Origin of the sequence: Fluviispira multicolorata (assembly GCF_009208585.1) — a bacterium.
Lineage (GTDB): Bacteria > Bdellovibrionota_B > Oligoflexia > Silvanigrellales > Silvanigrellaceae > Silvanigrella > Silvanigrella multicolorata.
Window position 1 is genome coordinate 403700 of record NZ_WFLN01000006.1, and the last position, 115343, is coordinate 519042.

The following is a 115343-nucleotide window of genomic DNA, read 5'->3' on the forward strand; positions in this document are numbered from 1 at the left end:
AGAATTGAAGATGTTGATACAACACGTATTCAAAAGGACGCAATTTATTCCATTTTAACAGTTTTAGAACAATATGGATTCCAATGGGATGATGAAATTATATATCAATCAAAAAGAAGTCACATTTATCAAGACTATTTAAAATTATTAAAGTCTAAGGAGTTTGTTTATAATTGCATTTGTAATCGAAAAGGAATTTCTCAACATGATATACAACCCCAGACGGGTGAAGCAATATATAGAGGGAGATGTAGAAATTTAAATATTTTAGATTTAAAAAAGCATTCTAAACGAATTAAAGTAAATAATATTGAAATATCTTTTATAGATTTAATATATGGAATGTTAAAACAAAATATAATGAATGAAGTTGGTGATTTTACAATATGGAGAGTTGAAAACTTTGCGTCTTATCAGCTTGCAGTGGTAATTGATGATCATTTACAGGGAATCACAGAAGTTGTGAGAGGGAGTGATCTTTTATTACAAACGCCACGACAAATTTATTTGCAGAAATATTTAGATTTTAAAACTCCTTCCTATGCTCATATTCCAATCGTGGTAAATGAACTTGGTCAAAAACTTTCGAAACAAACTAAAGCTTATCCACTATTAATGGAAAATTCGAGAGAGAATATTTTTTCTGCTTTAAAGTATCTTGGAATTAACTCTTTTTTTATTTCCATAATAAATGATGAGTCAAAAAATAATGCTGAAATATTAATTAATTCAGCTAAATATTTTAAATTCAATTTAGTTAAAATATTTTAAAATAAATATTCAATAATAAATAGTTCAAACTAAATTAGATTTATTCTTTAATCCAAATAATTTTTAAATTAACGTAATTTTACTTATTTACGTAGTATAAAATGTAGTAAAATTAAACTTTCCTATATTTATTTATAAATTTTTGTCAATAAATTGGCACTTGTTTTTTATAGCTTTTTTTATACGATCAAAAACTCTCTCTCTCTCAAACAAATCAATAGAAAGGTATTCGAATGCGTAAAAAAATTGTTCTCTTAACCTCCTTATTTTTTACAAATTTTTCTACAAATATATATGCAGATAATGCTCAAAATGAGTCTGTATTAGAGGCACAGGCTAAAATTTTATATCCTATGAACACGATGGCAATTTCAAACAGCAATAGAGTTGAAAAGTGGAATTCATTTAGCTCATCGTGGAGTGACTTGGGGTATATGGGCGGTTGGCCTGTAAAAATGATGACATATGCTGAATCAAATATTCTTTTAGCTGTTCATTTAGATGGAAGAATGGGGCAATGGACGGGAACAAATTGGGAAGATCTTGGATTTCCGGGTGGTTGGAACCTAAAAATGGTTGCTTTTGATTATAAAGAGGCAAAATATTGGAGTGTGGGTGTTGATGGCAATGTTGGTAAATGGAATGGAAAATCATGGTATAACTTTGGAAATCTAGATGGTTGGAATGTAAAAATGGTTGCATTTGATTTGGCAGGAACTTTTTGGTGCGTGAGCGAAGCCGGTAATATGGGTCGATGGAATGGTAAGCATATAGAAAATCTTGGAAATCTTGGTGGCTGGAAAATGAAGATGATTGCTTTTGATAAATTAGGAAATCTATGGGGAATTAGTAATCAAGGAATAATAGGTAAATGGAATGGAAATTTTTGGGACACCAATGGTCCCATAAATAACTTAGCACTGAATTGGGTTTTTTGGTCTGTGAAATAATATTTATTAATAAAAATGCCGACTTGCAATAAACAAGTCGGCATTTAAAATGGCGGAGAGAGAGGGATTCGAACCCCCGGTAGGCTCACACCTACAACGGTTTTCAAGACCGCCGCCTTAAGCCACTCGGCCATCTCTCCAAATATAGCTAGATAACTTATTACTTCTTAGCAGAAGTTTTTTTAACCACAGCTTGCGCTGCAACGATTTTAGCTTTGATACGAGCTTTTTTAGCTGCTTGAGATTTTTTTCTCTTCATTTTAAACGTACGGCGGTTGTCGCTCTTACCCATTTTTTTGTCTCCTCACAAAGAAAGTTGGGAAGTCGAAACTGCTGCCGAACTTCTCCAATACAGGCGTTGAGATTTAGCATGCGCATATGGGGTGTGCAAGCTTTTTTTAAAAAAAGTGAAACTAAGAAAGGGAATCGATTCTATCTCTCATTTCTTGTCTTTGATCAGCGACTTGTTGCTTTTCAATACTATCAAAAAGAGCTTTAAAATTGCCTTCCCCAAAACTATCGTCGCCTTCACGTTGAATGATTTCATAGAAAAAAGGACCATAATTTTTATTATCAAATTGAATGCTTTGTTCTTTCATAAAGATCTGTAATAAGTATTTTCCATTCGCTCCATCAAGAAGAATATTATTTTTTTGAATAACGTCCATAGGTTCATTGATTTTTTTGAGATTCATAGTGTTCATTCGATCTGGCAATTGCTGATAATATTTATCAGAAGCTTCTAGGAAGACAGCTTTTCTTTCTTTTATTTGACTGACTGCATGAATAATATTTTTAGTTCCAATTGCAATATGTTGAATGCCAGATCCATGGTTATCTTCTATATAAATTTCAATTTGTGAATTATTAAAATAAGGAGAGAGTGGTTGATTTGTTGCAAATTTTATACCGCTTTCTTTGTCCCACATAACAATACTTTCAAGGCCGGAACCAGTGCTGTGCTCAGTGGTATGGTGGGTTGTGTGAAACTCAATCCCCCAATACTGTTCGAAGCCAAGGCAATGCCTGTAAAACTCTGTAATCGAGTGCATTGAGCGAGCATTACAGGTAACGTGATCTATACCGAGATCAAGTCCAAGGGGATTTAAATTGTCTTTTGCATCTTTATTTGTCCAAATAAAACCTGGTGCAAATTGCTCATAACTATTTTCTTCAATAAAGCGAAAACCAACATCATCAATTGCTGTTGCAATTGCTACTTCTTTCCAAACACCGTCATTATTTGATTTATGAGTTTCAATATCATATAGAAATGCAGCTTTTCTATCAACAAGAAATTCAGCCGTGTTTTTTAAATTTTTCACTTTGAAATTTAAAAAAGCAACACCATCAGGATGCATATTTAAATAACGGCCTGCAGAAGATGCTTTTTCAATTGGTTCAGTAAATATCCAGCCAAGTCTGCCAGAACCATTTAGAACGACGGAACGCATTCCATTCTTTTTTTCCCATTCAGGGCTAGATTTTGCAATTTCAACAAATCCAAATTTTTCTTTATGCCATTGAATTGTTTTTTCAAGCTCTCGAGTAAAATATTGAATTGAATGATAACCAAAAAGACCTATAGATTTATGATTCTTTTGCATGATTTTTCCTCCAAATTATTAGCTACTTATAGTGGACTAAAAATAGAATAAAGTAAAGGAAGAAATGATTTTTGATTTATTTTTAATAATACAATTTTTTAATTAAACAATTATTTTATTTTTTAACTCACTGCTAAAGTGACAGGAAACAAAGTGAGGACTGAGTTGAGTTCCGTGGTTCTCTAATTTAGGTTCTTGAGTTGAGCATTTCTCTTTAGCAAATGGACATCGAGTGTGAAAACGACAACCGCTTGGAGGATTTATTGGACTAGGAACATCTCCTTGTATAACCTGGCGCTCTCTCTTTTCAACAATATCATGACGAGGAATACTTGATATCAAAGCTTGTGTATATGGATGAATAGGATTGTTATATAAATTCTGTGAGGATGTATATTCAACAATTTTTCCTAAATACATGACTGCAACATAGTCTGAAATATGTTCTATTACAGATAAATCATGAGCAATAAAAATATAAGATAAATTATATTTATCTCTTAAATCCATCATTAAATTTAAAATTTGACTTTGAATAGAAACATCAAGAGCACTCACAGGTTCGTCACAGACAATTATTTTGGGGTTTAATGATAGGGCGCGTGCTATACCTATTCTCTGTCTTTGTCCACCTGAGAATTCATGAGGATATCTGTCAATCGATTCAGGATTTAAACCAACTTCACTGAGTAAATTTTTAATTTTATTTTTTCGTTCTTCAGGATTTTTGTATAAATTATGAATTTCAAAAGGTTCAGATAAAATTTCTTGCACCGACATTCTTGGATTTAAACTCGCAAAAGGATCTTGAAATACGATCTGAATTTCTTTTCGCAAAGGTCTTAATTCTTTTTGGGATAATTTTGTAATATCTTTCCCATCAAAAACAATATTTCCGGAAGTTGGTTCAAGTAATCTTAATATTGTTCTTCCCAAGGTGCTTTTTCCACAACCAGATTCACCCACAAGTCCAAGAGTTTGTCCTTTTTTTAAGCTAAAAGAAACATCATCGACAGCATGAACTTTTGCAATTTCTTTTCCAAAAATACCGCCAGATATTGGAAAGTATTTTACTAAATTTTTTATTTGCAAAATATATTCATCTATCATTTATTCTAAACCTCTTTTATAAATAGTTCACGTTCAAATCGAATTCGAGAACCATAAATTCCATTAGGAGCTCTTTTGCCTGCAGCGATTACCATAACAACATGTGCATCGCTTGGGAGCTCTAAAATTCTTTCTATTATTTTTGCATCAAATCCTTCCATAGGGCAGGAATCAAAAGAAAAAGCTCTCAATGCGAGCATTAGATTTTCTGCTGCTAATGAACAAGTTTTTGTAGCCCAAAGGATCATATCATTATTACTTACTGGGTTTCTCGGTGTTGGGGTTTTAAGACCTCTTAAAAATAAAATAGGTCTTTTTAATGTCCCGAGAATACTAAAATAGCCTTGAGTATATGCTAGGGGTACTAATTTTTTATAATAATCAATAACACTATTGGGAATGTTACCTTTATTTTTATCAAAAACTTCGAGCATTTTTTTTGCATTTTGTTTCCATGTGTCAGTTCGTGCTACGCAAACAATAAGTTCTGCTGCTGTGTTTGCAGCTGGTTGTGATAGACACGCTTTTATCAATTCATTTTTCTTTTCAAGAGAACGTACCCAATAAAACTCCCAAGGCTGTAAATTAGAAGAATTAGGTGCGAGTAATGCAATATCAAGACATTCGTTCATTATGCTTTCTGGGATAGGTGTTCCATTAAATATTCGAACACTTCGTCTTGACTGAACTACTTTACGAAACTCATCTGGATTAATATTAGGTTCAAGCTCACTATAATTGTGTTTAGGGACTGAATTAAAAATTGTTTCGGCCATTTATGTATCCTTATATTTTTAAACATGCAGCTTGTTTATTTTGACTAAGTGTTTTTAATTCGGGTTCTGTTACTTTACACTCGTCAGACATTAAAGTACATCTATCTTGAAATCGACAGCCTTTTGGTAATTTTCCAAGCGATGGTACCATGCCAGGAATTGTATTTAGTCGGTGTTTTTTTACACCAAGTTTTGGAATCGAGTTTAATAAACCAATGGTATAGGGATGCTTTGGATTGGTAAATAATTCTTTTGCACTTGATTTTTCAACAATTTTTCCAGCATACATTACAGCGACGTCATCGCAGGTTTCTGCTACAACCCCTAGGTCATGTGTGATTAAAATAGTCGACATTCCATTTTCTTTTTGTAAATTATTCATGAGTGCAAGTATTTGTGCTTGAATTGTTACATCGAGCGCTGTTGTTGGTTCGTCCGCAATTAATAAAGAAGGTTTACATGCTAATGCAATTGCAATCATAATTCTTTGTCGCATTCCACCAGAAAGTTGATGTGGATATTCATCTATTCTTTTTTCGGGGGAAGGAATGCGTACTTGTTTTAGCATTTCTATAGAAAGATTACGAGCCTCTTTATGGCTTGCACCTTTGTGAAGTATGAAAACCTCAGCAATTTGGCTTCCAATTGTATAGACAGGATTTAAACTTGTCATAGGTTCTTGAAAAATCATTGATATTCTATTGCCGCGTATGGAACGTATTTCAGGTTCTTTTAATTTTAAAAGATCTTTATTTTCAAATAGTATTTTACCAGATGATATTTTTCCAGGTGGAGTTTGGATAAGTCTCATTATGGAAAGACTTGTAACACTTTTTCCGCAACCAGATTCTCCTACTATTCCTAAAGTCATCCCTTTTTTTACTTGGAAAGAACAATTATCAACTGCATTAATATCTTTTCCTGCAATATTGAAACTGGTGACTAAATTTTCAACACTTAGGATAACTTTTTCATTCACCTTTATGTCTCCACTTAAGAAGCTGTTATATTTTTCCCAGTCCATTTTCTCTTAATCTTTGTAACAAAAATTCATTAGCAAGGATAGGAGGGTACAGTGTAGGTTTTGAAGGAGATTTACAGTTTTCCAGCACATTTAATTCACATTTTTCAAAGGCATGTACAAAAAATGGCATTGAATAACGTGAAACATTTTGAATTCCTTTGGGGTTTATAACTCGATGCGTTGTTGAAGGGATAACATTATTTGTAATTCGAGAGAGCATATCACCAGAATCAATAATCATTTGGCCTTGCTTGCATTCAATTTCAAGCCAATGACCTTTCCTGGTTAGAATTTCAAGCCCACTTTCAGTGGCTTCGCAAAGAATTGTAATGAGATTGATGTCCTCATGTGCTGCAGCACGGACGGCACCAGATGAAAATTGCTCTTGTTTTAGAGGAGGATAATGTAGTGCTCTTAAAACAGAATTTCCATCCATCGCCATTTGTGGAAGAGTGTATTTTGGTAAGTTTAAATATTCAGAAAGCGATGATAATAATATCTGTGAAAGTTGATCCAGTTTATTATAGAGATCTAATATTTTTGGTTTAAAATGAGGTAAATGACTGTCTGGCCATATGTTTTTTGCATATTCATTTTTAAATTTTTCATCTAAAAAATGTTCTCTTCCAATATGCCAGAACTCTTTTAAGTCTCCCTTAAAAGAGTTCTTGGCGTGTTCAAGACCAAAATGAACATATCCTCTCTGACCCAATCCAGAATTTTCAACATATTTTAATTTGTTTTCAATAGGTAGAGAAAAAACTTCTTTGATTAGAGTATAACTTTCATTTATTAAATTTGCTGAAATATTATGTCCTTCAATAATAACAAAACCGAATTCTTGTAAGGAATGTCCAAATACTTTAATGAACTCCTCTTTTTCTTTCAATGATCCTTGTGTATAAAGTTTTACATCAGTGAGGGGAACTTTTTTCATTTATGTCTCCAATACCATCAAATATAGACATTAATTTTTCAACAAGTTCTCTTTTTTTACGAGCTTTTGGTCCAATTAATACAAATCCTCTTCGAGCTGCGCCAAATACAGTTTTCGCAGTTTTTAAAATTTGATCAGCAGTAATTGATTTAACAATATTTATTTCATCATCTAAGCTTAGTTTTTGATTCATGAAATATGCGGATACTTCTCTATTTAAAAGACGTGAGGGTGTTTCTTTAATTTGCTTTAAATCAAAAATATAACGAAAACGAATGTGATCAATTTCTTCTTGCATAGGTTTTTCAGAAATGATGTTGCGGAGTTCTTGAGATAGTTTTTCTAATAAATTAGGCATAAGATCTTCTGATACAGTCGCATCAATACTAAAAGTACCTATTTCGCTAAAGTATTGAGTATCACAACTTATGTCATAAACAAGACCATGCTTTTCTCGTATATTTGCTGGAAGTCGTGTACATATTCCGTCATCAAGTATTCTTTGCAGAAAAGTTATAAGAACAACTTCATCTGAAAGACCACCAACTGTTGGAAAAATGAGTTTAACAGCAAATTGATTGTCAGGATTATTTTGAAGGCAAAGAGCATTTTGTGGTTTTTTTAGTTTATTTATTTGTGGAATATAATTTTCTGCAGATATTCTTAGCGGATTTGAATTAATTGTGTGTTTCCATTCATTTCCAAAAGCTTTTTCAATTTTATTTATTACCTCTTTTTCAGAAGCTGAAGAGTGAATAGTTAAAACACATCTATTTGGTGTATAAAAGTCGCGCCTTTTTTCTGATAAATCATTTACAGAAATTATTTTTATAATTTCTTCTTTTCCAATAATTGGATTTCCAAGAGGATGATTAGAAAATAAAGTAGACATAGCTAAGGATTCTGTGTCAATACTATCTCCAGCCTCATTAAAATCTGAAGCCATTTCTTGTAAAATAACAGAGCGTTCAATTTCTAAATCTGCATAGTTTGGTCTTAAAAAGAAATCAGAAAAGCAATCAATTGCATCAAGCGTTTTTTCGGCATCCCCTCTTAACCAATATGTGGTGTTTTCAATTCCTGTCATTGCATTTGTTTCTCCACCAAAAGATTCCATTGCTTTTGAGAGCTGTATGGAATTTGGATAGGATTTTGTGCCTCGAAACATCATATGCTCTAAAAAATGTGATATTCCACTGTTTTTTTCAGTTTCGTCTCGTGCACCCGTGTTGATATGTATTGAAAGTTCAAAACAAACGCTATCTGGGGTGTGGCAATAAAAAACGGGCATACCGTTGCTTAATGTGTGTTTATTTAAAGTAAGCGGTTTCATTTGTGTTAACTCTTTCTATTCAAGACAAAATAAGTTATTTCAAGTAAACATTTTAAAGCAATTCTTTGTTCTGAATTTAATTCTTTATTTTTTGAATATTCGATCAGGCAATTTCTTGCTTTTTCGGCATGAAACTCAGCTCTTTTAAGACTTTTGCTTAAACCTTCTGTTTCTTTCACGAGTTTTATCAATTCGTGTTTTTCATCACTTGAAGCATTGTTTGTTTCAATAATTTTATTTACAAGATTTTTTAATTTTTGTGCAAATTGATTGTTAGAATTTAAAGCGTATATAAGGGGAAGGGTTATTTTACCTTCTAATAAATCCGCTGCTATTGGTTTACCAACTTGAATTTCTTCTCCTGCATAATCTAAATAATCATCGAATATTTGAAATGCTAAACCAATATGTTCACCATATTCACCTAAAAGCTGTGTTGTTAATTTATCAGAATTTGCTAAATAACATGGAGTTTTTGTGCTACATAGAAATAAATTTGCAGTTTTACCAGATATCACTCTTTCATATTGTGCATATGTTGTATCAATTTGCCATAAGAGTTCGAGTTGAAATAGTTCACTTTCACTCATAAATCGAATGCATTCAGCAAAATCATCAATGAGTTCTAAATTTTTTGTTTTAACCATCAATCGACATGCTGCGGAATAAATGAGATCTCCTGTTAAAACTGCTGTTTCATCACCCCATACAGAATTTATAGTTGGTTTATTTCTTCGTAAAGTTGAGCTATCGATAACGTCATCATGTAATAAACTTGCTGTGTGAATATATTCACAGACAGATGCAATTGAAAATTTATGTTCTCCATCATAATTAATAAGTTTTGCACATAAAAGAAAAAGTGCGGGCCGAATTCTTTTTCCACCTGATGAAAAAATATGTTCTAAAACTTGATTAGTTGGTTTATTTGGTGTGAGTAAAAAATCGATTAATTTTTTTTCAAGTGCACTCAATTCATTTGAAATTGGTTGGAAAAAGGTCGGTATCATATCTATAATTCTTTTCGCTTTATATTAAATTAAAATAAAGAATACTTCATTTTCTATTTTAAAGTTAGTTTGATGAGGATGCTTTTTTTATTTTTGCAATGGCTTCTTTATAATCTTCAAAATTAAAAACAGCACCGCCCGCAACAACAATATCCACTCCGAGTTTAGCCAATGTATTTGCATTTTCATGACTAACACCTCCGTCTATCATGATATCGAATTTTAAATTATTTTCGCCGCGAAACTTTGACAATTCTAAAATCTTTTTATGCACACTGGGAATATGAGCTTGTCTAGAAAACCCCGGATTAACAGTCATTAAGGTGACCTGATCGAGTGTTGGCAGTAAATATTCAATATCTTTCCAATGCGTAGCAGGGTTTAAAGCAATTCCAGCTCGCTTTCCAGCATCTTTAATTTTTGTGCAAATTCTATGGGGATGTAATGATGTCTCTATATGAAATGAAAGAGTGTCTGCGCCCGCAGCTAAATAATTTTCAAAAGAAAAATCTGGATTAGTGACCATGATATGTACATCTAGGTGCATACTTGTTATTTTTCTCATTTGTTCAATAAAGGGAATGCCGATTGTTAAAAGTGGAACAAAATGTCCATCCATAACATCGAAATGAATACTGTCCGCTCCACTCATTTCTAATTTACGAACCTCATCTTCGAGTCGCATAAGATTCCCGGCGGCAATGGATGGTGAAACTTTTAATTCTTTGTTCATTTAAGTTACCTTTTTACTATTTAAATTGGTGTGACATAGGTATGAATAAGAGTTTTTTCACCTACAGAATTTTTATCAAACTTAATTCTGAGTCTATACCCAGAAGTGCTTTTTTCGATTTCTCGAATAACACCTTCACCAAAAACTTTATGCGAAACTTTTTGTCCTTTTTTCCAGACAGTGTTTTGAATATTATCTTGGTTACAATTATTATTTTCATTGTTTAAGAGATCGTCACCTTTAAAAATTCTGGGTTTGTCAATAAAGGTTGGTTTGGAAATAATTTTTCCAAATTCTCTCGGAACTGATTTTTTAGGAGAGTCTACCCAATCTAAGAGTTCGAAAGAAATTTCTGAAATAAAACGACTTTCTTGTGCAGGTAAAAAATCTTTATACCTGTTACGTTTGCAATTTGTTAAGATTAATTTATTTTTTGCCCGTGTAACGGCTACATACATAAGTCTACGTTCTTCTTCAACTGCTTCAGGGGAATCGATTGAATTTTGATGAGGAAGAATTCCTTCTTCGAGTCCTGCTATAAAAACTTTAGGAAATTCAAGCCCTTTAGCGGAGTGAATAGTCATTAAGGTGATTGCATTAGCAGTGCCCTGTTGAACATTGACAACAGTTGGTTCAACTGTGAGCATAGCTTGCTCTAGAAAACGTGAGAGCTTTTCCATTCCTGTAAATGATTTTTGTTCTTGTTCAAATTCATCTTCATAATTTAAATTTTCAAATTCGATAATGGCATTTTTTAATTCGATAATATTTAGCCATCTTTCATCAAAATCTTCAGGATATGAATTTCTTAAATATTCTTCAAAATTAATATCTGAAATCAATTCTGAAATAGTTATAGAAGGTTTATTATGATATTCAAGATTACTTCTCCATTTTTGATAACACATTACAAAGTCTTTCACGGCTGCAATAGAGCGAGAAACTTCATTTTCAATTCCACCATAAACTATTTCTGTAATTGTTTTTAATAAATTTTCATCGCGAGTATAAGAAAGTTCTTTAAGTTTTAATAAAGCTTTATCCCCAAAGCCTCTGCGGGGAGTGTTTATTACTTTTTGAAGAGCAGCATCATCTGTTGGATTAATAATTAATTTTATATATGCTAGTAATATTTTAATTTCTGCTCTTTCATAAAAGCGAACTGAGCCATAAATAATATAAGGCATCATTCTTCTTCTAAGTTCGTCTTCAATAGAACGGCTCTGTGCGTTTGTTCTATATAATATACAAAAATCAGAAAATTTTCCATTTGTTTGCACACCAGAATAAATCTCATTTGCAATGAATTTGGATTCTATATAAGGATCGTCACAAGACTTTATTTTAATTTTTGAACCAGAATCATTATTAGTAAATAAAGTTTTGTCAGCACGAGTTCTATTATTTTTTATGATATCCGTTGCAGCTTGAATAATATTTTTAGAGCTTCTATAATTTTCTTCAAGTTTAAATACTTTTGCATTGGTATAAAGATTATGAAAGTTTAGAATAAAGGTTGGTTCTGCTCCTCGCCATGAATAAATACTTTGATCATCATCTCCCACAATAAATAAATTTTTGTTTTTTGAGCTTAAAAGGTGAATGAGTTTAAATTGAATTGGGTTTGTATCTTGAAATTCATCTATTAAAAAATAACGAAATCTATTTTGTAAAGATTCGAGGACATGTGGTTTGTTTTCAAGAGTTTTGAACATCACTAAAAGCAAATCGTTAAAATCCATTGCATTTTGTTGTTTTAAAGCGTGTTGATACATTGCATATATTTTTTGAATAAGTTCGGGATCGTATTGTTCACCAAAACTTCTCAGTTGATATCTTTGTTCTCGAGTAGATATTTCTATATTATTTTTCAATTCAATTAAATACTCTTCAGGTGTATTGCCTTGGTTTTTAATTTTATCAATTTTTGATTTAACTGTATTGACTGATAATAACTTGTCAGAAATATTTAGTTTTTTTAAAATATCTTTTAATAAACTTTTTTGATCATCGTCGTCATAAATTGAAAAACTAGAATTATATCCAGCTTCTTCAGCATATATTCTTAAAAATTTTGCACAGAATGAATGGAAAGTTGAAACAATGACATTTTTTGATCGCTTTGTTCCTATGTATTGTTCAACTCGTTCTTTCATTTCTTTCGCAGCTTTATTTGTGAAAGTAACTGCTAATATTGCTCCAGATGGAATATGTTCATGGGTAATAAGCCAAGCGATTCTAGAACAGATAACCTTTGTTTTGCCACTGCCTGCCCCTGCGTAGACAACGGCGGGGCCGTCTTTATGTGTACAAGCAGTAAACTGAGCTGGATTAAGGCTTGTGAAGTCCGGTATTTCTGTTTCATTAAACATTTTTAAGTCTGTCCTTTAGCGTTCATTTCAAAAAAATTTTATAAATTACTTTTTTTTCTTTTTCTTCGCTTTTTTTTGTTTTGCTGTCTGCGAATTTTTTTTGCTATTCACATTTTTTCTCTTTTGATTTTTAACTGCAGCTAAACCAGAGGATCCAACAGCAAGTCTTCTGATTTTTTTCAAATATTGCTCTTCTAATGCTTGTGCACGAGATTTATGTAATAAATTTGAATAAAGTGGATTGTTTTCAATATTTGAGGTCAAAAAAACATGTTGTCTTTCTTGATCAAATCCTTTTTTCTTAAAAAATTTCACGGCTCTTTCATTGCTTGGGTCAGTATCAGCCATGATAATGCGGACACCTTCATTTTCAACAAAGGCTTCAACTACTTTATCAATTAACTTACTTGCAACTCCCTCTCTTTGCCAATTGGGATGCGCGCAAAGCCAAACGATGTATCCATAGCTCCAAGCTGTGCCCGGTTTAGACATTACTGTGCCTAAGACAAAGCCGACAATTCGTTCATCGTCAGAATCTATTCCCTTTTCAAACTCATCATTTTCGGCTACAAGACAGTAATCACCATCTGTGTTAAACATTGTTGTAACTTCGTATTCATCCCAACCGCGATAAAGCATAGGCCAGAGATCAGCACGAAAACAGGTTTCGCCTAAGTTGTAGACTTCTGCGAGATCTTGAATTTCAAGTTCTCGAACTGAAAAACTTCTTTTTCCTTCAAAAAATCTTTTTTCTTCTTTTAAATCTTCTTTTTCACGTTCCTTTTCTCTTTTTTCTTTTGAACTCATATAAATTCCTTTTGTAGCTAAATAATATCTATTTAGCTATATCGTAAGGAGAGCAAAACACAAAGTTTGGTCCCATTTCAATGGTGATTTTGCCATCTGCATTGGAAATGAGATCTCCATCGAGAGAATATGATGTGTTTTCTTCACAAGTGATAATAGCTTTCTGAAATTTTATGGAATTAACGTTGGATAAATTGTAAATACTACGACCAGTTAAAGCTTTTATAGCTCCTTTTAAGAGCTTAGAGCCTTTTTCTGCTATGGTTATCATTTCTGCTGAATTATCACCCATAATAACCTTCTTAAAAAATCGAGATGTCAAAGGCAACTTTGGGACAGTTGATGCTAAAATCATACTATATTTGTCGCTTAATTGTACAGATGATTTTTCATTGGCAGAAATTGATGTAGGGAATATTTCGATTTTCATTTGTTGTTGTCTAACAATTTTATGAAATTCTCCATTTAATTTCCCTTGAAAAATTCCATCAGCAATATATCCTGCCACTTTTAGGGCGGCACCAAAGGAGTTGGTTTTATCTTTATAAAATTCTTCTAAAAATGAGGCAGCAACTCCATTTGCAAAGATAAATCCAAGTCGCCCATTGACATGGATTGTACTGAGAATAGCTTCTTTCATGGTATGTTTTTTGCTGATGAGCTGTATTGTGTCTTCTAGGCACGTTCTTGCATCGTTTTTAATACCTAAATTAGAAGCAAGAAAGTTAATGGTTCCTCCTTTAAGGAGAAGAATTTTAGGAAGTCTATCCGCACCATATGCCTTGTATAGAGCGGAGAGAACAAGACTAATACTTCCATCGCCACCAACAATTCCAACTAGATTGATATTTCTTTCGCTAAATTCTTGGCACACTTGATTAAGCTGCTCAAGAGAGCGGGTCACTTCAAGTTGTCCGTTATTGGCTAAAGTATACCAAAGATGAGTGTTGTACTCAGGGTTGAGTTTATTGATTTTTGCAAAAGGGTTGGAAATAATTCCGACTCTGAGCATTGTAGATTCCTTTTCAGGGAGTAAACCCTATGACTCGTAAGAAAGAGATTGTGATAGTTGATGATGAAACACAAAATGATAAGACGAAAAAAGAAAAAAAGAAGTCTTTTGTTCGTGTCTCTGCGCATGAAAAATTGAAAACATCAAACTCATATTTAAAAACAAATAAAAACTCCAAAGTAAAGCAACAAGATTTACTCGATGCAGAAATATTGAGTGATGATGATTCAAATGAGTCATCGAGAGATCACGATATAATAGATGTAGACAATTATAAAGACTCCGAATCTGAAGTCATTTTAGATGATGCAGACATTCTACCTGCATTGAAAAGTGAAGATTCTGATTATGAAGATGAAGATATTGATTTAGAAGATGCACTTGATATTACAGGAAAAGAACCCGCACTTGTTACAACCAATGCTTTGCAAAGATATCTTGCTGAGTTACGCAGATATTCACTGATGACACGTGAAGAAGAAAAAGAAGTAGCCATACGAGCCTATGATCACAATGAAATTAGTGCCCGTAACCAGCTTGTAACTGCAAATCTACGTCTAGTAGTAAAAATTGCTATGGAATATCGCAGAGCGTATTCTCAAATTCTAGATCTCATTCAAGAAGGAAATGCGGGGCTTGTGCAAGCGGTGAATCGTTTTAACCCTTACAGAGGAGTTAAACTTTCAACCTACAGCGCATGGTGGATCCGCGCCTATATTTTAAAATTTCTAATGGATAATAAAAGTCTTGTTCGTATGGGAACTACAGATGCACAAAGGAAATTATTTTTTAGGCTGAGAGGAGAAGCCGAAAGACTTTATGCTTTGACGCAAAAATTTGATGCAAATTTACTTGCGGAAAGGATCGGAGTTCAGCCAAATGATGTCATAGAAATGCAACAAAGATTAACTAAAAATGATGTGTCTCTTGATACACCTGTGGGTGAAGAAAATGATGTTCGTCAAGTTGATTTGCTTTTGTCGGACACAGAAGATCCAGGACTTTCATATGAAAGAGAACAACTTTTAAAAATACTAAGAAAAGAAATGGCATTTGTTGAAAAAGATCTTAATGAACGTGATTCATTTATTTTTCATAACAGAATAATGTCAGATGAGCCGATTACACTTCAAGATGTAGGTGATAAATATGGTATTACTCGAGAAAGAGCTCGGCAACTTGAGGCACGTGTTATTAAAAAAATAAAAGATAGAATTATTGCCTCTGGAATAATGAAATGAGAATAAAATTATTTTTATTAATTTTATTCTCATTTATATTTAATCAATTTTCATATGCAATAAATAAGCAAAAAATAGTTACTCTAGCACCTAATTTAACCGAAATTGTTTTTGCTCTTGAACTAGAAGATCAACTTGTTGGCAATACATTTCTATGCGATTTTCCAAAACAGGCACAATCAGTTTATAAAGTAGGTCAATACAACGACCCAAGTCTTGAAAGAATATTAATTTCAGGTGCAAATGTTGTACTTGCAACAGAGGGAAATCCTGTTTCAAAATTAAATAAGCTAAAATCTTATGGTATTAAAATTATAGAGGTCAATCCAAAGATTGCAGATGATTTACCAAAAATAATCAATAATATCGCAGAGAGCTTAGGCGCTAAAAAAAAAGGTATAGAATTATCTAGAGATATTCAAAAAGCAATTAATTCTTTAGAGCTTAGAGTAAAAAATAAAAAATCTTTTCTATTTGTATTGCAATTTAATCCTATTTATTCAGTGAGTGAAGAAACTTGGCTTGGAGATTTATTTTTAAAATCAGGATTGAAAAATATTGTTGGTAAAAGTGTAATTAAATATCCGATTATTTCTACTGAGTTTTTACTTAAAAATAAGCCTAACATTATATTAGTTGGTGCCATCAAAGGAAAAAATGAAAAAGAATCTTTAGCTATACAAAGAGAAAATATAAAGAAAATTTTTGGCAAAGATTCTGAAAAAATTGAGGTTGTATTGGTTCCAAAAGATGTTTTGGTAAGACCAGGACCAAGAATTACAGAAGGAATTAAGTTTATAGAAGGTTTGTAACTTGAAATCAAATTTTTCAATTAAAGTTTTTATAGTTTATTTAATGCTTTTACTCATTTCAGCTTTTTTTAGTATTTACTATGGTTCAGTAAATATTTCGTTTATGCAGTTTTTTTCTAGTTCCAGTGAATTAGAAGATATTCCAAGTAAAATATTAGAATTAAGAATAAATAGTTTGCTTCAAGCAGCACTCGTTGGCGCTATTTTAGCATTGAGTGGGTGTGTATTGCAAAGAGTATTGAGAAATCCACTTGCAGACCCATTTATTTTAGGAATATCTTCTGGTGGAACTTGTTTTTTATCTTTATCTATATTGATAAATTATCCCCCTCTATTTTCAATAATATCTTCACAAACCTTTATACCTATAAAATCTTTTCATGCATTTATAGGATGTATAGTTTCATTTCTTATTCTTTTTTCTTTTAGAAGAAAAATTAAAACTGTAAATGATGAATATGTATATCCTGTCATTGGAATTATTATAAACTCCTTTTTTTCAGCCATTTTAATGATGGTTATCACTATTGCTAAACCTGAGCAACTTGCAGAAATACATAATTTAATGATTGGAACCCTTCAGCCGATTACCTTTAATCAAATTTTCTTTTTTTATGCTATGTCTATTTTTCCAATTATTTTTATTTTAAGAAACGCAAAATATTTTGATTTTATGATTTTTGGTGATGATTTTTCAAAATCATTAGGGATAAACTCTTTGAAAATAAGATGTATTTCTATAGTTATGATTTGTATTCTAGTTTCTTTAGTGGTATCAACTGCAGGATCGATTGGATTTATAGGATTAATTATTCCACATATGATTAGAAAAATTCATCGTTTCTCACCATTTTTTGAATGTATTCTGTGCATGCAATTGGGTGCTATTATACTTATAAATGCTGATACTTTATCTCGCTCCTTATTTTCGCCAGCACAGTTGCCATTAGGAATTTTCACAGCAATTTTAGGAGCCCCTATTTTGGCATTCATTTTAATTAGGAAGCAAGTTTAATGAGTGCTTTTGTTTTTAAAGCAGAAAAAATTTTTTACTCGACTCCAAATCACAATATATTGTTAAAAGATATTAACTTTGAATACAATGAAGGGGATATTGTCTGTTTACTTGGAAATAATGGTGCAGGAAAAAGTACATTGATTAAAATTTGTGCAGGTATTTTGTCAGCTTCATTTGGTAACATACTAATAAATAAAAATAATATCAAATGTATAGGGAAAACTCAGCAGTCCCAATTGATCTCTTGGCTTCCTCAATCTCTTTACAGGGCCGAGAATTTTAATGTTATCGAATTTTTAAGTTTAAATAGTCTTAGAGTAAGCAAAAATATGCAAAAGTCGAATTCAGAATTACCATTTGACTTTTCTAATGCTTTAAGAGATTTTGATATCCTTGATCAGGCTAAAAAAGAGCTTATTCTCTTAAGTGGCGGAGAGTGGAAAAGAGTTCAATTGGCTCGACTTTGGTTAAGAAAAGCTAAAATTTTGTTTCTTGATGAGCCTGACGGAGATTTAGATTTAAAGCACAAAATAAATCTTGTAGGAAAATGTAAAGAATACGCTCAAAAAAATAAAGCGATTATCTTTATAACGTCTCATGATATTCATTTTGCAAAAATGGTTGCAAATAAAATATGTGCATTAAACAATGGGATTTTTGTTTGGAATTCTGAAGCGGATATTTTTTGGAGTTTAAATATTCTGCAAAAGCTTTATGGGTTGAATAAGAATGATGAAAATCATTTTTATTCTAAATAGACTTTAAAGTATTTAAAGTAAGAATTATCCTAAATATTGAGTGAGAGGTATTAAATATGAAAGATGATTCAAATAAAAATAACGATATTATCGACGCTGAATTTGTTTCAGACTCAACTCCTAATAATGATTATACTGAAACAACTTCTGCTCAAGATAAATTGAATGACCTAACAGTTGAACCAAGTATTGAATATACCTCTTATCAATCATATTCTAAAATAGGGCAAGATAATCAATTTAAATCTTTTTCTTGGTCCTTTTCAAATAGCTCAAATACCATAAAAAAAAGACCATCATTTTTAACGATAATTTTTTTAATTCCAATTATTCTATTAATATTTTCTATTTTTCTAGTTTTTGGATTATTAGCATTTGTCATTTTTTTGCCAAAATTGTTCTTAATCTTAAAAAGAAAGGGTATTTCTGGGCTTAAAATGGATTATAAATTAATCAGAGGGCTTTTTGAACGATTCAAAATGAAGTAAAATAAAGACTGTCAAAGCTTTTCTTTATTAAAGGTGTAAAAATGCCGGTTCATGCCCCCGATTTGCCTTCTCAATTTAAATGGGTCAACTCATCCCAACAGTTAAGCCTGTCCCAATATTTAGGCCATCCTATTTTACTTAATTTTTGGACTTATTGTTGTATTAATTGCATACATATGCTATCAGATTTAAAGAAAATTGAAGAAGAATTTTGCCCAAAAGGGCTTGTTGTTATTGGTGTGCAATGTGCAAAATTTTCCCATGAAAAAGACTTTGAGAGTATTAATGAAGCTTGTCATCGTTTAAATATTCAACATCCAGTTATTGTAGATGAAGAAATGTATTTATGGAAAAAATATGCTGTTCGTTCCCTGCCTACTTTTGTTTTAATAGACAGTGACGGAAAAATTATATTTACAGCGTCAGGCAAAAATATATATGAAGGCTTAAAAGAACAAATATCAACTTTGATTCAAGATAAAAATCTGCCAGAAATAAAACTATTAGAATGGGCAAATATTGAAGATAAACTAAATCTGCGTTATCCAACTAAAGCTGTTGCCGCTAAAATGAATGATATAATTAATTATTTTATTTCAGATACTTTCAATAATCGAATCGTACATTTAAATTCAGAAGGAAAATTTATTTCTTCATTTGGTGAAGGAATATTAGCTTCACCTCAAGGCTGTTGTGTGTGGAAGAATGAACTTATTGTTTGTGATTCTGAGCATCACCGTTTACTTGCTTTCGATTTAGAAGGCAGTCCCCAACGCAAATATCGAGTGCTAGCGGGTAAGGGAGAAAAAGGAATCTTTGAAACTCGTTCTGAATTTGTTGCAAAACTTGCTCCAATTAACTCACCTGCTGATGTCTGTGTGTGGGGCAACGATCTTGCTATAACGTGTGCAGGAAGTCATCAAATTGTTCTATTTGTTGCAAAAGATGAGTCTATTTTGCACATCGCTGGATCGGGGCGTGAAGACATTGTCGATGGTCCAGCGTCGTTTGCTGCATTGGCTCAACCATCTGGTATAACAGCAATATCGGATACTATTTTGGCATTTACAGACAGTGAAACAAGTTCTATTCGACTTATTGTAAAAAATTGGAATGAATCAGGCAAAACTATGATAGTAAGCCTTGTAGGAGAAGGATTATTTGATTTTGGGTTTCGGGATGGGCTTGGCGCAGAGGCAAGAATGCAGCATCCATTAAGTTGCGCATGGAGCCCAATTTCGCAAAATCTTTATGTTGTTGATAGTTACAATAACGCATTAAGAATATATTCAGTTGATAAAGATTATCTTGGCACTGTTACTTTATCGGAGGGATTAAATGAGCCTTCTGGAATCTATTGGTTTGAAGGAAAGATTATTATTTCAGATACAAATTCACACAGAATTATTATTCTTGATGAAGATAAAATAGATCAAAAAGATAACATCGACTCTTTAGAAGTAGCTCAAGTAGCAGAAATTTATTCTGGTCCATTTGGACAGATATCAGACGTTCCAAAATATATGCTAACCCATAATTTAGTTTAATTCTCTTTGTTTAATATTATATAAATATGTATTTGATTTGCTTACTTTGAACGGAATTATGCGTCAAGATTCTTTTTGTTGCATTTGGTAAGCTAATAATATTGCGATATTTTTCTAAGTATTTTATTACACTCCTTGAGAAGAATATTTATATTTTTCATTTTTTTATATGTAATATATTTTTAATTCATTTAATATATAATTAAAATTGTAAGGAAAATAAATGCTTAAAGATAAAATTATAAAACCAAAAAGAATTAAAATTGGTGACACTGTAGGAATATTTACTCCTTCGACTCCTGCAAATGTTTTATTTAAAGAAAAATATTTACATGCAATTTCTGAATTAAAAAGAATAGGTTTTAATGTTATTGAAGGAGATTTAACAAAAAAATCTGTTAAACAAGGATATAGGTCTGGCAATCCCAAAGAAAGAGCTCAAGAGTTTATGGATTTGATTGAAAATCAAAATGTAGATTTTCTGATGTCTACAATTGGTGGTTATAATTCTTCTTCATTGATACCATATCTTGATTTTGATATCATAAAAAAAAATCGAAAAATAATCACTGGATACAGTGATATAACATCACTCCATATGGCAATTTTAACGCAATCAAATTTATCTACTTTTTATGGTCCCGCAGTTGTACCCACATTTGGAGAATGGCCTCATGCATTTTCTGAGAGTGTAGAATCATTTTTAACATTAGGTACAAGCATTCACTTAAGAAATTATAAGCAACCTTTTTTCGAAAAATGGAGCAATCATTTTAGAAATGCATTCACAGATGAATGGAAAAGCGTAGAAAGAAAATATGAATTTAACAGTGGATATAAAATCATATCCAGTGGAGTTATTGAAGCTCCAATTATAATAGCAAACTTAAATACACTTTGTTCTCTTGCTGGTACCTCATACTTTCCTGATTTTTGCGATAATATTTTACTTATTGAAGAGGAGTGCGCTGATTTTGCTGAAGAAGAAAGGAGTTTAACTCAACTAAAGCTTATGGGTGTATTTGAAAATATTAAAGGGCTAATAGTTAGCAAACCAGAGTTTTTAAATAATAAAGGAGCTGATTTTTCTTACGAAGAATTAATAATGGAAGTTGTTGGAAAGAGAAAGTATCCAATAATTTATAATTATGATTGTGGTCATACACATCCAATGCACACTCTTCCACAAATGATTAATATTAGATTAGAAGCATTACAAAATAATGTTAATATTACTTTTTTAGAGTCTGCTGTGGATATTTAATAATAGAAATTTTACAAAAGGAAACTGTAAATGATAAAATTTATTTGCTTTAATAGATTATATTTTTTTGGAATTTTCTTATTTTCTATGAATGCAAATGCTGATATAGCAATTGTTTACTGTGCAAATGATAAAAAAAAATGGCATTGGTTAAATAAAAAAAAAGAAATTGTTCGCGGTAAATGGGAAAATAAATTTGTTAAACCATGGTTATACAAGAAATATTTTATTATTAAAGGTGGAATGTCTAAGGTCCATTCTTTACAAGAACAGTGTATTCTTACATTTGGCTCCGAATTTCATTATGCTCAGCCAGCAGAAATTGGCTCAGAAGATTGGCATGTGTTTGCTATTAACGATGATACTTTAATAAAGGGTATTAGCAGTTATAGAACATTCTCTATTAGAGTATAATTGTCATGGCCATGAAATAACTGCTCTAATTGATGATAAAATAGCAATAATGGTATTAAGACATATAGTTTTTTATTTTTCCAAAAATTTGCTTGCGAAAATCGTCAGTAAGTTAGATTATAAGATGTTAGGATTTTAGCATTTAAATTTATTTCACTTTTTTCTATTTAGGAATCTTGTTTATGTTTTATTAAATGGAGGTTAATTGTGTATAAAAATATATTAATGGCTATTGATTTTTCAGAAGTTACCGAAGCAGTTGCAAAAAAAGCATTTCTTCTACGTGAAATCACTCAGGCAGAAGTTCATTTATGCTATGTTTTAGGGCTTGAAAATGTTTTGACTCCTGCTTCTTATTTTTATTATCAATCCTTTGATTTTAATGAAAATGTTTTGGAACCTCTTAAGAAAAAATTTGAGGATTATTCAAATAAACTTGGAATTAAAAAAGAAAATATACATTTTTTAAGAGGCAATGCTAAAGAAGAAATTTTGAATTTGGCAAAGGAAATAAATATCGATGCAATTATCGTTGGTGGGCATGACCATTCTCGTTTAGGAATGTTAGGTTCAGTTGCCGCAGTTCTTTCAAATAAGGCTGATTGCGATGTGCTCATTGTAAAAAAATAAATTTCATTGTTATTTGAGGTTTTTATATATTATGTCTATTTATAAAAAAATACTTGTTTGTACCGATTTCTCTGAAGATAGCTTAAAATATTTAGGAAAATCTTTTCTGCTTGCAGAGTCTTTTCAAGCAGAAACTCATTTATGCCATGTTGTGTTACCTGCAGCTTCTATTCCAATACATGGTTATTATTATCCAATGGATATTGATCTTGAAAAAAAGATTATGGAAAAAGCTGAAGAAAAAATGACAGAAGTAGCTGCACAGCATAAATTAGACGCATCTAAACAGCATGTTTTTTTTGGAAATCCAAAACCTGGCATAGTTGCCTTTGCAAAGGAGATAGATATCGATCTCGTTATTGTTGCTGGTCATCATCACTCATTTATTGGAATGTTGGGCTCAACCGCAAATTATATTGCAAATAAAATTCACTGCGATGTTCTTATTGTGAATAATTAATTTTATTTAAATACTTCCCATTCTTCTTTTAAGAGTGAATATATGTACATATCATATATATATCCATTCTTTATTAGATGTTTTCTTAATAATCCTTCCCTTTGCATCCCAAGTTTTTCCATGACTCGAAAGCTTCCTATATTTTCTTTAATACAGAGGGCTTCAATTCTTCTTATGTTGAGCGTTTTAAAAGCATGGTTAATTAGAACCTGTGAAGCTTCTATTCCGTATCCTTTTCCCCACCAGTCTTCACCTAGGGCATAGCCAAGCTCTAAAGTGTTTTCTCTGCACAGTTTTCCTTTAAAGAGCCCCACCGTTCCTATCATTTTTTCTCGACCTTCGGATTGAATAAAAATTCCAAAAGGATTTAAGGGGTCTCTAATATTTAAAGCTCGACTGCTTCTGACGAAATCAAGAGCATCTTTCAAGGTTTTGTGCGTATCAAATGCTGTGTAGCGAGTGACGTTGCTATTTTTGGCATAATAAAAAATATCTTCAGCATCTTCTTCCGTTATATATCGTAAACGAAGTCTTTTTGTTGAAAAAGAAGGGGAATTGCTTTGCTTCATGACTCTGTCCTCTGTATTTATTAGGACTTAATAATATAAAATATTTTATGATTTGTCAAAATTATTTAAGTATAGAAAGGGATTTTCAAAAGAATTTTTATTGATGGGGTGACTGAGGGGATTCGAACCCCCGCATGATGGAATCACAATCCATTGTCTTAACCGCTTGACTACAGCCACCAGATCTGTGCAACAGCAATACTTTACCAAATTTTATGTGTCAAGTACGAAATAAAGTCTTTTGGGACATTGTTATGATATGCTATAATATGTGAATTTTATGTGTTTTTTATTCTTGTACGGAAAGGAAGTGCATATGGAGCAGTTAAAGATTGAAAAAATGCGTCAGTTTTATGATCTTTTTCCCTATCCAAATCGTCCATTTTTTCTTTCTCCAAAAATTGAAGCCCATTTTACTTCTCACGGAGGATTTTCCCACTTAATAGCACTTAATAGAAGACCTTTTGCGCAAAAAATATGGCAATTAAGCTCTCGATGCTTAAAGGAAAATAAAGGAATAAATAAGAAAGACCTTTATATGATCCAAGGAGAATTAGAAGCTGTTTTTCCCAGTTCAAAAAGAATTCTTTTAGTGGGGTGTGGGACTGATGAACCTTTGTTATATAGAAAGCTCCATCCAAATAATGAGATTGTAGCTGTAGATCTGAGTAGAAAAGTTCTCAAAAAAGCAAAAAAAAAGCTATCCTACCAACGGTTTAAAAATTTTTTTACCCATCAAGATAGATTCAGAAAAATAAGTTTTTTGCTAGGCAATGCAGAAGTTATTTTACATGAAAAGGCCTTAGGAGGATTTGACTTTATTCAATGTTTTGGAGTTCTCCATCATCAACCAGCCCCTTATTTTCTTTTACGTGCTATGGAGGAACGTTTAAATCCAGGGGGCGTGCTCAGAATCATGGTTTACAGTTATCATGGGCGTAAACTTGAAAGAAGAATTCAGACTCGTTACAAAAAATTGTGGGATTCTTTTTTTGAAAAAAACTTTAAATTTAAAATTTTTCAAAACTATATCCAGCTTAGAGTTTGGCAATTATTAAATTATTTAGGCTTTCGTCCTGCAACAGAAGACCGCTTTCGCTATTTAGGTCCTGGCTCAACTAGTGTAGCAGATGCACTTATGCATCCTTCTGATCCTGGAATTTCTTTAAATTATTTTCATGAGAGTGCACTTCAATTAGGACTTGAAATGATATACTGTGAAGGTAAAATAGAAAATATAGGTTATGAAACTGGTTTTGAAAATCCACAAGAGGTCTGGAATAAAGTTGTCGATGCAGATACAAGGAAAGAGCTTTTGACAAATCCGATATTAATCTATCGCAAGGTGCATAAATTTGAAGCAAGGCAATAAACTACAACATCTTTTGTTAAACTCAAACCCTTGGTTTTCTGCTGTATCTGACTATAGTTTACAACTTGCTATATATTTAAGAGAAAAAAATTCTATTCTTTATTGTAGTGAAATTGGAAGCACTGCAATGGAAAAAAAATGTCTAGAAAATAAAATTCCTTTTGAAAATGCTCCAATTCATAATCAAAGTATTATAAATTTTTTTAAGAGTTTTATATTTTTGAATAAACATTTGTATAAAAATAAAAATTCATTAAAATATATTTGGGTTTTTGAAGGTAGAGAACACAGTTTATGCGCTATTTCAAAAATTATTTTTCCTTTTTTATGGAAAGATAGAGTGCTTATTAGGGTCAGAGGACAAGCTCAAAGCATAAGTTCGAACTTATTTTCAAGACTCATGTATAATGTCATGACAAATAAAATAGTTTTTGCAGCAAATTGTGTAAAAAATAGAGTCAAATTTGAAATTCCATTTGAAAAAACAATTATACAATACTACTCAAAGAATTTTAAGACAAATTATCCTAGGAATAATGATGAAGCTAAATCCATATATATTGATGTGAGTCTTCCACCTATTAAAAGTGAAAATCTTTTATATGTTGTTGTAGGGCGTTTTGATAAAGTCAAAGGACATGATTACTTATTAGATGCTTTTTTAAAGGCTGATTTTATAAATAAAAATGGAGAAAAAATAAAATCACAAATGATATTTTTAGGATACAATGCAAATTTATCCGCAGGAAGATTATATGAAAATTATTTTAAAAAATTTGGGGAAGGATTGTTTGTTCAAAATAAATATTATTTAAAATCACAAATATTAAATAAAGAGCTTTATATAATCAGCGAAAAAATGAATAACATTGACGAACTTATTAGCATGGCGCATTTTGGTGTGATACCAAGTTTAGACAGCGAAGTGATCTGTCGGGTCGGAGTTGAGTTTTTGCAATGCGGAACTCCTGTCATAAGTTCTGATGCCGGAGCACTGCCTGAAGTATTTTCTGATTTCAAAGAATTAATATTTCCAGTAGGAAATACAGAATCTCTTAAAAATTGTTTAGAGTCATCTTCAAAAATATTTCTCGATAAAAATAGTTATTCTGAAAATAGAAGAAAAGCTAAGAAAATTGGGGCTGAAAGATTTTCATTAAAAAATTATGATAATTTATATGAATTTATAAATAGAAATTAGTGATTTTTAAAATAAAATTAATATCTGATAAATTATGAAAAACTAAAAAAGATAAAGAAGATTATTAATTAAGATAATTTATAATCTTTTTCCATTGGTTGCATTAAATAAATGTAGATCTTTATATAAAATTTGTAGATTTATTTTTTTGTTTTTAACAAAACTATGTGAACTTTCTTTGACAATAAGCTCGGTATTTGAGTTTTCAATATTACCATAAATTAATGTTTCATGTCCGATAGATTCACACATTTTTATATTAAATGGAATTAAACATTCATTTTTATTTGTCTCTCTTTCTTTATCTGTAATTTGAATTCTTTCAGGTCTTATACCCGCAATTTTTGAAGAATTTAGAGAATCAATTTGTAAATATTTATTTGCAATTTCTCCTGAAATAAAATTCATGGGCGGGTTGCCTATAAAACCCCCTACAAATGTAGAAGCGGGAGATTCATATAATTCATTTGGAGTTCCAATTTGCTCAATTTCACCTTTATTTAATAAAATAATTCTGTCAGCAAGTGTCATAGCTTCTATTTGATCGTGAGTTACATAAATACTTGTTGTTTTCACGTTGCGGTGAATATTTTTAATTTCAAAACGCATTTGTGTTCTTAATTTTGCATCTAAATTACTAAGAGGCTCGTCAAATAAAAAAACGTTTGGTTCACGTACAATGGCCCTTCCCATAGCCACTCTTTGTCGTTGTCCGCCACTCAATTGATTTGGTTTTCTTTGCAATAAATCTTTCAGTTGTAGCATTTCAGCAGCAATTTCAACTTTTTTTTCTATCTCAGCTTTTGGAACCTTATGCAATTTTAGGCCATAAGCAATATTTTTATACACAGTCATATGCGGATATAAAGCATAGTTTTGAAAAACCATAGCAATGCTTCTATCTTTAGGCTCTAATTTTGTAACATTTGTTTGACCAATATAAATTTCACCTTCAGTCACTTTTTCGAGCCCCGCAATCATGCGAAGCATTGTCGATTTTCCACAGCCACTTGGACCAAGTACAACAATAAATTCACCATCATTAATCTCTAAATTAATATTTTTAATGATCTGGTTATTTTGATAAGATTTTTTTAAATTCTTTAAGAGCACTTTAGCCATATTAAAACCTTTAATTATTTTTCAGAATCTATAAGTCCTTTTACAAACCATTTTTGCATAAGAACAACGACAAGAATGGGTGGAAGCATCGCAATGAGAGCGACCCCCATAACAAGATGCCAAGGCGTTGTGCCGTCGTTAGCTATCATTTGAGTGAGAGCAATAATTATTGTGCCCATACTTTGTTTTGTCGTAATAAGGAGTGGCCACAAATATTGGTTCCATCCATAAATAAACAAAATTACAAATAATGCAGCTATACTTGTTTTAGAAAGAGGTAAAATTGTATCGAAGAAAAATCGTAAAGGCCCTGCTCCATCTATCCGTGCTGCTTCACAAAGTTCATCAGGAATACTCATAAAGAATTGCCTAAATAAAAATGTTGCTGTTGCAGAAGCAATAAGCGGAACAGACAACCCTTGGTATGAATCTAAGAAATTTAAACTTGAAGCCATTTGAAAAGTTGGTACAATTCTTACTTCTATTGGCAACATAAGAGTTAAAAAAATGAGAGCAAATGCTGTCTTTTGAAAAGGGAACTTAAAATACACAATTGCATATGCTGACATTATAGAAATAATTGTTTTTCCAAAGGTTATGCAAATTGTAACAATTAAACTATTTAATAAAAGTCTCCAGATTGAAATTCCTTGAATAATATTTTTATTTGTTGAAAATATTTCTTTATAGTTTTCAAGAAAATTTCCTCCAGGTAAAAGTGTAGTTTTACCTGAAAGAACTGTTTGAAGTGATTGTGAAGATGTAACAAGTGCATAATATATTGGAAAAGTTATAATGATAATTCCAATAATTAAAATGAAATGTGAAAGTGCAGTTGAAAATTTTTGATTTTCTTCCATTTAGTAATGTACCTTTTTCTCAACAAATCTAAAATGTAAAATAGTTATGAAAGAAACAAAAATCATTAAAATAACAGACTGTGCTGAAGAACTCCCTAAGTTTAAATTAACAATACCATCAACATAAACTTTATATACTAGATTCGTTGTAGAATAGCCTGGACCACCATGTGTTGTTGTATATATAATTCCAAAAGTATCAAAAAAAGTATAAATCATATTCATAATAAATAGAAAAAATGTTGTAGGTGAAATCATTGGAATAATAATGTCGAAAAAACGTCTCAATGGACTTGCTCCGTCAATTGAAGCTGCTTCTAATAGCGATTTTGGTATGGACTGTAAACTTGCCAAATAAAATAAAAAATTGTAGCTGATTTGCTTCCAACTAGCAGAAAGTATTATTAAAATGAGTGCGTGATTTCCGTTTAAACTTGGATTCCAATGTATATCATTTTTAATTAATATATTAGCTAAATAACCAATTGAAGGACTAAAAAGGAAAAACCAAAGAACTCCGGCAATTGCAGGGGCAACTGCGTAAGGACAAATAATAAGTGTCTGATAAAATATTTTTCCTGCTTTAATTTTATTTGCAAGGCCTGCTAAAAATAATGAAAATATGAGGCAGATAGCCGTTACGCTTATGCTAAAAATAATGGTAACAATAATTGCCGTAATATAGTTTGAATCTTTAAAGATTTCAATGTAATTGTCAAACCAAACAAATTCAGTGTTTAACCCAAATGCATCTTCTTCTTGAAAAGACTGCCAGATAGCTATCAACGCAGGCCAAAAGAAAAAGGCAAATGAGATTAATAATTGAGGCGCTAAAAAGAAATAAGGAAACAACTTAGAGTTAAATATAGCCCGCTTTTCCACTAATTAACCACCTGATTTTTTAATTATTGCGTTTCCCTTTTCAACTGCATCATCCAGAGCTTTTTGTGCAGTCATTTTTCCAGAAAGCATTGATTCAAAATTTGCTTCTACAATATTTCTAATATTTGGAAGTCCAATTATTCTTAAACCTTTTGAGTTTTCAGTAGGGTTTTTATTTGTCAATTCGGACATTGCTATAGTAAATCCAGGATTCTTATCATAAAATCCTTGGTTTTTTGAGTAGTTAAATGAGCCTTGAGTCACTGGTAGATATCCACTGAGTTGATGCCATTTAGACATAATTTCGGGTTTACTTAGAAATGAAATAAAAGTAGCAGCGCCTTTTTGTTTTTCTGGTTTTATTCCATTAAATACCCAAAGACTTGCTCCGCCAATAATTGCATTTTGTGGAGCTCCACTTACATTTTCATAATAAGGGAGTGCCGAAACTGCAAAATCAATTTTTGCTTCTTTTACTTTTCCGTAGCTTCCTGTGGAATCAAGAATAATCCCACATTTTTCGGTTGTAAATGATAACTCAGCTTCAGTTGTTCTTCCAAAATAAGTAAAATATCCAGATTTATTTGCCTTTTGAATATTTTCCCAATGCATAATTTGTGTTTGGGAATTAAAATTGAGATTGGGTGCTGAGCCTGTCATTCCGTTACTTTGTGATGCGTAAGAAATATTGTGCCATGCACCAAAATTTTCAAGTTGAATCCATGCTGGCCATGTTGTGGTAAATCCACACTTTGTGGGGTCTGATTTTTTTATTTTCTCGGCAAATTGAAAAACATCATTCCATGTTTTTGGAGGTTTATTAATATCGAGTCCCGCTTTTTTAAACATTTTTTTATTGTAATACATAATAGGTGCTGAGCTATTAAATGGAAAAGATAATAATTGATTTCCACTGCTATAATAAGAACGTACTGGAAGGATAATGTCATTTTTATTAAAATCAATTTTATTATCAGTCATTAATTTTGTAATTGGTATTGTTGCACCCTTCGCGCTAATCATTGTTGCTGTGCCAACTTCATATATTTGTATAATATCTGGTTGTTTTTTTGCTCTAAATGCAGCAATACCTGCAATCATTGTTTCTTGGTAATTACCTTTTCGAACGGCTATTACGTTATATTCTTTTTGAGATTTATTGAATTCATTTGTTATATCACTGATTACATCTGCAGCTTGTCCACTTAAACCATGCCAAAACTGTATGTCTGTTTTTGAAAATGCAGGAGTTGCATATGTAATAAGTAAAATTGAAGAAACTATTTTCAATTTCATTTTATTCCTTCCATGGATAATCTGTAAATATTGAATGAACACCCATATTAAACAAATCATAGGCTCTTTTTTTATCATTTACTGTATATGTTAGAACTGGATACCCTTCATTGTTTATTTCTTTTATCATTTCAAGCGTGACAATATCTTGATCAAGATTTATTGTTTGTGCCTGTACCTCTTTAGCTATTTTCTTCCAATCCGAGGGGAGTGTCTCAAATAAAGCGCCAATGATCAAATCTGGATGAGTTCTTTTTGCAGTTCTTAAAGAGTCCATACTAAAACTTGAAACAAGTGGTTGAGGTAGTTCTTTTGGCCATTTTTTTGCAATTGCATTGGCAATTGCAACTGCTGTTCTTTCGTCTCTATTAGGGCAAGGTTTAATTTCAATATTTGCTCCTAATTTTAATTCTTTTAACAGTAAAATTGTTTCATCAAAGGTGGGTATTTTTTCACCGCTAAAAGCTTGGTCAAACCATGCTCCTGCATCGAGTTCATTGACAACAGTCCATGGTGTTTTTGCCATAGGACCTTTGCCATTTGTAGTCCTATCAAGATCATCATCATGCATAATGACAAGAATACCATCTTCTGTTTCTTTTACGTCGAACTCAACCCATGTAGCACCCAGCTCTTTCGCTTTTCGAAATGAACTTAAGGTGTTTTCAGGTGCATATCCCTTTGCTCCACGATGTCCTATTATTCTTGGAATTTTTAAGCTGCTTAACATAGCTTCTCCTTTAGCACTTCTTTGACAGTCAGTGTAATTTAATTCTATACTAAAAAAATTTTTAAAATTTACAAGTTTGTCGACACTTTTAAAAATTTTTTTATTTAAATTTGGTATGCTTCTTTTATAGGTTTTTAATTTTTGAATTGAATTTAATTTGTATTTAATTATCAGTCATAAAAGAAAGAATTATTTATATGAAAGCTTATTACAGTTCACTGCAAAAAAAACATGTTATTAAAAAAGAAGTTTATAATGGTAAGGCACATCCTTATAATGATAAAGTCAGTCGAATTGATTCTATATTAAAAGCCTTTAGAAATGCTGGTAATTACGAAGTTGTTGTTCCAGATATTCTTCCTTATGATGCTTTGTTAAGTGTTCATGATGAAGATTATCTTAAATTTTTAGAGTCAGCACAAAATTTAAAAAATGATGAAATTATTTGTCCTTATGTGTTTCCTTGCGATAATAGAATTTCGCGCCATGAACCCTTTATTCCTAAAAGAGCTGGATATTATTGCTTCGATGCTGGTACTTCACTCATGAACCACACTTGGAGTGCGGCAGTAGCTTCTGCAAGCGCTGCATATTCCGCTGCCATGCATACAAAAAAAACAGGCGAACCTACGTATGCCTTGTGTCGTCCACCAGGGCATCATGCATCTAAAAATATGTTTGGCGGCTACTGTTACCTTAATAATACAGCAATTGCTGCGAAATATTTAGTGAAGTCAGGTAATGTCATGATTATTGATTTTGATTTTCACCATGGAAATGGCACACAAAGTATTTTTTACGATGCTTCAGATGTTTTCTATTTAAGTATTCATGCTCACCCTAAAATTGAATATCCTTATTTCACAGGATTTGAAGATGAAATTGGTATTGATGACGGCGTGAATTACAATTTAAATATTCCTCTTATGCCTCTTTCTTCACCAAAAGAATATTTTATTGCTCTGCAGAAGGGAATTAAAAAGGCATTTAAAGTTATGGATCCCGATTACATTATTCTTTCAGCCGGATTTGATATTGAAGCTGGAGATCCAATTGGTCATTTTAATATGTCGACCGATGATTTTTATATTCTTGGTAAGGAACTTCGTTCTCTAAAAAAGCCTACCATAATCTTACAAGAAGGTGGTTATTTAGTAAATGATTTAGGTAAGAATGTGGAGAGTTTTTTGAATGGATTTCAATCTTGATCTTTGGTGTTTCATTTTTAAATGAAGAGTTATCAAAGTGAACTTTAAAGATCATAAATCTAATTTATTTAAAGACTGATTTTTTAATATTATCTATAAATTCTAAAAATTGATTTATAGAATTATTTTTGATAAATAATATGATTATTTTTTTTGTTTTTTTATGAAAGGGTTAAAATGACTAAGTGTAATATTTTTTTGGTAACTTTATTTGCAGTATATTTTTGTACTTTAAGTAGTAAGGCAAGTTCAAACACATTGCTAAGAGAAGAAAAGGGAAGCAACAGTTCTATAAACTCTCTCAACGGAAAAGACGGAAAAGACGGAAAAGACGGAAAAGACGGAAAAGATATAGAGAACTCTATCTTTATAAATGGCAAAAATGGCCAAGATGGAGCTGATAATAAAGGAGGCAATGGAGGTAATGGAGGTAATGGAGGTAATGGAGGTAATGGAGGTAATGGAGAATAGAAACTCTTTCTTATCTAAAAATAAGTTTTTTGATTAAAAGTTGAAAACTCTATTATAGATAAAAGTATATATTTAGTTTATTATGAGAAAATAAATTTCTTACCCCACCCCAATTAAAATGGAATGTCGTCGTCAATGGGGCGAGAGTTTTTGCTAAAGGGTTGGCTATTATTAGGTGCAGAGGGAGTATACGGGCTTTCATTTGAATAATATGAGTCGTGTCCCTGTGGTTCGTTAGGTGGTGGAATGTCATTGCCGTGATCACGGTTTGCGTTTGGACTGCCACTTTCTAAAAACTGCATATTATTTGCTACGATTTCTGTTGTGTAACGTTTTTGACCTTGTTGATCTTGCCATGAGCGTGTTTGCAGTTTGCCTTCGATATAAACCATTCGACCTTTTCTTAGATACTTATGTGCAAGTTCTGCTTGTCTACCCCAAAGAACGACGCGGTGCCACTCGGTTCTTTCTTCTTTATTGCCATCTTTTGTCCACGATTCGCTTGTGGCAATATTTAAGGTACAAACCTGCTGTCCACCAGCTGTACTCCTAATTTCTGGCTCTTGCCCGAGTCTGCCAACAAGAATGACTTTATTCACACCAGACATAAAAAACTCCTCAAAGTGTCCAAATAAAATGAATGGGAAACTATTTTGCCCACCCAATAGGCTTATATTGAGTGTATTCGAGCGTCAATTGCTGAAAGAGGCAATGTATTATTTCATGTCTATTGACCAGTTAGTGAGCAGTTGATTTTGCTTATAAAAATGTCAAAAAAGTAACTGCAAAATAATACTATATTATTTAAAAAAACACTGGATGATATGATAAAAAATCCGATATAGTTTGGTAATGGAACGTAGATGTTTTCCATTGTACCTGACTTGCTGTCATTTCATAAAAATGCTAGCCAATGGTGCTACATGGTTATTCGTCTTTTTGTTTGTTTGTATAAATCATGTGCTATTTGCATTATTAATGCTACTATGTTTGGGATCTTAACGGAGAAAGTATGCTTAACTTTCAAAGAACTCTAAAACGTTCCGTCTCTTTTTCTGGTGTTGGGGTTCACTCAGGAAGTGTTATTTCTGTGGAAATTCGACCTGCTTCTGCAAACACGGGTTTTGTTTTTCAACGCACTGATCTTCCAAATAAACCTTATATTAAAGCCGATGTAAATTCTGTTTTTGACACAACTTTAGCAACACGAATTGGCTCTCTCGAAGCAAGTGTTTCAACAATAGAGCACCTTATGGCAGCTTTTTTTGGATTTGGTATTGATAATGCAATTATTTCTATAAATAATAGTGAAATGCCAATTTTAGATGGTTCTTCTGTCCCTTTCTTAACTCTTTTTGATGAAGTGGGCATTGAAGTTTTAAAAGAACCTAGAAAAGTTGTTGTGATTGAAAAAGTCATTGAAGTTGTTGACGAAAAGAATCCATCCCGTTTTATACGGGTTGAACCATCAAAAAAACCACTTATTTCTTATGTTATAGATTTTGCAGGTGCAGCTGCAATTGGTCGTCAGAGTATTTCCATGAATTACACGGCGAAAGCTTTTTGTGAAGAGTTTTCATTTGCAAGGACTTTTTGCCTAAAAGAAGATATCGATTATATGCATTCAAGGGGGCTTGCTAAAGGCGGGTCGATGGAAAATGCAATTGTAGTTTCGAAGACCGAAGGCGTAATGAACAGACAAGGGCTCCGCAACGATCAAGAGTTTGTAAAACATAAGACGCTTGACTGCATTGGCGACCTTCACATGCTTGGTATGCCTATTTTAGGCCATGTTATTGCTCACAAAGCTGGTCATGATTTACATAATAAGCTTGCCCGCGCTATATTAGCTGAGGTTTCTTGTCGTTCGATTTTTGTTCCTTCTGCAAAAGAAGCAGCACGCCTCAAAGCTCTTTTATCTTTTCCAAAATCTCTTTCAGAAATTGAAAGAAACTTGATTGGCCTTGCAATTGGTTAAAAAACAACTAAAGCTTTGACGAGACAGCATCATATGATGATTTTATGATGCTGTCTGTTTTTCTAATGATTGTCTTTTTAATTTATAATAAATATAACTTTTTGCTTATTGACTCTCTTCCGTTCAAGGTTAAGTTTTCAACCGCAACCTTGTCACCCCCTGTCGACGTCACTGATCTCGGCAGAGCTCTGGAGTAATTTTAAGATGGCTACAAAACGCGATTATTACGAAATTTTACAAGTCTCAAAGTCTGCCTCCGCAGATGAAATTAAGAAATCTTATCGAAAGCTTGCTGTCCAATATCACCCAGATAGAAATCCTGGGGACAAAGCGGCTGAAGAGAAGTTTAAAGAAGCGGCTGAAGCCTATGAGGTATTGAGCGATGCCTCTAAACGTCAACGCTACGATCAATTCGGGCACGCTGGTCTCAATGCGGGCGGCTTTGGAGGAGGATCTGGTTTTGGCAACGTAGACGACGTTTTCGAACATTTTGGCTCTATTTTTGAAGATCTTTTTGGTATGGGCGGCTCAAGCAGACGCGGTGGCGGTGGAAACAGGGCACGTAAGGGAGGTGATCTCCGTTATGATCTTAGAGTTTCATTCAAAGAATCTGTTCTTGGAACTGAGAAAAAAATTCAAATTCCACGCAAATCATCTTGTGGAACCTGTGAAGGATCTGGTGCCGCTAAAGGAACAAAGCCTGTAACATGTTCGACCTGTCGTGGACAAGGTCAGGTTGCCGTTCAGCAAGGATTTTTCACTTATGCTTCCACTTGTCCTGATTGTAATGGAAATGGAAAGCGTATTGCGACTCCATGTGGAGATTGCAAAGGTTCTGGTTTCCAAACAAAATCAAGTAATATTAATGTAAAAATTCCTGCAGGAATTGACACGGGTATGCGTTTGCGTGTGAGTGGTGAAGGAGAAGGTGGTGTAAATGGTGGACCAGCTGGCGATCTTTATGTCTTTATTGAAGTAGAGCTAAACCATCTCTTTAAGCGTGAAGAGTTTGATCTTGTGTACTCTCTAAAAGTTGGGGTAGCACAAGCAATTCTTGGCACAGAAGTTATGATTGACTGTTTTGAAGAAGAGCCTCGTAAAATTGAAATTCCTGCTGGCATTCAACCAGGACAAAGACTTGTTGTGCATGGGGCGGGTATTCCAAAGCTTGAAAAATATGGTAGGGGCAAAGGCGATCTCATTATTGAAGTACATGTGGAAATCCCAACAAAAATAAATAAAGAAGCTGAAGAACATCTTAGAGCATTTGCGCTAAAAATGGGACAAAATGTGAAAAATAGCAATGGCTTCTTTGACAAAATATTTGGATAAAATAATACCATGGCAATACAATTTTTTAATACGCTTTCTGGAAAAAAAGAACCTTTTAAATCTCTTCAAAATGGAAAAGTAACAATGTATTGCTGTGGTGTGACTCCTTATGGAAACACTCACATTGGACACAGTCGCACATTTTTTTCTTATGATTTATTGTATCGTACATTAAAAGATCAAGATATTGATGTGGCCTGGGCTCGTAATATTACAGATGTTGATGATAAAATAATTAATAAAGCAAATAATGAAAATGTTTCTTGCTCACAAATAGTTTCTCGTTATATTTCAGAACAAAATGAAATGCTCGAACTCTTTAATTTAATCCGTCCACAGCATGAGCCTAAGGTAACAGAAACAATTCCTGAAATTATTAACCTTATCGAAAATCTTATTCAAAAAGAATATGCATACGTTTCTAAATCAGGTGTTTATTATCGTGTGCGTAAGTTTGATGAGTATGGTAAATTAAGTAAAAATAAAATAAATGATCTCAAAGTAGGTGCACGTATTGAAGTAGATGAGGCAAAAGAAGATGCGCTTGATTTTGCTTTATGGAAATTTGCCAAAGTGGGAGAAATTTTTTGGTCCTCTCCGTGGGGAGATGGTCGTCCTGGGTGGCACGTTGAATGTTCAGCCATGATTCACTCTTTATTTGGAGATTCTATCGACATTCATATGGGTGGAAGAGATCTTATTTTTCCTCATCACGAGGCTGAAATAGCTCAATCGGAAGGTGCTTCAGGCAAACCTCTAGCAAGCACTTGGTTGCACGCTGGAATGGTCACTTTGTATGGCGAAAAAATGAGTAAAAGCACAAATCATTTTGTTGCTATCAAAGATTTTTTGTCTAAATATCCTTCTGAAGTTTTGCGTTTGGTATTTCTATCTGTTTCCTATGGTCAGCCACTTGATTTTACCTTTGAGCTCACAACAGAAAATTTAAAAAAACTAGCAAGGCTTTATCGGTTTGTTTCGTTGGTTGACAGTTATGCTGAGCAAACAAATTTAAATCCTTCCTTAAAAGAATTTGATGGAGTTATTTTTGCAGAATTATCTAATCTTTCTTTCAAAATGAAAGAATTTTTAGCTGATGATTTAAATAGCAATGGTGCACTTGCTACATTTTTTGATTTTATTAAAGGTGTCAATACACAGCTTGCTAGACTTGAAAAATTAGGTCAAAAACTAAGAAGAGAAGACAGTGTTTTATTGAAAACAAAATGGCCTGAATTTAAAAATTGGATTAAAAATGCTTTAGGTTTACTAGTCGATGAACCTAAAATATTTTTCGAAAATTTACGAAAATATAATTTAGGTTCCGAAATTTCTGCAGAGGATATTGAATTAAAAATTCAAGAAAGAACTAAAGCTAGAAGCAATAAAGACTGGATAAAATCTGATGCAATACGTGATGAGCTGCTTGCTCAAGGGGTACAAATCCAAGATTCACCGTCAGGCACGAAATGGATTGTATTAATTTAGAAATAGTTTTAAAAAAAAACGCTTTCAATTGAAAGCGTTTTTTTTATGGATTTTTTTTAAATAACTTGAATGAAATGAGGAAAAATGAAAGCATTTATTAAATATTCTTGTCTTATTTCTATTTTATTTACTGTAACAAAAGCTTTTACTACTTTTTCAATTATAGCGATTGATACAGAGACAAAAGAGTTTGGTTCTGCAATGGCAACAAGTATTCACTTGAATCAAGAATTTTTAAAGGAAACTGAGGCAAGTATTATACCATTAAAATTCATTGATTCCTTTAGTGAGTATTCCATACATGGATATAGTCCTCAGATGGGGATAATACATATGCAGGGTTTAGTAGATAATATGTATAATGTAGATATGCTTGAAGACTCTCTTAAGCAGATGAAAAATGGACAGAGTGCAAATCAAATTCTAGACAAACTATTAGAAGTAGAAATTGAAGATTCTCTAACAAATGAAAAAAAGAAATTTAAAAATGAACGTCAATTTTTAATATTAACTCATAATAAAATTACAGGAAATATAGATAAAGCCGCGTACTCTGACTCAATGCTAAGTGTTGATTATAATTCTTTAACAGGAAAAACTAGTGATTCACGTTATCACTATGTCATTGCCGGAAATAGGCTAACTGGAATAGATGTTTTGAATGCTTTAGAAAATGGATTTAAAGAAACAAGCGGCGATTTATCTCAGAAATTATTAGGTGCTCTGCTTGAGGTAAGGAAAAAAAATGGATTTGGCGATAAAGATTCGATAAATAAATATAAAACTTCATCAAACTTTTCTTTCTTAAAAATCTACAAAAATCAGGATAAAATAAAGAATATTGTAGTTTATAGTGTGCCCAATGGGACAAGCACTGCTGATGCCATCGACAAACTTATTGAAGTGAATCAGTTTAGAGTCGTTGCAGATAATAACATTGATGAAAATACGATAACTTTTGAGAATAAAGATTATGGTAAATTGAAAATAGCTACTAAAACTAAAAATTATGGTGAAGAAAATATTCTTGCTCAAGGAGAAAAGAGAACGTATTTAACAAGTGATATAGAAATTTTTTCTAATGAATCTCAGCCTTATATATTAGGTTCATGGATGCCTTTAAATTTAATTTTTAATCATTCGCGACAAATTTCTTGTGCTGCTGAGCAAGATTTCCGATTAGGTGGTAAAGTGACAGTGACCTTTTCGAAAGGAAAGTGTTCTGTATATTATTCAAATATTTCCACTCATGATTAAATAATAAGACGTTTTATTTATATAAATTAAGTGCTTACTCAGTTTAATTTTTATAAGAGTCATAAAAATGTTGATCTCAATTTTAAAATAATGATACAAAATAGTGTGATTTTAAAATTGAATAAAACTTTGGGGACTTTTAAATGAAAATTAATCTAAAAAAAGTAATCATTGTTATTGTATTTTTTGTTATTATTTTTTTATTTAAATATTTTGATCTTAATATTTATTTTAACTTAGATTACATCAAGGAAAATAAAGAATATATTCAAAAATTATTTTTAGAAAGAAAAATAGAATTTATAAGTATATATTTTTTTATTTACGTTATTTTAACCGCAGTTTCTTTTCCAGGAGCTGCTGTTTTAACTCTCTTAGGCGGGGCATTATTTGGAATTTCATGGGGAACAGCTCTGATTTCTTTAGCAAGTACCATTGGTGCAACAATAGCATTTTTGTCTTCTCGCTATATTTTAAGAGATGCTTTAAAAAATAAATTTTCCAGTCAAATTGAAATTTTTCAAAATAATTTTCAAAAAAATGGGAAGTCGTATCTTTTTACATTGAGAGCTATTCCAATATTTCCATTTTTTATGGTCAATTTTATAATGGGATTTACAACTATTCGAGTGAGAGATTATTTTTGGGTGAGTATGCTTGGAATGCTTCCCGGAACAATCATTTATGTGAATGCAGGAAAGCAAATCAGTGAAATTAACAATGCAAGGGATATCTTTTCACTGGAACTTTTAATTTCATTTGCATTGCTTGGATTTTTTCCATACCTCATTAAAAGAGTTATTTCTTATGTTACTATGAAATATAAATTGTCAAAATTTAAAAAACCAAAAAAGTTTGATTATAATATTATTGTTATTGGTGGAGGAGCTGCAGGTCTTGTTACATCATATATTTCTTCGACAGTTAAAGCAAAAGTTGCACTGATTGAAAAAAATAAAATGGGTGGAGATTGTTTATATACAGGCTGTGTACCAAGTAAAGCAATTATAAAATCCTCTAAGGTTATTTCTTATTTAAAAAACTCTCATGCATTTGGAATTGAAAATTGCAAGTATGATATTAATTTTCAAGAAGTCATGATAAGAGTTAAAAGAGTAATCAGTAAAATTGAGCCGCATGATTCTCCTGAACGATATTCAATTTTAGGAGTAGAATGTATTTTTGGAGAAGCAAAAATAATTTCTCCATACGAAGTTCAAGTCAATAATAAAACTCTAACTACAAGAAACATTGTTATTTCGACAGGAGCTTCTCCGTATATTTTTCCATTTCCTGGATTAGAAAAAATTGATTTTAGAACATCTGAAAATATATGGGACTTAGAATCATTGCCTAAAAATTTTCTTATTATTGGTGGAGGAGCAATTGGGTGTGAAATGGCTCAAGCTTTTTCAAGATTGGGCTCATCTGTAACGATTGTGGAAAAACAGGAAAGAATTTTTTTTAAAGAAGATCATGATGTCTCATTTTTCATTGAGAATATATTTATAAATGAAAATATTAAAATTTTGACTTCAAAAAATATATTAAATTTTGATAATATAAATGGAAATAATTTTATCAAATATGAAGATAATTTTTCGAGGGAGCAATTTTCACTTGAATTCGATATTGCATTTATTGCGCTTGGTCGCAAAGCAAACGTTCATGGCTTTGGAATTGAAGAACTTGGCATTCAATTAAATAATAATGGAACAATTGAGTGTGATGAGTTTTTAAGAACCAATTATCATAATATTTTTGTTTGTGGTGATGTTGCTGGTCCATATCAATTTACCCATATGGCAGCGCATCAAGCATGGTATGCGGCTGTCATTTCTTTATTTGGAGACTTTAAGCGTTTTAAAGTAAACTATAAAAATATACCTTGGACAACTTTTATTGATCCAGAAATTTCGCGCTTAGGGCTTAATGAAATAATTGCTAAACAAGAGCAGATTCCATTTGAAATTGTAAAATATGATTTAAGTAAACTTGATAGAGCTCTTATTGAAGGTGAAGCAAAAGGCTTTGTCAAAATCCTTGTAAAACCGAATACAGATAAAATTTTAGGAGTTACAATTATTGGCGCACATGCCGGGGAACTCATGGCTGAATTTACTTTAGCTATGAAATATAATCTTGGACTGAATAAAATATTATCAACAATACATGCCTATCCGACATTTGCCGAGGCAAATAAATTTGTGGCTGGTGAATGGAAAAAAGCACATGCACCTAAAAAAATTCTTGCATATTTACAAAAATATCATGCTTGGAAGCGAGGATAGCTTTATTCAAATGTATCATGTTTTTTTCGATATATAAGGATAAACCTTGGAATAAAAGTAACTAATATATATATTTCTAATAGAGCAGAAACTACTAAGATGGGGAGAAAATATAAATCACTTATTTGATAAGATTTAAATATACATAAGCTAAAGCAGATGAGAACTATAATAAACTTAATTGCTGTTGCCCATTTTGGGATAATTTTAGGTTTAACCTTAAAATTGATTTTTTTATATAAAAGGAGAATTGGTATAGACAAAAGTTGTAAAATATCACGCATATTTGAAAGTAAGATAAACCAAATTGGGATCAGATTTAGTAAATAAAAGCAAGTTAAGAGAGATATAATGAGTACTTTGTCAGCAATTGGGTCTAGTATAGATCCAAAACGGGTGATAAGATTATACTTACGAGCTAAATACCCGTCTAAAAAATCGGTTGAAACAGCAAATAGAGCTATAATAAAAGAATAGATAAATTGATTATTAAATAATAAATATAGGCAGGGAATTAAGAGAATTATTCTTAAAGAAGTTAAAATGTTGGGTGAAAAAATCTTAAGAAGCATTGAAGCACCTTTTATTTGACATAGCAAAAATAAACAACGTTGGAATGATATCTAATAATGGATAAAATAATATGTCAAGATTTAAATTTTTTAAATATCAGTCTTTAATAAAATTTGTTATAAATATAGAGTAATTCTTTTAAAGTAGGGAAAAAAATGAAAAATATATTAATTATGCTTCAATTATTTTTTTGCATATCCGCAACAGCTAACAGTTTAAAAGAAATCGACTATTCAAGCTATCAAAAAGTTTTAAGCAAATATGTTATTATAAAAAATGAAAATACATTTGTAGATTATAAAAGGTTAAAAGATAATCCTGTTGAATTAAATAAATTTCTAAAAAATATTTCTGAGATTAAGGAAAAAGATTATTTGACGTTTAATTCAAATGAAAAACTTGCATTTTTGATCAATGCTTATAATGCGTTAACTTTGAAACTTATTATAGATAATTATCCCATAAAAAGTATACGCGATATTGGTGGAGTTATTTCTGCAAATCCTTGGAAGAAAAATTATTTTAACTTGCTTGAAAAATATCATAATTTAGATGAAATAGAACATGATATTATTAGGAAAAATTTTCAGGAACCGAGAATTCACTTTGCTCTGGTCTGTGCATCAAAAGGATGTCCAAATTTGTTAAAGCAGGTATTTCGGCCTGAAACTTTGCAGAAGCAGTTACAAAAGACTGCAGAAGAATTTCTCGCGAATAAAAATAAAAACTATTATAGTGAAAAAGACAACAAATTATTTTTATCAAGTATATTTAAGTGGTATGGTGATGATTTTAAGAAAAATTTTGGAAGCTTTAACAATTTTATAATGAATAATATTCCTAATAATGAGAAAATAAAAAATGGCAATTTTAAAATTGAGTTTTTAGAATATGATTGGAGTCTGAATGATATATGATAGTTATATAAAATATTATTTCTTAATTGGTTTTTTATTTTTAATATTTTATGCGGAAAAAAAATTCCCTTTAAGAGAGGCTGAATTTTTTCGAAATAAAAGATTTCTTATGAATTTTTTATTTGCAGCCACATCTTATATAATTGCAAGAGTATTTTCTTATCCAATTATTTATGTTTTTAGAGGTCTTTTTGGAGATATCCACATTGGTTTATTTAAGTATATCCATTTAAATTATCTTTATATATTGCTGATATCATTTATAATTCTTGATTACTCTCAGTATATTTGGCATAGATTCAATCATATTATCCCCTTTTTTTGGAGATTTCATAAAGTTCATCATTCAGATAGTGAGTTAGATAGTAGTACCGCTTTTCGTTTTCATTTTGGCGAACAATTTTTTTCTCAGTTTTTTAGATTTATTGTAGTTATATTATTTTTTATTCCACTTGAATTTGTGCTCATATATGATTTTATAAGTTTATTTTTTATAATATTTCATCATAGCAATATAAAGTTTAAATATGATAATATTTTTTCAAATCTTATTGTAACTCCATATATACATACTATTCATCATTCTAAGGAATTTAATGAATTAAATTCAAATTTTTCTGTAATATTCTCTTTTTGGGATCGGATACATAGAACTTTAAATAAGAGACCTGATATATCAAATATAAAAATAGGTTTAATTGAAATGAGTGAAAGGGATGCAAAGCAATTTTGGGAAATATTTTTTTGGCCCTTTAAGAAGAAAATATTTTAAATTTTTCATAACCTATTTATGAAAGGGTTTTTTGAATGAATATTAAACAGAGAATAGCACTCTTTGCGGGAATAGTGGTTGAATGGTTTGAAAATATGGCATTTTTATTATTAGCACCCCAAATTGGAATCATTTTTTTTAATAAGCCTAGCTATGACGAAGGACAGGGACTCATTCCATTTGCAATAGGCTGCTTTGCAACTTTTTTAGGTTCATTTTATTATGGCTATTTAGCTGATAAGAATGGAAGAGTTCGCAGTATATTCAATACCCCAGTCATTATGGGATTGTCTAGTTTTGGTATGGTGTTACTTCCTTCATACAGTAATTTTGCATATTCTTGGGTTCTTATTTCTGTTTTAAGATTATTCCAACGGTTTGTTGTCTCTGGAGAAAATGGGGTTATTTCTGTTTATGTTTTTGAAAATACTCAAGTGGGTAAGCAATTTAGAAATAATTATTTTGCAGAGGCAGCCGTGCTATTTGGAATATTATTAGCAACCTTTGCGCTTTATATAGTGACGCTCTATATTCATGATCCTCATTTGCAATTTAAAACAATTTTTTTGGCATCTACAATATTAAGTGTTACTGTATATATTATTAGGAAAATATTTTTATTTGATAAATATATTAAAGATAAAAAAGAATATATGGAGCAGTTAATAAATAAAAAAAATTTAGAAGTTCAAAAATTCTCAATTAGTACTGTTATAAAATACATTTTCGTTGTAATGATTATTTGGTCTATTGTTCCGCTAAGTTTTTTTTATAAATTTAATTTTTTGCCTAATATTTTAAATAGTCAATTTTCTATTGACAACGCTGAAATTTTAAAGAATTTAACAATTTCTATGCTATTTCAATTACTAGTAATGTATTTAGTCGCTTATATTGGTGATAAAATAATAAAAAGAAGAATTATACTTACTTTAGGTTTTCTTGTTCCTCTTATATTTTATGCAATATCATTTTTATACTTTGGAGAAATAGTTCAGTTTTATATCTATGATTTTGGATATGTTTTTAGCCCAGTTTTATTGCTTATTCTTCTTTTTGAAATTATTCCAATGCAGATCCGCTGCACTGCATTTAATATCGGGTTTAATTTTATTGTAACTATATATGCACTTCTAACAATACCATTGTATATGACTCTTTATAATAGTTTTGGTAAGTATATTTCTTTTTTGCCCGTCTTAATTTCTTATCTAGCAAGCTTTATTTGTTTTTATTATATGCTTTTTAAAAAGAAAAATATATAATCTTTATTTTGTTAGTAATCTAAGCATGTGAGGTTTAATTTATGGAAGATCTTGCTATAGAATCATATTTAATGCCTTCAATTCATTCTATACTAGCTACTATTGGTCTATTTGTGCTATTGTGGAGCTTGAAATACATTTATAAAAAATTAATTGTTAAAATTGTAGATTGGAAAGGCACTAAGATTCAATCTATTAAATTTAGAGCTTTTGAACTTTTAACTGCAGATAGAATAATCTCCTCTCTTTTATTCTTTTTTAAATATTTAAGAATTATTATTGTTTTAACCTTACTTTATTTTTATATTCCTTTAGTTTTTAGTTTTTTCCCATGGACATCTGATTTGACCCCAAAAATTTATAACTATGTTTTAGATCCTATAAAAAGAATTTTTCAAGTCACATTCAACTTTATTCCAAATGTTTTCTTTATAGTTATAACTATTATAATAACTAATTATATATTAAGATTTATAAAATTTTTATTTTCTGGTGTAGAAAATGGATCTTTTCAAATTGAAGGTTTTTATAAAGATTGGGCTACTCCTACCTATAAACTTATTAGAATACTAATCTTGTCTTTTACTTTAATAATTATTTTTCCTTATTTTCCAGGCTCAGGATCTCCTGCCTTTCAAGGAATTTCCGTTTTCTTGGGAATATTGCTTTCATTGGGTTCGAGCTCTGCAATTGCTAATATGGTTTCAGGAGTACTTCTTATTTATATGCGGCCATTTAAAGTGGGTGATAGAGTGAAAATTGCAAATACGGTTGGAGATGTTATTGAAAAAAAATTATTGGTAATTAGAGTGCGCACAATAAAAAATGTAGATATTACTATTCCAAGTTCAATGATTTTAGCAAGTCATATTGTTAATTACAGCTCTTCTGCTCAATCGCATGGTCTGATAATAAATACTGTCGTAACAATTGGATATGAAACACCTTGGAGAAGAGTGAACGAACTTCTTATAAAGGCAGCATTGAAAACTAAAGATGTTTCAGCAGAACCTGCTCCATTCATATTTCAAATTAAACTTAATGATTTTCATGCATCTTATGAATTAAACTGCTACACAAAGCAACCCAATTTAATAGATGAGATAAATTCAGAGTTAAATCAAAATATTCAAGATTTATTTAGAGAAGCTGAAGTTCTTTTAATTTCACCGAATTATTACAGTCTTATACAAAAAAATAATGATTTTATTCATCAGCCAAATCAGGGAAGCGAGTTAAAATAATTTTTTCTATTTCAACTGAGTTTTCTTCGAGAGCCTTTCCTGTTACGTCTAAGACCGGCCAGCGTTTGTTACGTTTAAAAACTTCACGGCTCCATTCTAATTCTTCAAATATTTTTTCAATATCTGCATAATCTCCTATGTTATCTGTTCCCAATGCTTCTATGCGCGCAACTCGAATTTCTGCAAGTCGTGTTGGATCAATAATTAAGGCGATAATCTTATTTTGATCGACTTTTTCTAATTCTTTTGGAGGATCAATTCCTGGTACAAGAGGAATATTTGCAACCTTGTAGCCTTTGTGTCCAAGATACATTGAAAGAGGAGTTTTTGAGGTACGGGAAACACCTATTAAAATGATATCAGCTTCAGAAAGATCGCTTGAAATGATTCCATCATCATGTCTAACTGTATATTCAATAGCACTGATTCTTTTAAAATAACCTTCGTCTAATTGTCTTAATAATCCTGGTATGGCACTTGGTCTTCTTCCAAGTTGTTCAGAAACTGTTTCCATTAAAGGAAATAATACGTCGACTACTTTAACTCCAAGTTGCATAGAACGAGAGATTAAAAAAATTCTAAGTTCAGGGTCAACGAGTGTTGCAACTACTGTTGCTTTTTTATTTCTCGCATTTAATAAAATCTCTTCGAGCATTTCTCTACGGCGAATTTTATTAAAACGTTCAATATGAATATCAGCATGGTCAAACTGAACTCTTACGGCACGAACAATGCTTATAGCTGTTTCACCCGTTCCGTCTGAAACAGTAAAAATATTAGGAATATTTGTGTCAAATTGCTTAAGCATAAAAGATAACCTCTTATAAAATCGTAATTTCGGACAAATTATCAGTTGGCAATTGGCATCCGTTTTTGTTGCAGTATGAAAAGCTTGCCTTGTTATTTAATCCCATACTTTGTTTACTGTATTCTGAAATATTTTCCAAACTATATTTATCGTTGAGTTGATTTCCTGCTATAAAATATTTTGATTTACTCATTAAAAAATGTGAATATATTTTGTGAAAATATTCAAGATGAGCAAAATTTTCTTTGTCTTCATTTACAATAATAATATTCTTACTTTCAAACCATTTTACTTTTTGTAGCATTTGTGCGCATGCAATCGGAACATTATCAGATAAAGCAACGGTGTTTGAAATGGCAATAAGTGCTAGTGATTCTAGCATTTTATGTTCACTCTGAGAAAGTAAATTGTATTTATCTGTTGCGCCAAGCCAAGCAATGACTTTAGTAATGCTGCAAAATATTGCAGAATGAGAACTGTAAATAACATTGTCTTCTGGTTTAGTTGGGCGATTGACTAGATCTTCTTCATGGCTGGAATAATAAAGTATTCCTTCAATAGGGTCGACAAAGTTTTTATGGATACATTTTACAATATTTAATATTTCTTTTAAAAGTGCATTGCTACCAGTTAGTAAAAGTGCTTCGCTGCACGCTTCTAATAAATATCCTAGATCATCAGCAAAGGCATTTATTTTTGCTGCCGCGCCATTGTATGTATGTAAATATTCATTGTTAATCTTAAAGATATTAAAAATATTTTCAAGTTTTTTAAGACTAACTTTAAGCATGTCATTGTTGTTTAAATAAATGGAGGTTTGTAGAATTCCAGTGACAGCTAAAGCATTCCAGCTTAGAAGACATTTGGTATCAAGTGCAGGGCGAATTCTTTTTTCTCTTTCCTTAAATAAAAAATGGAGTGCTTCAGTTTTTTTCTGAATAGCTTCCTCTAAGGAGAGGTTATTTTCCTTGCAAAATTTATTGAGATCTTCTGGAATTGTTAAAATATTTGTTCCATCAAAATTACCGTTTAAAGTAACTTTAAAGAAATTTATTGCAAAATCTCTCAATTCAAAATTATCTTTAAAGACCGCAAAAAACTCATCTTGAAAAAAAGTATAAAATAATCCCTCTTCACCATCGCTATCAGCATCTTCTGCACTGAAATATAAATCACATTTAGTACACTTTAAATCACGTTCTAGGTAGTTAAAAATATTTATTGCAGCTTCTTTTAAATTTGTTGCTAAAAATGGATTTTCATCTTTTATAATACAGCTTGCTGCAGCATAAAGTGGTAAAATTTGGGCGTTGTCATAAAGCATTTTTTCAAAATGTGGCACAAGCCAATGTGAGTCTACGCTATACCGAGAAATACCTCCACCGATATGGTCAGTAATTCCACCGCAGCTAATTTTTTTGAGAGTTGATAATGCATGAGCAATATTTGATTTGTTATTTGAAAAAAGCATGGCGGATAATTTTGAAGGTTGAGGAAATTTTGGAGCTCTGCCAAAACCGCCATTGATTTTGTCAGCATCAATTTCTAATAATTCTATTAATTTATGATATGTATTTTGAAGATTTTCTACTAATTTTTCTGTGTTTAAAGCATTATCTTCGAGTTTTTGTTCAAGTTTAAGTAAACTGGTTGATCGTGATGTTTCTTTTAAATATTCCAAAATTTTTGAACTTTTTTCCTCAACGTCTTTTTTATTATCATCATAAAATTTTGAGATAGCTGAAAGTACATCTTTAAATGAAGGTTGACCATATTGTCCCTCTAAAGGAAAATAAGTGCCTCCGTAAAAAGGTTTGAGATCTGGTGTAAGAAAAACGTTCAGTGGCCAGCCTCCATGTTTTGTCATTAATTGTACGGCTTCCATATATATTTCATCGATATCTGGACGTTCTTCTCTATCAACTTTAATATTAATAAAATTTTCATTTAAAAAATCTGCTGTTTCTTTATCATCAAAGCTTTCATGTGCCATGACGTGACACCAGTGGCAGCTTGAATAGCCAATAGATAAAAAAATGGGTTTATTTTTTTGCTTAGCTTGATTGAATGCTTCTTTTCCCCATGGGAACCAATTTACTGGATTGTCTTTATGCTGGAGGAGATATGGACTAGTTTCTTTATTTAATTTATTTTCTGACATTTATAGTAACCTACTTGTCTATTTAATTTTCATCAGGATTGATTATTTTATCTGAAATCTTCTTTTGAATTTGTTCAGATTGAATGTTTTCTAAATTTTCATTAAATCGAGAAATATATATTCTTCTGATTATCACTTCTTCGTCAATACGATTGATAAGTGTGCTATGGTTTTCTACAGGCTCTAAATATCTTAAAGAATGAACATCTTTTATAATAATTTTAAAATTATTTTTTGAGAGTTCTTCTCTTCCTTTTGGTGAAAAACGGGTTAAATTTGTACTATTTTCAATGATTTCTGATGGACAATTTAATTCTTTAAGAAAACCTACAATGGCAGGACACAGTGAAGGAGTTGTTCTGAAAGATGTTTTAGGAATAAACTCTTCATAAACTCTTTTCCATAATTTACGATTATATACGAGATCATCTAAAATATTATTAAGGTACTCTGATATATTATTGTGATATAAATTTTTTAAATACGGAATAAAACTGTGGTCGTCTAGTTTTAAATATTCATCAATTTGAATTGGCAGTGTGAAAGCAGCAAGAGTTTTACTTACATGTTCCAACATTGCTTCGCAAGCAGTAACTGTTTTATGAAAATAGACCTGCTGGTACATGCTCCAGCGGGCTCTTAAATAGTCTTCAAAAGCAGACACACCACTTCTTCGCATAGCTAAATGATATTGAGAGGTTTTTGCATTATAGTAAAATCCGACGGAGTCAAGAATGCGTCCTAAATCAAAAAATCCATAAACAATTCCACATTCTCGAGAGTCTCTTAAAAGATAATCCATTCTATCTGCATCGACTTCTCCACTTACAATTTCGTGTAATAAGTTTCTTAAGCCACTTTTAGCAAGATCACTTTCAGGGTTAGGATCGACAGATAAATCAAGGATTGAGCATATGTCTTGACCCATTTTTTCAGATAGAAACTCATATTCATATTTAAATATTCTAGCAACAATGAGTAGGGTATATACTTCATGTCTAATGCTAATTTCAGAATAATTTGGAAGTTGTTTCTTTAATTTACTTATTTTTTTATGTAAAGCTTTGTTGAGCCAAGTGGGTATATCTAGAGTATTGAGTTGGCTTTCAAACCCCTTCCAAGTCATCATAAACCGTTCCCCAGAATGGCTAAAAGGAGCGTGGCCGCAATCGTGTAGCAGGGCGGCGAAGCGAAGACATTGGGATAAGTAAACACTTTGCTCAAGATAGGTTAATGCCTTTTGCGTTGTACTCAAGGCACCATTTGATTTTTCATATTCCCACAAGTTTTCGCAGATGTGCTTGGGAGTAGATAAATAGGCTGCTTCAAGGGCAGAGAGCAGTCTTTTTTGATTGGCTATAATTGAGTTTAGGACAAGGCCTGCAACATGCATAACCCCAAGAGAATGTTCGAATCTTGTGTGGGTAGCCCCTGGAAAAGCATATTGGGTAAAAGCTGTTTGATTTATTCTTCTAAGTCTTTGAAATTCTGGAAGATCTATAACAAATTTCTCTTCTTCAGTGAAGGGAATGGTGTCGTGTAGAGAATCACGTATTTTTCCAGTAAATCTTAAGCTAGATATGTTTTTATCAACTAAAGAATACCCTTTCCAACCTGCAATAAGACCCATTTTTTCTCCTTTTATAAACCACTTAACAAAAAATGTATAAATGTTAAATAGCTGCGCAAATACTATGCAAAATAAATTGACAAAGACTGTATGTCTAGGGTAATGTTGCTGATGCTTTGACTTACGAAAACAGACTCATTTAGGTCGAGTTTTTAATGAATGAAGTTTAGGGGCGTCCGACACGCGAAGTTTTCTGCTATGAGAATTGTTGGTTAGAACCCTGGTTTCAAATTCGTATCAGAGTTTTTTTTGCTTACATTCTCTCTAGGCGACTCATTATTAGGTTTTTTTGAAAGTGTCAAATCTTAACTTCAAGTTTTTCACTACAGTTATTGAATATAACTTTTTGAAATTCAACTGAAAATTTTGGTGTCCAAAAATTATTGGGTACTTTTGGGGGCTTCTTGTTTTTTTCATTAATGAAAACTGTTTGTATAAGAATAAAGCTAATTAACTTAGATAGTATTACATTTTTTATTTAAAAACATAAGTGTGACTCGTTGTTTTGCTTGAATTACTCTACCAAGTTTCAACGAGTTTTCTTTTTTCTGGAGGTCTTGCTGCATGAATGCTGAAAAATTCTATGATTTTACTGTTGGTCAAAAAGCTGTTTATCCTTGTCATGGTGTTGGAACAATAGAAAACATTGAAGAGTGCAGTATTGGTGGAGCTCAACAAGATTTTTACGTCCTAAAAATCCACTCTACGGGCGCAAAGGTAATGGTTCCTACTCGTGCGGCTAAAACAGTTGGGCTTCGTTCTGTTATCTCTCTTCCAGATGTTGAAAAAGTATTTCAAATTTTGCAGTCTCCTTCAAAAAAATCGACTGCAACTTGGAATCGCCGTTTTAGAGCATTAAATGATAAGTTAAATACAGGTGATTTAGTAGAAATTGCTGAAGTTCTTAGAGATCTCTCTTCATTAAGCTCTGATAAAGAACTTTCTTTTGGTGAGAAAAAAATGCTTGAACGTGCTCGTAATATGCTTGTTTCAGAAATTTCTGTTGCACGTGGTGAAGAAAAAAGTGTCATTGAACATGAGTTAAATCATATTCTTTTTGCTATTTAAGTCTAAGTATTTTTACCAAAAAAAGCCTTCTTTTTTATTAAAGAGGGCTTTTTTTGTATTTAAAGAAGGATGTTTATTCTTCAACTTGTGACAAAAAGTCTTTAGCAAATTGCGAAAATGTTCCTGCTACAATTGTTGTGCGTATTTTTTCCATTAAACGCTCATAAAACCAAGTATTATGATAAGCAATAAGCTTCCAGCCAGTTGGCTCTTCACATTTTGTGAGTTGATGTAAATATGCTCTGGTGAAGCGTTTGCAAACGTAACAACTGCAGTTTGGATCGATTGGATTTTCATCTTTTGCATGAAAAACTCTTCGCATTTTTACTTTTCCTGAAAAAGTGTAGGCAACTCCTTGGCGAGCATGATTTGTTGGAATAATACAATCAAACATGTCGATTCCTGCACGTACACTACGGACTAGATCATGAGGAGTCCCAACTCCCATAAGGTAACGAGGCTTATTTTCTGGTAAAAGTTTTGTCGTAAAATTAGTAAAATGTTCACGTTCTTCGTCGCTTTCGCCCACAGCCAATCCACCAACGGCATAACCATCGAAATTCATATCTACTAACGTTTCCGCGCTTTCTTTTCTGAGATCTTCATGAATGGCGCCTTGAACGATGCCAAATAAAGAATTTTCCTCACGAGTTTTGGCTTGTTTACAGCGTTTAGCCCAGCGGTGCGTTCTTTTCATTGCATCAACGCAGGTCTCATAGGGGCTGGTAGAGGGTACGCAGACATCAAGAACCATCATAATATCTGAACCAATAGTTTCTTGAAATAAGATATCACTTTCGGGTGTTAATCTTTTATAACTTTGATCAATATAACTTTTAAAAGTAACTCCTTTTTCACCGACGACACGTTGATGTGGCAATGAAAAAATTTGAAAACCACCACTGTCCGTTAAAATAGGTTTATCCCAGCCAATAAGCCTATGATAGCCACCGATATCTTTTAAAATTTCGGGACCAGGGCGTAAATATAAGTGGTAAGTGTTGCCTAAAATAATTTGAACACCGATTTCTTCGAGTTCGGTGTGATCAAGAGTTCTCACGGCTCCAAAGGTTCCTACGGACATGAAAACAGGTGTTTCTATCGTTCCGTGGGCTGTATGTATGCGTCCTCGTCTTGCTTCGGAGTGAGGATCTTTAGCAATATAATCAAATTTTAAAGGCATAGGGCTTTTATCCAATATGTGACTTGAATTTTTAAAAGCTATTAACGATCAAAAGACCATAGCCCGCTTTATTTAACAAGAGGGTTAAAAATATCAAGTTATAGTTTTAAGAGCTTGAGTTCCATTTTTTTTTATATGATTTTTAAGGATTCCAAAGCGCTGAAGCTTGGATGTCATCAAATTGAGGCTTTTTAAATTCATACTTAAGTGCTTTAAAAATTCCTGGAGAAAAGTCCCTCCAGAATTTTTTAACAAGTTTTGGATTACTGCTGCTTAGTTCTAGAGTTATAGTTGGAATAACTCTTTCGTTTCCAGCATAATTTCCTAAACTTCCTGGATATATGCCAAAGTCTTTAATTTTGTAATTTCCTGCACTCCTTGATAAGAGCTCTGCTAAATTTCTTGCTTTTCTTTGTTGCTCGGTTTGAGGACCAATTGTCAAAAGTTTTGGTACTTCATAATCCAAGTCTAGAAATGCAAGAGGGGCATGGATAGAAATAACTTTATTAGGTTGAAAGCGAGTTATTAAATCGGCTTGAAAACGAGTTCCTTGTTCTGAGTTTGGAAAGTATCCTGGAAATTTTCTTTTATCTCGATCTTTTGAGCTACTCCAAATTTGATAAGCATATTTATTCCATGTAGCCGTAGGAAAATTCCTATTTAAATCTACTCCATTTGCATTGGTTCTTTTTGGTGGGTTTGAAAAAAAACCATCTGGATTAACTAGGGGAGCAATAATGACTCGGGAGTTTTTATACAAATTTGGATTTTTATGGAGAGCTTCAGCAAGTTGAAAAGCAAGATGGACTGGAGTCAATTCATCAGGATGTACCCCACCCAGAATGAGAGTGACATTATGTCTTTGACTTTCGTCATAGCCAGTAGAATTATCAATAAATTCCCAGTAGACAAGTGGTTTTCCGTTTTCACTCACGTAGTTAAAAGTCAGTGGAAGTGAAAAACAAGGACTTTTTGACCAATCAAGTTTTTTATAAGTATAATCAATTCTTTGGCAAAGATCTGCAATTTGTTTTTGAGTTCTAATGCGATATGTTTCATTTAATACCTGTACCGATGATAATGGTAGGCCAGAGATGTTGAGCAAAGAAGTTGGTATGTTATTAAATGCGAAAGGTGAAAAGCTAACTTCCTCTAATTCCTCAGAAAAATATGTAGCCTGCGATTTTGAGTTGACAAGTAAAATAATGAACAATATTATTAACTTAAATTTGATTTTGCCCGGAATATGAGCAATAACCATGAATATTCCTCTTATGAGTTTTGCGATAAAATTATAATTTCTTAGCAATTGTAAGCATATTTTATTGCAACACGTTATAGTAATCTGTGCAAGTCTTCCGTCATGAACCAAACTATGCTAGTATTTTAAGGGTTAACTGCCCATATCTGGGCAGAAACACTCTAAGCAAGTACGCGTGGCATATTTTAAGTTTTTAATTATAGGTAACCTTTTAGAATGAAAAACTCAGTTCTATATAACAATTTAAAAAGTTTTATTGATGAAAAAATTACTCCTGGTGTGGCAGCCCATGGTGGTGAAGTAAATATTATTAGCCTTGATAATAATATTTTAACCCTTGAACTTTCTGGTTCGTGTGGCAGTTGTTCAATACAGTCATATACGTCTGAATCAATTTCTAATTATATATTAGAAGAGTTTCCTGACTTAGAAGATGTTATCGTAACAGACTAAATTAAGAAAAAAATACATGAATGCCTTTATTGAAATTATTGAAAAACTTGTAGAGGCTATTTCTGAACAAACATGGCTTGAACAGAGTAATTTTCCATTTAAGCAATTAAAAAAGCCGCAAGGAAAAGTCTTCGATGTCTGTTTATTTGAGACAAGTGCTCAAGGTGCTGCAGGGTTTTTATGGATAGAATTTGATGGAACATCTGATCTTTATGTTTTGCCCTTTCGTTTAGCTAGATACAGTGAAGACGGAGATCTCATAACAATTTCGCCATGGAGCCTTAGAGATGCTTCCGCAGATGGTCATTTTTTTGAATCATGGCGTTTGTCACAAAAGCAAAGAAATCCACTTCCAACTGCAAAGAAAGGTACTTTTTTTCATAAAAAAGGTTCTGGAGAGCCAAGTTTTGTTGCGATTGGTATTTGGAGTGATACTAAAAACACTTGTGTGCGTTTAGATTTTCAAATTGCATATAAAATATTTAGAACTGTCGAAAAAGAACATCCTCAATCTATAGAAGTTGAGTTACTGACATATCTAAGTGGTCAAAATATTTTTTTAAATTTTGCTAAATTAATCAGTGTTTTTGAATTTTCTTCTAGAAATATTAAGAAATCACATATTGCAATTGGAATAAAATATATTCAAAATAATGGTACTTTATTTCCTCATTTAGTGTCTTTATTGCATAAAGCTCGTTTTCCGAAAAAATTAAAAGAAAGGTCTTCTGAAGAAGCCTGGAATCAAGTTTTACATTTGATTGAATCTTTAGGACGTGTCTTAGGCGATTTTCATAAAGCGATGACGGTTGCTCCTAGGGGCACTGATTTAGCGCCTGAACAAAATACGGAAGTGTCTAAAGCAAAATGGCTTGATATTTTGGTGGAAAAATTGCATGAGCGGATGAAAAAAGTATTAGAAATGCAAGATATGTATCCAATATATTCTGGAGTATTTTATTTATTACCAACATTCGTTGAAAAGATAATTGATAAAATAAAATATGCAGATGATTTAGGTCTTAGAATTCGTAATCATGGAAATGTTCATCTTGGGCAAATTTTAATTGGAAAAGATGGACTTATTTTACTTGATTATGAATCAGATCATTTTGATGACCCCACATATCGTCGCTTAAAACAGCCATGTTTTAAAGATATAGCTTCGTTAATTGTGAGTCTAAGATTTGCCTGGTACTTTACAGAACGAAAATATTATGCGTCATTAACTGATATTGAAGATAATATGAATATTAAAATGGAAAATATTACAACAGTGAAAATATCAGACGTAGTTATGCCTGAAAAATATCAGCCTTCTTTAAAAGAAATTGAATCAACTTTTTTTAAATTTTACAATAATAGCTTAGAAGAAAATATTGGATCATCTCAGTTGAAGCCAAAAAACTCTGAAACAACACAAGATCTATTTAATTTTTGCTTTTTAATAAGAATTCTAAAGGAGATCTTGCGAGATTCTCATGAGGGTAACCCTCGTCCACGTATATGGCTACATATTCTTCAAGATTTTATTATGAAAGAGTCGATTGCGGATAAATAGTTCCGTTTCATAAAGAAAAAGCCAACCAATCTTCTTCTTTTAACTAATTTCTATTGACACATGAGCCATTTTATAAATAGCCTCCCGTTGGTTTTATTAAACTTTGCTTTCTTCTATCATTTTAAAAAGGATATCATTATGGAAAGAACCTTTTCAATCATCAAGCCAGATGGCGTAAAAAGAAATATTATTGGTAAAATTCTCGCTAAAATTGAAGAAAGCGGTCTTAGAGTTGTAGCTACAAAAACAATGCATATGTCACGTCGCGAAGCTGAGCAATTCTATGCTGTTCATTCAGCACGTCCTTTTTTTGGCGAGCTTTGTGAATATATGACTTCAGGTCCAGTTGTTGTTTCTGTACTTGAAGGCAAAAATGCAGTTGCATCTTATCGTGAGCTTATGGGAGCGACAGATCCTTCTAAAGCAAGTAAAGGAACAATTCGTGCAGAATTTGGTCTTAGTATTGGTGAAAATACAATGCATGGGTCTGACACTCTTGAAAATGCAGCTATCGAAGTTGCATACTTCTTTTCTGGTACAGAACTTGTAAATTCTGCAAAATAATCTCTGTTAAAAAGTAGATCTTATTTTAAAAAACCGCTTAAGCGGTTTTTTTTTGTAAAAAAAAAGTGTAGTGTCTGTCGTGTGTTTTGCTTTCCCTTAGAGCGGAAAGCATTGTCTAGCTACCATAAATTGCGAGTAACTATTATGGCTATAAAAGAAATTCTTCTCACTCAAGAAATATTATCAGATATTTCAAATGATTTAAAATTACCTAAAAATCAGGTTGAAAATACTCTTAATCTTATCCTTGATGATTGTACAATACCATTTATTGCTCGATATAGAAAAGAAGTAACAGGTGGCCTTGATGAAGTTCAGATTAGAGATATTCGAGATAAATTTGAATATATCTTTGCTTTGAACGAAAGAAAAGATGCTATTCTCAGATCTATTACTGAACAAGGAAAATTAAATCCTGAGTTGCAAGCAAAAATTCTTTCCTGCAAAGTAAAATCTGATCTAGAAGATCTTTATCTTCCATTTAAACCTAAAAAACGTACTAGAGGTCAAATAGCAACTGAGCGTGGATTAGCACCGCTTGCGGAACAATTATTAAAACAAGAATCTTCTCTTATTGATTTAGCTCCATTATTCTCTTCATATATTGGTAAACATGAAGAGCTTACAAATTTAGAAACAGTTATTCAAGGCACAAAAGATTATATTGCTGAAAATATTTCTGAAATCGCAGAAATGAGAAAAGAACTGCGTCTATGGATGTTTGAAAATGCGATGTTCAAATCTGAAGTTCGTGAAGAACATAAAGATAAGAAAACAAAATATAATAATTATTACTCCTTTAAAGAAGCAGCAAAATCAATTGCAGCACATCGTTTGATGGCGCTTCGTCGTGGAGAAAAAGAGGAAATTTTAAAAGTCTCTTTTGAGTTTGATGAAGAAATTCCTAAATCAATGATTGCAAGTCACGTTATTAAAAGCACATCATCAGATGTTGTAAAAAACTTTTTAACTGAATGTATTAGCGAAAGCTATTCAAGAATTATTTCTCCTAGTATAGAAACTGAGCTTCGTTTAGAGACTAAAACATCTGCTGAAGAAGAAGCTATTTTTGTATTTGGAAAAAATCTTCGTAATTTGTTGTTGCTGCCTCCAATTCCAAAGCGTGTTGTTTTGGGGATCGATCCAGGTTTAAGAACTGGTAGTAAAATAGTTATTGTTGATGGAACAGGGAAATTACTTGATTATTCTACAATTTATCCAATACATGAAGAAGATCTCGAAAAGCCAAAAAATAAAAACTCCGTTGAAATACTTTTGAGTTTAATTAAAAAGCATTTTGTTGAATTAATTTCAATTGGCAACGGTACAGCTGGTCGTGAAATGGAATCTTTTGTTGAAAAAGCACTTGAAACTGATAAATCATTAAAACCTCGAATTGTTATTGTAAACGAAGCTGGGGCAAGTGTTTATTCGGCAAGTGACATTGCACGTGAAGAATTTCCAAACCTTGATATTGTCTATCGAGGTGCAGTGAGTATTGCTCGTAGATTACAAGATCCTCTTGCAGAACTTGTTAAGATTGATCCAAAAAGCATTGGTGTTGGACAATATCAACACGATGTAAATCAAAGTCGACTTAAAAAACAATTAGGTGAAGTTGTTGAAAGCTGTGTTAACTATGTTGGTGTTAATATTAACACTGCGAGTCCAAGCCTTCTTTCTTATGTTGCTGGTATTGGACCAAGTTTGGCGAAGAGCATTGTTAGACATAGAGAAGCAAATGGTGAATTTAAAGATCGCCAAAAATTGTTTGAAGTAATGGGTTTTGGTGCAAAAACATTTGAGCAGTCTGCAGGATTTTTAAGAATTCCGGGCAGCGAAAACCCCCTTGATAACACAGCAGTTCACCCAGAAACTTATTCAATTATTGAAAAGATATCTGCTGATTTAGCAATTTCTGTAAATGAACTTGTCGGAAAAAAAGAAAATATTTCAAAAATAAAACTTGAAAATTATGTAACTCAAGAAGTAGGATTACCAACTTTGCAAGATGTAATAAAAGAACTAACGAAACCAGGTCGTGACCCTCGCGAAGAGGGTGCAAAACAAACATATAATCGTGAAGTACGTGACTTCAATCATTTAAAGGAAGGGCAAGTTTTAACAGGCACCGTTACTAACGTAACAAATTTTGGGGCTTTTGTTGATATTGGCGTTCATCAAGATGGGTTAATTCACATTTCTGAACTTTCTAATCAATTTATTAAGGATCTCTCACTGGCAATTTCTGTTGGGCAGCAAGTAAAAGTTAAAGTAATTGGTCTTGATAAAGAAAGAAAGAGAATTTCATTATCTAAACGTGCATGCGAAGAAAATACTCATAACGCTACAAATAATAATACCAACGTAAATCGCTCAGGCGCATCTTCTGAAAATAACACTCGGCCAAATTTTAGGCCAAGAGAAGAAAATAAAAGACCTCATTCTACTGGATTTTCTTCACGCAAAGGAAACCCACAAAGTGGTACGGGGCGCTCAACTAATAAAGAGCCAGAAAAACCAGCGAGTTTAACTGATTTGTTAAGTAAGTTTAATTCAAATCGAGTTTAATCATGAAAATCGAGTTGCTTCCTGCATTAAATGATAATTATATTTTTATATTAATTGATGAATTTAAACAAGAAGCAGCCGTTATTGATCCTGCTGAAGCAGATCCCGTTTTAGCTTATTTAAAAAATGAAAATTTAATTTTAACAAAAATTTTTAATACCCATCATCACGCGGATCATATTGGCGGTAATAAAAAACTGTCCAAATATTTTCCTGATGTAGAAATTTATGCAAGTGCGAATGATTCTGGTAGAATAGGAAAGCAAGATTATTTTTTAAAACATGGTGATAAAATTCAATTTGCGAATGAAGTGGCTCTTGTTTACTTTGTTCCAGGCCATACGATTGGGCATATTTGTTATCATTTTTCTTTAAAAAGTGGTGAGAATCATTTATTTATTGGAGATACCATTTTCTCTGGTGGCTGCGGAAAAATATTTGAAGGTACATTTGAACAAATGTTTTCTTCATTAAAATTTATTCGTGATAATATTCCCGATTATACCTATATTTGGTGTGCACATGAATACACATTAGAAAATTATTTAATACTGGAACAGCTTGAACCAGATAATTTAAAAATTAAAAATAAGATTCATGAATTATACGTCTTGAAACAAAAACAATTGCCTTCAATTCCATTTCAATTGTCTGATGAAAAAAATGTAAGCAGTTTTTTGCGTTGGGATGATCCTGAATTGAGAAAAGTTTTATCAACAAAAGATGATCTTGAAACTTTTATTGCTGTTAGAAAGTATCGAGATAATCCACCGAAAATTAAGATTCCTTTTTAAGATTAGATATTATATTTCATATCCCTTTATGGGGAATTTAATTGGAGTAAAGTTATGTATCAATTTAAGCTACCCAATGGAATTATTCTATATAAATGGCCTCATAAACAAGATCCAACTGAAGATCTTATGAAAATGGAATTAGATAATTTAGGATTTAAAGCATATGATTTACAAACCTGTCCACCATGGTTTGAACGAAGTATGCACGCTCATGATTATGAAGAAATTCGTGCGGCCGTTTCTGGTTGTATCACTTTTCATTTTTCTGAATTCCCCATTACAATCGAAGCTGGTGACATAGTTATTATTCCAGCAGGAATTCCGCATGAAGCAATTACCCATAATTCTAAACCCTTTACTGCATTTAAAGGGAGTCGATCGGGTGTTAGAAGTGTGACTGAATATGGGGATGCTAAAGGAAGTATAGAAGATCTTCAAAAGCAAAAAGAAAATAAGGCTTGATTATAAATGAAATTTTATTTTTTTGATTTAGATGGTACTTTAGAAGACTCAAGAGATGATATGGTATATTCTGTGAATATAGTCAGAGAATTATTGGGACTTCATCCTAGAAATAATGATGAATTAAAGAAACATGTGAATCGAGGAATGTATGAGCTTTACATGGCGTGTTTTGACGACTATTTTAAGCAAAGTATCAATTTTGATTTGTCGTATCAAAAAATAAAAACAGAATATGAGAAAAACTATCTTGAGAATATATGCTTAAAGAGCTTTTGCTACGAAGGTGTTAAAGATGTTTTAGAAGAACTTTCAAAAAATTCAAAAATAATTATTGTGACAAATAAGCCAGAAAAACATTCGAGAGCCCTTTTAAAAGAATTAAATATCAGTGAATACATTATTGATGTAATGGGTGGTGATAGCTGTGAAGAAATGAAGCCAAGTGCTCTTCCATTAAAAATTGCAGCTAAAAGACATGGTTTTGTAAGTGATCGTGATTCTTCCTATATGGTGGGTGACAGTGCGGGTGATGTTGAAGCTGGAAAAGCTTTTGGTGCAAAAACTGTTTGGTGTTCTTTTGGTTATAATAAAACTTTTGGTACTACAAAGCCTGACTATGTAATTAAGAGTCCTCTAGAACTTTTGACTTTGCTATAACTGCTTTATAAGCAAACAGATATTTTTTCTTCTTTTTTTGCTATCCTATGAGGAGTCAATAGGAAGCAAAAACGTGAACACCTCAAAGCATAAAAAAGATTTTGAAGATTCTTCAAAACTATTTTCTCGAATGTTTTTTTTATGGGTAAATCCAATTGTTAGGCTTGGATGGAAAAAACCATTAGAAGCAACAGACTTACTCGATCTTCCAAAAAAAGATAATATTGAGCAATGCTATTTAGATTTAAAAAATGAATATAGGAAAAATAGTTTTAGAAAAAATATTCTTTTAAGATCACTTTTAGCAATTCATTTTAAAAAAGTTATAATAGTGACTTTTATGTGCTTATTAAGTTTAATAATAAATATATATGTCACATTTATATTAAAAGATATTATCATTCAAATACAGAAAAATAATGCTACAATAGAGCACGGATTATTTTTAGCATTTAAAATTTGTGCCCTTGTCTTTATGGCAAATATGCTCACTCAACATTCATATCATACTGTTTTGCGTTTTGGTTGCAGGTTAAAAGCCGCTATTTGTGGAATTATTTATGAGAAATCTTTGGATCTATCAAAAGAAACTCGAGATCGGTTAAAAACCGGAGAAATTGTAAATTTAATGGTAATTGATAATGCACGGATTTATAATTTAGCTTCACAATTTCATAACCTATGGATTTTACCTGTTCAGCTTGTTACAATTATTTCAATTTTATTCTATTTTATTGGAATTTCAGTACTACCCTCAGTTATTATATTTTTAATACTTCTTTTATTTTCATTTAAATTATCTAAGAATATTTTTAATTATAAAAAAAATTTATTGAGTATAAGTGATGTTCGTGTAGCATTCATGAGTGATATAATAAATAGTATTAAAATAATTAAACTGTATGCATGGGAAAAATTTTTTAAAAAAGAAGTTTATAATGAAAGAAGCAATGAAGTATCAGTATTAAATTTACTTGCAAAAAATGGAGCAATACTAAATACAGTTTTCATAGCTACTCCGATAATTTTCGCTATTATTACTTTTAGTACATCCTTTATTTTTGGGGTAAAATTAGACTTGGCCGTTATTTTTTCTTCTATAGCTCTTTTTGCGCTATTAAAGCCAGTGATGAGCCAATTTCCTCAAGTTATTACAAGTTTTATTGATGCATTTGTTTCAATAAATAGGATACAAAATTTTCTTTTACTCCCTGAAAAAATATTAAGTCAAGAAAATAAGAATTTAAAAAAAGGGGAAATAATATTTAAAAATTCCTCATTCAAAAATTCATTAGACTCAAAATTTTTATTAAGTGATATAGATTTGCATGTGAATTCAGGTGAATTTTTAATTATTCTTGGATCTGTTGGAAGTGGTAAGAGTACTTTTTTAAATTCACTCCTTGGTGAAACTTTAAAAGTTAATGGAGTTTTAGAGTATTGTGGTAAAATTACTTATATTCCTCAAATTCCTTGGCTTATTAATCAGTCATTAAAAGAAAATATTCTATTTAAAAAAATTGAAAATAAAGAAAAATATAATAAAAGTATTTTTTGTGCTGCGTTAGAAAATGATATTTTAGCTTTTGAAGCTGGGGATGCGATTGAAATTGGGGAAAGTGGGGTTAATCTTTCTGGCGGACAAAAACAAAGAATAAATATTGCTAGAGCAATATATGATGAATCAGATATATATTTGTTTGATGACAGTTTTAGTTCAGTCGATGTGAATACCAGTGATATGGTTTTTGAAAGATGTCTTCTTTCAGAATTATCAAATAAAACCAGAATACTAGTCACGCATAAGCAAGAATATGCAAAATATGCTGACAGAGTTATTTACCTAGAAAATGGGAAAATATCTAAAATAATTTCAAATAAATATAATGAAGAAAAGCTAGATATTTTCTATTCAAATAAATTTAAACAGAAGCAAAAAAATTTGATGGTTGGAATGTTAGATTCAGTCTCAAATAATATTTTATCAAATAATATTGTAAGTGAATTTAGACAAACAAATCTTGATTTTACAGATCTAAATCAAGAAAAACTACAGTTTCAAAAAATTATAATAGATGAGGATAGAAATTTTGGTAAAATAGACAAAAATTTTTATACAATATATGTAAAAGCAATTGCGCCGGGAATTGTTATTTATGGTATGTGTGCTCTGTTTCTTTTCAAGGAAGTTTTCTCATCATTAACAGATGCATGGCTCGGTTATTGGAGTTCAAATCGAATATTACCAGTAAATTATTTTTTAATTGCATATATTTTATTAGGGATATTTGGGTTATTATTTTCATTTATGCGGTCTTACTCAGTTCTAAAAAAAGGCGTAAATGCGGCTCAGATCTTTCATAATAAATTATTTGAAGGCGTAATATCTGCACCTCTTTCATTCTTTAACAGCAACCCAGCTGGGAGAATATTAAATAGATTTGGTAAAGATCAAGAAAATATTGATCTTTTTTTACCACAAAATTTACAAGAATTTGTAGCTTCTTTATTTACAATTTTTTCAACAATATTGATTTTAGTTTTTATCAGTCCATACTGTATTTTTGGAATTATACCTATTTTATTAATATATTATAAAATTCAAGAAAGATATTTTTGTTCATCGTTAGAAGCAAGAAGACTGGATTCAATCACAAGAAGTCCTGTTTATGCTTATTTTTCAGAAACTCTATCAGGTATACCAATCATACGTGTATTTAGAGCACAGAAAAAATTTATAAGTGAAAATATTAATCTAATTGAAAAGAATCAAAAGGCATTTTATACAATAATATCATTAAATAGATGGTTAGCTACAAGAGTGGAGTTTATTGGATGTAGTATTTTATTTCTTACAGTTTGCACATCATTTTATATTCAATCCTATGTTAACCCTGGTTTATTAGGTATGGCAATCACTTATTCTCTAATGATAAATACAGTTTTAAATTGGTCAGTAAGAATGTATGCTGAACTTGCATCAGGAATGAATTCAATTGAAAGAGTAACGAATTATTCTAAGATATTGCCTGAAAATTATCATGGAGATATTCCTGGTAATGAATGGCCAATAAATGGTAAAATATCATTTATTGATATTGTTCTACAATACGAAAATAATAAAAAGCCTATATTAAAAAATATTACTTTACATGTCAATGAAGGGGAAAAAATTGGAATTGTTGGAAGGACGGGAGCTGGAAAAAGCAGTTTAGTAAACGCACTATTTCGTTGTGTAGAGCCTTTATCTGGAGATATTATAATAGACGGAAAAAATATAAAAAATGTATCATTAACATCACTTCGTAAAAGTATTTCAATAATTCCGCAGGATCCAATTTTATTTACAGGTACATTAAGAAAAAACTTAGATCCATTTCATGAATTTGAAAATAAAACGATATGGAAAGCAATTGAAAATTCGCAAATTGGTAAAGCAATGCCAGAACTCTTAATTACAGGATTAGACACACCTGTGTTAGAATGTGGGAGTAATTTTAGTATTGGTCAAAGACAATTAATATGCTTAGCAAGATCAATTCTTAGAGAAAATAAAATTCTTATACTCGATGAAGCAACAGCAAGTCTTGATATTGAAACAGATGAAATTATACAAAGAGCTATTCAGCAATTATTTTCTAAATGCACTGTTATTACAATTGCTCATCGTGTTACGACAGTTCTTGACTGCGACCGCGTGCTTGTTATGGATAGAGGTTGTATTGTGGAGTTTGACTCTCCAGAGATACTTAGAAAAAAAGAGAATGGCTATTTCTGGCATTTGTGTCATGAATAGGCTAAGGCTACTTTCGAACGGCTGAGCCGCATAATACAATTTTTCTTTTTAAAGATTTATAAATTTAAATTAGGAAGTCAAGTAATGCAAAATTCAGATAATAGTGCATTTAGACGTAAGGGAGATTTAGGTGTTCCCTTAGTGATTGGTCTTTTTGTGCTTGCAATAATACTCGGATGGGTTGTTTTTAGAAATTATGAGTATTCTTCAAAAGAAATTACAACTTCTCTAGCACAAATGCAAAAAGAATCCCCATCATTATCACTTAATGAATGCGCAGAGAAAACGATTAATTGGTTTAAAAAATGTGATGCAATGACTCAGCTTTGTGATGATACAGTTTCAAGAATGATCAAAGTTTGTATTGCAAATAGTGATAAATCAAAAGAGTGTACTCAGTATGGTAATGATATCTACACATATAATTTTGGTGTAAAACAATGTGCACCATATATGCACGATAAAAAACTTAAGCGTGAAAAGAAGGCTTGTGCTGATACTTGGCAAACGGTTGCAGATTTTTGCAAAACAGTTGCTAAAAGAACTGCACAAAATCATTAAAAAGAATTTTGGAAACCAAATAAAAAATGTCTAAAAAAAATTCTACTTTTAAAGATTATATTGAACTATGTAAGCCTCGGATTACATTTTTTTGTATTATAATGACGGCGGGTGGCGTTGTATTAGCTCCGGGAAATATAACACTATTATCTTTTATTATGACTTTAATTGGAACAGCGTTTTCTGTTTCTTCAGCAAATACGTTTAATATGATTTATGAACGTGAGTCTGATAAATTAATGAAAAGAACACGATATCGTCCAATTGCAATGGGTAGAGTCAAAGTTATGAATGCTCTCATTTTTGCAACTGTTCTTGGAATCTCAAGTATTTTTATTCTTTCTTACTTTGTAAATATATTAACAGCAATTCTTTCATTTGCTGCAATTGCTTGCTATAGTTTGGTTTATACTCCTTTAAAATCTAAAACTCCACTTGCTTTAGTTATTGGTGCATTCCCCGGAGCAATGCCTCCGCTTTTAGGTTGGACAGCGGTTAATAATCAAGTTGATCTAGCGGGACTTGCATTATTTGGAGTTTTATTCGCATGGCAAATGCCTCATTTTATAGCTATAGCAATTTATCATAAAGATGATTATGCAAAAGCAAATATAAAAGTTGTGCCAGCAGTGCGAGGAGATCGTGTTGCAAAAACACAGGCATTTTTCTGGTCAATTGCTTTGATTCTCATCAGTTTTTTACTTGTTCCTTTAAAAGTAGGAGGTTTAGTCTACTTCATAATTGCAATTGGGTTAGGAACTTGGTTTCTTCGCTTAAGTATTTTGGGTTTAAAAAAAGAGATGATGCCAAATTGGCCTAGAAAATTTTTCCTTGCCTCTCTTGTTTACTTACCAGTCCTTGTATTTGCATTAGTTATAGATAGATTTGTTTGGATTCTGATTAATAATTAATGTAAAAAAGAATAAATTAATTTTTTATAAAGCGGGCTAATTGAGAATCATTCTCACTAATTTTCGCCACACTTTTGTTCGTTTACTTGACAAGAGATCTTTCGAAAGAGGATATTTTATCTTGTTGATTGCATGCGAGTTTAAAAATTCTTTTTGATGATCTAGGATGGAACTCTTGCTCCTCTTGTTTTGATCCGTTAGAACTCTTCCGCAACTAAAGGTTGCAGCACATTCAAGTATTCTTGAATTTGCATTTCGCTATATTGTAGTTTGCATCAGATCAGTTTTTTGAATTTTTTTATTTATTATTTGTTTTTGCTTTTATTTGGGTGGTGACGTGGAACCGATATTTCCAAAATGGACAAACCGAATTCCTCTATACGCTGGTATAGGTGTTTCGTTACTGTTAATAGCTATCGTTACAGGAATTTGGTACTATTTTTCGCCAAAATTTTTGGCAGTTGGTTATGAACCTGTTCAGCCTATCGCATTTAGCCACCAGCTTCATGCAGGACAAATGGGTATGGATTGTAGTTATTGCCATGCGGGAGTTGAAAAAGGATCTTTTTCTCCGATCCCTGCAGCAGACACGTGTATGGGATGTCACAATAAAGTTAAAAAAGACAGTCCTAGATTAAAAGTTCTTCGCGATAGTTTTGAAAATAAAACTCCAATTCCTTGGGTTCGAGTTCACTCATTACCGCGTTATTCACATTTCGATCACAGTGCGCATTTAACAGCTGGAGTGGGCTGTGTGTCATGCCATGGAAGGATTGATAAAATGAACACAGTCAGCATGGTCTCTCCATTAAGCATGGGCTGGTGCCTTGATTGTCATAGAAATCCTCTGCCGAATATCAGACCACAGAGTGAATTGAAAAATATGATTTATGATCCTCATGCAGAAGGATATATTCCTCTAAATGATCCTGATTATAAAGATAAACTTATACAAGGGCCACAAGCTTGTGGAGCTTGTCATTACTGAATTTTAATTGAATTTTTTTTGAATATTCGTAAAGTAACAAATTTTGATTGGAAAGTTTGCAACATGACACAGTTCAATTCCAATGATGAACAAAAAAAACAAACACATTGGCGCAGCATTGAGGATTTAGAACAATCGCCTGAGTTTTTAAGTAAACTACAGCGCGAATTTCCTCACGGGGCCAGCGAACTTGAAATGCGCCCAGGCGTTCATAGAAGAAAGTTTTTAGGAATTATTGGAGCATCGTTGGCTCTTGCTGGGGTGACTTCAACAGGTTGTATTAGAAGGCCTAAAGAGCATGTTTATCCTGAAAGTCATAGGCCAGAAGACACGCTTCCGGGAGTTCCAAAAAACTTTGCAACCTCTGCACAAATTGCAGGAAGTGTCCTCGGTTTATTGGTGACAAGTACGGATGGCAGACCTACAAAAATTGATGGAAACTCAAGACATATATCGAGCAATCCAATTGTGGGGAGCAAAATTGGTTCTTCTAATGCATTTGCTCAAGCAGAAATTTTAAATATGTATGATCCAGATCGTGGTCAAAAAGCCTTGAAATCTGGAAAAGAAGCTGCAAGAGATAATATATTAAACGATCTAAAAGCATCACTTTTGAAATCACAAAAAAGTGGAGGTGAAGATCTTGCATTAATATATTCTACAAATTCATCACCATCTTATTCATCTTTAATAGAAGAATTCAAGTTAAAATATCCTAAAGCAATTGTTGTTGAGCAAGATTCAAATTATTCTAAAAATAGAAAATTAGGATTAAGTCAGGTTTTAAACTCATCAGTTGATGTTACTTATGATTTTTTAAATGCAAATGTAATACTTGCAGTAGATTCTGATTTTATGGGAATTGAAGGTGACAGTGTTAAAAATGCAAGACAGTTTGCAGAAAAACGGAAAATTTTAAATTCAAATTCAAGTATGAATAGACTCTATAGCGTTGAGTCTCATTTTAGTATTACAGGAACTGCGTCCGACCATCGCTATACATTGAGAAGTGGCAAATTAGGCGAATTTTTAGTTTCACTTGCTTCTGAACTTTCAATGCTTGGAGCTCATTTCCCTACAGAAATTAGTAAATATTTTGAAAATAAATTTGATTTAGCGGATGGACTTAATAAGTGGATTAAAGCTTGCGCTAAAGATCTATACTCTCAAAGAAATGCAAGTCTTGTTATTGTTGGGGATAGACAACCCGCATGGATGCACGCATTAGGTTTTGCAATAAACTCAGCACTTGGTGCGGCGGGAAAGACTGTTACTTTAACTGCTGATACCAGTAAAGTCAAAAATAATTCTTCAATTGCAAATTTAAAAGCTGCAATTGAATCAAAAAGTACACAAACTATAATTATTATCGATGGCAACCCAGTTTATTCGTTACCAGCAGATGCAAAATTTTCTGAATTGTTACCTAAAGTAAAAAATAGTTTCTATTTAGGATTTGGGCATGATGAAACATCTGCAGCTTGTTCTTACTTTATTCCTAAAACTCACTTTTTGGAGTCTTGGGGAGATGCAAGGACTGCAGATGGAACTGTTGGAGTGAGACAGCCATTAATTGCACCTTTATTTGATGATTGTTTGGATGAGTATTCTTTTATTAGTTTTTTAATTCATCTCGACAATAAGATTTCTGGATATACCTATGTAAAACAGTACTGGCAAAAGAAACTTGGTAATCCAAGCGGTTTTGAAAATATCTGGCGTCATTCATTAAGTAATGGCTTTATTTCTGAAATTAAAAAAGAAATTATTTCTTCTAATAATTATTCTTACGCACAGTTTGCTAATGATTATTCTAAATCTATTCGTACTGAAGATCCAAGTGAAAAATCTATTGATCTTGAGTTTTATTTAGACAGAACTGTTTATGATGGCAGTTATTCAAATAATGCTTGGATGCAAGAATTGCCAGATCCTGTTCATAAGCTTGTATGGGACAATGCTTTACTTTTAAGCCCTAAAACAGCAAGAGCTATGGGTTTAAGAGCGCGTCCAAAGCCAGGAAAATCTGAAGTTGATCTCGTGCGTGTGACATACCGCAATAGAAGTTTCGATGTTGCTGTCTGGGAAGTACCCGGTGTTGCAGATTTTACTGGAGTTCTTCAATTAGGATATGGAAGAAAAGCAGGTAGAGTTGCAAAAGATTGTGGGTTTAATGCGAATTTAATACGTACATCTGACTCATGGTATGGTTCAGGAGCAAAATTAGAAAAAACAGGTCAAAAATATTCACTTGTTTCTACCCAAGAACATGGCTCAATGAATGGCACACCCGGAGAGCTGAGTGATAGACCCCAAGCTGTACGTGAAGCGACTTTAAAAGAATATAAATCAAATCCAGAATTTGTTCTTGAACAAGAGCTTATTCCAATTGAAGAACAAAGAAATAATCTTTTTAAATTTCCAAAAGATCCAGCACAAAAGAAATGGGCTCGTCAGCAATGGGGAATGACGATTGATTTAAATACATGCATTGGTTGCAATGCGTGTACCGTTGCGTGTCAGTCGGAAAATAATATTTCTGTTGTTGGTAAAGAAGAAGTCTTTAAAAATAGAGAAATGTCTTGGATTCGTTTGGATCGCTATTTTACAGGGAACGTAGATGATCCTGAAGTTCGTACCGTTTTTCAACCAATGAATTGTCAGCATTGTGAAAATGCTCCATGCGAAGCTGTTTGTCCTGTTGCTGCAACAGTACATAGCCCTGATGGACTGAATGATATGGCATATAATCGCTGTGTTGGAACACGTTACTGTGCAAATAACTGTCCTTATAAAGTGCGCCGTTATAATTTCTTTAATTATAGTAAAATTGATGATGAACGGAATCCTCTTTATGCTATGCAGAAAAATCCTAACGTAACAGTTCGCTTCCGTGGTGTTATGGAAAAATGTACTTATTGTGTACAAAAAATAAACTCTGCACGCTCTAAATTCAAAAAGACAAATGATGGTTTAATTCCAGATGGAGCAATTGTAACAGCTTGTCAAAGTGTATGTCCAACAAATGCAATTGTATTTGGTGATATTGCCGATCCTTCAACGGCTGTTTCTAAATTAAAAGAACAAAGTCGTAATTATGCAGTGCTTGGTGAGTTAAATGTTAAACCAAGAACCACTTATCTTGCGAAACTTCGTAATGCAAATCCTGACCTAGGTTAAAGTAACTGAGCATTATGAAGATGGAGGATTTATGAATTCAAATAATAACAAAATGATCTATGGGGCTCTTGCTCAATTTGCAACTGTTCCAGAAGTTTATCATGCATGTGAAAAAGTAAGAGATAAAGGATTTAGGAAATGGGATGCGCATTCTCCATTTCCAATTCATGGTTTAGATAAAGCAATGGGACTTCCGCAAAGTAAACTTTCTTGGATTGTGGGTGCGACATCGGCAATTTTTGGAATTGGTGGATTTCTTCTTTGGGTTTGGATGAATGGTTTTGATTATAAATTGGTTATTGCTGGTAAACCTTTTTTAGGTTTGTTGGGTTATTTTTTACCCGGATTTGAATGTGCGGTTTTATCAGCTGCAATTGCCTGTTTAGTTGGAATGCTTGCATTAAATAAGCTTCCACAATGGTATCATTCTTTGTTTCGTTCTGAAGCTTTTAAACGAGTTACGGATGATAGTTTTTTTATTTCCATTGAAGCAACTGATCCAAAATTCCATCCAGTTAAAACTGTGGAGTTCTTAAAAGAATTAGGCGCAACTCAAGTGGAACTTGTGGAGCAGTAAACATATGGTACAAATTAAATGTAATAATAAATTATTTTCTTCGATTATCGGAGCGACTTTTTTGTCTCTCACTTTAATTGGATGTCGTGGACAAAAAAGTGAGAATCCACCTATTTTACCAATTCAAAATATGGTTGAGCAAACTTCTTTTGGTCCTCAATCAAAAAATGAATTTTACAAAGATGGTAGAGCTTATCGTCCACAAATTCTTGGTACAGTTGAATTTGATAAACCTAAAACAGACAAACGTTTGTATGAAGGTAAAGAACCTGATTCAACTGAACATGATCCAAAATGGGTTAAAAAAATTCCGTTAAAGCTTTCTGAAAAAGATATTCAACGAGGCCAAGCAAAATATGTTGTATTTTGTACACCTTGCCATGGATATGCAGGAGATTCAGATGGGCTCGTCACTCAAAGAGCAGGCGGAGTAATAAGACCTTCTAATATACATGATAAAGAGAGACTGGCTCTTCCTGTTGGAAAAATCTATGATGCAATTCATAATGGAGTTAATAATTGGAATATGCCAGGTTTTGCTTCGCAATTAAGTGTTGAAGATAAATGGGCTGTTGTTGCATATGTGCGTGCATTGCAATTGACGAGACGTGCGACTTTAGAAAATATACCAGCAGATATTAAAGCTAAACATGGTTGGAGTAATAAACAATGAGTGGGAGCCACACTAAAGTTACATTAACACAAGAAAATGCGCGCTTACCGCAAGAGCATTTTTTTTCCAAATTACCACTTGCAGGTACAGCTGTTGGTTTGGCATCTCTTTTAATTGCATTTATGCTCGGTCGATCAAATTCCTCTTATTTTTTCTTTTCATTTCATGTCTGGTGGCTTTTCTTTTTAAGTATAGCAATTGGAGCTGTTTTTTTTGTACTTATTCAATTTGCTACAAAATCTGGATGGAGTGTCGTAGTTAGAAGGCTGGCAGAAAATATAAGTATGACAATGCCTTTGTTCTTTGTACTTGTTATTGTCATGGCTTTTGGAACGGGTACACTTTATCATCATTGGTTAAGTCATGAAGCATTAGCAGATAAAGTACTTCAATCTAAACAGTGGTATTTAAATATCCCATTTTTTTATATTAGAACTATATTTTATATGATCATGTTTACTTGGGCCGCTATTTATTTTTCTAAGCGTTCTGCCAAGCAAGATGAAACTGGAAATTTTGAAATTACTTATAAATTACAAAATGCAAGTTACCCATTTTTAATTATATTAGGATTTTGTGTTACTTTTGCTGCTTTTGATTGGATAATGTCATTAGATCCTCACTGGTATTCTACAATATTTGGTCTCTATTTCTTTGCAAGTTGTTATATGGTGTTTTTTGCTGCATTAATTATTGCAACAAGAATTGTTCATAACGTACCAGCTTTAAAGGATGTAATTACAGTTGAGCATTATCATGATTTAGGAAAATTACTTTTTGCTCATACATGTTTTTGGGCATATGCAGCATTCTGTCAATATTTGCTCATTTGGTATGGTAATATTCCTGAAGAAACGGCTTGGTATGGTATTCGTGAAAATCATGGATGGTTTTATGTTTTTGTGTTACTTTGTGTAGGACACTTTATAGTTCCGTTTTTATTTTTAATGGCAAGAAGAGCAAAACGTTCACGTAATTTAATATTTGCTATAGCTATCTGGATGCTATTTATGCATTTTCTTGATCTCTACTGGTTAGTAGTTCCTTCAGGTTTTGAAGAAGGACCTCAATTTGGATTGATCGATATATTTTGTTTCTTAGGAATTGGTGGACTTTTTGTTGCATTATTTGCTGCAGTAACTCGGAGAAAGGCTCTTGTGCCAATAAAAGATCCTCGTCTCCCAGAATCAATGACGTATGAAAATGTTTAAGGTGGTTTGAGATGTTAAAATTTATCAAAGGTCAAAATACAAATTTATCTTCAGATCATGGTTCAGGGTCTGAACAAGAAGATGAGCCAGATCGTCCACCGGTTTTAGTTACAACTGTTATTGTTGTTTTTTCATTTTTATTTCTCTTAATAGTTGCAATTGTGGCATCTACAGTGTTGTGGAAAGCGACTGAGGCACGTGAAAAAGAAGTGCAAACAGGAATGGGAGATCATCAAAGAATTGAATATGTTAAAAATCAAGAAGAAATCTTATCTTCTTATAAAAAATTAGATGATGGTTACTATCAAATTCCAATAGCACAAGCTGTGAAGCAATTTGTGAAAGAACAAAATAGTAATTAGTCAGGAGTTATTGTTTTGAAGTCTAATATTATTTTAGTTAAAATATTTGTAATATTTCTTTGTTCTTTTTTGAACAAGGAAATATTTGCTTTTGATGAAAGAAATCCTTTTCCTAATGCAAAAGGAGTAAGTACAGGTTCTGGTATTCCTTTAAGTAAAGTGCCAGAAGTAATGCAAGGCGTTACAATTACCGAAAAACTTGGAAGTTCAATTGATTTAAATAATACTTTTACAGATTCAAATGGTAAAGTAACTAAAATCTCTGAAATGCTTTCCGATGGAAAACCTCTTATATTAACGTTGAATTATTATAGATGCACTTCTCTTTGTTCATTGCAATTGGTTAATTTTGCAAATTCCTTGAAAGATATGGGCTGGAAAATTGGTAAAGATTTTAAAATTGCGACAGTCAGTTTTGATCCTAGTGATGTTCCTAAAATTGCTAAAGAGCAGCAAAATCATTATTTATCTTTGACAGAACAAAAAAATGCAGATTGGCAGTTTTATGTTGGAACCAATGAGAGTATAAAAAAATTAACAGATGAAGTTGGATTTTATTATAGGTATGATACTGCAAGCAAAGAATTTGCGCATGCTGCAGCTATATTTATAATAAGTCCAGAAGGTAAAATATCTAGATATCTTTATGGTATAACATACAAATCTCGAGATATTAAATTTTCGTTAATGGATGCTTCAATGAATAAAATTGGTTCTCCGACCGATCAAATTCTCTTAACCTGCTTTCATTATAATCCTACATCAGGAAAATATGATGCATTTGCGGTGGGAATGTTACGTATCGGAGCATCATTAACAGTGTTATCGTTACTTATTATTTTAGGGTTCTTTTTTTGGCGCGAAAAGCGCAAGGCATATTAGGGAGTGTGAAACGTGTCAGAAACAGTCGGGCCAGATTCAGCAGCATGGCAAGGATCATTTTGGTTGCCGCAAAATGCTTCTCCAATGACAAGTGGACAGGATGCTTTATTTTATTTCATTTATAGCCTCTCTGTATTTTTCTTTGTACTTGTTGTTGGTTTTATGGTGTTTTTTGCATGGAAATATCGTAAACGGAAAGAGGGAGAAAGCACTGTAGACATTCATGGAAATACGAAATTAGAAATTATTTGGAGTGTTATTCCAGGTGTTTTATTTATCGTTATTTTTATTTGGGGATTTTTTGATTGGATTAAATTAAATGTAGTACCTCAAGGAGCACTTGAAGTTCGTGTGGTTGGACGTAAGTGGGATTGGTTATTTATTGATCAAAAAACGGGTGCTGAAACATCTGATTTAATTGTACCAATTAATGTACCTGTTCGATTGACAATGTCTTCTGCTGACGTAATTCATGGCTTTTATATCCCAGATTTCCGAATTAATCGTGACGTGTTGCCAAATCAATACACTGTTGTTTGGTTTAAAGCAGAAAAAGCAGGATCGTATCCAATATTGTGTACACAATATTGTGGTACAAAACACTCGCAAATGGTTCGTTATGTAAAGGTTTTACCTAAAGAAGATTACGATAAAGCCATGATTGCTGCGCAGGGAGCAGGGTTAACGCCCGTTGAGCTTGGAAAGAAATTATTTGCTGGTAAAGGAGCTTGCGCTTCTTGTCACAGTGTTACTCCAGATAAGGTTCGTTTAGTTGGACCTCCCTTATTTGGTACATACGGTGAAATGCAGAATGTTGTTCATTCTGGCGGTAAAAAAGAAACAATTAAATTCGACGATAATTATATTCGTGAATCTATTGTCGATCCGAATATTCGAGTGGTTGTAGGTTATCCTCCAGTGATGCCTTCTTATCAGGGTCAATTAAATGATAAAGAACTTAATGCTCTAATTGAATATATTAAATCACTGAAGAAATAATTATTAAGATTTTTTGGATATTTAGGAGCTTTGCTTATGGAAAAACGAGATATGGGAAAACCTGTATTATTTGCGGATATGCTATCGTCGCATCATGATACAGGGTCAAATTATTTAAATGCTAAAAAGGGATTTTTATCCTGGTTATTTACCGTAGATCACAAACGCATAGGAATTATGTATTTTGTTGCAATTTCGGTTTTCTTTTTAGTGGGCGGATTTTTTGCACTTCTGTTGCGTGCTGAACTCATGCAAGAAAGAATTGTAAATGCAACTGCAAATTCATATATGATCAGTGCGGATCACTTTAATGAAGCGTTTACATTTCATGGTTCTATTATGGTATTCCTTGTAATTATTCCCTCAATACCCGCAACTTTAGGTAACTTTTTATTGCCTTTAATGATTGGTGCAAAAGATGTTGCATTTCCAAAATTAAATTTAATGAGTTTTCATATTTACATTGTAGGGGCTATTTTTCTTGTATACACCATCGCATTTGGTGGCCTCGACACAGGTTGGACATTTTATACTCCTTACAGCACTGAAACTTCTACATCTGTTGTTGCTGCTGTTTTTGGTGCATTTATCTTAGGATTTTCTTCAATATTAACAGGTTTAAATTTTATAGTAACGGTTCATAAAATGCGCGCACCTGGAATGACTTGGGTAAGAATGCCTTTATTTGTTTGGGCAATTTATGCAACAAGTGTCATTCAGGTTCTTGCTACTCCCGTTCTTGCTGTTACTTTAGTATTGGTAGCCATGGAACGTTTACTTGGAATCGGTATTTTCGATTCTAATTTAGGCGGAGATCCTGTTTTATTTCAAAACTTTTTCTGGTTCTATTCTCACCCAGCTGTGTACATTATGATCCTTCCTGCTTTTGGAGTTATGAGTGAATTAATTACGACACATTCTCGCAAAAGTATTTTCGGTTATAAAGCGGTTGCAATTTCAAGTATTGGTATTGCAGTTATTGGATTTTTTGTTTGGGGACATCATATGTTCACAAGCGGACAATCTGCACTTGCAACTGTTTTTTTCTCATTCTTAACTTATGCAGTTGCAGTTCCTACGGCAATTAAAGTTTTTAGTTGGGTTGCTACCCTCTATAAAGGTTCCATTTCTTTTACGACACCAATGTGTTACGCATTTGTTTTCTTGTTTCTATTTTTAATTGGTGGAATAACTGGAATATTTTTAGGGGCAATTTCTACCGATGTTCATTTACACAATACTTATTTTGTTGTCGCACATTTTCACTATGTGATGATGGGTGGTACCTTAATTGCATGGATCGGAGCTATTTATCACTGGTGGCCAAAAATCACTGGAAAAAAATATAGCGAAACTTGGGGAAGAATCAGTTCAGTTGTTGTTTTTTTAGGATTTAACCTAACATTTTTTCCTCAATTTATAATGGGAACGCGTGGAATGCCAAGGCGCTATTATGATTATTTACCAGAATATTATAATTTCCATGTTCTCTCTACTATAGGATCTTGGGTTCTTGCTATAGGACTCTTTATTGTTCTTTTTAATTGGCTTCATTCAATTTTCTTTGGAAAAAATGAGTCAAGTTCAAATCCTTGGAAAGCAAAAACAATTGAGTGGACTGACACAGCGGTTGTTCCTATTGAACATAATTTTGAAAAACAGCCGATATCAACCCATGGACCATATGAATTTGATGAACTTGTAAAACCTGTTAAAACAGGAGGTCATTAACTTATGTCTGCTCATAATCATGAAGGCGAACATTCTAAATTTTTAGCGCACCATTTTAAATCTATGAGCCAGCAGACAGCTGCTGGTAAGCTTGGAATGTGGATTTTTATGGCGCAAGAATTGTTATTTTTCTCAGGATTATTTTGTGCATATGGTTTTATGCGTTTTATGTACCCTGATATGGTTACACAGGGTCAGTCTTCAATGGACTGGAGGCTTGGTGGAATAAACAGCGTCATTCTGCTTGTTAGTTCTTTGACAATGAGTTTGTGCGTACGTTCAGCACGTTCAAACAACAAAGCTGGAACTGTTAAATTTCTCGTAGCAACCATGATTTGTGGTTTATTGTTCTTAGTCATTAAAGGTTCAGAATGGGGAATGCACTTTCATGAAGGATATTTTCCTGGTAAATTCTTTAATCCTGTGGCTCATGCTGAAATTCAAGACCCATTAGCTCACATATTTTTTGGACTCTATTATGTAATGACTGGAATGCATGGATTGCATATTGTGGTCGGACTTGGCTTGATGACTTGGATGCTTGTTCGAGCAAATCGCGGGGAATTTAGTTCCGAAAATTATGTTTCGTTAGAGAATACAAGTTTGTTCTGGCACCTTGTTGATATAGTCTGGATATTTTTATATCCACTCCTTTATCTTGCAAAGTAACAGTTTAGGAGCTAAAAGTTATGTTAAAAATAGTTAGAAATAAAAAAAGACAAAATAGTTCAGAACATTCGTCTGGAGATCAAAAGCATTCTCATAATAATGAACATGGTCTTTTACCAGTTCGACTTTATGTAGGAATCTTTATAGTATTGTTGATGATGATTTTTATGAATATAGGAATCTCTATGCTTCCTATACCGTCTATTTGGATTGTTTCTTTATTAATATTTGTGGCAATCATTCAGACGATTTTAGTTGCTGTGTTTTATATGGAACTTATTCATGAAGATAAATTTTATTCCTTCGTGTTTGGTTCAGCGGTTTTGTTTATGCTCCTCTTTTTTGGAATCACTTTGGGTGAAATTAGAGGAAGAGATTTTTTTACTGCGACTGAAGGTGTTAAAATGATGAGAGGAGTTGACCAAAATGGAAACTTCGCTCCGGGTGGACCTAAGCTTGAGAAAAAGAGTGAAGGATCTCATTGATTTCATTTCGTACGATTTAAAACTTCTCTGCTTCTTTGCTAATTTCTTTTAAAATATTATAAAGTTCGTTTTTATTTTTACGGCTTTTATCTTTTGAAAGTTCTTTAAATAGTTTTGTTAAATCAGTAATGCGATCTAAAAATTTATTTGCTTTGTCAGGAAAGTATTGCATTAAGTTATCGTAACTTTCATTAGTTAAGTTATATTTTGAGTATAGAATTTCGTTTATAATTCTTATTTGGAAATTAGAAATAATTTTATTAAGAGATTTTAATTCCTTTGCATAATAAATATTTTCAGCTTCTTTTGGCAGAAAATCTATGAATATATTATTGCTTGCATATAAAGTTTTAATATCCTCAATATCTTTAAAGTAAGTGATGTGTTTTAACAGATCATTGATTGAGATATAATCTGAATAAATGAATTGAATTCTATTTCCAAGAAGTTCTGATACTGCTGCTTCATGTATTTCTTGTAACATTAATTGATTGTTGTTTTTAGAATTTGTTTGTATGTAATGATCGTGATTATTTTTACTTATATATTCTTTTTGTTTTAATTGATATAAAATGTAAATACTGTATTGAAGTGGATTTGATTTTTTTAGATCGTAAATAAAATCAAATTTATCAAATTTTTTATTAATATTTTTTCGGGGTATTACAACATATTCTAATTTCGGAGATTTAATATAGTTAAGAGGATTTACAGTATTTGCTTTCGCTGTTGACTCAATTGTAAGGCTTAGAATTGATAAAAATAGAGTTAGTATGCATTTAGCTGTATTTGTAAAGTATTTAGAGTTATTCATATAAAATCCACTTAAAATTAAAAAAATAATTGCCATTCATAAGAATGGAATGGTATATTTATATGTGATTTATGAAAATTTCAATGTGATTTCGTTTGTTTTTATAAGTATATGTTAAATTATATTATAATATAATGAATAATAAGGAATATTTTAATTAAAATGAATCACAAATTTCTTGTTTATAAGTAAAATTTCGATATAATCACAAATAGTACTCGAAACATCTTTAAGAGTTGTTAAGGTGTTTTTATCAATTTAAAATTCATATTTTTTAGTAATGAGTTGTAATAAATGAACTTTATAAAAATACCCTATACGGTTTGGCAAAATGATAAAAAATTATTTTTAAAACCGAAAATTTCTCTTATTATGACTTGTTATAATAATTTTGAATTTTTTAATTTAACCTATTACAGTCTACTGAATCAATCCTTAAATAGTAATTTATTTGAAGTTGTGGTCTGTGATGATGGTTCAAATTATGAAAATTCTAGTAAAATTAAAGAGCTATTACAAAAGTCTCCTTTTGCTTCGACCTATATATGGCATGAGGATAGAGGATTTAGAAAATCAGAAATTTTGAATAAAGGAATCTACCATTCAAAAGGTGATTATCTTGTTTTCATAGATGCTGATTGCATGCTGCACTCAAAATTTTTAGAAGATCATTTAAGACACTCACAACCTAAGTCTGTCCTTGTTGGACGAAGAGCTGAGCTGACGAAGTCATTATCTAGAAGCTTAACACCAGAAAAAATATTAAAAAAATTTCTTGAAAAAAGCTCTTGGTGGCTAATTATATACTTATCTTTTTTTAAAGATGGAAATGGTTTCAAAACATTATATTTGAATAATGAATTTTTATTTAATTATTTTAATAGAAAAAAGAGAGGAATTGTTGGTTGCAATTTTTCTTGCCATAAAAAAGATATTGAAGCAATAAACGGTTTTAATATGAGATTTCAATCTTATGGTGGAGAAGAAAGTGACCTAGAGTATCGATTGCGTCTTGTAGGTGTACAAATGAAATCTTTCTGTCACAGAGCAATTCAGTATCATATTTTTCATGCAAAAAGAGAGCAAGGATCTAAAGCAATTTTGAATGAAGCCTTACTGAAAGAAGTTGAGCAAAGCAAGATTCATTTTACGGAATATGGTTTAAATTATATTAATGATAATTAAGAGTATTAGTTTGGGCATGTATCGCTTTGAGAGTTGAGATTTTGAAAAAATTATTCTTAAAAATTCGGGAACGTATTTTAAACAAATTAAGAGCATTGTTACTTGCTAGGATAAAAAAATAACTTCTCTTCAATGATTTATATTGAATATTCTCTCATTTGGCAGAAAATTTGAGTACATACCTTAATTAAAATTGTTCTAAATAATTTCTAAATATATCGCAAGTTCGACCTGTATAGCTTAGTTTATGACCTTGCACTTTAGCGCCATTTTTACACTCATCTAAATCAAACCAGCGATAGCCTGGGCTACCTGAGATGTTAAACACCTTATGTGAAACTTCCCATGCATATTTATCTTGTGGAATAAAAGAACGAGATGAAATATAATTTTTGTCAAACTTGACAACGAATAGCATATAATCTTTAGAACGGAGTACCATAAATCTTTTTGCTTTATCTAAATCTTTTTCAAAAAGATGTTCTTTTCCGCTTTCTTCATTAAACTCACGAATAGCTCCTGAAATCGGATCTTCGCAATTTTCTGTTTCACAATTTTTGAATTTATTATCTGCGTAGGCGCAGGATCCTCCTGGAAAATTCCACCATCCACCCAATTTGTCACTACGAAGTTGCAATAAAAACCTTTTTTTAGGAGCAGAATCATCAACAATAAGCACTCCGCATTTAGAAATAGGTACTGTACTAGAAGTAAGATTCTCAAAATAATGTGCTATTTTTTGATGTTTTGGTAAAACCATAAATAATTTTGTAGCAGGACTGTTTTTAGCGATTTCAGTAAGAACAATGGGGCTGTCATCATAAAATACATTTATATTTTGGTTTTTTAATATATTGGATTTTCCTCCAGAAACACAGAAAATATCTGAGGAGTGAATAGCACCTAAATTATTATTGTTCAATAAATTTAATTTATTAGTGGTATATCTAGAATCACAAAAATCCTTATTATGGGTAACAATATAAGGAGTATTAGAGCTGTTAAGTAAAAATTTTATTTCCTTTTGTAATCTTAAATTCCTCTCTGTAGTATTAAAGACAAATTTTGAAGGATAATATTGATCGGTCAACGAATAACGTACCTCAGTATGGAGGACGCCATCAACATCAAAGCCTACATTAGCTCTAGTAGGGCGTGCAAAAGGAGAGTTTGTATCAGTTTTTTCAAATAAATCATCTTCGCCATTGTGTGTAATGTTAGACAATTCATTATGATTATTGGAGTTATTTTGATTTATAGAGTTAGAACACCCTGTTAAAACTAAAACAGGCAACAACAAAGACAATAATAATTTCACAAATCGATTCCTCGTAATTTTCATCAAAAAGTATAAATTTACGCTATAATTTTCTTTTAATATCAATGTACTATGTATATTCTTATTATAATAAGAATATACATAGTATTAACTATATCTCACAAGATTAACTAACACTAATTGTAATATATTTTCAATTATATTTTAATCTTTTTGTATCATAAATGACTTTTAATTTCATATTATATAGGGATAAAAATAAATCTATTTTATAAATATTATTTGATATGTCCTCTTATAAAGTCAAACATCTTCTTTAAACACTCAATGTAAACTAAAGAGTCGAAGTTATTTTTATTCTAAATATATTTCATTTTACGGAATATGATTTAAATTATATTAATGATAATTAAGAGTATTAGTTTGGGCATGTATCGCTTTGAGAGTTGAGATTTTGAAAATCTTTTATAAATGTTATTTTGTATTTTTCATTTTCCTTTAAAATTTTCAGAATAAAAATTGAATCGTAATCAGCTGATGGCCAATCTGGAATATCAGAAACTGAATTATTAATATCTTCTTTATAGATTTCTTTAACAATATCTACGAGTTTTAAATGCTCCCAGCTTACGAAAATTAAAGAGTCACTGTATTTTGAATTTAAAAGTTCTTTTTTTATGTTTTCAACATCTGTAAAACCAAATTGAGCATTTACAGGCATTCCGAGTTGAATTGCAGTAGGTTCTATCGTAGCTAAAGGGCGTATGTATGAAAATTTGAGAAGTTTTTTACCGATTTGCACACTTGGATTGGGAGCGAAAATATAATTAGGTTTTCCAAATTTACCTAAAAGAACTTTAGGTAATTTAAGAGAACGATTTAAACCTTTGCAATTCAGTTGACCAATTTCCATATCTAATGGTTTTTCTCCATGTCGAATTAAAATAATTGTTTCAGTATTTGATGGACTTTGTGCAAATACACTTGCATTTAAAGCTATTGAGAAAAGACTTATAAGAGAAGTGCGCATTATATAAATTTTCATTTATCACCTTGTTTTTAAATATATTGGATGTAGAAATATTTTTGTTTCTTTAGCTATGTGTGTTTTCAAATACTGAAGAAGAGTTAATTTTTGGTATGTTTCTTGCATAAGTTAGATTACCAAGTTTAATAAAAGAGGGAAACATGTTGAGAATGATGATATCATATCAATTATAGCCAAGGCTAGCACTAAAATTAAAAAAATTTAAAATTTACTTCTCAAATAAGATTAAGATTTTTATAAAAGCCATATTTTGAACAAATATATTGGAGCATGTTGGGGGGGGGAGTAAGTATTTCAGAAGGAATGGCGTTTGATAGGGTGGCTTATTGATTAAATTAATATTTTTTGATACCCTACCGAGTAATTAATGAAAAAATCAAGTGAGTTAACATTTGTGCTAAAAAAACTTGGGAAAATTAAAATTAATTCTTATCGTCCACAAGGTGTTTTAACATTTAATACACGAGTATTTTTTTTGTTATTATTTTTTTTATTTTTAAACATAATAGCAGGTAGGCATTTTTATAGTCATCATATTAATTCAATTATTGAAACACAAAAATCTGAAAAAATACAAACAAAAATATCAGAATTAAAAAAATTTTATAAATCAAATACGCCAATTTCTTCAACTTGTATAGATAGTGAATGTTGTTACAAGCAGTTAATAAATGAAATTAAAAATTATTTTAATATAAAAAGTCCTAAATATTATCAGCAAAGTAATTATTATTTAAAAATAGTTATTTTAAACAAATTAATTTCAAAAATTTTAAGACCCCCCATCCTTTAATCCATTTTAAATAAATATTTAATTTATAAAATAAAAGGATAAAATATGAATAAACTTGCTAAAAATGTTATGCAAGCTATTGGTAAAGTACCAACAGTTCGCATAAATAATATCAGTCCAATATGTAAATCACATAATTTATATTTAAAACTAGAATCATGTAATCCTGGCGGAAGCATTAAAGAAAAAAATGCGGTTTATTTGATAGAACAAGCTGAAAAAAAAGGATTACTTGCAAGCGGTGGTACGATTATTGAATCCAGTTCTGGAAATTTTGGAATTGGTCTTGCTATGATTGGTGCAGCAAAAGGCTATAGAGTATGGATTGTGGTTGATGCAAAAACACCTCCCCCTACGAGACGCATGATTGAAGCTTACGGTGCTATTTTAATTGATGTTCCTTTAACTGAAGCCGATGCGAACGGTTCTATGCAAGTGGCGCGCATGAAAAAAGCTGCCGATTTAGCTCAAGCCACGCCCGGCGCTTGGTATCCTTGTCAACATAAAAATCCTGAAAATCCCACTGCACATAGTATTTATACGGCACGAGAAATCATTGATGATTTTGGAGGCACTCCTCCCAGTGCAGTGGTTGTGGGCATCAGCACTTCTGGCCAACTGACGGGAATTGGCTCCTATTTAAAAAGATTTTATCCACAAATAACTATTATTGGTGTCGATGTTGCAGGATCGTCTGTGTTAGGTACACCTTCACATCCATATAAAATGACAGGATTAGGGCTTTCTTTTGTTCCTCCGCAGTTTGATGGAAATTTATTAGATTTAGCTTACAGCGTTCCTGATGCTTTAGCTTTTTCCGTCTGTCGCACACTTGCCCAAAAAGAAGGGCTACTACTAGGAGGTTCAACAGGAGCAGTTGTTGCTGCAGGTCTTTCATATGCAATCAATTTAAAGCAAAACCAATCTATACTTATGGTGAATCCCGATAGAGGAGATCGTTACTTAGAAACTATTTTTAATAATCAATGGATCGAAAACCAAAGAATTAATTTAAGTTCTGGGGATAGTTTACAAAAGCTTATTGAAAACCTTGAACCTATACCAGAGTTTTATTTCAAACAGAAAAACAAAAAAGCATGAAAACTACTTTTATTCAAAAAATGATTGCTTTGTGGAAAGAGTTTTTACCACTTTCAGTTAGTGACGTGACTATGGCTTTGGGTGATCCTCTGGTAAACACAACTTTAGCACAAATGCCTCACTCACAAACAAATTTAGCCTCCTTAGGTATTGTAAAATCCTTTGTTGTTTTATTTGAGAGTCCAATCATCATGATGTTACATGCCTCAAATGCGCTTTCTGGAGATAAAGGAGCTAGAGAAGCCTTATGGCGCTTTGTGCTGATTTCTTGTATTTCATTAACAGTTCTTTTGTCTTTACTAGCGATTCCTTTTATATTTTTCCCTATAATGCAATATATTATTGGAGTTTCTAACGAAATCTCTAAAACGGCACACAAAATTTTATTGTGTCTTTTATTTTGGCCTGCTTCTATTGCATTGAGAAGATATTTTCAGGGAATATTGATTATTCATGGACAACTTAAAACAATCGCCCGTGCGGGACTATTGCGCCTTCTCGTTTTATTTTTTTGTTTAGTTGTAGGATATTTATTACATGTGCAAAGCAGCTATTTAGCCGGATGCTCACTTATGCTTGCAGTAGCTTCAGAAACTATTGTTATTTTTTTAGCTTCCATAAAATATAAAAATTCTTTCCTTGAAACGAAGATCAATATAAATGAAAAATATTCTTATCCTAAAACGATCAAAGAAATTTGGAATTATTATTGGCCATTAGCTCATTCTATGGTGCTTGTTTGGGGAGGAAGATCTCTTATGATTGTGTGCTTAGCTCGTGCGGTCGATAGTAGCTTAGCTTTGGCTATTTGGCCCGCAGCTTGGAGTCTTATCCTAGTTTTTTCTAATACCACGAGAATGATCCAGCAAGTCATTATTCGAAATAAAGATAAATATCATCCTGCTGACTTTATTATTTTTGCTTTAAGTGTCGGTACCTTTTTATCTGCTCTATTATTGTTTTTAAGCATATCCCGATTTGGAAAGAATCTCCTTATATCATTTGTAGGGCAAAATGCTTTTCTCTTGGATGGGATGCAACGAGTTTTAATGATTTGTTTTTGTATTCCAATCTTAATTGCAATTCAAAATGTTTTGCAAGGTTTTTTGATAAGCAGCAGTAAAACAAATTTTATTAATCGCGCCACTTTATTTGGGACTGGTATCCTTTTAATCTCTGTATATATAGGTATTTTATTACAATATTTAGGGGCATCTGTAGCGGGTTTTTCTATGGTTATTGCATTGATGTTAGAAATTCTGATTTTAACAACTCAAATTCCATGGAAATTCTACATTCATAAATACGCACAACAGCAAACAATTCAAGAAAAGGTTCTATAAATATGAAATATTCTGCCAAAGCTCCGGGAACATGCGGCGAGCTTGTACAAGGATATCTTAATGGGAAAGATTTTTTAATTAATAGTCCAATTCCTTTTTTTGCAAAAGCAAGCCTAACTATAAAAAATAGTAAACATCAAATCAAGGTAGTAGAAAGCAACAAATACTTAAAAGTAAATCAAATCCTAAAAAAGCTTCTTTTGCATCTAAAAGTTGAAGAAAATATTTCATTGGAAGTAGACATAGATTCAAAAATCCCAAGAGGAAAAGGACTCGCTTCAAGCACAGCGGAACTCACTGCTGTAGTGCTTGCGGCAAGTTCAGCTCTAAACAAAGAAATATCTGACCAGGAAATATCAAATCTATTGCTTTCTGTTGATAAATCTTCTGACGGCGTTTTTCTACCTGGAATCTCTCATATTAATCATTTAAAAGGAGATATTTATAGAAGATACAAAGATATACCATCTTTATCTTTTATTATAATTGATTCTGGTGGAGAGGTTTCAACACAAGAATTTGATCGTGACTTTGCAAGATCGATTGCAATAGAACATAAATATTCAATAAGAAGAGCCTTATTATGGATTGAAGAAGGCTTTCTAAATCAAAATCCGAAATTAATCGCACAAGCGGCAACTTTGAGTGCACGTGTTAATCAACATGTTTTATATAAAGCGCCATTAGAGACTTTAATAGATGGGATACGTGAAGTAGGTGGGTTAGGAGTAAACTGTGCACATACTGGCACTGTTTTAGGAGTTATGTTTGACCATTCTCAGACGGATAAGCAGAAATTACTTGATCGGGTTTATCAACTTATTCATCCGTTACCTATTATAGGCATTTATCCATTAATTGGAGGATCAAGAATATATGATGAAGAATCTGAAAAAACTGATAGTTTAAAATTAAAAATTTAAATTCCAATTATAAGCATTATAGTTATTAAACAAATAATATTTTTAAATTTTATTAAAAGTCCTTAAACAAAATATTTTAATGTAGCGGTAATCTATTGTATTTGCTATGATATGTTTTTTCAGATACAAAAAAATTTCATTAAATATTCAAGGAGGAGATTTTAATGAAAAAGGTATTATTACTAGGTTCTTTTACCTATGCTTGTACTTTAATTGCAATGCCAATGGACTTTATTTTAAATGAGTTTACAAAAAACTATGAGCTAAATAGTAATCAAAGTATGTCCGAGTATATCTTATCTAATGAAAAATATAATTCAGATTACGCATTTAATAATGCAGAATTTACAAATAATAGAAAAAAGAGATCATGGGTAAGTATTGGACGATATATTGGCAGTGGAATGTATAGATATGCAATAGAATTTATATATAAATAATGATTAATAATAAAAAATATAAATCTCATGAAATAATCTTGATGGGATTTATTACGGGATTTTTACTAGAAGTATTTGTCCCAGATTTTAATTTTTTTAAAAGTATAATTCAGGTTCTGAAATATATATTCATGTATATATCGAATTAATTTTTGCGTTTAAAAGGATTTCTTGAACATCAATTGATGATCTTTTTTTACAAATATTGCAACGCATACAGTCCAATACAAATAGCATCAGCTATCCCTTTGTGCGGTTTTCGCCCACGCAGCAATATCAGGTTTTCTTTTTTGATGTCCGTCCAGATGATAAAAAAACACATGAATGGCTAACAATTTCTGCAAATAATTTAGATAGACTGCTTTCTTCAACTCTTCTTCAATTGGCTCGTTTGGAAGGATTTATTGATGAAGATAATAATATAAAAAAAAGACCTGAATAAAAAATAAAAAAGTCTCTAATAATAATTAGAGACTTTGCAAATTACATTCTTAATGCTTTTTTAAGAGTGATTCCCATATCTGCTGGGCTCATTGCAACATGTAATCCACATGTTTTCATAGCGTCAATTTTTTCTTCAGCTGTTCCTTTACCACCGCTGATAATAGCGCCTGCATGGCCCATGCGTTTGCCCTTTGGAGCGGTTTGGCCAGCAATAAAGCCAACAACTGGCTTTTTCATATTGCGTTTGATCCATTCAGCAGCTTCAATTTCTAGATTTCCACCAATTTCACCGATCATAATAACATATTGATTTTTTTTCTTTTTAAAACTAAAGTATTTTCTAGAGAGTTAAATATTTTAGGAATTTTATTTATGACTGCAGTGCAAGCAAAACGTATAGTTGCAAGTGTCTTATTTTGTGATATTAAAAATTTTACTTCTCTATTTGATGAGAAAGACCCTGTTGAAGCATTTGCATTTGCTAACTATGTTTTGTCTTCTTTAAGTAAAATAATTATTGATTATGGTGGCACAGTGGATAAACTTATGGGAGATGGAATTTTAGCTCATTTTGGTATCATAAATCCATGTGAAGATCATGCAATTAAAGCCTGTAATTGCTGTTTAAAGCTACTAGATGAAATTTGGAATATAAATTGTACACGCTATTCTTTAAATCAAATGACAATATCAATAGGTGTTGGATTAAATTCAGGTGAAGTTGTTTATGGAAAAATCACTGCAGGGAATTATGAAGAATATTCAATTTATGGAGACGTAGTTAATACGGTTACTCGAATTGAACAAATGACAAGATATTTATCTGTCGATATTTTAGTTTCAAAATCAATTGTTAATCTATGTGAAAATAATTTTGAATTTTGTGATGTTGGAAAGTATGAACTCAAAGGTAAAAAAGGGGTACATCAATTATACTGGTTATTGCCTATAAACCCAATAAAGAATGCATCAGGAAATCTTTAAAGTATTTTATGCAAAAGGGGCAATTAAAATATGAATTTTAAAATGAATAATTTAATTTTTGAAGATGGTAGGCTTACCGAAGAATCCATTCTATTATTAAGCAATAACTCTGATATGATTGAATGCAAATGCCCTGAAAAGCTTTTAAAAATATTAACATCTATAAGAGAATTTAAAAATTATACTGAAAACTGTATTCAGCTATATCCAGATGATAAAAAAACACATGAATGGCTAACAACTTCTGCAAATAATTTAGATAGACTGCTTTCTTCAACTCTTCTTCAATTGGCTCGTTTGGAAGGATTTATTGATGAAGATAATAATATAAAAAAAAGACCTGAATAAAAAATAAAAAAGTCTCTAATAATAATTAGAGACTTTGCAAATTACATTCTTAATGCTTTTTTAAGAGTGATTCCCATATCTGCTGGGCTCATTGCAACATGTAATCCACATGTTTTCATAGCGTCAATTTTTTCTTCAGCTGTTCCTTTACCACCGCTGATAATAGCGCCTGCATGGCCCATGCGTTTGCCCTTTGGAGCGGTTTGGCCAGCAATAAAGCCAACAACTGGCTTTTTCATATTGCGTTTGATCCATTCAGCAGCTTCAATTTCTAGATTTCCACCAATTTCACCGATCATAATAACAGCATCTGTGTCGTTGTCTTTTTGGAACATTTCTAAAACATCAATAAAGCTTGTGCCATTGATAGGATCTCCACCAATACCAACACAAGTAGATTGACCAATTCCGAGGGCAGAAGTTTGTCCAACTGCTTCGTAAGTAAGAGTACCAGATTTACTAATAATGCCGACACGGCCTGGTAGGTGAATGTGACCTGGCATAATACCAATTTTGCATCTGTCACTTGGAGTGATAACACCCGGACAATTTGGTCCAATAAGGCGTGTGCGTCCACCTGCACTCATAAGAGCTTTTTTAACGCGTAGCATATCGAGGACAGGTATACCTTCAGTAATAGCAACAATAAGCTCTATACCAGCATCGATAGCTTCAAGAATTGAGTCGGCTGCATAGGGAGGTGGAACAAAAATCATCGATGCATTTGCACCAGTTTTTTTCATCGCCTCTTCTACTGTATTAAACACAGGACGATCTAGAATTGAGGCGCCGCCTTTACCAGGAACAACACCACCGACAAGATTAGTACCGTATTCTGCGCATTTTTCAGAGTGAAATTTTCCGGCACTTCCTGAAATACCTTGGCAGATAAGTTTTGTATGTTTCCCAACGAGAATTGACATGTTTTTAGTCCTTTATTAAGCTCTTGTTACTTTACCGCTTGAACAATTTTTTGCGCACCATCGCCCATTGAGGATGCGCTCAATATATTCAAACCAGAATCATTTAGAATTCTCTTACCAATTTCTACGTTGGTTCCTTCAAGGCGAACGACCAATGGAACTCTGAGTCCAAGTTCTTTTGCTGCAGCAACAATACCGTTGGCAATAACATCACATTTCATAATGCCGCCGAAAATATTTACAAAAATTCCTTTTACAGCTTTGTCACGTAAAATAATACGGAATGCTTGTGTTACAGTCTCTTGGTTTGCTCCACCGCCAACATCGAGGAAATTAGCAGGCTGTCCGCCAGTTTGTTTAATAATGTCCATAGTTGCCATTGCAAGGCCGGCACCATTTACTAAACAGCCAATGTTACCTTCTAAAGAAACATAGCTGAGTCCATATTTAGACGCTTCGAGTTCTTTTGCATCATCTTCTTCAAAGTCACGCAGATCTGAAATTTCAGGATGGCGGAATAGAGCATTTTCATCAAAGCTCATTTTACAATCGAGAACAGCGATTGTATTCTGTTTAGTTAAAACCAGTGGATTGATTTCGAGCATATCGCAATCATAAGCTAAAAATGCACTGACAAGACCTTTTAAAGTTTTAGCAAAATCTTTCGCAAGAGGTGTGCCTAGACCAAAGCCAAGTGCAATACTTAATTTACGAATAGTGAAATCTTGTAGGCCAATTGTGGGGTCAATATTTGCATTTACAATTTTTTCTGGATATTTATCAGCAACTTCTTCAATGTCCATACCACCTTCTGTGGAGGCCATAACACCAATTGTTGCGGTTTCGCGATTTACTACAAGTGCAATATAGTATTCTTTATCGATATCACAGCCTTCTGCAACAAGAAGTTTACTTACTTTTTTTCCATGCGGACCTGTTTGATTGGTAACAAGTGTGATTCCTAACATTTTTTGAGCTACTTCTTTAGCTTCTTCAGGGCTTTTAACGAGTTTTACTCCGCCCGCTTTTCCGCGTCCTCCTGAGTGTATTTGTGCTTTTACAACAGCAACTTTTCCATCTTTGCCACAACCAAGTTTGCGAGCTGCCCATTCTGCTTCAGTGGGTGTGCAAGCGAGTTTGCCGCGAGGAATACTTAGGCCAAAGCGAGAAAGTAGCTCTTTTGCCTGATACTCATGAATATTCATGAAACTCTCCAAAAATTTAAAATCCATTTAATAAAAAGGGCAATCATACCCTATATGCCAAAGGGGCAATTGTCTCAACAGGGTGTCACTTTACATTTATTTTTTGAGGAGAGAAAGGGGATGTTAAGCTAATGCTTGGTTAATTGAAATTAAACTGGAATTATTTTTTTGATTCATCTTTATTAGATGCCTGAATTTTTCGGGAAAATTCGAGTAAAGTGTGTGATAATGATTTTGATTCCGTACCCAATTCAATAATATAATTCATTAATAAAGTATGTAAAATAGTAATTCTATTATTTTGATTACCAGCTTTTTTTAATTCATTATCAATGAATTCTTGGAATTTTAATGCCACTTCTCTTTCTTCTGTAGGGAGAGAATTAAAATACTCATCTCTCTTTTTTAAAGCTTCCTGTAACTTTATAGAGTGCAAGTTTATGTAATTATTTTTTTTATTCAAAATAAGTTCCGAAGTTTTAAAAAGCTAAAAATACATCATATAATATTTTGCATAATTTATAGGCATAAATCTATTGAAAATTTATAAGATGTTATATTGTCTAGACTATTTATTTTTGATTTTTTTTTAATATATTTAGCTAGTTATAAAACATGCGAAATACATGATTTCAAACAATATTTTAAGTTTCAAAGTTCACAATTTAAGCCTAGGTTGTCTCGAATTGAGCTGATTTTAGTTGTAATTTCATTCCATTCATTTTCAAAAACACTCTCTTGAATGACCCCTCCCCCAGCACTCACGTTTAAGTTTTCTCTTTTCCATTGAATTCCACGAATTGTAGAAATAAAAATTGAATTGTTAGCATTTAATATAACTCCAAATGGCGCTGCAAAATATCCTCTATTATTTTTTGATGTTTCAAAAGAAGATAACCATTTGCTTTTTGAGTATTTTGGTAAAGTCCCTAAAGCAGCTGTAGGATGTAATTCTTTTAAAAATGCTTCATAATTGAATTCGCTTGTTTGAAATAAATCTATACTAATGTCTGTTTTTAAATGTATGAGTTTTGGTAGTTCAAGTAAGTGTGTTTGACCAATTGAAAAATTTCCATATTTTGATAGAGTTTCCTTCATACCATGAATTACATATGAATGCTCATTATTCATTTTTTGATCATTTAAAAAATTATTTTTATCTGCATTTTTATCATTTGCTATCGTTCCTGCTAAAGCTATAGTCTTAATAGAGTTATTTTTTTGAATAAATAAAAGTTCAGGTGTTGTACCCATGAAACCTTCTTCTTTATTCCAAAATCCATAAATGAATGAAGAGGATTGTTTTCTTTTTTTCAAAATATTTTTTAATAAATATATTTTATTAGCATTATTGAGCTTTGATTTTCCTCTTTGAAAGGAATAAGGAACTCCTTTTTTTAATATTCTTAAAGATATTTCTTTTTTCAATGATGAATATTGTTCTAAGTAAAATTTTTTATCAATATCTTTCCAGATTATTTTTGGTTTTAATTCTGACTCTTTGTCAATGATTTTTTGGAATTCATCAATTGAAAACTCTTGAAAAAAACTTCCTTTATAAAAAGGATTTTTCTTATTTGAAAAAAAATTATTTAAATAAAAAAAAGGAAAAGAGTTATTTTTTATTGAACTTGAGTTTTTAATAGATGAGGTCATGCACCATATTCTGTTTTCGTTAAGATCTCCAATAAAAAATCCATAATTTAAAAAATGTTGTAGAAAATTTTCATTCAAGGCAATTATCCTTTCGATTCTAATAATGATAATAAATTTTTAAAATCTTGGGGATAAGGGGAGCTGAAAGACATTTCTTCGTTTGTAACTGGGTGTTTAAAACCTAAATATACAGCGTGTAGCATTTGTCTGAGAGCATTTTTATTAATCAGTGCTTTCAGTTCTTTATCATTTTTTAATTCATTTGATATGTTAGAATAAAGAGCATCTCCTAAAATACCATGTCCCAAGTGACTTAATTGTACTCGAATTTGATGAGTTCTTCCAGTATAGAGTTGACAAGAAACTAATGAAATTTCTTCGCTTTGCAAGGACTTTAAAGTTTCATAATTTAAAATAGCTTTTTTACCTTTTCCTTCTTTTTGAACAGAATATTTAATTCTATTCTTAGGATCACGGCCGTGCCAAGTTTCTATTTTACCACTTTTAGGGATAATATTTCCATATACAATTGCATGATATAAGCGTATTTGTGAATGATCAGAAAATTGTTTTGATAAATTTGTCAAAGCAATCTGAGATTTTGCGACAACCATAACTCCACTGGTATCACGATCAAGTCTGTGAACTATCCCAGCTCTTGAGGGTTGACCTAGGGAAGGTAAGGTGACGCCACAATGTGCTAAGATTGCATTTACTAAAGTGCCTGAATGAACACCAGCTCCTGGATGAACAACCATTCCTGCTGGTTTATTTATAATAATAAGATCATTGTCTTCAAAAAGAATATCAAGGTCTATTTTTTCGCCAATTGGTTCTGGATTAAGATCATTTAAAAAAGAAATATCAATACATATTTTTTGTAATAATTTTAATTTGTAAGATGATTTTACAGACTTTCCATCAACAAGTACTTTTTTATTTGTGATGAGTTTATGAGCAAATGATCTACTTGGAATGATTTCTATGATTCTTGTTATAACAACATCAAGTCTTTCATTTTGAAACTCTTCTGATACTAATATTTCAATTGTATTATTCATGATTTAAAATTAACCTGTGCATCGTTTAGCTGACAGATTATTTTCTTTTTGTCAGCCGCCTACGAGTTCTATAGACTTCTGTTAATGCTTCAACAATATCCTTTCTGTCAAGTCCCAAATAATTTAAGTAAGAATTAAAAAATCCTTTAACGTAGACTTCTGCTGGTAGGCTTGAATAAGAATCATTTTCTATTGCTTCTAAATACACTTTACTTACTTTAATTCTATTGGCTATTTCATCAAGAGATACTCTCAATTCTTCTCTCAAGCGTTTAAGTAAATTTCCTGTTATTTCTTCTGTTTCTTCAATTATTTCGTCAATTCTTTTTAAGTGATCTGGATTTTCTGAAAAAATTGCTCGTGCTTTTTTCATCGAAACTTTCATATCCATTAAGCTATCTATGGGGCGGTTGATAACTTCTATTTCCCTCGACTTTTTTGGTATATTTTTAGGTATATCTTTTCTTATATAAATTATATTTGTGTCATCTATTTTTTCTTTTTTTCTATTTTTCATATTAGGGAGTAAATGAGCAGAAATAACTTCTTCTTCGCTATCATTTGAATGATGCTTTTCAGTAATATTCACAAGTTCTTGAAAGGCGTGTTCAAGTTCATCACGTGTAAAATCGTTAGTTACAGAGTTATCAAGTTGTTTCTTTAAATTTTCATAAGCATCTTGAATTTTGCGCAGTGAAATATTATTTTCACTCAGACCAAGAATTTCAAAAGCGCTTTTTTTTCTATTAGCTGTGTTCATAATGATTATCCAGCTCTATTTATGCTTTCCTTTTCTTCATTCTGAATGAATTTCTTAATAATTTTATCAGTAATTTGATTTATATTCGATGCAATTGCTGAAAGTGGATAATCAAGAATCAATGGTCTCCTAATGCGAACTGACTTCCATACAGCATCATCGTAACGAGTCGAACCTAAAAATTGAGCGCTAAAGCCAAAGTAACGATTGCAAATGAGTGACATCGACTCTCCGAGATCTCTATCTTCTTTGGTACGCACTTGATTCATAATGATTCCAATATTTGTTTCTTCTATCATTTCTTTAATTTGTCTGCCAATATCTGTATTTTTATGTGAAAATGTAATTAATTGTGAGAACGGAGTTTCTGAACTGCGAGGATTAGAAATTTTAGTCAATAATTCTTTTTCTGTACCATCATCTATATCAAATGCCTTACAAATACTTTGAATTTTTCTATAAAGAATGCTTTTCATAAATACATAAGCATTTTCAATACTCGTTGGTTCAGGTGCAACAACAAGAATTCCACCATGGGAAAAAATGAAAAAATCTAAAGTATGAACATGAGTTCCGGCGCCTAAATCAAGAAAGACAAAGTCTGCATCAAGTTCTTGCAGTTTAGAAATAAGTTTTATTTTTTGAGCACTTTGTGGTTTGATTTGTTGCCAGAATTCTTGGCCTCCACCATAAAGAATAAGATTTGGAAAGCAGCAGGAAATACCTGTTTCTTCAAGCGTAGATACGTTTCCATGGATGAAATCAGCAATTCCGGAGCGAGGAGTGGGAACTCCTAGGCAAGTATGTAAATTAGCTGCACCTAAATCTAGATCTACGACTGAAACTTTATAACCTAATGATGCTAAGCGAACACAAATATTGGCTGAAAGAAAGCTTTTGCCAATTCCGCCTTTTCCTCCACCAATTGAAATAATTTGTGGACCGTTGTTACTATGAGATGCGTTCTGTTTTTCTTGTGATTCAGCAATATGATTATTTTGTTTTTTGTCTGATTTTTCTTCTTTTGACGAGAAGTTTCCTTCTGCCGCCGAATTATTTCGTTCTTGGATATTATTTATATTTGGGTATTCTTTATCCTCGAAACTTTGTCCATTATAATATGCACGTATAATTTTCTCTGTAAAATTAATGGCTTCCTTGCTATTCGGTTTAAATATTCCTTTTGAAACCGTTTTTAACATGTTTAAGCACCCTAGATAAAATTTTATATCTCATTTATTATCGTCAATTTATTTAAAAACATATGAGAAATTTTTTGCAGTGTGTGGAGTTTGTCAAAAAATAAATCTTATTTAGAGCAATAATTTATTAATTTGTAAAAAATTATTAAATTATCAATTAAAGTATTTTTAATTAATTTCTAGATCAAACTATTCTAGCCGATATTCCAATCTTTTCTAAGGCGATTTTGATTTTATCAAAATCTCTATGTGTTAATATAATTTCGTTGCTTTCAACTGTTCCGCCGCATGCTAAGATATTTTTTAACTCAGAGCATAATAATTTAAGACTTTCAATGTTTTTAGATTCTTCATCAGAAAATTTACATATTATAGCAACTGGTTTTCCAGCTCTACCTTTACTTTCTCGACGAATATCTGCTTTACCTAAAATTTTTCTTGCACTTAATTTTTCTGGTTTATCACTTTTACCTTTAACTTCTATGGGAGTTTCATTTATTGAAGTTGTAAGACCTCCGTCCCATTCTAATTTTATTGGTTTTGCTTTTTTTTTGTCAGTCATATCATTCTCCAAATGAGAGTTCTAACTTTAGGAATTGCTCATATTCTTCTTCACAAATACGCAATCACCATGTACAACAGAGAGTCTTCTTTATCCCTTGCTTTTGCAATAAGAAAGGGATTATTAAACTATTTTTATTAGGAGTTTGTCTTATGACAGTTAATCCTTGGCACCCATGGCATGCAGTTAGTATTGGCAAAAAAGTTCCTTCAATTGTTACAGCAATTATTGAAATTCCACGTGGCTCTAAAAATAAATATGAAATTGACAAAGAATCAGGTCTTTTAATGCTTGACCGTGTGATGTCGAGTCCTATGTTTTATCCAATTAACTATGGTTTTATTCCTCAAACATACTGCGATGATGGAGATGCTCTTGATATTATGGTCATTGGACAAGATCCCGCTCAACCTATGTGTATGATGAATGCTAAGGTCATTGGTGTAATGAAAATGATCGACGGTGGAGAGACTGACGATAAAATTCTTGCCGTACATGCAGATGACCCTCAATTTAAACATATCTCTGATATTGAAGAAGTTCAAAAATCAAATCCACATATGCTAAAAGAAATTGAACAATTTTTTAAAACTTATAAATTGCTCGACAATAAAAAAGTCGAAGTTGCTGGCTGGTATAGCAAGTCAGAAGCTGAAAAAGTTATTCAAGATAGCATTGAACTTTATAATAAAAATAAAGAAAAACTTAAAAATTAATTTAGAAGCAAAATTGTTTTGTATCTAAATAAGTTGACTCTCTCCCTTTATATTAAGATGATGTCCCGTCCTATAAATTTAATATGAAGTATTTGGGGAGATGATATGTCAATATCAGTAAATGAAAAATTAAAACTAACGCCTTTGTATGAAGAACATCTCGCTCTAAATGGGAAAATGGTTCCTTTTGCTGGCTGGAATATGCCCGTTCAATATTCAGGTGTTGTTGATGAACACAAAGCTGTAAGAAATTCTGTTGGAATATTTGATGTGAGCCACATGGGAGAAATCATTGTAACAGGACGTGGTGCTCTCGATTATTTGCAAAATTTGGTAACGAATGATGTTGCAAAGCTTCAAATAGGACAAGCTCAATACAATGCTTTGTGTTATGAAAATGGAACATTAGTAGACGATATTATTATTTATAGAAGAGGTTATGATTCTTTTTTTATATGTGTAAATGCAAGTAATATTGAAAAAGATTTTGCTTGGCTTAAAGAACATTGCCCTAAAAAAGGTGTTATTTTAGAAAATGTGAGCGATGATTATGCTCAAATTGCTATTCAAGGCCCTAAAAGCAGAGAACTCATAACAAAAGTTATCGACGTGAAAATCACTGATCTTGCCTATTATCATTTTGCAGAAGGCAAAGTTTTAGGTATTCCTGCTCTTATTGCTCGAACAGGTTATACAGGTGAATTAGGTTACGAGATTTATGTTCCGGCATCTGCTGCAGCAAAAATTTGGAAAGGTTTATTACAAGTTGGAGCAGAATATTTTGTTAAGCCTTGCGGTTTAGGGGCACGTGACACGTTGCGTTTAGAAGTAGGATATTTGCTCTATGGCAATGATATGGACAGTACGACAACGGCTTTAGAATGTGGACTTGGTTGGGTGACTAAGTTTGATAAGAGTAATTTTATTGGTAAAGAAGCCCTCTTAAAACAAAAAGAACTTGGTTTGAGCAAAAAACTAATTGCCTTTGAAATGCAGGATAGAGCTATTGGTCGGCATGGATATAAGATTTTTGCCACAAATGATGGAGAGCAAGAAATTGGTTTCGTGACCAGTGGTTGTCCTGCGCCAACAGTGGGAAAAAATATTGGTATGGCTTATGTAACACAAGATTATTCAAAAATGGGTTCACAAATTTGGATTGAAATCCGAGGCGAAAAAAAAGCTGCTGTAGTTGTAAAAAAACCTTTTTTTGTTCATGGTAGTGCACAGGGCTGATACTTTGGGATTAATTATAAAGGGGAATTCAAATGTCTTATCCAAATGAATTAAAATATACAAAAGAACATGAGTGGATAAAAATCGAAGGAAATAATGCTACAATTGGAATTACTAAATTTGCAATTGAGCAACTTGGAGATATTGTTTTTCTTGATCTTCCAAAAGTAGGATCTAGTTTTAAAGCAGGTGGAAATTTTGGAACAATTGAATCTGTAAAAACAGTAAGTGATCTTTTTATGCCAGTTACTTGTAAAGTAACAGAAGTCAATCAATCTGCAATTGATTCCCCTGAAAGTTTATCAGTGGATGCTTACGCAAAAGGCTGGCTTATAAAAGTTGAAATTGAAAATGTTCCAGCTGATCTTTTATCAGCACATGAATATGAAAATTATGTTGTAGGCGGCAATTAATTTTATAGAGTTCGCAGAGACGGGTTGCTTCAAACCCGTCTTTTTTTTTCTGACAAGGGGTTTAATTATGTCAAGTCATCGTTTTCTGCCAACTACTGAATTGGATAAAAAAAAATTATTGGCTGCTTGTGGTGTAAATAGTCTTGATGATTTATTAAAAGGTATTCCTGAAGCGGTTCAGTATTTTGGAAATTTAAATATTGGAAAAGAATTATCTGAATTTGATATAAAAAGAAAAATAAATGATCTTCTTAAAAATTCAAGAAGTAAAAATTCTTATTTAAGTTTTTTAGGTGCCGGAGTTTACGATCATTATTGTCCTGCAGCAGTTAATCAATTGACTTTAAGAGGAGAGTTTTTAACTTCATATACACCGTATCAGCCTGAAATTTCGCAAGGTACTTTGCAAGCATTATTTGAATTTCAAAGTATGATTGCTGAAATATTTGGAATGGATATTTCATCTGCCTCCCATTATGATGGTTCAACAAGTTTAGCTGAGTCAGCACTTATGGCAATGCGAATGCAGCCTAATAAAAAAAGAATTCTTGTTTCAGGTGGTGTTCATCCTGAATATATTGAAGTGCTTAAAACTTACGTAACAAATTTAGGTGTTGAAGTCACTCTTGTTCCTTTAAATGAAGATGGAAAAACTTCACAGTCAGCATTGAAATCTTTATTAGGCAATGATGTTGCTATTGTAATAGCACAAAGCCCGAATTTTATGGGCTGTATTGAAGATATGAAAGAATTATCTGATTTAGCTCATTCAAAATCCGCATTATTTTCTGCTAATGTAACAGAACCTTTAAGTCTTGCACTCTTAAAAACACCTGGAGAGTACAATGCAGATATTGCAACAGGTGAAGGGCAAAGTTTTGGTTTGCCACAAAGTTTTGGTGGTCCTTATTTAGGTTTATTTACCAGTCGTTTTGAAAATGTAAGGCAAATGCCAGGTAGATTATGCGGTGAAACAGTCGATGCAAAAGGAAGAAGAAGTTATACTCTTACATTAAGCACACGTGAACAGCATATTCGTAGAGAAAAAGCCACTTCAAATATTTGTACGAATCAAAATTTATGTGCTCTTTGGTCTACAATTTGGTTAGCGTTGGTTGGTAAAGAAGGATTTGTTCATTTAGCTGAACAGAATTTAGCAAAGACAGAGTATTTAAAGTCAGAATTATTAAAGACTGGGAAGGCAAAATTACGTTTCAATAAATCTCAATCCTTTAATGAATTTGTACTTGATTTAAAAATACCATCTTCAGAGTTTATTCAAAAGTGCGTACAGAATGATATTGCTCCAGGAGTTTCTTTGCAGAGATTTTACTCTGAAGACAAAACAGGGATATTAGTTGCTGTAACAGAAAAAAAATCACGTGATGAATTAGATAAATATGTTGAACTCTTAAAAAGATTTGGATAAGGTGACAATACTATGAGTTATTTAAATAAAACGACAAGTCATGCTGTTGTACTTGAAGAACCTCTTTTATTTGAAAGATCACATGAAGGAGCCTATGGTTTTGGTTTACCAGAACTCGATGTGCCAAAAATTAATTCTGAAAAATATTTTGGAAATTATTCTCGTCAAAAAAAAGCAAGACTTCCTGAACTATCAGAGTCGGAAGTTGTACGTCATTTTACACGCTTATCGACTTGGAATTATGCAATTGACCTCGGTATTTATCCCCTAGGTTCTTGCACAATGAAACACAATCCAAGGCTCAATGAAGAAGTGGCTAGAAGTGCGGATATTTGTGAATTGCATCCATATGATCCTATTCAGTGGAGTCAAGCTCATTTGCAAATTATGTACGAGTTACAAGAAGATTTAAAAGAAATTACAGGACTTAAAGCTGTTTCTTTACAGCCCAGTGCTGGAGCTCAAGGTGAATTTGCAGGGCTTCTTTTAATTTCAGCTTATCATCGTAGCAAAGGAAAAAATCGTAAAACAATAATTACAGCAGACACTTCTCATGGCACGAATCCCGCTAGTGCCGCCCTTGCTGGTTTTAATATTGTGCAAGTACAAACAGGTGTAGATGGATATGTTACTTTAGAGTCCGTTCAAGCTGTTTTAAATGATGATGTTGCTGGAATGATGCTTACAAATCCAAATACATTAGGTTTATTTGAAAAAAATATTGAACAAATAGCAAAACTTTTGCATGAAAAAGATGCTTTGCTTTATATTGATGGCGCAAACATGAATGCTGTATTAGGAATCAGCCGTCCCGGTGATTTTGGTGCGGACGTTATTCATTTTAATTTACATAAAACATTTACCACACCTCACGGTGGTGGTGGGCCTGGCAGTGGTCCAATTGCTGTCAGTGAAAAATTAGTTCCTTTTCTACCTGTTCCTTTAATTGAGAAAAAAAATAGTGAATTTGTTTTAAATTATAATTCTCCAAAATCTATTGGTAGGGTTAAAGCATTTTATGGAAATTTTGGCATGTTTATTCGAGCTTGGTGCTACATTAAAGCGCTTGGAGCTCATGGACTTCGTCAGGTGAGCGAAAATGCAATTTTAAATGCAAATTATATCAAGTCACAGTTAAAAGAAGTTTTGAATATTCCTGTGAAAGGTGATCACTTACATGAAATCATTTTTAATGATTTAAATCAAAAAGAAAATGGTTTAGAAACTTCTAAATTAGCAAAAGCATTGATTGACTATGGAATGCATCCGCCAACAGTTTATTTTCCATTGTGTGTTAAAAATGCTCTCATGGTTGAACCAACCGAAACGGAAAGCATTGAAGAGCTTGATCGTTTTATAAATTCTGTTAAAGAAATAATAGATAATAATGATTCTTCAACTATTTATCCTAAACGTACTTTTAGAGAGAAAGTTGATGAAGCAAAAGCTGCGCGAGAGTTGAATTTGAAATTTAAATTTAATGAATAATAAGTTTTAAAATAAAGGAATTAGATATGGATAATTTTCAATTGTTTAATCCGGTTAATATTGTATTTGGAAAAAACACAATTGGAGAACTTCCAAATTTATTGAAAGATAAATCTAATATCCTTTTTGCTTATGGTGGAGGGTCCATTAAAAAAAATGGAGTCTACCAACAAATAAAAACAGCTCTTTCTCATAAAACTGTGTTTGAATTTGCAGGAATTGAAGCAAATCCAGACTACGATACATTAATGAAAGCAGTCGAAATTTGTCGGAAAGATAATATTGATTTTATTCTTGCTGTTGGTGGTGGTTCCGTTATTGATGGCTGTAAATTTATTGCACATGCAGCAAAATACAAAGGGAAAAATCCTTGGGAAATTTTACTCGGAAAACCAATGAAAGATGCAATTCCATTGGGCTGTATTTTGACTTTATCGGCGACCGGATCTGAAATGAATACTTTTAGTGTTATTTCAAAGCGAAGTACAAATGAAAAAAAAGCATTCTCTTCACCTCTTTCTTTCCCTAAGTTTTCAATTCTTGATCCTTCAATTACTTTTAGTTTGCCTGAAAGACAAGTAATAAATGGAATTATTGACCCATTTGTTCATGTAGCAGAACAATATTTAACTTATGATGTTAATGCGCCTTTACAAAATAGACAGAGTGAAGCAATTTTGAAAACGCTCATTGAAGAGGGTCCAAAGGCATTAAAAAATCCAACCAATTATGATGTGCGTGCTAATTTAATGTGGTGCGCAACCAATGCTTTAAACGGCACTATTGGTAAAGGTGTTCCGCAAGATTGGGCAACGCATGAAATTGGTCATGAATTAACAGCTTGTTTTGGTCTTGACCATGCACAAACTCTTGCCGTCATTTTACCCGCTGTTTTAAAATATGAATTTGCCCAAAAAAAGAAAAGACTTTCTCATTTTGGTCAAGTCATTTTTAATATTAAAGCAAATTCTGATAATAAAATTGCAAAATCTGCAATCGAAAAAACTGAAAATTTTTTTCGTTCTCTCGGCGCTAAAACTCGAATTTCTGAATATAAAATTTCTAAAAAAGCACTTAAACCTATTCCTACTCAAGTTATAAAAACAGCAGGCGGGAAAAAATTAGGAGAGCATATGCATATTGGAGAAAAAGAAATAAGCGAAATATTGGATCTTGCATTTGAAAAATATTAGAAACTAACTGATTTAAATTAAATATTAAAAGAATTAAATTTTTTTAAAACACTTTAATTGTTATTAATGTTTGATATGATTTTTTTTACTTGCTCTTCTGGTGTTAACAGTCCATCTATTACCAAATCAGCTAGCTTAATAAGAAGCTTGTCACAAAATAAAGGTCTTGAAGAATTCATATAAAAATTTAGATCTTCTAAAAGTTCTTCTTTTGTTTTATTCGAATCTGTAAAATCTCGCAAAGTCCTTCTTACGAGAGAGATATCTAATGGTGTATCAATATGGATGCAGAAATTTATATATTTTCCGGTTTGTTCATGCAATCGGCCAAGGGGGGCATCAAAAATAATATATTTCGATGGATTTAACATTTGTCCTGTCACAGGGTGCTTAATGGATTTTCCGACTTTTAGCTCAAGTAAGGTTTGTGATAAAGAGATATAGTCAAATGCATCATAATTACGTCCACTGTTATACCATTCGACATAATCATCAGGAGAATTTGAAACTTCGTCAAACTCGTCCCAAAATAATTTTGTGGCATTTAATCCTTCAGATAATTTTTGTGTCAATGTTGTCTTTCCAGAGCCAGAAACCCCGCTGATTCCAATCACAAAGCTATTCATATAAAATATTATCTTTCAAAAAGTGTTGAAATATTTTTCATTGAACAAAATTTATTATAAAATATGTTCAATGAAAAATTGCTAAGAGATATCCTTAGATGCAAGAGTTTTTTTAGAAGCTGCTCAGTATAAATTCAATCATAACTTACAGAACAGCTAATCGTATTTTCTTCCAGATATAAAATAAAGTATTGAACCCCCAGCCATATATAAATTCTTTTCAATAATTCCTTCTTTAAATTTTAAATCTTCATTTCTTAAAAATTTCCAATGATCTTTAAAATCTTCATTGGAGCCTCCGCCGGCAATAAAATATTTTTTTGTTTCTTCATATCCCCACATATAAAACTCATTTTCAGACTATTTTAGGACTTGCATTAAATTTGCTTTTTGTTCGGCTGAATCATATGGTGGAATAAATGGAGAAGTCTTGTCGGATTGGTAAAAAAATAAACTATTATAAATACAAATTTTCTTAAATTTAAAAGATAAAGTATAAATATTTTTCTTGGTATTTTTTTAAAATAGCATTTTGGGAATTAAAAAAATTGTGCTATTAACACTTTTGGTAAGGTTCATTCTATGCTTCCTATAATTATCAGCAGCTGGTTAAAGGTCTATTTTATATGTTTAAGAAATTATTAAAATATTCATTGTTTCAAAATGGTTATAATTTAACAGAGACTTCTAAAGAAAATGAAATTAAAGAATTTTTAAAAGAATTAAAACCTTATGGCACTGAACACTCGTTGCTTCGCCTTGGTTGCCCTGGCGATGGCGGATACCTTGTACCTAATGACTTAGAAGGTATTGAGTTTTGTTTTTCTCCAGGGGTCTCCACTCAATCTAGTTTTGAAACTGATCTTGCGAAAATGGGTATAAAGTCTTATCTAGCAGACTATTCTGTTGAAGCTCCCTCAATTCAATCAGATTCTTTTTTCTTTGAGAAAAAGTTTATTGGTGCTGTAAATAACGAAAAATTTATGACACTAAAAAGATGGATGGATAAGTCATTGCAAGCAGATTACTCACGTGATCTGATATTGCAAATGGACATTGAGAGCTCTGAATATGGTGTGTTATTTGAAACAAGTGAAGAAACTTTAAAGAAATTTAGAATTTTAGTCATTGAGTTTCATGAATTGAATCGAATATTTGATACCTTTGATTTGTCTTTTCTTAAATTATGTTTTAGGAAAATTTTAAAAGATTTTTATATCATACATATACATCCAAATAATTGGTCCCGATATGCCAAAAAAGGAGATATTATAATTCCAGAGGTAATGGAATTTACCTTTTTAAGAAAGGATCGTGTGCAAAAACTAGAACAGGCTCAAAGTTTTCCCCATGCGCTTGATTGTCAAAATAGAGTTGATAAACCTGATATAGTTTTGCCAAAATGTTGGTATAATTAAAGATATTTTTTCTTATGAAAATAAACATTAAAATTAAATAAACTTATAGTATAATTAAATAAAAAAATTTCTAGATAAAATCTATTATGGGTAAGTAAACTATTTGATTTATTAATATATTATTATTTAATTAATGAAATACTAAGTTACCCCTTTCTTAATATTATTGAAGAGAGAACGATAAGTTGATTGCAATGTATGTCTTTCTCTCAGATTTAAATTGAGGAGGCCTTAACATACTAAAAATATTTATAAAATTAATGATAGTGCTTCTGGTATTTATGAGTGCCCAGGTTTTTGCCAAAAAACAAAAAAAAATTCTTATTATTGAAAGCTATCACAAGGAGTTTAAATGGGATTCTGATTATAGAAAGTCTATTTCCGATTACTTAAAGGCAAATTATACCTTGTCTTTTTTTGAGATGAATACAAAGAAAATTTCAAAACAAAATTATGAAAATGTGGCACAGAGTGCATGGGAATACTCATTAGATTATAATCCTGATTTAGTAATATTAGGAGATGATACGGCATTAAGCCTTTTGGGCGAAAGATTTGAACATGCAAAAATTCCGACTGTTTACTTAGGAATTAAGAGTGATCCTAAACTTTATTTTGATAAAGATCCTCTCTATATTACAGGTATTTATGCTAAGCCTCTTGTATTAAAAACAGCTCAATATTTAAAAGAAATTTTACCAAAAACAAAACGAGCATTGATTCTTTTCGATAAAAGTAAATCCTCTGAAGTGTTATATCAAGAGATTTTAAAAAATATTAATAACAATTATGTATCTGGAATTCTCTTCCAAGTTGAAACAATTGAAAATTTTATTAATTGGCAATCTTTAGTATTGAATGCGAGAAGAAATTTTGATGTTATTATTGTTGGACTTTATCAATATTTAAAAGGAGAAAATGGAAATGAAATTGACTCTGAAGAGGTGATGAAATGGACTTCAAAGTTTACCCCAGTTCCCGTATTTGGATTGTGGGATAATTCAGTTGGTAAAGAAAAAGCAATTGGTGGTCTTGTCGTAAGTTCGTCTGCGCAAGGATATGAAGCTGCTAAAATGGCCGAAAAAATATTAATTTATCCACATGTTTTACCAAAATCAATTCCTCCTGTTTATGTTGAAGAAGGAAGTGTCTTATTTAGTAAATTTCAATTGAAAAAATGGCGAATTAAGCTTTCTAAAAATTTAGTGCATGATGCATCTTTTATTGATTGATAAAAAACTTGCCGAAAATAAATTTATATTTTAGTTTTTTATTCTTATATTATTCTTGAATTGAGAAAATATAAAAAAAGTGTATACACTTCATCTTATGCTTATTACTAAAAATAGGGAGCAATTCGTGAATATTTGGCAAAGTATGAAAACTTTTGAAGACATAAAACTAGAACGAACTGAAGATGGGATTGCTAAAATTACAATCAATCGCCCTCATGTGCGTAATGCATTTCGTCCAGAAACCGTTAAAGAACTTTTAATTGCATTTGAAATCTGCCGTGAAGATTCTCACGTTGGTGTTATTATTCTTACCGGTGAAGGTAAAGAGGCTTTTTGTTCAGGTGGCGATCAAAAAGTGAGAGGGCACGGAGGTTATGTTGGGCAAGATGGTCTTCCTCGTCTCAATATTTTAGATGTGCAAAAATCAATCCGTTCTATGCCTAAACCTGTTGTTGCGATGGTAGCTGGTTATGCCATTGGTGGTGGCCATGTTTTACATATCGTCTGTGACTTAACAATTGCAGGAGACAATGCCAAATTTGGTCAGACTGGGCCAAAAGTAGGCTCGTTCGATGGCGGTCTTGGCAGCAGTTATTTAGCAAGAATTGTTGGTCAGAAAAAAGCGCGTGAAATTTGGTTTTTGTGTCGTCAATACAATGCGCAGCAGGCACTTGATATGGGACTTGTAAATCATGTTGTACCCGTTGAAGAGCTAGAACAAGAAACTTTAAAGTGGTGTCGTGAAATGTTAGCCCACTCTCCACTTGCGTTACGCTGTTTAAAATCAGCATTAAATGCGGATTGTGATGGTCAAATAGGTTTATTAGACTTAGCTGGGAATGCTACGCTTTTGTATTATCTGAGTGAAGAAGCAAAAGAAGGTAAAGATGCATTTGTTGAAAAAAGAAAGCCAGATTTTAATAAATTTGGGAGATTTCCGTGAGTGAAATGAGTCAAGAGCAATCTCAAGCCAAAATAAATGCTTTTATTTTGGCGGCAAGGCCTAAAACGCTTGCTGCCGCTTTTGTTCCAATCCTTGTATCGACTGCAGTTGCATTTTCAGCTTTGCAGTCGAGTGAAACAAAAATAAAATGGAATTTAACTTTATTCGCAATATTAAGTTCTATTTTTATTCAAATTGGCACTAACTTTATTAACGATGCAATCGATTTTAAAAAGGGTGCTGATAGCGAAAAAAGAATAGGTCCCAAGCGGATGACGCAAAGCGGGCTTTTAACCCCCAAACAAGTTTTGTTTGGGGGGGGATTTAGTTTTTTTATTGCCACACTTTTTGGAATTCCTCTTATATTAGCGGGTGGAATTCCTATCTTATTTATAGGTATAGTTTCAATTATTTGCGGATATATTTATACGGGTGGACCTTATCCTTTAGCTTATAAAGGTCTTGGTGAGTTTTTTGTCATTTTATTTTTTGGTATAGTAGCTGTTCTTGGAGTTTATTATATTCAAACAGGTACAGTGCATTTTCATCCATTTATAGCAGGACTGCAAATAGGTTTTTTAGCAACAGTTCTTATTTCAATTAATAATTTTAGAGATTATTTAGAAGATAAAAAAGTAAATAAAATGACTTTGGCTGCTAGATTTGGTAAAAATTTTGCGAGAGTAGAAATCGTTTTACTTTTTTTATCTGCTTTCTTATTAAATATTTACTGGTATATTCATGGATTCTTATGGACTGCTTTTTTGCCCTTGCTTTCTCTACCTTTAGTTATTTTTGTAGTTAGGGGACTTTTAAAAAATGAACCTTCTCCACTCTTTAATAAATATTTAGGGATGTCTGCAGCAATACAAATGCTATTTGGCATTTGTATGTCAATTGGTTTCTTTATAAGGTAATAAACTTTTGTGCACATTATTTTTGCTTATTAATCAAATGGAATCAGTGCCTGTAGCTCTTATTTCGAATAGAGATGAGTATAGAGGGCGTTTGAGTGCTGAAATTCAAGGTTGGGATTTACAGTTTTTAAATCGTGGAAATCAACTTTTGGGACCAAGGGATGATGAGCAAAAAGGCACTTGGTTTGCATGTGAAAATAAGTGGCATGGTAAATGGGCCGCATTGACAAATGTGCGTGATTTTAAATCGCATAAAAATAATATGAAATCGCGCGGTGAGATTATCACTCGCTTTTTGCAAAGTAATTTATCTGCAAAAGAATATTTATCCCAACTCATAAAATCTGCTTCAGAGTATAACTATTATAATATTATATTTTCGGATGCAGATGAAATTATTTTTTTTAATAGCAAAACTTTAGAGCAAAAAGTTGTTTATAAGTTTGGCGATAATAATAAATATATTTTTGCTTTAAGTAACGGAACGCTCGACTCTGATTGGCCAAAAATCTCTGTAACTAAAAAAAACTTTTCAGAATATTTCTCGCAAAATAGTGCTAAAGATGCTGAATTCTATTGGAATTATTTTAAAAAAGAAATGATGAATTCTAAAAAATATGATTCTTCTCTGCTGCCTAACACAGGAGTTTCGAATGAGTTAGAAGTCTTTTTGTCTTCTCTCTTTATTGATGGTGAAAAATATGGGACACGTTCAACTATCTTTTTTGGGATAGAAAAACGGTCTGCTCTTTTTTTATATGAACAAACCTATTTAAAAGATTCTCTTATTCAAAACTCTAAGAAAATAAGCGTTCAGTATGATATTTTATGAGTCAAATAGCCCTTATGATAATATAAAATCAATAGAGATTTCTCCATATTTTTTGCAACCAAAATTTATCTTGAATGCAAAAATAGAAAGCTCATTTAAAAGAATGGGGTTTTTATTAAAGGTAGATTATAAAGATATTGGAATTGGATATGCTGATTGCTTTGCTTTTCCAGAACTTGGTGACTCTCCTATATCAGAGCAAATAAGTTATCTCAAAAATAAGAAATTAACTAGGAATTTAAGAAAAAGTCTTATTTTTTCTAGAATAGATGCAATATATAGAGGTAAAAATTTAAATGCTTTTAATAATTTAAATCTGCCTAAAAATCATTGGACTGTTAGCGATATATCTAGCTTAACTATTAAAGATTTATTTAACCTTAAAGAGAATAATTTTTGTTTTTTAAAGTTAAAATTTGGTAGAAATTTACAGAATGAAATAAATTTTATAAAAGAGAATTATTTTTTTTTAAAAGAGCTTAACCTTAAATTTCGTATTGATTTTAATTCTTCTTTAACTTTTGAAAATGCAATATTCTTTTTTAGTTCACTGCAAAAATATGTTGATATTTTTGATTTTATTGAAGATCCTATTCCATTTCAATGTGAAAGCTGGAACTTGCTTTTAAAGCATTTTCCATTATTAAAATTAGCATTAGACAATAATTCTTTGGAGCATTTAGAAGATCTCACTTTGAATGAGCAAAAAAAGTGTGTTCGAAATTTGATTATCAAACCTGCTCAGCAGTATTTAAATAACTCATATGATAATTCTTTCTTTTCAAAGCTTGATAAAGTGATTTTTACAAGCTATATGGATCATCCTTTAGGTCAAGTTTGCGCTTTATATGAAGCTGCAAATTTTTACAGTCATTTTCCCAAATCTCAAGGATCTTGTGGTTTTCTGACTCACTTTCTTTATGTAGAGAATGCCTACTCAGAGTGCCTAATGATAGAAAATACAAGACTTATTCCTTCTAGCAAAGGGACTGGTTTTGGTTTTAATCATCTGCTTGAAAAGGAAAATTGGAGAAATATAATTGAATATTGATTGGTATTCCAAAGACTCTCATTTTTTTATTAACCCTCGTATTCCTCTTCAAGAAAAAACACGTATTGAAAAAACTGCAGAAGAATTTTATTTAGATTCTCATATTTTTCTTGCGACTTCCGGCTCTACCGCACTTTCAAGCACAGATCTTAAATGGGTTGCATTAAAAAAAGAAGCTATTTTAAATTCAGCTTTGAGCGTGAATATTCACTTAGATTGTCATAAAAAAGATATTCTTTTAAATACTCTCCCTTATTTTCATATTGGTGGTTTATCTTTATATGCGAGAGCATTCTTAAGTCAAGCAAGCTTAATTAATTTATATAACGACAATTTTAAATGGTCAGTGAAAGAATTTGTTCATGCAGTATCTGAAACAAAAGCAACAATTACTTCATTGGTTCCAACTCAGATATACGATATTGTTCGGGCTGCTTTATTCTGTCCGCAGACCTTAAGAGCTGTTGTCGTTGGAGGTGGTTCTCTTGCAAAATCACTCTATGAAAAAGCGGTAGCTTTAGGGTGGAATTTATTACCAAGTTATGGAATGACTGAATGTTGTTCTCAAATAGCAACGGCTCATTCGGATTTGCAGTGGAAAAATGATTTTCCTCGTTTAAAAATCATGGGACATTTACAGTTGTGGAATGATGAAAGTGGGAAAATTTGTATAGCTGGAAGTTCTTTGCTGAGTGGCTATATTTTACAAAATAAAAATAATATTTATTTTCATGATCCTAAAAAAATTAAAAAATTAGAAAATGGATTGGAAATTAAATATATTGAAACGACTGATATAGGTACTATTGAAGGCGAGAATTTAACGGTCATTGGTAGGACTGATGATGTGATAAAAATTGCTGGAGAAAATGTTAATCTTGCTCGACTCGATGAAATTCTGTTAGAAATGAGATCAATATTTTCAATCCATTTTGATTTAGCGCTTATTTTTGAAAGTGATGATCGTTTAGGAAAAAAAGTATCTTTAGTCATTGAAGGTGAAAATTATTTAATTGATGAAATTTTAATTAAGAATTTAATTGTATCATTCAATAAAAATGTTTTTCCATTTGAAAGAATAAAGAATTTTTATTATATTCACAAAATACCTAGAACAGAACTTGGTAAGCTTAAACGTGTTTTGCTTGCTTCACATATTCATGCAATGAACTTACTGCAATAATGGGTTAAATATGAAATATAAAAACTATAAATTTATATTATTTTTTCTTTCTATAGGTTATTTAATTGATTTTTATGATCTGACTCTTTTTGCAGTGGTGCGCATACCTGTTTTAAAATCTTTAGGAGTTCCTGAAGAAGATTTTATGAGGGTAGGTTCATATATGTTTAATGCGCAAGCATTAGGATTGGTTCTAGGTGGTATATTAAGTGGAATTTGGAGTGATAAATTTGGTCGATTATCGGCTGTTAGAATTGGAATTTTAATATATTCCGTTGCTATTATTACAAATGCTTATGTAACTGATATCACATTATTTACCATAATGCGATTTTTAGCTGGAATTGGATTAGCAGGTGAGTTTGCAGCATCCATTACTCTCCTAAGTGAAATTTTACCTGCAGAAAAACGCGGTTTTGCCTCGGGATTTGTGTATTCATTCGGAATTATTGGTGGAATGCTTGCTGCATATATTGGCAGTGCTCTCCATTGGCAAATTATGTTTTTAATTGGTGGTATAGCCGGTATTATTATTTTATTAGCTAGAATTTCATTTGCCGATTCTATTTTATTTAAAAATGTTAAAGCTCAAGCAAATATTTCACGTGGGAATTTAAAAAATCTTATCTTGAATAAGAACTCTTTCCTTAAAGTAATTACTCTAACTCTTTCAATTATTCCATTTTGGTTTATGGCTTTTTTCATAAATTTTTCTCCTGAAGTTGCTAAAAGTGTTGGGATGAAAGAACCTGTAAATCAATCTATTTCTTTAGCATTTTATTTTGTCGGCGCCTTTTCTGGATCATATCTTTTTCCATACATTGCTAAATTAACAGCAAGTAGAAAGTTTGCTGTTTTATCTGCTCTTATTCTAATGCTTTGTGCTATTTCTTTGTTTGGTTTAGGCAATACTCTCAATGCAAAATCTTTTTATTGTATTTTATTATTAATTGGCCTTGCAAGCGGATATTCTGGACTTTTCATGGTTTTTGCAGTTGAAAGTTTTGGCACCAATCAAAGATCAACAGCAGCTTCGCTTATATCAAGCATGGCTCGCTGTTCCCTTGTTGGAATAAATTCCTTTGTTCCTTGGCTTGCATTTTTATTTTCTGATATGTGGATAGCTTCTATTGTTGCAGCAGGTTTGTTTTTTATATTTGGAGTTTTATCTCTTTATTTTATTAAAGAAACAAGTAATAAATCTATGGATTTTTATGAAGGATTAAATGAAAATATTCCTAAGAAAAGTCTAAATTAAAAGCTTTGAGCCTGGTTAACTAAAAAACGAGCTTGTGCCAGACTTTCTTGGCTTAAAGTTTCTCCTGATAATAAAACTGCAATTTCTGTTACTTTTTCCTCTTTATTTGCTTGTATTATTTTTGTAATAGTTTTATTATTTTGGATAATTTTAGAAACAATAAAATGATTTTGAGAATAACATGCAACCTGAGCTAAGTGTGTGATGCACAACGCCTGTCGTACAGATTGTCCTTTTTTATTTTTACAGAAATCGGCAAGTTTTTTTCCGACTTTAGAGGCTATATTTCCACTAATACCAGTGTCTATTTCATCAAAAATAAAAACACTCATGCTGTCGTCACCAAAGAGAACATTTTTTATTGCTAACATTATGCGTGAAAGTTCTCCACCACTTGCAACTTTTTCTATGGGCTGTGCTTCAATACCTAAGTTTGTGCTTAAAAGAAACTGTGCTTTTTCAGCACCATATTTTGTTAAATTATTAAAATTATTTAATAAATCTTCTTGAATATTTATACTTAACTCTGATTTTAATTTAGAGATTTCATTTGTATTATCTTTTAAACTACAAATAAATTTAGCTTTAGGTATACCTAGCTCTGCAAGTTCTTGTTCAACAGAATTTGAAATAAAATTTATTTTATTTTTTCTCTCTAAACTCAATTTAGATGCTAGAGATAGAGTTTCTTTCATAGATGTTTCACACTTTTCTAGTATAAGTTTGAACTCTATTTCAAGTGTATTCGATTTTTCTAAATAACTTTCACACTTGAGTGTGTAATTTTCAATATCTTGAATGGTTGGACCAAATTTTTGAAGAATTTTATTATAAATTTCTATGCGTTTTTCAGCATTATTAAATAATAATTCATCAATTTCAAAATAATTTTCAGTTAGTTCAGTTTTATGAATAAAGTCTTCAATGAGGGCAATGATCCCATCAATTTGATCGGTGGATATTTGTACTTGCGCCTGTGTATTTTGCTTTAGTAGTTTCTCAATGCTTCTTCGACAATATTTTAATTGCGATAAACAATTCGATTCTCCACTATGAACCATTTCATGTATCTCTTGGCAAATATGCTTGGCATAGTTTGCCTTATTTCCTATAGAGATCACTTCCTCTAACTTCTGAAACTCATCTTTAGAAATATTTGCATTTTTTATTTGAGAAAGTTCAAACTCATATAATTTCTTCTCTCTTTTTAATAAATTTATTTCTTGAATTATATTTCTAATTTGTTTTAAATAATCATTTGTTTGATTAAATTTGTCGATATAATGTTTTTGTAAGGAAATATTATGACAAAACTCATCGAGAAAAAGAGTGTGAGAATCGCTATCGAGCAATCTTTGATTTTCAAACTGGCTACTGATATCAATGAGATCAGATGAAATGAGTTGAAGGATTTTTGTACTCACTAAATTTTCGTTTACTGTGGCTCGATGCCTGCCGTTACGTTGAATAAATCTTTTTATCACAATTTCTTCGGGTGCATCAGCAAACAGCGGAATTCCAAGATCTTCAAGTAAAGAAAAGACAAAGTTGTTTTTTTTGCTTGGTATAAAAATTCCAGTTACTTGTGCACTGTCATGACCCGTTCTTATGAGTGAAGTGTCCGCTCGTTGTCCTCTTAAAAGGCATAGAGCATCAACTATTAAGGATTTTCCTGCACCCGTTTCACCTGTAATGACGTTGAGCCCTTCATGAAAATTGACCGATATATTTTCTGCAATGGCAAGATTCTGTATGATAAGTCGTTTTAACATCCTATTTCCTTCAAAAAGAGATTCTTTTTTTTGCTCTGAAAGGATAAGCACATTTCTGTCATTTTGTTCTTTTTCGTGCAATGAGTATTGATCTTGCACATTCATGAAAATTTGCAATTATAAGCGAGTTTGAAAGAATTTGTTTTCGATTTTTAAGGATCGTCATGTTTAATAGAGGAGGCTTTACATGGCAAAGCAATATAAAACGGTTATGACTCATTTTTCTAAGTATTTACCTCCGGGTAAAGTGACCAATGATGATCTGAGTAAACTCATGGATACTAATGATGCTTGGATTACTGAAAGGTCAGGAATTAAAGAAAGACGTTTTGTTGAAGAACCTGTTGCCACATCTGATCTTGCCATTGAAGCTGTGAAAAATGTTCTTGCTGCTTCTAATTTAAAACCATCAGATTTTGATTATATTATAGCTTCAACCTTGTCACCTGACTATTACTTTCCAGGTATTGCTCCCATTGTTCAACATAAACTCGGGTTTCCAACAATTCCTGCAGTAGATATCCGTGTGCAATGTAGTGCTTTTGTTTATTCTACGCAAATGGCTGATGCCATGATTAAAAGTGGACAATATAAAAGAATTCTTTTGGTATTTTCGGATGTGCAAAGTAAAATGCTTGACCTCACTACAAAAGGTCGCAATGTGGCAGTGCTGTTTGGAGATGGTGCAGCAGCAGCTATTTGTGAAGCCGTTGAATGCACAGAGGATGAAATGCCATCTGTAGGAAATATGAGTTCTGGTGTCATCGATACCATTTTAGGCAGTGATGGCTTAGGAGCTGAACTTTTATTAACGCGCTCGCCAGGTACTGCAACAAAAGGTTTCTTAAGTGCAGAATCTGTTGAAAATGGAGATTGGCATCCCACAATGGAGGGGCGTTCTGTCTTTAAACATGCTGTCACTCGTATGTGCGAAGTTGCTGAAACACTTATGAAGCGTCACAACATTACGGCAAATGATCTTGTATGTCTTGTGCCACACCAGGCAAACTTAAGAATTAGTGAGATGGTAAGAGAAAAGATGGAACTGCCCAAAGAAAAAGTATTTAATAATATTCATTGTTATGGCAATACAACTTCTGCAACAATCCCTATTTGTATAAACGAAGCTCTTGAGCAAGGTCGTTTGAAAAAAGGTGATTTAATAATGACCGTTGCTTTTGGGGCTGGTTTTACTTGGGGTGCTAGTTTAATTCGTCTTTAATGAGAAAAATCTCCAAAACTCAACTCGAACATAATATTTATTCCACCAACGCTTGCTTGGGTTGGGTCGCTTAAGAGTGTAGAGCCATATGTTGTTACTTTATATGGGAATGCATAATGGTATCCCGCCCCAAAGCTCGCAGCAAAGTTTTTTCCGCCTGCAATCCCTATCATTGCAAATGGTTCTATAAATAAATAATCAACCCATATTGTACCACTTGTAGAAGTAGTTACC

111 protein-coding genes, 2 tRNA genes and 1 pseudogene (2 of these 114 running past the window's edge) are annotated in these 115343 nt (G+C 31.9%); 71 read left to right on the plus strand and 43 right to left on the minus strand.

The genetic code is table 11. The annotated features are described in order from the left end of the window. Both gluQRS and GCL57_RS08160 read left to right on the plus strand, forming a co-directional pair. A protein-coding gene (gene gluQRS, locus GCL57_RS08155; protein WP_152212861.1) for a tRNA glutamyl-Q(34) synthetase GluQRS crosses the window boundary here: on the plus strand, window positions 1–771 show its 3' portion. Its footprint begins 132 nt before the window's first position; only the last 771 of its 903 coding nucleotides appear in the window; its start codon lies beyond the left edge, outside the window; it ends in the stop codon at window positions 769–771. Between the two features lie 233 nt (window positions 772–1004). Further along, the gene (locus tag GCL57_RS08160; protein ID WP_152212862.1) at window positions 1005–1721 is read left to right on the plus strand and encodes a hypothetical protein; all 717 of its coding nucleotides are present in this window, start codon (window positions 1005–1007) and stop codon (window positions 1719–1721) included. A 50-nt stretch (window positions 1722–1771) separates the two neighbouring features. Here GCL57_RS08160 and GCL57_RS08165 read toward each other — a convergent pair. The 13 genes from GCL57_RS08165 to GCL57_RS08220 all read right to left on the minus strand — a co-directional run bounded on the left by GCL57_RS08165 (window position 1772) and on the right by GCL57_RS08220 (window position 14442). Continuing rightward, window positions 1772–1861 (minus strand) — tRNA-Ser (locus GCL57_RS08165). A 20-nt stretch (window positions 1862–1881) separates the two neighbouring features. Continuing rightward, window positions 1882–2013 (minus strand): hypothetical protein, encoded by a 132-nt coding sequence (locus tag GCL57_RS15075; RefSeq protein ID WP_281349649.1) that lies wholly within the window; start codon window positions 2011–2013, stop codon window positions 1882–1884. 121 nt (window positions 2014–2134) lie between these two features. Continuing rightward, complete coding sequence (locus GCL57_RS08170) at window positions 2135–3328, minus strand: 4-hydroxyphenylpyruvate dioxygenase family protein (RefSeq protein WP_152212863.1); 1194 nt, start codon at window positions 3326–3328, stop codon at window positions 2135–2137. Between the two features lie 102 nt (window positions 3329–3430). Continuing rightward, on the minus strand, window positions 3431–4438 hold the full coding sequence (locus tag GCL57_RS08175) for an ABC transporter ATP-binding protein (protein ID WP_152212864.1): 1008 nt from the start codon (window positions 4436–4438) through the stop codon (window positions 3431–3433). A 5-nt stretch (window positions 4439–4443) separates the two neighbouring features. Then, window positions 4444–5214 (minus strand): nitroreductase family protein, encoded by a 771-nt coding sequence (locus tag GCL57_RS08180; RefSeq protein ID WP_152212865.1) that lies wholly within the window; start codon window positions 5212–5214, stop codon window positions 4444–4446. A gap of 10 nt (window positions 5215–5224) precedes the next feature. Then, window positions 5225–6193, minus strand: coding sequence for an ABC transporter ATP-binding protein (locus GCL57_RS08185; protein WP_152212866.1), 969 nt, complete (start codon window positions 6191–6193; stop codon window positions 5225–5227). Between the two features lie 25 nt (window positions 6194–6218). Next, window positions 6219–7175 (minus strand): isopenicillin N synthase family dioxygenase, encoded by a 957-nt coding sequence (locus GCL57_RS08190; protein ID WP_170271520.1) that lies wholly within the window; start codon window positions 7173–7175, stop codon window positions 6219–6221. Continuing rightward, a complete protein-coding gene (locus GCL57_RS14870; protein ID WP_170271522.1) occupies window positions 7153–8508 on the minus strand; it encodes a M16 family metallopeptidase in 1356 nt (451 codons plus the stop codon). The genes GCL57_RS08190 and GCL57_RS14870 overlap by 23 nt, the downstream gene beginning before the upstream one ends. Before the next feature lie 5 nt (window positions 8509–8513). Continuing rightward, entirely contained in the window at window positions 8514–9518 is a 1005-nt protein-coding gene (locus tag GCL57_RS08200) for a polyprenyl synthetase family protein (protein ID WP_152212867.1), read from the minus strand. A gap of 64 nt (window positions 9519–9582) precedes the next feature. Continuing rightward, entirely contained in the window at window positions 9583–10251 is a 669-nt protein-coding gene (rpe, locus tag GCL57_RS08205) for a ribulose-phosphate 3-epimerase (RefSeq protein WP_152212868.1), read from the minus strand. 20 nt (window positions 10252–10271) lie between these two features. Next, window positions 10272–12623, minus strand: coding sequence for an ATP-dependent helicase (locus GCL57_RS08210; RefSeq protein ID WP_152212869.1), 2352 nt, complete (start codon window positions 12621–12623; stop codon window positions 10272–10274). A 45-nt stretch (window positions 12624–12668) separates the two neighbouring features. Then, window positions 12669–13430 carry a GNAT family N-acetyltransferase gene (locus tag GCL57_RS08215; protein ID WP_152212870.1) on the minus strand — a complete coding sequence of 254 codons (762 nt, stop codon included), beginning with the start codon at window positions 13428–13430 and terminating at the stop codon, window positions 12669–12671. A 28-nt stretch (window positions 13431–13458) separates the two neighbouring features. Further along, window positions 13459–14442: a diacylglycerol/lipid kinase family protein gene (locus GCL57_RS08220; RefSeq protein ID WP_152212871.1), complete on the minus strand. Its 984-nt coding sequence runs from the start codon at window positions 14440–14442 to the stop codon at window positions 13459–13461. A 29-nt stretch (window positions 14443–14471) separates the two neighbouring features. Between GCL57_RS08220 and GCL57_RS08225 the strand changes: the two genes are divergently transcribed. The 10 genes from GCL57_RS08225 (at window position 14472) to GCL57_RS08270 (ending at window position 23074) form a co-directional block, all read left to right on the plus strand. Further along, window positions 14472–15683 carry an RNA polymerase factor sigma-32 gene (locus tag GCL57_RS08225; RefSeq protein WP_152212872.1) on the plus strand — a complete coding sequence of 404 codons (1212 nt, stop codon included), beginning with the start codon at window positions 14472–14474 and terminating at the stop codon, window positions 15681–15683. Further along, window positions 15680–16495: a helical backbone metal receptor gene (locus GCL57_RS08230; RefSeq protein WP_152212873.1), complete on the plus strand. Its 816-nt coding sequence runs from the start codon at window positions 15680–15682 to the stop codon at window positions 16493–16495. Before GCL57_RS08225 ends, GCL57_RS08230 begins: the two co-directional genes overlap by 4 nt. A gap of 1 nt (window position 16496) precedes the next feature. Continuing rightward, complete coding sequence (locus GCL57_RS08235; RefSeq protein WP_152212874.1) at window positions 16497–17510, plus strand: FecCD family ABC transporter permease; 1014 nt, start codon at window positions 16497–16499, stop codon at window positions 17508–17510. Beyond that, window positions 17510–18271: an ATP-binding cassette domain-containing protein gene (locus GCL57_RS08240; protein WP_152212875.1), complete on the plus strand. Its 762-nt coding sequence runs from the start codon at window positions 17510–17512 to the stop codon at window positions 18269–18271. Before GCL57_RS08235 ends, GCL57_RS08240 begins: the two co-directional genes overlap by 1 nt. Window positions 18272–18327: 56 nt before the next feature. Then, the gene (locus GCL57_RS08245; RefSeq protein ID WP_152212876.1) at window positions 18328–18759 is read left to right on the plus strand and encodes a hypothetical protein; all 432 of its coding nucleotides are present in this window, start codon (window positions 18328–18330) and stop codon (window positions 18757–18759) included. A gap of 41 nt (window positions 18760–18800) precedes the next feature. Next, window positions 18801–20306, plus strand: a complete 1506-nt coding sequence (locus GCL57_RS08250) for a redoxin domain-containing protein (protein WP_152212877.1) — start codon at window positions 18801–18803, stop codon at window positions 20304–20306. Window positions 20307–20529: 223 nt separating this feature from the next. After that, window positions 20530–21570, plus strand: coding sequence for a S66 family peptidase (locus GCL57_RS08255; protein WP_152212878.1), 1041 nt, complete (start codon window positions 20530–20532; stop codon window positions 21568–21570). Window positions 21571–21600: 30 nt separating this feature from the next. Continuing rightward, window positions 21601–21984, plus strand: a complete 384-nt coding sequence (locus GCL57_RS08260; RefSeq protein WP_152212879.1) for a hypothetical protein — start codon at window positions 21601–21603, stop codon at window positions 21982–21984. A 207-nt stretch (window positions 21985–22191) separates the two neighbouring features. Further along, a complete protein-coding gene (locus GCL57_RS08265; RefSeq protein ID WP_152212880.1) occupies window positions 22192–22614 on the plus strand; it encodes a universal stress protein in 423 nt (140 codons plus the stop codon). Between the two features lie 31 nt (window positions 22615–22645). After that, window positions 22646–23074, plus strand: a complete 429-nt coding sequence (locus GCL57_RS08270; protein ID WP_152212881.1) for a universal stress protein — start codon at window positions 22646–22648, stop codon at window positions 23072–23074. 2 nt (window positions 23075–23076) lie between these two features. On the opposite strand, the gene GCL57_RS08275 is transcribed toward GCL57_RS08270, so the two are convergent. Beyond that, complete coding sequence (locus tag GCL57_RS08275; RefSeq protein WP_152212882.1) at window positions 23077–23643, minus strand: GNAT family N-acetyltransferase; 567 nt, start codon at window positions 23641–23643, stop codon at window positions 23077–23079. Window positions 23644–23747: 104 nt separating this feature from the next. Beyond that, window positions 23748–23823 (minus strand) — tRNA-His (locus GCL57_RS08280). 136 nt (window positions 23824–23959) lie between these two features. Here GCL57_RS08280 and GCL57_RS08285 point away from each other — a divergent pair. Both GCL57_RS08285 and GCL57_RS08290 read left to right on the plus strand, forming a co-directional pair. Next, window positions 23960–25015: a class I SAM-dependent methyltransferase gene (locus GCL57_RS08285; RefSeq protein ID WP_161597666.1), complete on the plus strand. Its 1056-nt coding sequence runs from the start codon at window positions 23960–23962 to the stop codon at window positions 25013–25015. Next, window positions 24999–26216: a glycosyltransferase gene (locus tag GCL57_RS08290; protein WP_152212884.1), complete on the plus strand. Its 1218-nt coding sequence runs from the start codon at window positions 24999–25001 to the stop codon at window positions 26214–26216. Before GCL57_RS08285 ends, GCL57_RS08290 begins: the two co-directional genes overlap by 17 nt. 78 nt (window positions 26217–26294) lie before the next feature. Here the strand turns inward: GCL57_RS08290 and GCL57_RS08295 are convergent, their stop codons facing one another. The 5 genes from GCL57_RS08295 to GCL57_RS08315 are packed head-to-tail and all read right to left on the minus strand — an operon-like array spanning window position 26295 to window position 31106. Further along, the gene (locus GCL57_RS08295; RefSeq protein ID WP_152212885.1) at window positions 26295–27338 is read right to left on the minus strand and encodes an ABC transporter ATP-binding protein; all 1044 of its coding nucleotides are present in this window, start codon (window positions 27336–27338) and stop codon (window positions 26295–26297) included. Between the two features lie 14 nt (window positions 27339–27352). Beyond that, the gene (ugpE, locus tag GCL57_RS08300; RefSeq protein WP_152212886.1) at window positions 27353–28198 is read right to left on the minus strand and encodes a sn-glycerol-3-phosphate ABC transporter permease UgpE; all 846 of its coding nucleotides are present in this window, start codon (window positions 28196–28198) and stop codon (window positions 27353–27355) included. Next, complete coding sequence (ugpA, locus tag GCL57_RS08305) at window positions 28199–29080, minus strand: sn-glycerol-3-phosphate ABC transporter permease UgpA (protein ID WP_152212887.1); 882 nt, start codon at window positions 29078–29080, stop codon at window positions 28199–28201. It abuts the gene before it with no gap. A 3-nt stretch (window positions 29081–29083) separates the two neighbouring features. Beyond that, complete coding sequence (gene ugpB / locus GCL57_RS08310; protein ID WP_161597667.1) at window positions 29084–30376, minus strand: sn-glycerol-3-phosphate ABC transporter substrate-binding protein UgpB; 1293 nt, start codon at window positions 30374–30376, stop codon at window positions 29084–29086. A gap of 1 nt (window position 30377) precedes the next feature. Then, entirely contained in the window at window positions 30378–31106 is a 729-nt protein-coding gene (locus tag GCL57_RS08315) for a glycerophosphoryl diester phosphodiesterase (RefSeq protein ID WP_152212889.1), read from the minus strand. Window positions 31107–31303: 197 nt separating this feature from the next. Here GCL57_RS08315 and GCL57_RS08320 point away from each other — a divergent pair, with 197 nt between their 5' ends. Both GCL57_RS08320 and GCL57_RS08325 read left to right on the plus strand, forming a co-directional pair. Next, the gene (locus GCL57_RS08320; RefSeq protein WP_152212890.1) at window positions 31304–32314 is read left to right on the plus strand and encodes a histone deacetylase family protein; all 1011 of its coding nucleotides are present in this window, start codon (window positions 31304–31306) and stop codon (window positions 32312–32314) included. A gap of 177 nt (window positions 32315–32491) precedes the next feature. After that, window positions 32492–32785 carry a hypothetical protein gene (locus GCL57_RS08325; protein WP_152212891.1) on the plus strand — a complete coding sequence of 98 codons (294 nt, stop codon included), beginning with the start codon at window positions 32492–32494 and terminating at the stop codon, window positions 32783–32785. Window positions 32786–32898: 113 nt separating this feature from the next. Here GCL57_RS08325 and GCL57_RS08330 read toward each other — a convergent pair whose 3' ends face one another. Continuing rightward, complete coding sequence (locus tag GCL57_RS08330; protein WP_152212892.1) at window positions 32899–33393, minus strand: single-stranded DNA-binding protein; 495 nt, start codon at window positions 33391–33393, stop codon at window positions 32899–32901. 404 nt (window positions 33394–33797) lie between these two features. Here GCL57_RS08330 and lpxC point away from each other — a divergent pair, with 404 nt between their 5' ends. The 5 genes from lpxC to GCL57_RS08355 all read left to right on the plus strand — a co-directional run bounded on the left by lpxC (window position 33798) and on the right by GCL57_RS08355 (window position 41131). Next, a complete protein-coding gene (gene lpxC / locus GCL57_RS08335; RefSeq protein WP_152212893.1) occupies window positions 33798–34763 on the plus strand; it encodes a UDP-3-O-acyl-N-acetylglucosamine deacetylase in 966 nt (321 codons plus the stop codon). A 204-nt stretch (window positions 34764–34967) separates the two neighbouring features. After that, the gene (gene dnaJ, locus GCL57_RS08340; RefSeq protein ID WP_152212894.1) at window positions 34968–36095 is read left to right on the plus strand and encodes a molecular chaperone DnaJ; all 1128 of its coding nucleotides are present in this window, start codon (window positions 34968–34970) and stop codon (window positions 36093–36095) included. Between the two features lie 9 nt (window positions 36096–36104). Further along, window positions 36105–37583, plus strand: coding sequence for a cysteine--tRNA ligase (gene cysS, locus GCL57_RS08345; protein WP_152212895.1), 1479 nt, complete (start codon window positions 36105–36107; stop codon window positions 37581–37583). 84 nt (window positions 37584–37667) lie between these two features. Beyond that, a complete protein-coding gene (locus GCL57_RS08350; RefSeq protein ID WP_152212896.1) occupies window positions 37668–38840 on the plus strand; it encodes a DUF1028 domain-containing protein in 1173 nt (390 codons plus the stop codon). Window positions 38841–38983: 143 nt separating this feature from the next. Continuing rightward, window positions 38984–41131: an FAD-dependent oxidoreductase gene (locus GCL57_RS08355; protein ID WP_152212897.1), complete on the plus strand. Its 2148-nt coding sequence runs from the start codon at window positions 38984–38986 to the stop codon at window positions 41129–41131. 2 nt (window positions 41132–41133) lie between these two features. On the opposite strand, the gene GCL57_RS08360 is transcribed toward GCL57_RS08355, so the two are convergent. Beyond that, a complete protein-coding gene (locus GCL57_RS08360; protein WP_152212898.1) occupies window positions 41134–41703 on the minus strand; it encodes a CDP-alcohol phosphatidyltransferase family protein in 570 nt (189 codons plus the stop codon). Window positions 41704–41859: 156 nt separating this feature from the next. On the opposite strand from GCL57_RS08360, the gene GCL57_RS08365 reads away from it, so the two are divergent. The 4 genes from GCL57_RS08365 (at window position 41860) to GCL57_RS08380 (ending at window position 45902) form a co-directional block, all read left to right on the plus strand. Continuing rightward, complete coding sequence (locus tag GCL57_RS08365; protein ID WP_152212899.1) at window positions 41860–42621, plus strand: DUF547 domain-containing protein; 762 nt, start codon at window positions 41860–41862, stop codon at window positions 42619–42621. 109 nt (window positions 42622–42730) lie between these two features. After that, on the plus strand, window positions 42731–43393 hold the full coding sequence (locus GCL57_RS08370; RefSeq protein WP_161597668.1) for a sterol desaturase family protein: 663 nt from the start codon (window positions 42731–42733) through the stop codon (window positions 43391–43393). Window positions 43394–43428: 35 nt separating this feature from the next. Continuing rightward, the gene (locus GCL57_RS08375; protein WP_152212901.1) at window positions 43429–44658 is read left to right on the plus strand and encodes an MFS transporter; all 1230 of its coding nucleotides are present in this window, start codon (window positions 43429–43431) and stop codon (window positions 44656–44658) included. Window positions 44659–44699: 41 nt separating this feature from the next. Then, complete coding sequence (locus tag GCL57_RS08380; RefSeq protein ID WP_152212902.1) at window positions 44700–45902, plus strand: mechanosensitive ion channel family protein; 1203 nt, start codon at window positions 44700–44702, stop codon at window positions 45900–45902. On the opposite strand, the gene GCL57_RS08385 is transcribed toward GCL57_RS08380, so the two are convergent. The 3 genes from GCL57_RS08385 to GCL57_RS08395 are packed head-to-tail and all read right to left on the minus strand — an operon-like array spanning window position 45865 to window position 50501. Next, complete coding sequence (locus GCL57_RS08385; RefSeq protein ID WP_152212903.1) at window positions 45865–46710, minus strand: pyruvate, water dikinase regulatory protein; 846 nt, start codon at window positions 46708–46710, stop codon at window positions 45865–45867. The genes GCL57_RS08380 and GCL57_RS08385 overlap by 38 nt on opposite strands. Before the next feature lie 13 nt (window positions 46711–46723). Further along, complete coding sequence (locus GCL57_RS08390) at window positions 46724–48871, minus strand: thioredoxin domain-containing protein (RefSeq protein ID WP_152212904.1); 2148 nt, start codon at window positions 48869–48871, stop codon at window positions 46724–46726. Between the two features lie 22 nt (window positions 48872–48893). After that, window positions 48894–50501, minus strand: a complete 1608-nt coding sequence (locus tag GCL57_RS08395) for an HD domain-containing protein (protein ID WP_152212905.1) — start codon at window positions 50499–50501, stop codon at window positions 48894–48896. Window positions 50502–51065: 564 nt separating this feature from the next. Between GCL57_RS08395 and GCL57_RS08400 the strand changes: the two genes are divergently transcribed. Further along, window positions 51066–51569: a CarD family transcriptional regulator gene (locus GCL57_RS08400; RefSeq protein WP_130612494.1), complete on the plus strand. Its 504-nt coding sequence runs from the start codon at window positions 51066–51068 to the stop codon at window positions 51567–51569. A 73-nt stretch (window positions 51570–51642) separates the two neighbouring features. Here GCL57_RS08400 and tgt read toward each other — a convergent pair whose 3' ends face one another. Next, window positions 51643–52752, minus strand: coding sequence for a tRNA guanosine(34) transglycosylase Tgt (gene tgt / locus GCL57_RS08405; RefSeq protein WP_152212906.1), 1110 nt, complete (start codon window positions 52750–52752; stop codon window positions 51643–51645). Window positions 52753–52894: 142 nt separating this feature from the next. Continuing rightward, a complete protein-coding gene (locus GCL57_RS08410; RefSeq protein WP_152212907.1) occupies window positions 52895–54013 on the minus strand; it encodes a M14 family zinc carboxypeptidase in 1119 nt (372 codons plus the stop codon). Between the two features lie 216 nt (window positions 54014–54229). Between GCL57_RS08410 and GCL57_RS08415 the strand changes: the two genes are divergently transcribed. The 21 genes from GCL57_RS08415 to GCL57_RS08515 all read left to right on the plus strand — a co-directional run bounded on the left by GCL57_RS08415 (window position 54230) and on the right by GCL57_RS08515 (window position 78106). Next, on the plus strand, window positions 54230–54466 hold the full coding sequence (locus tag GCL57_RS08415) for a NifU family protein (RefSeq protein WP_152212908.1): 237 nt from the start codon (window positions 54230–54232) through the stop codon (window positions 54464–54466). 16 nt (window positions 54467–54482) lie between these two features. Further along, complete coding sequence (locus GCL57_RS08420) at window positions 54483–56027, plus strand: hypothetical protein (RefSeq protein WP_152212909.1); 1545 nt, start codon at window positions 54483–54485, stop codon at window positions 56025–56027. Between the two features lie 132 nt (window positions 56028–56159). Continuing rightward, entirely contained in the window at window positions 56160–56591 is a 432-nt protein-coding gene (gene ndk / locus GCL57_RS08425) for a nucleoside-diphosphate kinase (RefSeq protein WP_152213021.1), read from the plus strand. 144 nt (window positions 56592–56735) lie between these two features. Continuing rightward, window positions 56736–59162 carry a Tex family protein gene (locus GCL57_RS08430; protein WP_152212910.1) on the plus strand — a complete coding sequence of 809 codons (2427 nt, stop codon included), beginning with the start codon at window positions 56736–56738 and terminating at the stop codon, window positions 59160–59162. A gap of 2 nt (window positions 59163–59164) precedes the next feature. Continuing rightward, window positions 59165–59956, plus strand: coding sequence for a hydroxyacylglutathione hydrolase (gene gloB, locus GCL57_RS08435; protein WP_152212911.1), 792 nt, complete (start codon window positions 59165–59167; stop codon window positions 59954–59956). Window positions 59957–60010: 54 nt separating this feature from the next. Then, a complete protein-coding gene (locus tag GCL57_RS08440; RefSeq protein WP_152212912.1) occupies window positions 60011–60421 on the plus strand; it encodes a cupin domain-containing protein in 411 nt (136 codons plus the stop codon). Window positions 60422–60427: 6 nt separating this feature from the next. Continuing rightward, the gene (locus tag GCL57_RS08445) at window positions 60428–61081 is read left to right on the plus strand and encodes an HAD family hydrolase (RefSeq protein ID WP_152212913.1); all 654 of its coding nucleotides are present in this window, start codon (window positions 60428–60430) and stop codon (window positions 61079–61081) included. A 73-nt stretch (window positions 61082–61154) separates the two neighbouring features. Then, a complete protein-coding gene (locus GCL57_RS08450) occupies window positions 61155–64877 on the plus strand; it encodes an ABC transporter transmembrane domain-containing protein (protein WP_152212914.1) in 3723 nt (1240 codons plus the stop codon). 84 nt (window positions 64878–64961) lie between these two features. Then, window positions 64962–65438, plus strand: a complete 477-nt coding sequence (locus GCL57_RS08455) for a hypothetical protein (protein WP_152212915.1) — start codon at window positions 64962–64964, stop codon at window positions 65436–65438. Window positions 65439–65464: 26 nt separating this feature from the next. Continuing rightward, window positions 65465–66349 carry a heme o synthase gene (gene cyoE / locus GCL57_RS08460; RefSeq protein ID WP_152212916.1) on the plus strand — a complete coding sequence of 295 codons (885 nt, stop codon included), beginning with the start codon at window positions 65465–65467 and terminating at the stop codon, window positions 66347–66349. A gap of 337 nt (window positions 66350–66686) precedes the next feature. Then, the gene (locus GCL57_RS08465) at window positions 66687–67337 is read left to right on the plus strand and encodes a cytochrome c3 family protein (protein WP_152212917.1); all 651 of its coding nucleotides are present in this window, start codon (window positions 66687–66689) and stop codon (window positions 67335–67337) included. Window positions 67338–67400: 63 nt separating this feature from the next. Next, window positions 67401–70517, plus strand: coding sequence for a TAT-variant-translocated molybdopterin oxidoreductase (locus tag GCL57_RS08470; protein WP_152212918.1), 3117 nt, complete (start codon window positions 67401–67403; stop codon window positions 70515–70517). 31 nt (window positions 70518–70548) lie between these two features. Continuing rightward, a complete protein-coding gene (locus tag GCL57_RS08475) occupies window positions 70549–71094 on the plus strand; it encodes a DUF3341 domain-containing protein (protein ID WP_152212919.1) in 546 nt (181 codons plus the stop codon). 4 nt (window positions 71095–71098) lie between these two features. Further along, a complete protein-coding gene (locus GCL57_RS08480) occupies window positions 71099–71767 on the plus strand; it encodes a c-type cytochrome (protein ID WP_152212920.1) in 669 nt (222 codons plus the stop codon). Beyond that, a complete protein-coding gene (locus GCL57_RS08485; RefSeq protein ID WP_152212921.1) occupies window positions 71764–72978 on the plus strand; it encodes a quinol:cytochrome C oxidoreductase in 1215 nt (404 codons plus the stop codon). The genes GCL57_RS08480 and GCL57_RS08485 overlap by 4 nt, the downstream gene beginning before the upstream one ends. 11 nt (window positions 72979–72989) lie before the next feature. After that, the gene (locus GCL57_RS08490) at window positions 72990–73340 is read left to right on the plus strand and encodes a hypothetical protein (protein ID WP_152212922.1); all 351 of its coding nucleotides are present in this window, start codon (window positions 72990–72992) and stop codon (window positions 73338–73340) included. Window positions 73341–73355: 15 nt separating this feature from the next. Then, window positions 73356–74222, plus strand: coding sequence for an SCO family protein (locus GCL57_RS08495; RefSeq protein WP_152212923.1), 867 nt, complete (start codon window positions 73356–73358; stop codon window positions 74220–74222). A gap of 12 nt (window positions 74223–74234) precedes the next feature. Continuing rightward, window positions 74235–75221 (plus strand): cytochrome c oxidase subunit II, encoded by a 987-nt coding sequence (gene coxB, locus GCL57_RS08500; RefSeq protein ID WP_152212924.1) that lies wholly within the window; start codon window positions 74235–74237, stop codon window positions 75219–75221. 78 nt (window positions 75222–75299) lie between these two features. Continuing rightward, a complete protein-coding gene (locus GCL57_RS08505; RefSeq protein WP_152213022.1) occupies window positions 75300–76952 on the plus strand; it encodes a cytochrome c oxidase subunit I in 1653 nt (550 codons plus the stop codon). 3 nt (window positions 76953–76955) lie between these two features. Continuing rightward, on the plus strand, window positions 76956–77621 hold the full coding sequence (locus GCL57_RS08510; RefSeq protein ID WP_152212925.1) for a cytochrome c oxidase subunit 3 family protein: 666 nt from the start codon (window positions 76956–76958) through the stop codon (window positions 77619–77621). Window positions 77622–77641: 20 nt separating this feature from the next. Next, window positions 77642–78106, plus strand: a complete 465-nt coding sequence (locus tag GCL57_RS08515) for a cytochrome C oxidase subunit IV family protein (RefSeq protein ID WP_152212926.1) — start codon at window positions 77642–77644, stop codon at window positions 78104–78106. A gap of 16 nt (window positions 78107–78122) precedes the next feature. Here GCL57_RS08515 and GCL57_RS08520 read toward each other — a convergent pair whose 3' ends face one another. Continuing rightward, a complete protein-coding gene (locus GCL57_RS08520; protein ID WP_152212927.1) occupies window positions 78123–78920 on the minus strand; it encodes a hypothetical protein in 798 nt (265 codons plus the stop codon). A gap of 294 nt (window positions 78921–79214) precedes the next feature. On the opposite strand from GCL57_RS08520, the gene GCL57_RS08525 reads away from it, so the two are divergent. Beyond that, entirely contained in the window at window positions 79215–80105 is an 891-nt protein-coding gene (locus GCL57_RS08525) for a glycosyltransferase (protein WP_152212928.1), read from the plus strand. 187 nt (window positions 80106–80292) lie between these two features. Here the strand turns inward: GCL57_RS08525 and GCL57_RS08530 are convergent, their stop codons facing one another. Further along, window positions 80293–81423, minus strand: coding sequence for an NUDIX hydrolase (locus GCL57_RS08530; RefSeq protein ID WP_152212929.1), 1131 nt, complete (start codon window positions 81421–81423; stop codon window positions 80293–80295). Between the two features lie 379 nt (window positions 81424–81802). After that, window positions 81803–82429, minus strand: coding sequence for a hypothetical protein (locus GCL57_RS08535; protein ID WP_152212930.1), 627 nt, complete (start codon window positions 82427–82429; stop codon window positions 81803–81805). 370 nt (window positions 82430–82799) lie between these two features. Here GCL57_RS08535 and GCL57_RS08540 point away from each other — a divergent pair, with 370 nt between their 5' ends. The 6 genes from GCL57_RS08540 to GCL57_RS08565 all read left to right on the plus strand — a co-directional run bounded on the left by GCL57_RS08540 (window position 82800) and on the right by GCL57_RS08565 (window position 87474). Further along, entirely contained in the window at window positions 82800–83225 is a 426-nt protein-coding gene (locus GCL57_RS08540; protein WP_152212931.1) for a hypothetical protein, read from the plus strand. Between the two features lie 45 nt (window positions 83226–83270). Next, the gene (locus GCL57_RS08545; RefSeq protein WP_152212932.1) at window positions 83271–84326 is read left to right on the plus strand and encodes a PLP-dependent cysteine synthase family protein; all 1056 of its coding nucleotides are present in this window, start codon (window positions 83271–83273) and stop codon (window positions 84324–84326) included. Then, a complete protein-coding gene (locus GCL57_RS08550; RefSeq protein WP_152212933.1) occupies window positions 84323–85669 on the plus strand; it encodes a hypothetical protein in 1347 nt (448 codons plus the stop codon). The genes GCL57_RS08545 and GCL57_RS08550 overlap by 4 nt, the downstream gene beginning before the upstream one ends. Before the next feature lie 2 nt (window positions 85670–85671). Next, window positions 85672–86592 (plus strand): GHMP family kinase ATP-binding protein, encoded by a 921-nt coding sequence (locus GCL57_RS08555; protein WP_152212934.1) that lies wholly within the window; start codon window positions 85672–85674, stop codon window positions 86590–86592. A 164-nt stretch (window positions 86593–86756) separates the two neighbouring features. Next, entirely contained in the window at window positions 86757–87032 is a 276-nt protein-coding gene (locus tag GCL57_RS08560) for a hypothetical protein (protein WP_152212935.1), read from the plus strand. A 250-nt stretch (window positions 87033–87282) separates the two neighbouring features. Next, window positions 87283–87474: a hypothetical protein gene (locus GCL57_RS08565; RefSeq protein ID WP_152212936.1), complete on the plus strand. Its 192-nt coding sequence runs from the start codon at window positions 87283–87285 to the stop codon at window positions 87472–87474. Between the two features lie 41 nt (window positions 87475–87515). Here the strand turns inward: GCL57_RS08565 and GCL57_RS08570 are convergent. Next, window positions 87516–87791, minus strand: a pseudogene (locus GCL57_RS08570) (succinate--CoA ligase subunit alpha); the annotation flags it as partial. A 57-nt stretch (window positions 87792–87848) separates the two neighbouring features. Here GCL57_RS08570 and GCL57_RS08575 point away from each other — a divergent pair. Further along, on the plus strand, window positions 87849–88460 hold the full coding sequence (locus GCL57_RS08575) for an adenylate/guanylate cyclase domain-containing protein (protein ID WP_152212938.1): 612 nt from the start codon (window positions 87849–87851) through the stop codon (window positions 88458–88460). A 30-nt stretch (window positions 88461–88490) separates the two neighbouring features. Further along, window positions 88491–88808 (plus strand): hypothetical protein, encoded by a 318-nt coding sequence (locus GCL57_RS08580; protein WP_152212939.1) that lies wholly within the window; start codon window positions 88491–88493, stop codon window positions 88806–88808. Window positions 88809–88849: 41 nt separating this feature from the next. On the opposite strand, the gene sucD is transcribed toward GCL57_RS08580, so the two are convergent. The 8 genes from sucD to GCL57_RS08620 all read right to left on the minus strand — a co-directional run bounded on the left by sucD (window position 88850) and on the right by GCL57_RS08620 (window position 96177). After that, entirely contained in the window at window positions 88850–89731 is an 882-nt protein-coding gene (gene sucD, locus GCL57_RS08585) for a succinate--CoA ligase subunit alpha (RefSeq protein ID WP_152212940.1), read from the minus strand. Between the two features lie 26 nt (window positions 89732–89757). Beyond that, window positions 89758–90936: an ADP-forming succinate--CoA ligase subunit beta gene (sucC, locus tag GCL57_RS08590; RefSeq protein WP_152212941.1), complete on the minus strand. Its 1179-nt coding sequence runs from the start codon at window positions 90934–90936 to the stop codon at window positions 89758–89760. A gap of 160 nt (window positions 90937–91096) precedes the next feature. After that, complete coding sequence (locus GCL57_RS08595) at window positions 91097–91399, minus strand: hypothetical protein (RefSeq protein WP_152212942.1); 303 nt, start codon at window positions 91397–91399, stop codon at window positions 91097–91099. Window positions 91400–91587: 188 nt separating this feature from the next. Further along, a complete protein-coding gene (locus GCL57_RS08600; protein WP_152212943.1) occupies window positions 91588–92670 on the minus strand; it encodes a chorismate-binding protein in 1083 nt (360 codons plus the stop codon). A gap of 5 nt (window positions 92671–92675) precedes the next feature. Beyond that, complete coding sequence (locus GCL57_RS08605; RefSeq protein ID WP_152212944.1) at window positions 92676–93653, minus strand: RluA family pseudouridine synthase; 978 nt, start codon at window positions 93651–93653, stop codon at window positions 92676–92678. A 37-nt stretch (window positions 93654–93690) separates the two neighbouring features. Continuing rightward, on the minus strand, window positions 93691–94413 hold the full coding sequence (locus tag GCL57_RS08610; RefSeq protein WP_152212945.1) for a helix-turn-helix domain-containing protein: 723 nt from the start codon (window positions 94411–94413) through the stop codon (window positions 93691–93693). Window positions 94414–94418: 5 nt separating this feature from the next. Beyond that, window positions 94419–95615 (minus strand): nucleotide-binding protein, encoded by a 1197-nt coding sequence (locus GCL57_RS08615; protein WP_152212946.1) that lies wholly within the window; start codon window positions 95613–95615, stop codon window positions 94419–94421. A gap of 184 nt (window positions 95616–95799) precedes the next feature. After that, window positions 95800–96177: a translation initiation factor gene (locus GCL57_RS08620; protein ID WP_152212947.1), complete on the minus strand. Its 378-nt coding sequence runs from the start codon at window positions 96175–96177 to the stop codon at window positions 95800–95802. Between the two features lie 152 nt (window positions 96178–96329). Here GCL57_RS08620 and GCL57_RS08625 point away from each other — a divergent pair, with 152 nt between their 5' ends. The 6 genes from GCL57_RS08625 to GCL57_RS08650 all read left to right on the plus strand — a co-directional run bounded on the left by GCL57_RS08625 (window position 96330) and on the right by GCL57_RS08650 (window position 102652). After that, a complete protein-coding gene (locus tag GCL57_RS08625; protein ID WP_152212948.1) occupies window positions 96330–96893 on the plus strand; it encodes an inorganic diphosphatase in 564 nt (187 codons plus the stop codon). 105 nt (window positions 96894–96998) lie between these two features. Then, on the plus strand, window positions 96999–98129 hold the full coding sequence (gene gcvT / locus GCL57_RS08630; protein WP_152212949.1) for a glycine cleavage system aminomethyltransferase GcvT: 1131 nt from the start codon (window positions 96999–97001) through the stop codon (window positions 98127–98129). A 32-nt stretch (window positions 98130–98161) separates the two neighbouring features. Next, window positions 98162–98542 carry a glycine cleavage system protein GcvH gene (gene gcvH / locus GCL57_RS08635; protein ID WP_152212950.1) on the plus strand — a complete coding sequence of 127 codons (381 nt, stop codon included), beginning with the start codon at window positions 98162–98164 and terminating at the stop codon, window positions 98540–98542. A gap of 67 nt (window positions 98543–98609) precedes the next feature. Next, complete coding sequence (gene gcvPA, locus GCL57_RS08640) at window positions 98610–99971, plus strand: aminomethyl-transferring glycine dehydrogenase subunit GcvPA (RefSeq protein ID WP_152212951.1); 1362 nt, start codon at window positions 98610–98612, stop codon at window positions 99969–99971. A gap of 12 nt (window positions 99972–99983) precedes the next feature. Continuing rightward, window positions 99984–101459: an aminomethyl-transferring glycine dehydrogenase subunit GcvPB gene (gcvPB, locus tag GCL57_RS08645; protein WP_152212952.1), complete on the plus strand. Its 1476-nt coding sequence runs from the start codon at window positions 99984–99986 to the stop codon at window positions 101457–101459. A 26-nt stretch (window positions 101460–101485) separates the two neighbouring features. Next, on the plus strand, window positions 101486–102652 hold the full coding sequence (locus tag GCL57_RS08650; protein ID WP_152212953.1) for an iron-containing alcohol dehydrogenase: 1167 nt from the start codon (window positions 101486–101488) through the stop codon (window positions 102650–102652). 53 nt (window positions 102653–102705) lie between these two features. On the opposite strand, the gene GCL57_RS08655 is transcribed toward GCL57_RS08650, so the two are convergent. Continuing rightward, a complete protein-coding gene (locus tag GCL57_RS08655; RefSeq protein WP_152212954.1) occupies window positions 102706–103278 on the minus strand; it encodes an AAA family ATPase in 573 nt (190 codons plus the stop codon). Window positions 103279–103434: 156 nt separating this feature from the next. Next, entirely contained in the window at window positions 103435–103620 is a 186-nt protein-coding gene (locus GCL57_RS08660; protein WP_152212955.1) for a hypothetical protein, read from the minus strand. Window positions 103621–103904: 284 nt separating this feature from the next. On the opposite strand from GCL57_RS08660, the gene GCL57_RS08665 reads away from it, so the two are divergent. The 8 genes from GCL57_RS08665 (at window position 103905) to GCL57_RS08700 (ending at window position 112115) form a co-directional block, all read left to right on the plus strand. Continuing rightward, the gene (locus GCL57_RS08665; protein WP_152212956.1) at window positions 103905–104696 is read left to right on the plus strand and encodes an FkbM family methyltransferase; all 792 of its coding nucleotides are present in this window, start codon (window positions 103905–103907) and stop codon (window positions 104694–104696) included. Between the two features lie 281 nt (window positions 104697–104977). Beyond that, window positions 104978–105928 carry an ABC transporter substrate-binding protein gene (locus GCL57_RS08670; protein ID WP_161597669.1) on the plus strand — a complete coding sequence of 317 codons (951 nt, stop codon included), beginning with the start codon at window positions 104978–104980 and terminating at the stop codon, window positions 105926–105928. Between the two features lie 145 nt (window positions 105929–106073). After that, window positions 106074–106874: a 1,4-dihydroxy-2-naphthoyl-CoA synthase gene (menB, locus tag GCL57_RS08675; protein WP_281349652.1), complete on the plus strand. Its 801-nt coding sequence runs from the start codon at window positions 106074–106076 to the stop codon at window positions 106872–106874. 5 nt (window positions 106875–106879) lie between these two features. Then, window positions 106880–107791, plus strand: coding sequence for a 1,4-dihydroxy-2-naphthoate polyprenyltransferase (locus tag GCL57_RS08680; RefSeq protein WP_152213024.1), 912 nt, complete (start codon window positions 106880–106882; stop codon window positions 107789–107791). A 7-nt stretch (window positions 107792–107798) separates the two neighbouring features. Further along, window positions 107799–108623 carry an NRDE family protein gene (locus tag GCL57_RS08685; RefSeq protein ID WP_152212958.1) on the plus strand — a complete coding sequence of 275 codons (825 nt, stop codon included), beginning with the start codon at window positions 107799–107801 and terminating at the stop codon, window positions 108621–108623. Beyond that, window positions 108610–109674, plus strand: coding sequence for a hypothetical protein (locus GCL57_RS08690; protein ID WP_152212959.1), 1065 nt, complete (start codon window positions 108610–108612; stop codon window positions 109672–109674). Before GCL57_RS08685 ends, GCL57_RS08690 begins: the two co-directional genes overlap by 14 nt. Further along, window positions 109664–110857 (plus strand): AMP-binding protein, encoded by a 1194-nt coding sequence (locus tag GCL57_RS08695; RefSeq protein ID WP_152212960.1) that lies wholly within the window; start codon window positions 109664–109666, stop codon window positions 110855–110857. Before GCL57_RS08690 ends, GCL57_RS08695 begins: the two co-directional genes overlap by 11 nt. A gap of 10 nt (window positions 110858–110867) precedes the next feature. Beyond that, on the plus strand, window positions 110868–112115 hold the full coding sequence (locus tag GCL57_RS08700; RefSeq protein ID WP_152212961.1) for an MFS transporter: 1248 nt from the start codon (window positions 110868–110870) through the stop codon (window positions 112113–112115). On the opposite strand, the gene GCL57_RS08705 is transcribed toward GCL57_RS08700, so the two are convergent. Further along, window positions 112112–113992, minus strand: a complete 1881-nt coding sequence (locus GCL57_RS08705) for a DNA repair protein RecN (RefSeq protein WP_152212962.1) — start codon at window positions 113990–113992, stop codon at window positions 112112–112114. The genes GCL57_RS08700 and GCL57_RS08705 overlap by 4 nt on opposite strands. An 82-nt stretch (window positions 113993–114074) precedes the next feature. Here GCL57_RS08705 and GCL57_RS08710 point away from each other — a divergent pair, with 82 nt between their 5' ends. Beyond that, window positions 114075–115109: a 3-oxoacyl-ACP synthase III family protein gene (locus GCL57_RS08710; RefSeq protein ID WP_152212963.1), complete on the plus strand. Its 1035-nt coding sequence runs from the start codon at window positions 114075–114077 to the stop codon at window positions 115107–115109. Here GCL57_RS08710 and GCL57_RS08715 read toward each other — a convergent pair. Further along, window positions 115106–115343: the end of a hypothetical protein gene (locus GCL57_RS08715; RefSeq protein ID WP_152212964.1), read on the minus strand. It continues 431 nt past the right edge of the window; 238 of the gene's 669 nt are visible here — the last part of the coding sequence; its start codon lies off the right edge, out of view; it ends in the stop codon at window positions 115106–115108. The two genes, GCL57_RS08710 and GCL57_RS08715, sit on opposite strands and share 4 nt — an antisense overlap.

Coding starts and splice junctions, on each gene's coding strand:
- GCL57_RS08210 (WP_152212869.1), bottom strand. CDS start 12,623: ATGTTTAATGAAACAGAAATACCGGACTTCACAAGCCTTAATCCAGCT.
- GCL57_RS08660 (WP_152212955.1), bottom strand. CDS start 103,620: ATGTGGGGATATGAAGAAACAAAAAAATATTTTATTGCCGGCGGAGGC.
- sucC (WP_152212941.1), bottom strand. CDS start 90,936: ATGAATATTCATGAGTATCAGGCAAAAGAGCTACTTTCTCGCTTTGGC.
- GCL57_RS08535 (WP_152212930.1), bottom strand. CDS start 82,429: ATGAAAATTTATATAATGCGCACTTCTCTTATAAGTCTTTTCTCAATA.
- GCL57_RS08470 (WP_152212918.1), top strand. CDS start 67,401: ATGACACAGTTCAATTCCAATGATGAACAAAAAAAACAAACACATTGG.
- GCL57_RS08580 (WP_152212939.1), top strand. CDS start 88,491: ATGAATTTTAAAATGAATAATTTAATTTTTGAAGATGGTAGGCTTACC.
- GCL57_RS08430 (WP_152212910.1), top strand. CDS start 56,736: ATGGCTATAAAAGAAATTCTTCTCACTCAAGAAATATTATCAGATATT.
- GCL57_RS08275 (WP_152212882.1), bottom strand. CDS start 23,643: ATGAAGCAAAGCAATTCCCCTTCTTTTTCAACAAAAAGACTTCGTTTA.
- GCL57_RS08550 (WP_152212933.1), top strand. CDS start 84,323: ATGAAAACTACTTTTATTCAAAAAATGATTGCTTTGTGGAAAGAGTTT.
- GCL57_RS08650 (WP_152212953.1), top strand. CDS start 101,486: ATGGATAATTTTCAATTGTTTAATCCGGTTAATATTGTATTTGGAAAA.
- GCL57_RS08315 (WP_152212889.1), bottom strand. CDS start 31,106: ATGTTAAGCAGCTTAAAAATTCCAAGAATAATAGGACATCGTGGAGCA.
- GCL57_RS08200 (WP_152212867.1), bottom strand. CDS start 9,518: ATGATACCGACCTTTTTCCAACCAATTTCAAATGAATTGAGTGCACTT.
- GCL57_RS08365 (WP_152212899.1), top strand. CDS start 41,860: ATGAAAAATATATTAATTATGCTTCAATTATTTTTTTGCATATCCGCA.
- GCL57_RS08250 (WP_152212877.1), top strand. CDS start 18,801: ATGCCGGTTCATGCCCCCGATTTGCCTTCTCAATTTAAATGGGTCAAC.
- GCL57_RS08560 (WP_152212935.1), top strand. CDS start 86,757: ATGAAAAAGGTATTATTACTAGGTTCTTTTACCTATGCTTGTACTTTA.
- GCL57_RS08485 (WP_152212921.1), top strand. CDS start 71,764: ATGAGTGGGAGCCACACTAAAGTTACATTAACACAAGAAAATGCGCGC.
- GCL57_RS08240 (WP_152212875.1), top strand. CDS start 17,510: ATGAGTGCTTTTGTTTTTAAAGCAGAAAAAATTTTTTACTCGACTCCA.
- GCL57_RS08605 (WP_152212944.1), bottom strand. CDS start 93,653: ATGAATAATACAATTGAAATATTAGTATCAGAAGAGTTTCAAAATGAA.
- GCL57_RS08680 (WP_152213024.1), top strand. CDS start 106,880: ATGAGTCAAGAGCAATCTCAAGCCAAAATAAATGCTTTTATTTTGGCG.
- GCL57_RS08440 (WP_152212912.1), top strand. CDS start 60,011: ATGTATCAATTTAAGCTACCCAATGGAATTATTCTATATAAATGGCCT.
- GCL57_RS08170 (WP_152212863.1), bottom strand. CDS start 3,328: ATGCAAAAGAATCATAAATCTATAGGTCTTTTTGGTTATCATTCAATT.
- ugpE (WP_152212886.1), bottom strand. CDS start 28,198: ATGGAAGAAAATCAAAAATTTTCAACTGCACTTTCACATTTCATTTTA.
- GCL57_RS08385 (WP_152212903.1), bottom strand. CDS start 46,710: ATGCTTAAGCAATTTGACACAAATATTCCTAATATTTTTACTGTTTCA.
- GCL57_RS08710 (WP_152212963.1), top strand. CDS start 114,075: ATGGCAAAGCAATATAAAACGGTTATGACTCATTTTTCTAAGTATTTA.
- GCL57_RS08475 (WP_152212919.1), top strand. CDS start 70,549: ATGAATTCAAATAATAACAAAATGATCTATGGGGCTCTTGCTCAATTT.
- GCL57_RS08255 (WP_152212878.1), top strand. CDS start 20,530: ATGCTTAAAGATAAAATTATAAAACCAAAAAGAATTAAAATTGGTGAC.
- GCL57_RS08285 (WP_161597666.1), top strand. CDS start 23,960: ATGGAGCAGTTAAAGATTGAAAAAATGCGTCAGTTTTATGATCTTTTT.
- GCL57_RS08545 (WP_152212932.1), top strand. CDS start 83,271: ATGAATAAACTTGCTAAAAATGTTATGCAAGCTATTGGTAAAGTACCA.
- GCL57_RS08350 (WP_152212896.1), top strand. CDS start 37,668: ATGAAAGCATTTATTAAATATTCTTGTCTTATTTCTATTTTATTTACT.
- GCL57_RS08455 (WP_152212915.1), top strand. CDS start 64,962: ATGCAAAATTCAGATAATAGTGCATTTAGACGTAAGGGAGATTTAGGT.
- GCL57_RS15075 (WP_281349649.1), bottom strand. CDS start 2,013: ATGGGTAAGAGCGACAACCGCCGTACGTTTAAAATGAAGAGAAAAAAA.
- tgt (WP_152212906.1), bottom strand. CDS start 52,752: ATGCCTTTAAAATTTGATTATATTGCTAAAGATCCTCACTCCGAAGCA.
- GCL57_RS08295 (WP_152212885.1), bottom strand. CDS start 27,338: ATGGCTAAAGTGCTCTTAAAGAATTTAAAAAAATCTTATCAAAATAAC.
- GCL57_RS08515 (WP_152212926.1), top strand. CDS start 77,642: ATGTTAAAAATAGTTAGAAATAAAAAAAGACAAAATAGTTCAGAACAT.
- GCL57_RS08230 (WP_152212873.1), top strand. CDS start 15,680: ATGAGAATAAAATTATTTTTATTAATTTTATTCTCATTTATATTTAAT.
- GCL57_RS08400 (WP_130612494.1), top strand. CDS start 51,066: ATGAATGCTGAAAAATTCTATGATTTTACTGTTGGTCAAAAAGCTGTT.
- GCL57_RS08700 (WP_152212961.1), top strand. CDS start 110,868: ATGAAATATAAAAACTATAAATTTATATTATTTTTTCTTTCTATAGGT.
- dnaJ (WP_152212894.1), top strand. CDS start 34,968: ATGGCTACAAAACGCGATTATTACGAAATTTTACAAGTCTCAAAGTCT.
- GCL57_RS08540 (WP_152212931.1), top strand. CDS start 82,800: ATGAAAAAATCAAGTGAGTTAACATTTGTGCTAAAAAAACTTGGGAAA.
- GCL57_RS08705 (WP_152212962.1), bottom strand. CDS start 113,992: ATGAATGTGCAAGATCAATACTCATTGCACGAAAAAGAACAAAATGAC.
- GCL57_RS08395 (WP_152212905.1), bottom strand. CDS start 50,501: ATGGGTCTTATTGCAGGTTGGAAAGGGTATTCTTTAGTTGATAAAAAC.
- GCL57_RS08610 (WP_152212945.1), bottom strand. CDS start 94,413: ATGAACACAGCTAATAGAAAAAAAAGCGCTTTTGAAATTCTTGGTCTG.
- ugpB (WP_161597667.1), bottom strand. CDS start 30,376: ATGAAATTGAAAATAGTTTCTTCAATTTTACTTATTACATATGCAACT.
- GCL57_RS08505 (WP_152213022.1), top strand. CDS start 75,300: ATGCTATCGTCGCATCATGATACAGGGTCAAATTATTTAAATGCTAAA.
- gcvH (WP_152212950.1), top strand. CDS start 98,162: ATGTCTTATCCAAATGAATTAAAATATACAAAAGAACATGAGTGGATA.
- cysS (WP_152212895.1), top strand. CDS start 36,105: ATGGCAATACAATTTTTTAATACGCTTTCTGGAAAAAAAGAACCTTTT.
- GCL57_RS08180 (WP_152212865.1), bottom strand. CDS start 5,214: ATGGCCGAAACAATTTTTAATTCAGTCCCTAAACACAATTATAGTGAG.
- GCL57_RS08375 (WP_152212901.1), top strand. CDS start 43,429: ATGAATATTAAACAGAGAATAGCACTCTTTGCGGGAATAGTGGTTGAA.
- lpxC (WP_152212893.1), top strand. CDS start 33,798: ATGCTTAACTTTCAAAGAACTCTAAAACGTTCCGTCTCTTTTTCTGGT.
- GCL57_RS14870 (WP_170271522.1), bottom strand. CDS start 8,508: ATGAAACCGCTTACTTTAAATAAACACACATTAAGCAACGGTATGCCC.
- gcvPB (WP_152212952.1), top strand. CDS start 99,984: ATGAGTTATTTAAATAAAACGACAAGTCATGCTGTTGTACTTGAAGAA.
- GCL57_RS08555 (WP_152212934.1), top strand. CDS start 85,672: ATGAAATATTCTGCCAAAGCTCCGGGAACATGCGGCGAGCTTGTACAA.
- GCL57_RS08415 (WP_152212908.1), top strand. CDS start 54,230: ATGAAAAACTCAGTTCTATATAACAATTTAAAAAGTTTTATTGATGAA.
- GCL57_RS08245 (WP_152212876.1), top strand. CDS start 18,328: ATGAAAGATGATTCAAATAAAAATAACGATATTATCGACGCTGAATTT.
- GCL57_RS08215 (WP_152212870.1), bottom strand. CDS start 13,430: ATGAGTTCAAAAGAAAAAAGAGAAAAGGAACGTGAAAAAGAAGATTTA.
- sucD (WP_152212940.1), bottom strand. CDS start 89,731: ATGTCAATTCTCGTTGGGAAACATACAAAACTTATCTGCCAAGGTATT.
- GCL57_RS08655 (WP_152212954.1), bottom strand. CDS start 103,278: ATGAATAGCTTTGTGATTGGAATCAGCGGGGTTTCTGGCTCTGGAAAG.
- rpe (WP_152212868.1), bottom strand. CDS start 10,251: ATGAACAAAGAATTAAAAGTTTCACCATCCATTGCCGCCGGGAATCTT.
- GCL57_RS08330 (WP_152212892.1), bottom strand. CDS start 33,393: ATGTCTGGTGTGAATAAAGTCATTCTTGTTGGCAGACTCGGGCAAGAG.
- GCL57_RS08615 (WP_152212946.1), bottom strand. CDS start 95,615: ATGTTAAAAACGGTTTCAAAAGGAATATTTAAACCGAATAGCAAGGAA.
- GCL57_RS08220 (WP_152212871.1), bottom strand. CDS start 14,442: ATGCTCAGAGTCGGAATTATTTCCAACCCTTTTGCAAAAATCAATAAA.
- GCL57_RS08260 (WP_152212879.1), top strand. CDS start 21,601: ATGATAAAATTTATTTGCTTTAATAGATTATATTTTTTTGGAATTTTC.
- GCL57_RS08480 (WP_152212920.1), top strand. CDS start 71,099: ATGGTACAAATTAAATGTAATAATAAATTATTTTCTTCGATTATCGGA.
- GCL57_RS08490 (WP_152212922.1), top strand. CDS start 72,990: ATGTTAAAATTTATCAAAGGTCAAAATACAAATTTATCTTCAGATCAT.
- GCL57_RS08360 (WP_152212898.1), bottom strand. CDS start 41,703: ATGCTTCTTAAGATTTTTTCACCCAACATTTTAACTTCTTTAAGAATA.
- GCL57_RS08690 (WP_152212959.1), top strand. CDS start 108,610: ATGATATTTTATGAGTCAAATAGCCCTTATGATAATATAAAATCAATA.
- GCL57_RS08320 (WP_152212890.1), top strand. CDS start 31,304: ATGAAAGCTTATTACAGTTCACTGCAAAAAAAACATGTTATTAAAAAA.
- GCL57_RS08270 (WP_152212881.1), top strand. CDS start 22,646: ATGTCTATTTATAAAAAAATACTTGTTTGTACCGATTTCTCTGAAGAT.
- GCL57_RS08175 (WP_152212864.1), bottom strand. CDS start 4,438: ATGATAGATGAATATATTTTGCAAATAAAAAATTTAGTAAAATACTTT.
- cyoE (WP_152212916.1), top strand. CDS start 65,465: ATGTCTAAAAAAAATTCTACTTTTAAAGATTATATTGAACTATGTAAG.
- GCL57_RS08510 (WP_152212925.1), top strand. CDS start 76,956: ATGTCTGCTCATAATCATGAAGGCGAACATTCTAAATTTTTAGCGCAC.
- GCL57_RS08355 (WP_152212897.1), top strand. CDS start 38,984: ATGAAAATTAATCTAAAAAAAGTAATCATTGTTATTGTATTTTTTGTT.
- GCL57_RS08370 (WP_161597668.1), top strand. CDS start 42,731: ATGAATTTTTTATTTGCAGCCACATCTTATATAATTGCAAGAGTATTT.
- GCL57_RS08160 (WP_152212862.1), top strand. CDS start 1,005: ATGCGTAAAAAAATTGTTCTCTTAACCTCCTTATTTTTTACAAATTTT.
- GCL57_RS08325 (WP_152212891.1), top strand. CDS start 32,492: ATGACTAAGTGTAATATTTTTTTGGTAACTTTATTTGCAGTATATTTT.
- GCL57_RS08620 (WP_152212947.1), bottom strand. CDS start 96,177: ATGACTGACAAAAAAAAAGCAAAACCAATAAAATTAGAATGGGACGGA.
- GCL57_RS08225 (WP_152212872.1), top strand. CDS start 14,472: ATGACTCGTAAGAAAGAGATTGTGATAGTTGATGATGAAACACAAAAT.
- GCL57_RS08520 (WP_152212927.1), bottom strand. CDS start 78,920: ATGAATAACTCTAAATACTTTACAAATACAGCTAAATGCATACTAACT.
- GCL57_RS08390 (WP_152212904.1), bottom strand. CDS start 48,871: ATGTCAGAAAATAAATTAAATAAAGAAACTAGTCCATATCTCCTCCAG.
- gloB (WP_152212911.1), top strand. CDS start 59,165: ATGAAAATCGAGTTGCTTCCTGCATTAAATGATAATTATATTTTTATA.
- GCL57_RS08670 (WP_161597669.1), top strand. CDS start 104,978: ATGAGTGCCCAGGTTTTTGCCAAAAAACAAAAAAAAATTCTTATTATT.
- GCL57_RS08410 (WP_152212907.1), bottom strand. CDS start 54,013: ATGGTTATTGCTCATATTCCGGGCAAAATCAAATTTAAGTTAATAATA.
- GCL57_RS08190 (WP_170271520.1), bottom strand. CDS start 7,175: ATGAAAAAAGTTCCCCTCACTGATGTAAAACTTTATACACAAGGATCA.
- gcvT (WP_152212949.1), top strand. CDS start 96,999: ATGTCAATATCAGTAAATGAAAAATTAAAACTAACGCCTTTGTATGAA.
- GCL57_RS08445 (WP_152212913.1), top strand. CDS start 60,428: ATGAAATTTTATTTTTTTGATTTAGATGGTACTTTAGAAGACTCAAGA.
- gcvPA (WP_152212951.1), top strand. CDS start 98,610: ATGTCAAGTCATCGTTTTCTGCCAACTACTGAATTGGATAAAAAAAAA.
- GCL57_RS08525 (WP_152212928.1), top strand. CDS start 79,215: ATGAACTTTATAAAAATACCCTATACGGTTTGGCAAAATGATAAAAAA.
- menB (WP_281349652.1), top strand. CDS start 106,074: ATGAAAACTTTTGAAGACATAAAACTAGAACGAACTGAAGATGGGATT.
- GCL57_RS08625 (WP_152212948.1), top strand. CDS start 96,330: ATGACAGTTAATCCTTGGCACCCATGGCATGCAGTTAGTATTGGCAAA.
- GCL57_RS08665 (WP_152212956.1), top strand. CDS start 103,905: ATGTTTAAGAAATTATTAAAATATTCATTGTTTCAAAATGGTTATAAT.
- GCL57_RS08380 (WP_152212902.1), top strand. CDS start 44,700: ATGGAAGATCTTGCTATAGAATCATATTTAATGCCTTCAATTCATTCT.
- GCL57_RS08420 (WP_152212909.1), top strand. CDS start 54,483: ATGAATGCCTTTATTGAAATTATTGAAAAACTTGTAGAGGCTATTTCT.
- GCL57_RS08575 (WP_152212938.1), top strand. CDS start 87,849: ATGACTGCAGTGCAAGCAAAACGTATAGTTGCAAGTGTCTTATTTTGT.